The organism is Flavobacterium petrolei (assembly GCF_003314435.2).
Lineage (GTDB): Bacteria > Bacteroidota > Bacteroidia > Flavobacteriales > Flavobacteriaceae > Flavobacterium > Flavobacterium petrolei.
In genome coordinates this window covers 57,672-173,014 of record NZ_QNVY02000002.1, presented here as the reverse complement: position 1 = coordinate 173,014, position 115,343 = coordinate 57,672, and the positions used below count along the sequence as shown (strand labels likewise).

Genomic DNA, 115,343 nt, shown 5'->3' with positions numbered 1-115,343 from the left:
GAATATCAGAAGACAAGCAATCGGCAATATTCGAAGCTTTTCAGCAAGCGGAAGGCGGTACTTCTAGAAAATATGGTGGTACAGGACTTGGACTTTCTATTTCACGAGAACTCGCCAAATTATTGGAAGGGGAAATAAAAGTAGGCAGTAATTTAAACCAAGGATCTACTTTTTCTCTTATTATTCCACTAGCAATTTATCCTGCACAAGAGTCTGAGCAAGAAATTCCAGTGCAACCAATTTCAGCTCCTCGACGCTCGGAGAATGACGTTAAATATTTAAATTATCCGACCATTCAAGACGACAGAGAGCTCATAAAAACCGATGATAAAATAGTGCTGATTATTGAGGATGATCGCAATTTTGCGGCTATACTTTTAAAACAAGCCAACAAAAAAGGATTCAAATGTCTGTCCGCTTCTTCTGGCGAAGACGGGCTTTTACTTGCTATAAAATACAAACCGCAAGCCATCATTCTCGATATGGGATTGCCTGGAATCAATGGAAAACAAGTGCTACATGAATTAAAAGTAAATCCTTCTGTACGACATATTCCGGTCCATATTATATCCGCAAATGACCGTTCGCTGGAACCCATTAGAGAAGGTGCAGTAGAATATCTGATGAAACCAATAGCAAAGGAGGAACTGGAACAGGCTTTCAATAGGATTGAGAATTTTGTTGACAGAAAAATAAAAAAACTGTTGATTATTGAAGACAGTGAAAATTCCAGAAAAGCAATTAAAATACTCATTGGTACCGGTGATGTAGAATGTTACGAAGCAGCAACTGGAAAAGAGGCGATAGCATTATTTGAGAATAATCATATAGATTGTATCATTCTGGATATTGGATTGCCTGACATGACTGGCTTTGAACTGATCCATACGCTGAGCGAAATGAAAGGCCACAACCTTCCTCCGATCATCGTATACACCGGAAAAGAACTTACCAAAGAAGAAAATAATCTACTGCACAAATACTCAGACAGTATTATCATAAAAGGTATAAAATCAGAAGAACGATTGCTGGATGAAACCGCGCTTTTTCTTCACCGAACCATTAGTAGTTTGCCAAAATCAAAACAAATGATGATCCATAATTTGCACGATAAAGAGGCTATATTTCATTCAAAAAAAATCTTATTAGTTGATGATGACATGCGAAATATTTTTGCTTTATCAAAAATACTACAAGAACGCGGAATGGAAGTCATTAAATCCGAAGACGGTAAAAATGCCTTAAAAATGGTAGAAGAACATTCTGATATTGATCTAGTCTTAATGGACATTATGATGCCCGAAATGGATGGTTACGAAGCCATGAAACGCATCCGCTCTCAAATAAAGTTTAGAAACTTACCCATAATTGCACTAACCGCAAAAGCGATGAAAGACGACAAACAAAAATGTATTGATGCAGGCGCAAACGATTATATCACTAAACCTATTGATGTAGAACGTTTACTCTCATTGATGCGCGTTTGGTTAAGTAAATAATAAAACGATATCAAAAAGGTGGTATATCCCCAAAGTCATTATGTTAATTTTTTTGTTGTTATTTCAATATTTTTAAAGAACACACGACATTCAAACTTTTATTTTACAATTAAAAATGAAAATAAATAGCCCTGTTAAAATTTTATTGGTCGATGACTTACCCGAAAACTTATTCGCCTTAGAAGTTATACTTTCTGACGAAAATTATTCATGTGTCAAAGCAAATTCCGGTAACGAAGCTTTAAAAATTCTGCTTCACCAACAAGATTTTGCACTCATCTTAATAGATGTGCAAATGCCGATGATGGATGGATTTGAAACCGTAGAATTAATTCGACAAATCGACAAACTTAAGCATGTTCCCATTATTTTTTTGACGGCTAGCATGGATAATTCGGTCCAAATTTTCAAAGGATATCAGGCGGGAGCCGTTGATTACATGATTAAACCGCTTTCTCCAGAGATATTGAGAGCAAAAGTGGCTGTTTTTGTAGATTTGCATACCAAAAATCAAGAATTACTACTTCAGGCACAACAACTAAAAAAACTGAATACCGATCTTACCGCCCAAAAATTACGTTCTGATTATGCTCTTAGTCTTATCGAAGCGAGCCATGACCCCTTATTTGCAATTTCACCGCAAGGAAAAATCACAGATATGAACTATGCAGCGGTTGAAGTAACTGGTAAAACAAGACAGGAATTAATAGGAACCGATTTTTTTGAATATTCTACAGAACCAGAAAAAGCTCTAGAAGTTTATAGAAAAGTATTTGAAAAAGGATTTATTGCTGATTTACCCTTAGTTCTTCGTCATAAAAACGGCAAACTGATTCATGTATTATTCAATGGTGCCGTATACAAAGATGATAAGGAGAATGTTCTAGGAGCTGCTATTGTTGCCAGAGATGTAACCAATCAAAAAAGAATTGAAACTGAATTAATTGAAGCTAAAATATTTGCAGAATTAGCCACGGAAATTGCAGAAGAAGCAAAAATAAATGCTGAAAATGCTAAAGCTATTGCTGAAAACGCTATGAAAGCAAAACAGCAATTCTTGTCGAATATGAGTCACGAAATCCGGACACCGATGAATGCAATTATTGGATTTACAAAAGTATTATTCCGGACAGATTTGACCTCTAAACAAAAAGAATATTTAAGCGCAATCAAAATAAGTGGTGATGCCTTAATCGTTCTGATTAATGACATTTTAGATTTGGCAAAAGTAGACGCCGGAAAGATGACGTTTGAGAAAACGCCTTTCAAAATGGAATCTTCTATTTTGGCTATGCTTCATTTATTTGAAAATAAAATTCAGGAAAAAAACTTAATATTAGTAAAAGAATACGACAATAAAATTCCTGATGTTTTGGTGGGAGATCCAATTCGTTTGCATCAAATTGTTTTAAATTTAGTTAGCAATGCTGTTAAATTTACATCCAAAGGAAAAATTACGGTACGTGTAGATTTACTGCATGAAGATCTTGAAAAAGTGATCCTCAAATTTGCTGTAACTGATACTGGGACCGGAATTTCAGAAGAAAAAATAGATACGATATTTGAAAATTTTCAACAGGCAACAAGCGGAACTTCAAAATTGTATGGAGGAACTGGACTTGGCCTTGCTATTGTAAAACAATTAGTAGAACCACAAGGAGGAACAATTCGTGTACAAAGTATTATGCACGAAGGCTCTACATTTAGTTTCACCTTGCCTTTCCAAAAAACGAATGCCAAAGCTCAACTGGAAAACGAAGTGACAAAGATAGAATCTGAATTAAAAAATATAAAAGTATTAGTAGTTGAAGATATTCCGTTGAATCAATTATTAATGAAAACATTACTGGATGATTTTGGATTTGAGCGTGACATAGCCGAAAACGGTAAAATCGCTATCGAAAAATTAAAAGAAAAAGAATACGAAATTGTATTGATGGACTTGCAAATGCCAGAAATGAACGGATTTGAAGCTACAGAATACATTCGTAAAACAATGAAATCAACTATTCCAATAATCGCATTGACTGCTGATGTTACAACAGTCGATTTAGCAAAATGCAAAGCAGTAGGAATGGACGATTACCTTGCAAAACCGGTAGACGAAAAACAATTGTATAATAAAATAGTTAGTATTTTAAATAAGTCACATCTTGATACGTTTCCTCAAAAACATAGTGATAAATTAGAAGATAGCATGGTGACCGGGGAAAAAACAAGATGTATTAATCTCGTGTATTTAAACCAGAGAACAAAATCAAATCCAAAATTAATGATGGAAATGATAGCACTGTATTTAGGACAAGTTCCGCCATTAGTGCAAACTATGAAACAAAGTCTTGCCGACCAAAACTGGTCTTTATTAGCTGCTTCGGCACATAAAATGATACCGTCCTTTTCCATCGTGGGAATCAGTGCAAATTATGAAAATATGGCAAAGAAAATTCAGGAATTAGCCACAGCAGAAGAAAAATCTAAAGAAATACATGAATTAGTGCAGCAAATTGAAGAAATTTGTCTTCAAGCCTGTAACGAATTACAGGAGGAACTTAACAATTTAAGAAGCTGAAAAATAACACTATAACTCAGATATTTTGATAAAGTATTTTCGTATTTTTTAAATTAAGAAGCAATTAATTAAATATTCAAAGTTCTTAATTTCCATTTCTACATTTAAATTAACTTAATTTAGTTACAAAAGTTAAAACATATCCTTACATTGGTAAGTAATTAGAGAAATATACAAAATATAAAAATTCTTAATGAATTGTGTATTTTACAGATTAATCGTATATATTTTTGATTGATTTAATATCAATAGGTTAAAAAAATAATTTTAACAAATCTCATAGGTATTCTTTGAAACTATGAAACAAAATATATATCTAATACAATGGAATCATCCAAAAAGTCCTCATCAACAAAATCGATACCAAACAAAGATCTAAAAGAAGAAGCAAAAGCAAAATCTTTTACGGTTGTAGCTATTGGTGCCTCAGCCGGAGGACTGGAAGCTTTTAGTCTTTTATTAAAAAAGTTACCCGTTGATACCGGTATGGCATATATTTATGTGCAACACCTAAGCCCAGACCATAAAAGTTTACTGACTTCAATTCTTTCTAAGATCACTAAAATGAAAGTGCAGGAAATTGATAATATGGAGAAAATGGAACCCAATAATGTCTATGTGATACCACCCAATAAAGTTATTGAGGTAGTTAATGGACACATTCGATTGTATCCCCGCATTAAAAAAAATATCCCAAATCTGACTATTGATGTTCTTTTTTCCTCTCTAGCTGAAACACATAAAGAAAATGTTATCGGTGTAGTGCTTTCCGGTTATGCCAGTGATGGAATGATTGGGCTTAAAGCCATTAAAGATGCTGGAGGTATAACCTTTGCGCAGGATAATACAGCGCAAGCAACCAGTATGCCAAATTCAGCTATTACTTTAGGTGTGGTTGATTATATTTTGTCTCCAGAAGAAATCGCTGCTGCATTGGTTCGCATCAGTAAAAAAGGTATTTCCATAAATAATGAAAAAGAAAAAGAAAACACCAAAGAAATAACTATCGAAAATAATAATTATGATCTAAATACCATTTTTGAACTATTACTTAAAGAAACCGGGGTGGATTTTAGTCATTATAAAATGCCCACGATTAAGAGACGAATAAGTCATAAAATGCAACAATATGCAATAAAAACGATACAGGAATATGTAAAGCTTTTACTCCAAAAAAATAATGAAATTGAAATTCTTTATACTGACTTATTAATTAATGTGACCAGTTTTTTTAGAGAAACTGAAACCTTCAAATTTCTAAAAACAGATCTTTTAGCAAAACTTTTAAAAAGTAAATCGACAGAAGAGACTTTAAGAATATGGGTTCCAGCCTGCTCTACAGGACAAGAAGCGTATTCCATTGCAATGATTATTGCCGAATTGCAGGATACTAAAACGAATAAAGTACCAATCCAGATTTTTGCAACTGATCTAAGCGAAGAGGCAATCAGGAATGCTCGTAATGGAGAATATTCTCAAAGCGATGTGGAATCTCTTCCCAAAAAATATTTAACCCGCTTTTTTACTAAAGAGGGCGACAATTATCGCATTATTAAAGAACTTCGTGAAATGTGCATATTTGCACCTCACAATATTTTACGTGATCCTCCATTTTCTCGAATGGATTTTGTTAGTTGCTGTAATCTCCTGATCTATTTTGATTCCGCTGCCCAGAAAAAAGTCTTTGCATCCTTGCATTTTGCCTTGAATGACGGAGGCTATTTGATGCTTGGCAAAGCCGAAAGTATTGGGACATCCTCACTGCTTTTCACCATAGTAAATAATAAATTTAAAATTTATTCCCGAAAAAATAATTTGGGAGTGAAAAAAATTCTTGATTTGACACCTCGTTTCACACGTACTACTATGACTAATAAAAAAGCAAGTACTCCCTCTAAAAACGTAAACGTAAATCAGGAAAGTATTGAAAACGCTATTGATTCAACACTTCTTACCAGTTATATGCCTGCCTGTGCTGTAGTCAATAAAGACATGGAAATCCTGCAGTTCAGAGGTGCAGTTTCCTCCTACCTTGAACATGCTTCTGGAAAAGCAAGTCTTAATATTTTGAAAATGGCCCGACCAGAATTTGCTTTTGAACTTCGTAATGCTATTAATAAAGCATTGGAAACAAAAAAAACGGTCTGTAAATCCGGTATTGAAATAAAAATTGACTCGGTTTTGCGAATGATGTCATTTGAAGTTTGTCCTCTTAAAATTGAATGGGACGAACCTTTATTACTTATTGTGTTTAAACCTCAGGAACTCCTAGAAAATTTTATTGAAAACAATTCAGATACAGAAAATAATAGCACACTTAAAGATTTAAAAATAAAAAAACTGACGGAGGAGCTGAATAGTGCACGTACAGAGATGATTGCTATTGTTGAAACTCAAGAAACTATTTATGAGGAATTGCAAGCCGCAAATGAAGAAATAGTTTCCTCAAATGAAGAATTCCAAACTCTGAATGAAGAGCTTGAAACCTCAAAAGAAGAAATTGAAGCTACTAATGAAGAGCTTATTTCGACTAATCAGGAATTGCAAATGCGTCATGATTTATTAATAGAATCCCACGAATACTCAGAAGCTATTATTGCCACCATTCATGAACCAATGCTTATTCTTAATAAAAATTTTCACGTAATATCAGCTAATAAATCTTTTTACAAAAAGTTTAAGGTTAGTAAGGAAGAAACGGAAGGGAAACTGTTATTTAATTTAGGAAACAAGCAATGGAATATTGCACAACTTCGCAAAGTTCTAAATGAAATTTTTGTAAAAAATAGTAGTTTTGAAGACTTTGAAGTTACCCATTCTTTCTCTGGAATTGGAGAACGAATAATGTTGCTTAATGCTCATTTGATTATTCAAAAGAAAAATAGTCAACCATTAATTCTTCTTGCCATTGAAGACATAACGGATCGCTCTCGTTATTATCTTAAAGAGAAATATTCACTTAGTCTTATTGAAGCAAGCCTGGATCCATTAACCACTATAAATAATGAAGGTAAAATTACAGATATGAATCGGGCAACTGTAAACATAACTGGTTTATCCCGTGAAAAATTAAAAGGATCCGATTTTTTCGGGTATTTTACAGAACCTGCAAAAGCTCGTGCAATTTATAAAGAAGTATTTGCAAAAGGTTATATTACCAATTCTCCTCTTAAACTTCGTCACAAAAGTGGCAAACTGACCGATGTTTTATTAAACGGATCCGTTTATAAAGATGATAAAGGAGGTGTTTTAGGTGTCGTTATTGTTGCCAGAGATGTAACCGATCAAAAAAGAATTGAATCCGAATTAATAGAATCTAAAGTTTTTGCAGAATTGGCCACTTTAGTAGCTGAAGGCGAAAAAATTAAAGCAGAACAGGCCACACTAATTGCGGAAAATGCAATGAAAGCAAAACAACAATTTTTGTCTAATATGAGTCATGAAATTCGGACTCCTATGAATGCAATTATTGGATTTACCAGAGTGATATTAAAAACAGAGTTGTCTGATAAACAAAAAGAATATTTAAATGCAATTAAATTAAGTGGTGACACTTTAATTGCACTTATAAATGACATACTTGATTTAGCAAAAGTAGACGCTGGTAAAATGATTTTCGAAAAGAAACCATTTAAAATGGCAGTTTCATTAGCTTCAATGCTTCAATTGTTTGATACAAAGATTCAGGAAAAAAATTTAAAATTAGTTGTAAATTATGACCCTAAAATACCTGAAGTTCTTTTAGGAGACTCTATTCGATTACACCAAATTATATTAAATCTGGTTAGTAATGCTGTGAAATTTACATCGAAAGGCGAAATAATAGTTAGTGCCAATATATTGTTTGAGGAAGAAGAAAAAATAATTATTGAATTTGAAATTACGGATAGTGGAATTGGTATCCCCGAAGATAATATAGAGGTAATATTTGAAAACTTTCAACAGGCTACCAACGGAACTTCTCATCAATATGGAGGGACTGGTTTAGGATTAGCCATTGTTAAGCAATTAGTGACATCTCAAGGAGGAACCATTCGTGTCAAAAGTAAAATTAACGAAGGCTCAACATTTAGTTTTACCTTACCTTTTGAAAAAACACTAGATTTTACAGATTTAGAAACTGATTTAGTAGGATCATCTACACCTTTAAAAAATATCAAAGTATTAATTGTCGAAGATATCGCTCTTAACCAATTATTGATGAAAACAATATTAGATGATTTCGGTTTTGAACGAGATGTTGCTGAAAATGGAAAAATCGCTATCGAAAAACTACAAGTCAAATCGTACGATATTATTTTAATGGACTTACAAATGCCAGTAATGAATGGATTTGAAGCCACTGAATATATTAGAAACACAATGAATTCAAAAATCCCTATAATTGCGCTTACTGCTGATGTAACTACAGTAGATTTAGGAAAATGTAAAGCCATAGGAATAGATGATTATATCGCTAAACCCGTTGACGAACAATTATTACTTGCAAAAATTGTGGATCTAACAAAAAACAAAAGGAACAAATAACAACTCCATTACAGCAAAAAAACTACTTCTTTATACTCATGATCAATGATCTAAGAATAATATTTTAGTGTGAAAATTTATCAGATTGACTTTAAACTGTGAATGATATAACTTTTATTAACAATTGTGTAACACTTTGAATGTTCCATAAAAATACATTTGTGAAGTAATTAGGGCCTTCTTAAAACGGAAGGTTAATTACTTAAAAGTGTTTGTCTTTAAACTAATTTAGTTAAAAACAGTCGCTAAAAAAAGTATAAATTTTAAAAATAAAAATCATGAATCTAAAAAGAATATTTGGAGCATTACTTACTGCTCTTGGAATAGGTGGACTTATTTACACTGCAGTTATATTTGCAAGTACTTCAGGCGAAACAACTGATATTAAAGCGCTAATCATTTACGGAGTTTTAGGTATATTATTCTTTGTTTCAGGAATTAGCTTAGTTCGAACAACTAAAGACGAATCATAAATTATATTTTTGCTTTTATGATTCTATTTTTTTTAAAACAAATTGAAACAGACAAGCACAAATAAGTTGACTACAAGCCAAAACTTCCTTTTTACTATATAAAAGGAAGTTTTTTTATTTCCATCGTAATTGCTTTTTTTTGCATTACCGAACTTAAAACACCAAATAAACCGCTCCCATTTTTTTAACTTACAGCTTTTTATTTTATAGCCTACAAATATTTCTGTTCATTTCCAAAGTCTTTTCCGCAAAGACTCTAATTTCATTTGATATTAATCAGGTGATTTATCAAAATAATAAAAATCCTTTAATAACAGCTGACCTTCAACCTATAGTGAGTTGTATCGCTGCAATCCTTCATTCTTTTTATCAAAATCTAAATGGCTTTTGTACTTTAATAAGGAACGGAATTATAAAAATTATTTCCTGATTGATTTCAAAAGATTAATTTGATAATATGTGAAAGATGTAATACATAACATTAATTGTGTAATACTTTAGAACTGTTATAACCCCAACTTTACGATATCGAATTAATGTACTTCAATAAAATAAAAAACAAATGAAAAGTACCGTAACCAAAACTGATAAAAAAGTCATGCTAGAAAAAGGGAAAGGAAATTCAAATGAAATATCTTCTAAAACTAGTGAAGGTTGTCGAAATATTTTTGTAGAGGAACTAAAAGAAATTTACTTTACAGAAAAAGCACTGATTATCTCGATTCCCGTATTGATTAAAAATGCTGTCACTGATGAACTAGCAGATGCACTCAAAGTACATCTTCAATTTACGATAGACCACATCAAACGCTTGGAAGAATTCTTCAATTCCATTGGCGAAAAAGACATCATGTTACAATACGAAGCAATGTACGGTTTGGTTACCCCACAAAAAAAACAAGAAATTACAATTAATCCTTCTAAAAAATAAAAAATGGCTATTCAAACTGTTAATCCTTACACCAATAAAGTCGTACGCTCTTTTGAAGAGATGACTGATAAAAGTGTTGATATGTTGGTTGCACAATCCGCAAAAACATTCAATACCTGGAAAGAAACTAATTACGAGCAACGTGCTCAAATATTGCACAAAGTAGCTTCTTTGATGCGCGAAAAAAAGGAACACCTTGCAAAAATTATCACGCTCGAAATGGGTAAATTAATTGCTCAGGCTGAAGGTGAAATTTTATTAAGCGCTGATATTTTTGATTATTATGCTACTAATGCTGCGAAATTTTTAGCAGACAAACATCTGGAACCCGAATATGGCAGCGCTTACGTTCGTTGTAGTCCCATTGGTGTAATATTAGGAGTTGAACCATGGAATTTTCCGTTTTATCAAGTGGCGCGTTTTGCTGCTCCAAACATTATGGTTGGAAATACCGTTCTGGTAAAACACGCGTCGATGGTTCCTCAATGTGCTATTGCTATTGAAGATTTATTTAATGAAGCCGGAGCACCAACAGGTCTTTATACGAATCTATTTATTTCAGGAAAACGTGCATCTTCTTTAGTTGCAGATAAAAGAATAAAAGGAGTTTCGCTAACTGGAAGCGAGGAAGCTGGTGCAAGTATAGCATCAGAAGCCGGAAAATATTTAAAAAAATCAGTACTGGAATTGGGTGGTAGCGATGCTTTCATCATTCTTGAAGATGCCGACATTGATAAAGCTGTTGAATGGGCAGTTGTAGGTAGAATCAATAATAATGGCGAATGTTGTGTAGCGTCTAAAAGATTTATAGCTGTAGAAGCAATTGCAGATGAATTCATTGAAAAATTCAAAGAAAAAATGTCCAACTTAGTTGTTGGTGACCCAATGAACTCCACAACAGAATTAGGACCGATGAGCAGCGAAGAAGCTGCCGAACACATTATAGATCAAATAAGAAAATCTGTTGAGGCTGGAGCAACCATTTTGCTTGGTGGAACTCGGTCTGATCTTCCAGGTGCTTTCGTGCAGCCTACTATTCTAACCGATTTAAAGCCAGAAATCCCTGCTTATTATGAAGAGATATTTGGACCTGTAGCTTCTTTCTACAGAGTCAAAGATGAACAAGCAGCAATAACTTTGACAAATGATTCCAGTTTTGGATTAGGATGTTCGATATTTACTCAAGATATAGAACGTGGTAAACGTATCGCTGATAAAATTGATACTGGAATGGTATTTATCAATCACCCAACTTGGACCCAAGCTGATCTGCCTTTTGGAGGAACTAAAAATTCAGGTTACGGAAGAGAATTATCTGAATTAGGAATTCAAGAATTTGTAAACAAGAAACTCATTCGTATTAGCGGGCTTTCAGATCCTTTGTAGATTTAATTAGAATAAAATAGAAATATATTTTGTTAGGTAGCATTTTTTCTGATTTGCCAGATTGGCGCAACGGCATCAAGAACATAGGGGTTTTCCAATCTTCCGCCTATGACCAACGAATAGGTACACGAGCTTGATACCCGTTAATTAGAATAATAAAAAAGAATGTTGCCTAACTTAATTTTTAGTTTTTAGTATTTTCAAAGATTTTGTTTAAAATTATGTTTAAACAAAAAGTATATTTAAACAATGCCTCATCCTTTGTAAATATAAAATCATTTTGAAACGAAATGAAGACTAACTATAAGTTTAAATATTCACAAAAGCTTTTTATTTACAATATTTTTAAAGCTTAAGAACAGGTTGCAAGGCCACAACGTTATTTTAACTGATATTTTAATTTATAATTTACTAAATATAAGTATCTTTATATCAACAATTTATAAAAAAATCATGGAGACATTTGAATTATTTACACCAAAAAAATGGGGTTCTACCGACCTTAAAAATAGCATTGTAATGGCGCCTATGACAAGATGCAGAGCGATTGATAATATTCCCAATGAACTAATGGCTAAATATTATTTACAACGTTCTGGTGCTGGACTAATTATAACCGAAGGAACCTCACCATCTCCAAATGGATTAGGATACGCAAGAATTCCAGGTGTTTTTAATGCTGAACAAGTAGAAGGCTGGAAAAAAACCACAAGTATTGTCCATAAAAATGGAGGGAAAATAATTGTTCAACTGATGCATTCCGGGAGAATCAGTCATCCACTGAATATGCCCAAAGGCACGTATATATTTGCACCTTCGCAAGTCAAGGCAGCTGGGCAAATGTGGACTGATGCCAATGGTTTACAAGATTTTGTAGTTCCAAATGAAATGACGCTTCAAGATATTTTGCATGCGAAAACCGAATTTATTTCTGCCGCAGAGAATGCTCTTTTTGCAGGGTTTGATGGTGTCGAATTGCATGCTGCCAACGGGTATTTATTAGAAGAATTTCTTTCCCCAATAAGCAATATTCGAACCGATGAGTATGGAGGGAGCATAGAAAATCGTTGCAAGTTTGTGATTGAAGTGGTTACCGCCGTAGCGCATGCCATTGGGAAAGAAAAAACCGGAATTAGACTTTCTCCATATGGTGTAGCTAGTGATATGCCACATTATCCTGAAATTGACGCTACTTACGATTATTTATCTAAAGAACTTAACAAACTTGATATTGCGCACATCCATCTTGTGGATCATTCGGCAATGGGTGCGCCAACAGTTCCCAATGAAATCAAAAAATTAATTCGTCATAACTTCAAGAATACCTTAATTACCTGCGGTGGTTATACCAAAGAAAGTGCAGAATCAGCGCTGGAATCAGGACTTACAGATCTTGTTGCTTTTGGAAGGCCTTTCATCAATAACCCAGATTTAGTAGAAAGATTTCAAAACGATTGGCCTTTATCAGAAGACCTCAATATGGATTTATTTTATACGGCTGATGAAAAAGGATATACTGATTATCCAGTTTATAAAATCTAATTCCACTCTATTTTTCGATTTTTAACAACTCATTTAAAAGCAAAGTTAAAATGAAAGATATCTCTCAATTGCTAGCTTTATTAGGAGACGAAAAAGACGTTTTATTAAGTCACGTTTGTAAAACAATCTCTAAAGAGCAGCTTCATTTACCGCATTCATCGCAAATAGATTCCGTTTTTTTAGATAGCAATCGAAATGCACAAACCATTAGGAGTTTAACACAGCTATACCATCACGGTCGACTTTCGGATACGGGTTATCTTTCAATTTTACCAGTAGATCAGGGAGTAGAACATACAGCAGGAAGTTCATTTGCTCCAAATCCTATCTATTTTGATCCAGAAAACATAATAAAGTTAGCGATTGAAGCGGAATGCAATGCAGTTGCTTCAACAATGGGCGGTCTTGCAATGCTTTCCAGAAAATACGCCCATAAAATTCCGTTTGTGGTAAAAATAAATCATAATGAACTATTGACTTATCCCAATAAATTTGACCAAATCATGTTTGGGAGCGTTCGAGATGCCTGGAATATGGGAGCTGTGGCTGTAGGTGCAACAATTTACTTTGGCTCAGCTGAATCTGATAGGCAAATAATTGAAGTTGCAAAAGCTTTTGAAGAAGCGCATACTTTAGGAATGGCAACTATTCTTTGGTGTTATTCCAGAAATGATGCTTTTATAAAAGAAGGAATCGATTATAACACGGCGGCAGACATCACCGGGCAAGCCAATTATTTAGGGGTTACAATTCAGGCAGATATCATCAAGCAAAAATTACCAACTCATAATGGGGGTTTTAGCTCAATACACTTTGCAAAAACAAATCCAGAAATGTACACGAAGTTAAGCAGTTCAAATCCAATAGATTTATGCCGATATCAAGTTATGAATTGCTATTCCGGCAGAATTGGGATGATTAATTCAGGAGGTGAATCTAAAGGCAAATCTGATTTGGTGGAAGCCATAAAAACAGCAGTAATAAATAAAAGAGCTGGCGGAGCCGGAATGATTATGGGAAGAAAAGCGTTTCAACGGCCGTTCCATGAAGGTGTTGAGCTCATTCATGCCGTTCAAGAAATTTACTTAGCCAAAGAAGTGTCAATTGCATAATTGATATTTAATTTTGAACTGACACAATCACCTTTGAAATTATTTATAGAAAAGGAAAAAGTTCCATTAGAAAATAGAGTTTTAAATCCACACATATTACAACATCGAACCTATTTATTATTTAAATTATTGATTAATAAATAGTTATTAATTTAAAAGTGTGAAAGATGTAACTAATTCTTGTAATCTTATAATACTTTTTTTAAGCAATAAAGTGATCTTTGTATACAGCACTTCTTGGATAAAACAAAAACAAGTTTTTAGTTCTATTAAGAAGATAAAAACAAATTATTTTACAAAATATAAGTAATCAAAATAAAATTTAGAAAACATGAAAATTAAAATCGGAATTACAGAAGCGCATTTAAAAAACAGTATTTCAATCCTTTCTTCAATTTTAGCAAATGAAATGACGCTATATATTAAATTAAGAAAATTTCATTGGAATGTATCTGGACAAAGTTTTATGGAATTACATAAATTGTTTGAAGGACAATATACACAACTGGAAGTTTCAATTGACGAAACGGCAGAACGTATTAGTAAATTAGGTGGAAAAACGATTGGAACAATGAAAGAGTTTTCAGATTTAACAATTATCAAGGAATCTCCAAATCAGTATCCAGGTCAAAAAGAAATGCTTCAAGAATTAGTAGAAGATCATGAAACACTAATCGTTCAGTTGAGAAAAGATGTTGACGCAAGTGCTGACGAAAATAAAGATGCAGGAACAGCTGATTTCCTAACTGGATTGATGTTAGCTCACGAAACAATGGCTTGGACATTGAGAAGATATTTAGAATAATTTATAAACAAAGTCCTTGTTATAATGGAAAATTTAGAATCAGATATGCCCTACACGTCAAGAAGTAATTGCAGAGTTGGAAAAATAACTGCTAAAGAATATATTGAAGAATCTGAACTGACACCAGAAAAGGATTTTCAAAAGTAATATTTAGTCAATAAAGAGAATCTGCAGCCTTTTTTGTTTTAAACAAAAAATGTAAACTTTTTAAAAAATTAATTAGAACTATTAAAAAAAACTTCTTTCAAAACTTTCTCCATGAGCAGTTAACAAAAGAATGATTTTTTTAAATAGTTCTTTTTTTTGCCGATTAACTAATGGTTAATTGATGGTATACATTTAGAATAAAAAAGGAAAAATTCTTCCCAATGTGTGAATGATACAACTTATTACAATAGTTATATAACAATCGTTAGCCCAATGTTGTCAACCTTTGCATCAAACAATATAATAAAAATAAAGATGAAAAAAATCCTATTACTGTGTACATGCTTAGCATTTACATTTATCTCAAAAGCGCAAACCGCAGACAAAAAATGGAATATTGGTCTTCACGGAGGTGTAACACAATACCAAGGTGATTTAGGAAATAATTTTTATAAAACTGATAAAGCATTCTACGGTTTTGGTGGTATCTCTGTTTCTAGATATTTAGGTCGTTATTTCGATTTAAATTTTTTGGCTTCAAAAGGAACAATTGGTTATAACAACAGCCCTTCAGGAAGTTTTAAAAGCGATTTCAACTCAGTTGCGTTAAATTTAAGATTTAACATGACAGGTCCTGAATCTATTGTAAGACCTTATGCATTTGCAGGAGTTGGTGCTATGTTATTTGACAAAGACCTAAACTTTGATCAAGATAGAATTGATTACGCCTTACCTACAGCGGGTGGTGGAATAAATTTCAAATTGAATGATGTAATTACATTAAACCTACAAGAAACTTTTAGTTTTTCAAATAAAGACAGAAGAGACGGTGTTGATAATGGCAAAAAAGACGCTTATTTATCTCACATGGCTGGTTTAACTTTCAATTTAGGTGATAAAAAAGATGCTGATAATGATGGTGTTTCAGATCGTAATGATACCTGTCCTGAAACTCCGGCTGGTGTAGTTGTTGATGAAAATGGTTGTCCATTAGACAGAGACAAAGATGGTGTTGCTGATTACTTAGACGCTTGTCCAGATACTGCAGGTTCTGCTCTATTGAACGGTTGTCCTGATTCAGACAATGATGGTGTAGCTGATATTAATGACAAATGTCCAGATACTAAACCAGGAACTAAAGTAGATGCTACTGGGTGTGCTATGGATAATGACAAAGATGGAATTACTAATGATTTAGACCGTTGTCCTGATGTTGCTGGTCCAATGAGTTTAAATGGTTGTCCAGATTCTGATGGAGATGGTGTGGCTGATATTGATGACCGTTGTCCTACCGTTAAAGGAACTATGGAAAACAAAGGTTGTCCTGAAATTACAAAACAAGATGTTGAAAGAATTACATACTTAGGAAGTAAAATATTCTTTGAGAACAATAGTGCTAAATTAAAAATAGGTTCATTAGCGCAATTAGATGAATTAGTAACTATCATTAATAAATATGATGCATCTAACTTAGTTATTGAAGGACATGCTGACAGCAATGGTAGCGATGCTTTGAACTTAGAATTATCTCAAAAACGTACTGAATCTGTTAAAAATTATTTAATGGAAAAAGGAGTTTCAGGATCAAGAGTTACAGCAGTAGGTTATGGCGAAAGCAAACCGATTGCTACAAATGCAACGGCTATTGGACGTGCAAAAAATAGAAGAGTAGAGTTGAAAATGACCTACGAAAAATAATAAGATTAAGTTGGGTTTTTGGTTTGGTTAGTTGAGGGCTGTTGGAAACAACAGCCCTTTTTTTATGCTTTACAGTGAGATGAGCACTTATTAAAACGATCCAGAAAATCTAGTTTCTGATGACTATTCAAAGAAAAAATACAAAACAACTCATTGCCCAACTACTCCTTTACCATTGAAAGGAGATGCAAATTATTGAGCGTGATTTTAAATTTGATTACCTTTTCATAAAGAATTTACATGTGAATTATATAAGTTTTATCTAAATTTATATAATAAAAATCAAGAACAAATAACTGAACTTTAGACTTTTATAATTAATTATCGTAATCTATTAAAACATGTAAATTTATTATTTCCAAAAACAGATTATTATGACGGCATCAAAAAAATTAGGGATTTGGATGGATCATTCCTTTGCCCATTTAATGGAATTCACATCAAAACATTTTGAGATTGAAACAATTGAATCAAAGTTTTCACTCAAGGAGAAGAAAAAACATTTGGCAAAAAATGAAAATTTGATGCTTGAAAAAGAGAAAAAACAATTGTACGACTATTACAAAAAAATAGGAGAAACAATTAAAAACTACAAACGCGTAATCCTCTTTGGTCCTACCAATGCCAAAGTAGAACTTTTTGATCTTCTTAGTGAAGACGAGCGTTTTCTGAAGATTAAATTTGAAATCAAAAACACGGACAAGATGACCGCAAGCCAGCAACATAATTTTGTAAAAGAATACTTTTCCGAAGCATAATATTAAACACCTAAAATCACTTTAAAAAAAATAACTTTAAATAAATTACATATGAAAACGAAACCCATAGGAATTATCTTGATTGTTTTAGGAATACTAATGTTGTTTTACAATAGCTTCAATTTTACAACTACCGAAAAAGTGGTTGATATAGGTCCAATTCAAGTAAACAAAGAAGTAAATCATCCCGTAGCTTGGTCTCCTATTATAGGAATTGTACTCGCTGTAGGAGGCGTTGTTTTATTAGTGGTTGGCAACAAAAAAAACGGATAAATTATTTTAGACTGTGATTATTTACGTGTGAATAATGTAAATTTTTATAATATTTATATAACATATCTTAACTCTATACTATTGAAATTTGTATCGTAAAACAACTCAAGGAACATACAATGACAATTCGATTAAATTCAAATATTAAAAAATTATTTACAGGATTTTTAGCACTAATTATGTTGTTGTCTTTTGCATCATGCGGGAAGAATATAGCTTTTCAAAACTCCTCAGTAGTTCCCGCCGCAGAGGGAAAAGTGAGTGTAAAAAAAGACAGTAACAAAAATTATTCGATTGGAATAAAAATATCAAATTTAGCCGAAGTTAACCGGTTGCAACCTTCAAAAAACGTTTACGTTGTTTGGATGGAAACCGAAAATTCTGTTGTGAAAAATATTGGACAAATAAAAAGCGACACCGGATTTATGTCCTCAAAACTTAAAGCCACCTTTGAAACGGTTACGTCATTTGAGCCTTCAAAAATATTTATTTCCGCAGAAGATAATGCAGATGTAAAGTATCCTGGAATGCAACTAATTCTGACAACAAATAGATTTTAGTTTAATTAAAAATTTTAATTTATTAAGCAGATTGTTACTGACCAATTTATTTGATTATACTGTTCTGAAAAAAAATTAATAATATTTTTATTATAAAACGATCGAAAAATATCTTTAAGGAATTAGAAGAAACTGATTTAAGAGTAACGATAAATCACTATTATTCACCAAAAATTCCCTACCCAAAAATTATGTTCGAAGTTAGATAAATACGCAATAGTTAAGATGATGAATAAAGAAAAATCAATTGTAGTTTTAAATAATCTTATTGAAATCAATAACGAAAGAATTGAGATTTACAAAACAGCTAAAAAAGCAACAGAAGAAAACGATTTGAAAGATTTATTTTCTGAATTTCAAAATACCAGCACAATATTCAAATCAGAACTTATTGAAGAGGTTCATAAAATGGGAGGGGTTCCTGTTTTTGAATGTAGAAATAACAGTTTGTTGAAAAGACTTTGGATTAATTTTAAATCGAAATTTATCGGAAAAGACAGAGAAGATATTTTGAATACAATGGAATACAACGAATTTGTAGCTATAAAAAGTTATAAAGATTCCTTGTCTGGTAATTTCGATCATCTTACCGCAGAACTTCATATCTTGATTAAATCGCAACAAATTTTATTGACAGCGGATCATGATAAAGTAAAAAGGCTAGGCGATTTGATGTTATCATAAATTATAAATATGATGTGATTTTTACTTTTTTGTCATTTCGTCATTTAAAATTTTAAATTTATTGACTTGAAAACAGAAATTATATTCCAGAATTTCATCAAAACGAACTCTGCATTTTTCTAAAATTGCAAACTCTTTTCTGACAACCACTTTTTTCCTTTTTACTATTCTTGCGCTACAATTAATATAAGAGATTAGATACATCCAAAAAATCATAAATAATAGTAATGATAAATGAATAAAACAGTAACCGAAAAAAAAGAAAGTATAATCAGCTATTTAAAAGATACTTTTAATGATGTAGGTAAAGTTACCTTGTTTGCCACACGTTTCTTTAAAGAGGTCTTAAAACCTCCATACGAAATGAAGGAATTCATCAAGCAATGTTATAACATTGGCTACAAATCATTACCATTAGTGACTATTACTGGCTTCATTATGGGATTAGTTTTGACCTTACAATCAAGACCTACTTTAGCTAAGTTTGGCGCAGAATCCTGGCTTCCAAGTATGGTTGCATTATCGCTTATTAGAGAAATAGCTCCGGTAATAACTGCTTTAATTTGTGCAGGTAAGGTTTCCTCAGGTATTGGCGCTGAATTAGGTTCTATGAAAGTAACAGAACAAATTGATGCCATGGAAGTTTCTGCCATCAATCCTTATAAATATTTAGTTGTTACCAGAATTTTGGCTACTACGCTTATGATCCCATTACTAGTAATTTATGCTGATGGTATTGGAATTATTGGTGGATATGCAGGCATAAATATTCATGGAGAAGTAAGTTTGTATCGCTATCTGGCTCAAGTGTTAGAATCAATAACTTTTTTGGATATATTTCCGGCAACTATAAAAACTTTTTTCTTTGGTTTTTTCATAGGTATGATTGGCTGCTATAAAGGATATAATGCTGCTAATGGAACCGAAAGTGTTGGTAAAGCAGCTAATTCTGCAGTAGTGACTGCATCGCTCACCATATTTATCATTGATATGCTTGCGGTACAAATAACTGATTTATTTTTCTAAAATGATGCAAGAAATAACAACAACAGACCATACTCCTATTTCTAAAACAAATGCTCCAGTTATAGAAATAAAAGATCTTTATAAATCCTTCGGAAAAAACGAAGTTCTAAAAGGGATTAATTTAATCGTAAACAAAGGTGAAAACCTTGTGGTATTAGGAAAATCCGGTTCAGGAAAATCAATTACAATAAAATGTTTAGTTGGTTTAATAGGAGTTGATAAAGGAGAAATAAATGTTTTTGGAACTGACATCACAAAATTAGACAATACCGAGCTTAACAAAATTAGAATCAGAATAGGTTTTTTGTTCCAAAACGCAGCTTTATATGATTCTATGAGTGTTCGCGAAAATCTTGGCTTTACTTTAAAAAGGCATGCTAAAGATTTATCTGCGGAGGAATTAGAAAACCAAATTGTTGAAGTTTTAGAAAGCGTTGGTTTGAGTGAAGCCATTGACAAGATGCCTTCGGAACTATCCGGTGGTATGCGCAAAAGAATTGGATTAGCAAGAACTCTCATCCTAAAACCTGAAATTATATTATATGATGAACCCACTACAGGATTAGACACGATAACTTCTAGAGAAATCAGTGAACTTATACTGGAAATCCAAAAGAAAAATAAAACATCTTCTATCATAATTACACATGATATGCCGTGCGCAAAGCATACTAGCGATCGTATCGTTATTTTGAAAGAAGGCGTAATACATATTGAAGGAACGTATGAAGAATTAGAAAAAAGCGACGATGAATGGGTTCGTTCTTTTTTCATCTAACCAATAAAAAAATAAAAAATGAATAAAGAATCTGGATACCAATGGAAATTGGGGATGTTTGTAATTATTGGATTGGTACTATTTGTTGGAACCATATATTTCGTTGGAAAGCAAAAAAATTTATTTGGATCCACGTTTGAATTATATTCAAAATTTAATTCGGTTAACGGACTTGAAGTTGGAAATAATGTTCGCTTGTCAGGGATAAATATTGGTACGGTTGAAGAGATTGATTTTTTGAATGATACCGCGGTGGTAATTAAATTAGTCATAAAAGAGGAAGTTCGCAAATACATCAAGAAAGACGCTGTTGCGAGTATTAATTCCGATGGTTTAATGGGTGATAAAATTTTAACCATTTCATCCGGTAAAAATTCTAATGTAATTGTTGAAAACAATAACTATATAACTTCCAAAAGATCGATAGAAATGGATGATTTAATGGTGAGTGTCAAAAAAAGTGCTGATAATGCTGGCGTTATTACTGCTCAGTTGGCGCAATTTAGTTATAGTATGAATAATGGAAACGGTGCACTATCCCGATTAGTTTCTGATGAAGAATTTGGAAACAGCATAAAAACAATGGTAACCAATCTTGAGAATAGTTCTATGGAATTCAAAAGATTTACAGTAAATATGAATAACGGAAAAGGAGCTTTATCAAAACTGGTTAGCGATGAAAGAATGGGAAAAGTGATAGATTCTTCATTGACGAATGTTAAATCAGCAACCAAAGGTGTAAATGAAGTTATTGAAGCTGCTAAACATAATTTCTTATTGAGAGGTTATTTCAATAAAAAGAAAAAAGAAGAAGGAAAAAAGCAGGAAGCAGCAACTGATTTAGAAGAGGAAGAAATGAAAAGAGAATTAAAAATTGGTGCTGAAAACGATTCTTTAAAATAGTTAGAAATCTCAATATTTAATGATTTAAAACATCGTATATCTCAACAAGTAAGATGTTTTAGATTTTATTTTCAAAAGCAACCCATTTTATTCATTACATATAATTTATCATGAAAAGAGAAAAAGAAATAAATCAAGCGATACTCGAAATTACTATGAAAATACGTACAGAATATCCAGAATTAATTAAATATTTATCGGAGATGCCAGTGACAATTCCCGACGTTGAAAATCCCGAAATGACTATTAAAGTATTGAGCGATTATCATGAATCACTTGTGAATATAATAGAGAAATATATTTCAAGCCATAAATAAACATAAAATGCAACTACATAATTCGCATCTGAATTCTTAGTAAAAAAAAACATTCTTTTATTTCTTTACATTTTCTACTAATCTGTATTGTAATCTATTGAATCAGTGAATAATGAAACTAATCTATAAAGTTATATAACTGCTTCCCTTTGTAAACGGCCGAACTTTGTAAAGTGAAAACTATTTTACAGACAATACACAAAAAACAATGGATTCGATAGAGCGAGGGGGAAACTGGGAAGAACAAAAAAAAAGGTTAAAAGAAAAGTTTGCAGCTTTAACCAATAATAAATCACTTTTTTCAGAGGAAAAAAAAGACGAAATGCTAAAAAAATACCAAGCAAAACTTGGGATAAGCAGAAAAGAATTACTTAAAATATTTGAAGGTTTATAGGTTCTATCATTCTTTGACTACTCTTAAATTGCTGTATTGAAAAATTAAAATTTTGTCCAAAAAATAATTTCAATACTTTAATAATTTTACCAAAAAAAAAACACAATAAACTATAAATCAAATCAATAATTTAAAAAAAACACAAAATGAAAAAAATATTTTTTACACTTGCAATTACAACATTCATGGCTGGAACTCTTTTAGTAGGATGCCAGGACACTTCAAAAAAAGAAGAAGCTGCCAAAGATAACGTAGAAGAAGCAAGAGATAATCTAGATGATGCAAAAGAAGAATTATCAGATGCTAGAGCCGCTGCTACCGAGGAAGAATGGAATGAATTCAAAGAAAGTACGAATGCTACTATTACGCAAAATGAAATTCGCATTGCAGAAATGAAAACCAAAATGAAAAAAACTGGTAAATCTATTGATGAAGCGTATGCTAAACAAATTGAAGCATTAGAGCTAAAAAATAAAAACATCAAATTAAAAGTGCAAGAATACAAAAATGACACTAATAGCGACTGGCAATCTTTCAAAGAAGAATACAATCGAGATATGGATGAATTAGGTACTGCAATGAAAAACTTGACAGTAGATAATAAATAGAAAATGTAAAAGGCGAGTTTTAGAACTCGCCTTTTTTTTGTTAATAATTTAACTATCAATATTTTAACAATTTAACTATTTATTAAAGTACTCTAAAGTGTGAATAATGTAACTTTAAATAAAAGTAATGTAACAATAGGCTAAGGTAAGATGCGGATATTTGTAATATAATAATTCAATTAAAAAACAAACAAAATGAAAAATTCAAAAAAACTGATTTTTGCTTCATTGGTATTAAGTTTTATGAACTTTACGAGCGCACAAGCGCAAGAAAAAACCCCTTCTTACGGTTTTAAAGGTGGACTAAACTTTTCTAATTTTTATACAGATAATGTAGATGACAGTAACATACTTACAGGTTTCAATGCTGGTTTATACGCTAAGTTCCCCATTACAAATAGTATTGCAATTCAACCGGAAATTAATTACACAACAAAAGGTTCTGAGCAAATATACGATAACGCAATAGTTCAGGGAACATCAAAATTCAACATCAATTATATTGAAGTACCAATTTTATTAGTTGCAAATTTAACTGATAATTTCAATGTGCATGTTGGTCCATACGCAGCCTACATGGTTAGTGGAAAAACATCAAATGATTCTAATTTCGGCTCTTCTGAAAGTGAATTAAACACTGATGATTTCAACAAATTTGACGCTGGTATCTCTGGTGGTCTAGGAATTGATTTAGATGTAGTAAATTTTGGTGTTCGTTACAACTACGGTTTAACTAAAATAGGAAAAGACAATAGCTTTACTTCATCTGACGCAAAAAACAGTGTTTTTAACGTTTACGTAGGATTGAGATTAAACTAATAAATAATAACTAATCATTTAAAACTAAAAATCATGAGCAACCTTCTTTACACCATCGCAGTAATCTTAGTTATCTTTTGGGCAATTGGATTCTTTGCATACAGTGCAGGATCAATTATTCACATTCTTCTAGTTATTGCAGTAATTGCAATCTTATTCAGACTTATATCAGGTAGAAGAATTTAATTCAAGACTACTAAAAAATCAAAATTATAAATCATTAAAAAAAAACAAAATGGGAAATCTTCTTTATACAATCGCAGTAATTTTAGTAATTTTTTGGGCAATCGGATTTTTTGCATTCAGCCTAGGATCAATTATACATGTACTTCTTGTTATTGCAGTAATAGCAATACTTTTTAGACTTATTCAAGGTAGAGGTATCTAATTCAATTTTTAAATTAATAATAAAATAAATAATTATGAAAGCAGATAAAATAATATTAGGAGTTTTAGGCGGAGTAGCTGTAGGAGCATTATTAGGAGTATTGTTTGCCCCTGAAAAAGGAGACAAAACAAGAAACAAAATCATGAACAAAAGCAATGATTACGCTGACGAATTGAAAGGTAAATTAGATACTTTATTAGGTACAATTACTCAGAAATATGAGAAAATTTGGAAAGAAGGTGAATCTTTAGTATCTGAAGGAAAATCTAAATTTTACGATGCTAAAAGTGAAGGAGAAACTTTACTTGCTGAAGGAAAATCTAAATTTTACGATGCTAAAAACGAAATTAAAAATACAAATATCTAATTAGATATTCCATTTTTAAGATTTCAAAATTAAATTCATTACACATTATATCATGGAAAATAACGCGACAACAATAGAAATGCTTTTCGAAAGAGCAGAGAATTACACCAAAACAACAGTAGAATTGGCGAGGTTAAATGTAGTAGATAAAACTGCTGATGTTGTATCCTCTCTAATTTCTAGAATAGCTGTTTCTATTGTTTTTGCGATGTTTGCCTTTTTGGTCAATATTGGTCTTTCCTTATGGATTGGAGAATTAGTTGGAAAAATATATTATGGCTTTTTCATCGTATCTAGCTTTTATTTACTTATCGCAATAATTCTTTACATCTTTAAAAATGAGTGGATTAAAATGCCTATCAGTAATTTCATGATTGTTAAAATGCTTAAAAAAAATTAATATGAAAAAGATAAACCAAACAGAAATTCTTAAGGAAACTATCGTATTAATGAAAATGAAACAAGCTGATGAATTAGTACAACTTAAAGATCAGTATCATTATACCGTTGAAAGCTTAAAACCATTAAATCTCATAAAAAATGCGTTTGGCATTATAGCTACGTCCCCAGAAATTAAAGGGAATATCCTCAGCAATGTTGTAGGAATGACTACTGGATACATAACTAAAAAAGTTTTGCTAGGATCTACTCACAATCCAATAAAAAGAATATTGGGAACAGTGTTACAATTTGTAATAACCAACATTGTTACAAAACAGTCTGAAAAAGTAAAGGAAAACGACTTGCAAAATGGCTAATTTTAAATTAATACTTTTTTAATTGTTATCTTTAATTTTTTGATAGGAAATTTCAAGCTTTTTGTCCTATTTAAAAAAATTTTTTTATTAAAAATTTTAAATTGAAGTAAGATGATTAAAAGAGTAAACAAGGAAGAATTAATAATTCAAAATAATCAACTTGCTTTTCAAAACCAAGAAAATGAAAAGCGTGCAGCTGAATTAATTATTGCCAATAAAGAACTTGTTTTTCAAAACCTAGAAAAAGAAAAGCGTGCCGCTGAATTAATTATTGCCAATAAAGAACTTGCTTTACCCATTACTACTATTTTACGCATTTCTTAATTCCTGAATCAACCTTAAACTTCACCCGAAGAATTGAAAAAATCATTAGTTTAAACGAAAAAATCTACTTTGACTCGTGATACTTACACCAAAGAGGTCACTGTTTTTATTTTTAGCTCTAACCAAAAAGGGGAATAAAATACAGAGATTTAAGAATTAAAACCTTAAATATTTTTTCTATTCTAAAAATACAATTCAATGTATTCAACTTTTTGTTTTGACTATTGATACTCAATTTTAATTGCTCTCTACATTTTTTTCAAATTCACCTTCCCTTCTAAAGTAGTGCTCTAAATGATATTTTTAGAACAATTACCTGTCTTATTTTCTGATTTTTTCAATAGGTCTAATAAACTTTTATTCAAATAATAAAAATACAACTACTTTATTTACAACAAAATAACAGCTTATAAGTATTTATAAACAGTGAATCTTACAACTTATCTTCCTAATTGTATAATACTAACTGACTTTTATAAAACAACCTTTGTTTTTACAAAATACTTAATCCCCTAAATTAAAAAAAAATGAAAACAAAAAAATTACCATTAACCTTTGCAATACTTTTTATTGCACTAGTTACCGGTTGTGCCAAAGATGATTTCCAAGAAATCGATGGCGTATGTCCGGCTGTAACAATTACTACTCCAACAAATGGAGCTACAAATATCCCACTTGATCAATTAATTTCGGTCACTTTTAATGAAGAAATGAATCCTGAAACAATTAATGAGTCTTCATTTACTTTATTTAACGGTACTTCACAAATACCAGGCGTAGTTACTTACGTTGGTACTACAGCAACGATTACCCCATCAGCTTTACTTGCTCCTAACACTACTTATACTGCAAGAATAGCAAGAACAGTAAAAGATCTTACAGGTAATGCTTTACAAACAGAAACTATTTGGACTTTCAGTACTGGTTTAACAGTTACTCCAATGGTTGCAACTACTGATCCTGAAGATAAAACTAATAATGTGGTTTTAAATAAATTAGTAAGTGTTACCTTCAATATGCCGATGAAGGCTTCAACTATTTCAACAACTTCTTATACTTTAAAACAAGGAACTACAGCTGTTTCCGGAACTGTAACGTATAGTGGTTCAACAGCGACTTTCATTCCATCTGCGCCTTTGGCAGCTAATACTGTTTATACTGCTACTATTTCTAAAGCAGTAACAAATCTAGACAATACAGCTTTAATGGCTGATTATGTATGGCAATTTACTACAGGTTCTTTGATTGCCCCTACTGTATCATCTACAGATCCAATTAACATGTCAACGGGAATAAGTCTTAATAAATCGATTACTGCTAACTTCAGTATGATTATGGATCCGTTAACAATTAATGGAACAACTTTTACCTTAAGACAAGGTACAACAACTATTACTGGAGCCTTAAGTTATTCTGGAACTACAGCCACTTTTAATCCGACAAGTGATTTATTAGAGGGTACACTTTATACAGCTACAATTTCAACTGGTGCAAAAAATGTTGCAGGTAATGCTTTGGCAAATGACTTTGTTTGGAGCTTTACTACATTGGTTACTAATTCCCCTGCTCCTACTGCAGGTTTATTCTTCGGAATATTTGGTGGAAACGCTGGAATTACGAATCAAGGTCTTAACACTAGAATTAATAACGGAGGAATCGGAACAACTGCAGCTTCTACATTAGTAACTGGATTTACTGATAAATTAGCTTCTCCAAATGAATTTTATGATATTACTCCGCTTAATAACGGACTTGTTTTTGGTGGAATTTTTACTGCTGCACCTGCACCAGGAAATGCTACAAAAGCACAAAAAGCATTAGAAGGACTAAATGAAGCAAGAGCATTATATAATAGTATTTCCCCGGCTTCAAAACCAGGAGGAAGTGATCAAGGATCTGGTGAATTAGGAGCCTTAACATTGGCACCTGGTACTTATAAATCAGCTAGTGGTGCTTATAAAATCACTAATGGTGATCTTACATTAGATGCCCAAGGTAATCCAAATGCAGTTTGGTATTTCCAAGCAGAGTCTTCATTAACAGTTGGTTCTCCATCAGCTTCAAGAAATGTTAAATTGATAGGTGGAGCTTTGGCTAAAAATGTTTATTGGTACGTAGGTAGTACAGCAGTAATTAATTACGCAGGTGGTGGTGTAATGGTTGGAAACATCATTGCAGAAGAAGGAGTTACATTGTCTTCTCCAGCTAACAGCACAACGCTTGTTGGTCAAGAAACAGTATTGAACGGAAGAGCTATTTCTTTAATTTCCTCGGTAACTATGGTAAATACGATTATTAATATTCCTGCTAACTAAACAACTACTATCAGATTTAAATCTCCCGTCTTGGGGCGGGAATTTTTTGAATGAAACCTAATAATTAAGACACAAAAATGAAATCAAAAACTAAATATACTGAGAAACCATGTGTTGCATGGTCTCCGAATCACCTTAAAATTAAAAGCGTTGCGATAATTGCTTTGTCATGGTTAAGTGCTCAAACACCTATACAAGCACAGGAAGCACAAGCAGTTAAATATGCAAAACCTTCTTGGTACTTTGGTGTTGCTGGTGGATCAAATTTTAATTTTTACCGTGGTTCTACAAATCAGCTAAATGCTGCTTTTACACCTCCTGCTACTTTTCATGATGGAGACGGTGTTGGACTTTTTATTGCGCCACTTTTAGAATATCGTCCGGCTGATTCCAGATGGGGAGTTATGTTACAAGCAGGTTATGATAGCCGTAAAGGATCTTTTGATCAGGTGCTTACCGATTGCGACTGCCCTGCAGATTTATCTACTGATCTTAGCTACATCACGGTAGAACCTAGCGTGCGTTTTGCTCCGTTTAAATCTAATTTCTACCTTTATGGCGGTCCACGTTTAGCTTTCAATCTGGATAAATCATTTGAGTATCAATTAGGTATTAATCCGGCATTTCCTGACCAGGAGGCTTCTCCTGCGGTTCCGGGTGACTTTAGTGAAATTGAAAAAACTATTTTGTCCATGCAAATTGGCGCTGGATATGATATTCCACTTTCATCTGATAGCAACAAAACACAATTTGTTTTATCTCCTTTTGTTTCGTTCCAACCCTATTTTGGTCAAAATCCACGGTCTACAGAAACATGGAACAACACTACAATTAGAGCCGGTGTAGCCCTTAAATTTGGTCAAGGACAAAATATCCAAGAAGCTACGGATATGGTAAAAGACCGTGAGGTTGATTTTACTGTAAATTCGCCTAGCAATGTTCAAGGTGAAAAAAGAATGACTGAAGTTTTCCCACTTAGAAATTATGTTTTCTTTAATGAAGGATCAACTGAAATTCCAAACCGTTATGTTTCATTGACAAAAGATCAAGTGAAAGATTTCAAAGAAGATCAATTGGAAACATTTGCTCCTAAAAATTTATCAGATCGCTCTAAACGTCAAATGACCGTTTATTATAACGTGTTGAACATCCTTGGAGATCGTATGCAAAAAAATCCTTCAGCGACAATTACTTTGGTGGGTTCATCTAATAATGGCAATACAGATGGTCTTGCAATGGCAGAATCAGTGAAAACGTATTTAGTAAACGTATTTGCTATAAATGCAATTAGAATTACAACTAAAGGTCAAGATAAGCCAAATATCCCATCCGAACAACCTGGAGGAACTCTAGAATTAGTATTATTACGTGAAGGAGATCGCAGAGTTTCTATTGAAAGTAATAGTACTGATTTATTGATGGAATTTCAAAGTGGCCCTGATGCACCATTGAAACCAGTTCAGATTGTTGCGTTACAAGAAGCACCAGTTGACAGTTATGTAACCTTTAATAATAAAGGAGCTGGTGAAGCATTATCGTCTTGGTCATTACAAATAGCTGATGAACAAGGAAAAGTAAAATCTTTTGGACCTTATACTGAGGAAGAAGTTAAAATTCCTGGAAAATCAATTTTAGGTAGTCGTCCAGAAGGAGATTATAAAGTAAAAATGATTGGTCAAACTAAAAGTGGTAAAATTATAGAGAAAGAAATTCCGGTTCACGTGACACTTTGGACCCCTGCAAAAATGGAAGATGGCATGCGCTACAGTATCATTTATGAATTCAATACGTCAAAAGCAATTACGATGTATGAAAAATACCTTACTGAAGTAGTTACACCAAAAATTCCTGTAGGAGCAACGGTTCTTATAAAAGGGCATACTGATATTATTGGTGAAGAAGTGTATAATCAAGGATTATCTCTTGCACGTGCAAATGATGCAAAAAATATCATTGCAAATGCTTTAGCTAAAACTGGTAGAAATGATGTCAAATTTGAAGTTTCTGGCTTTGGTGAAAATGAAAATAATTCTCCTTTTGAAAATAAAACTCCAGAGGAACGTTTTTACAACCGTACCGTAATTATTGATATCATCCCTGCTGTTAAATAAGTAGAGAATACATTTTATAAATACACAAAAAGGATAGAAACTTAAAATTCTATCCTTTTTTTTGTTCAAAATTTAAAAGTATAAATGCTTCATAATCCAATGGATTGGAATCATTATTTTTTTAATAATTTTATAATAAAAGCGTTTCGTTTATTATTGCAAGTTCCAAATTAGATTTGAAAGTGTGAATTTTCGCAAAAAATTAGTAATTTTACTACTCAATTAATGTAAAATATGACTGACAACGAGAAAACCCTGGTAAAATTCTATTCTGCTTTTTCAAATGCCGATGCGGCAACAATGTGTGAATGTTACGATTCAACGATACAATTTCGCGATCCTGTTTTCGGATTATTGAAAGGAAATGATGTTTGCCAAATGTGGAAAATGTTGATAGAAAAAAGTAACGGAAATATTAAAATCGAGTACTCAGCTATAAAAGCCACTGAGTATTTAGGTTCTGCACAATGGATTGCCACTTACAACTTCAGCAAAACCAATAGAAAAGTAGTCAACGTAATTCAGGCACAATTTCAGTTCAAAGACGGACTAATAATTAAACATACAGATGAATTTGACCTGTTTAAGTGGTCGAAACAAGCTTTTGGAATTACCGGACATCTATTTGGATGGACAGGTTTTTTTCAGAAAAAAATTCACAAAAAAGCACTCTTATCTCTGAAAAAATATAAAGATACCCGTCATGCTGATTGAAACTCTAAAAAAACTTTTCAATAGGGATTTAAACATGCTAAAATTTGAAATTGAATCGTACCAAAATGAAACTAATCTTTGGAAAATTGAAAGTAACATTAGCAATTCAGCGGGAAATCTGTGTTTGCATTTAATTGGAAACTTAAATACTTACATTGGTGCGCAGTTTGGAAAAACCGGATATATCAGAAACAGAGCACTCGAATTTTCACTGAAAGACATCCCAAAAACAGAATTGCTTTCAAAAATCGAAGCAACGAGAATTGCGGTTAACAATGCGCTTAATGGTATTTCTGAAGAAGATTTAAATACAGAATATCCCCTTTTAGTTTTCGAGAATAAAACTTCAACTGAATTTATGTTTATCCATTTGACTACGCACTTAGCCTATCATTTAGGACAAATAAATTACCACAGACGATTATTAGATACTAAAATCTAATTATAAGAAACATTCAATTTACCGCATTTCTGCACGTTAAAATTCGTACTTTTATTAAAAATCGTATTACAATACGAATCGTAAAAACGGATTTAAAAACAAATTTGTATGTTGCAATCTTCTAAAACACCCGTTATATTTCACTCAGACAGAAAATATTCTGTTTTAGAAATTCTTCAGTTGATAGTCTTAGCTTGTCTACTGCTCTATTTTGGCAAAACACTATTTATTCCGTTAAGTTTTTCTTTACTCATTGGTTTTATTTTATATCCTATTTGTAAATGGATGGAAACAAAAGGAATAAACAAAGGAATTGCTATTTTCATTTCTATTTTAGGAGTAACTCTTTTGGTTGGAGGAATAATCTACTTACTAATCGCGCAATTTTCAGAATTCCTTCAAGAATGGCAAACCTTGCGATTAAAATTAACCGAAACCGTAAATCAATTGAGCCTTTGTATTTCGGAACGATTTGATATTAGTTTGGAAAAACAAAATGATTTCATTAATAATATACTCAACAACTCCGGTTCACAAGCCCTTTCAATCGTTCGAAACACCGCTTATTCTCTATCTGAATCAGCATTTTTTCTAATCATGATACCTGTTTTCTCTACATTAATACTTTTCCATCGCCAGATGTTATCGAATGCCTTATATGAGCTTTTTCCTCCTGAAAGAAAAAATACCATTCATGAAATCCTTGTGGAAACTATTCATGAATATTACAATTTCATTAAAGGAATGTTGGTAGTTTATTTAATAGTTGGTTTATTAAACAGCATTGGACTTTGGATAATTGGGGTACCAAATCCCTTTCTGTTTGGATTTATAGCCTCAATTTTAACTTTTATTCCGTATGTCGGAATCATGATATCCGCTCTTTTGCCCATTGCAGTTTCCTGGATAACGTATAATTCCATTTGGTATCCGTTAGCCGTTATTGTCGTTTTTTCTATCGTGCAATTGCTTGAAGCCTATATTATATTTCCATTTGCAGTAGGAAGTCGCTTGAAAATAAACACATTGGTTATAATTATTGTGGTAATTGTGGGCGGTATTTTATGGGGTGCTGCAGGAATGATTCTGTTCATTCCTTTCATCAGTATAGCAAAGTTGATTGCGGACCGAACATCAAGCTTAAAGACGTTATCGGTTTTATTGGGAGACGGTGAACAAAAGAAAACTACGAAATAATCTATTTCAAAAGGGCAAAATCAAACGCCCAATTCAATTCATTTTTATACCATAATTGTCCCTCTGAAACTTCCAATGGACAGTCAAAATTATTGTTATAAAGCGCTCCGGTTCCTAATCCCTGAGGCATCAAATTGTGCTGTAAAAAGGTCCATTGCGCAATGGCATTGAGTCCAATATTACTCTCCAAAGCTGAGGTAATCCACCACCCGATTTTATGCTTTTCAGCCAATGAAATCCACTCTTGAGTGCCTCGAAAACCACCTACAAAACTTGGCTTTAAAATGATGTATTGCGGCTTGATTTTCTCTAATAATTGTTCTTTTTCTGGCAAAGTAAACACACCAATCAACTCTTCATCCAAAGCAATAGGAAAAGGAGTGGTTTTACACAGCTCTGCCATCCTGTCAGTATGATTTTTTTGTATCGGTTGTTCAATGCTATGCAGTTTAAATTCAGTTAGTTGAATTAATTTATCTAAAGCTAAATCTGAATCAAAAGCACCGTTAGCATCTACCCGAATTTCGACTTGTTCCGGAGTGAAATGTTCCCGTATAAAGTGTAATAATTGCAGTTCTTTATCGAAATCTATAGCTCCTATTTTGAGTTTGATACATGTAAAACCATCTGCTAATTTTTCTTCGATTTGCTGCTTCATAAAAGCCTCCTCACCCATCCAAACTAAACCGTTTATCAAGATGGATTTTGTACCATTTGTAAAGTCCGAAGGAAAGAGTAAAAAAGGAGTTTCACTCACTAAAGATTGGAACGCCATTTCGACTCCAAATTGTATAGAAGGAAACTCTAATAATGCTTCCCAAAGCTGGTCTTTTCCCAAGTTAATATTGTCGCAAGTCCATTTCAATTTTTCTTCATAATCCGAACGATCATCAATACTCAGTCCGCGAAGGATTCCGCACTCTCCTATTCCTTTTTTACCGTCCTGTTCTAAGAAAATAAACCAAGTTTCTTTTTCGGTCATAACGCCACGGGATGTTCCTGATGGTCGTTTGAAATCCAGAATGTATTTGTGGTAGGTTGCTTTCAAGAAATTTTAAATTATGAGTTATTTTTAATCTAACATACTTGTATCTGACTAATTTTATTAAAACTTAAATGCCTTATATGGTAAAAACAAATTAATCGCTTCTTTAAAACATATAAGTCATTTAAGTTTCAATCTATTTTTCCATCAACTTCAAAACTCTTTCAAAGTCATCGGAAACTATTCCCGCTTTTTTGAAAGCTGCAAAATCTTGTTTTATTTTTTGAGTCCAACTCAAGCTATCCGTAACGTTTTGAGACAGATACTCTTTATAAATGGCTTTTGCTGAAGCATAATTATCATTCAATAAATAGGCGTGCGCCAAATTTAGCTTTATCAGCAACTCCGTATCATCAAGCTTCTCGCCTTCTTTCAGGAATTTAATCGCTTTACCGTATTGCTTCGTCAACACATAACTACTTCCTATTGCGTTGTAATCCAAAGCAGTTGCTTTTCCATCATTGATTATCGTTGTCAGTTTCTGAATAGCTTCGCCTTGCTTTCCTTGTTTTGCTAATGTAACGGCTTGCTTGCGCAAATCATCATACACGCTTTTAGAAAGACTGCTTTCGCCAAAACAACTGTTTCCAAAATCCTTGAACGCTTTAGCACGCTCTACAGTCAATAATTTTTGGAATTCCTTATACTTGTACTTGGATTGTATTCTATCGAGGATACAAACGCAAAAATCATCTGAATTGGTCATTTTTTGAGCCAAATTAGACGTTTTGCATTGATCGATGATTGCTTTTCTGTTTTCAAGCGTCCAACCGCGACTTAGTTTATTATCGACCCACGGCACGACTTCCAGAATGATTTTTTGGTTCATAATCCAGTTTTTACTTTCGAAACCAAACCATAAATTCCCTGAATTCGATTGCATACAAGCAGATTTCTCTTTAGATAGTCGCTTGGCGTCTTTACTGACTGGTGTATCTTGAACCAAACAAGCATCATCTGTTTTTCCGTTTTCTTTGTATTTTGCAGCTAATTCAGCGCTAGAGAAAACTGCATACTTGCATTTGTCATCTCCTGAGATTTTTGACAAGATAAAAACTGCTCCTGCTGAACCTTGACTTATTCCTGTAGGATCTGGAATAGCTTTTAAAACCGAAACTAAACTGCCCGCCATTTGCTGATTTTTATCCAAAAGTGTTATTCTGTAAACGACTTCGGTGGTACCTTCAGGAAAATCTTGGGTTTTTATGATGATTCTGTCTCTTGCGGAAACCGATATTTCTTCAGTTGTAGCTCGGGTTTTATCCCAATAGCCGTCTTTTTGAGAGAAAACGGTATTTGCAGTAATTAGCAACAAAAATAAAACGATAAAATTCTTTTTATGCATGATTGACTTGGAATTCTTTAAAATTTAAACACAAAGTTTTAGCAAAGTTGATAAAGTGTTATAGCAACGATTAACCTAGCCCTGATAACAGCGGTATCCTTTACTTGCTTTTTTAAGCAAGTAAAGATACAAGCGAATAGCAGGAGATTGCTTCGAAAAACTCGCAATGACTTTACAAGTCTATGGAACTTCCTATTTCCAGTAACATCAAATCTTTTCCTTTGTTGAAAAATTTACGAATGGATTCCTCATGGTCAATTTCGATGTAACCGAAAGTATCGTAATGGTAGCCCAGAATTTTATCGCAATCCAAGAAATCAGAAGCGATGATGGCATCCTCGACATCCATAGTGAAATTATCGCCTATCGGAAGAATCGCTAAGTCCAGCTTGGTTCGCATAGGAATGAGTTTCATATCCATAGAAAGCGACGTATCACCAGCGATGTATACGTTTTTATGTTCTCCCTCGATGACAAAACCGCCCGGATTTCCTCCGTAACTGCCGTCAGGAAAAGAACTGGAATGAATCGCATTTACATATTTCAGTTTTCCAAAATCGAAATTCCAACTTCCTCCGTGATTCATGGGATGTGATTGAAAGCCTTTTGCCCCATAATAACCCGCAATTTCAGCATTGGAAACAATTACCGCATTCGTTCTTTTGGCAATTGCCTCGACATCGAGAATATGGTCCCCGTGGGCGTGCGTAAGCAAAATATAATCCGCTTTTAAAGTGTCAATGTCAATGTGCGCTGCATTTGGATTTGCAGAAATATAAGGATCTACAATGATGTGTTTGCCACCAACTTCAATTCCTAATGATGCATGACCGTAAAATGTTATTTTCATATTTATTGATTTAAAAATGGAATAATTCCCTACTTGATTATTAATTTATCTCCCGCCTAAAAAAGTATTCACAATGATATCCGAAAAAAAGTAAATCATACCTAACGACAATAAAACTGAAAGTGCAAAAGTACTCAATGCTAGTTTTTTTAATTCAGGATCTAATTCCTTAGCGTTTTGATTTTTATAGACCGTATTTAAATGCTTAATTAAAGGAATGTAAGCCAATAAAAACAAGTATTGATCAAAATGAAATTCGTCAATAAATGCAAAAATCAACACCAAAACCATCGCCGTTACAATCAAAATGTAATGGTATATTTTAGCTTTGGCTCCACCAATTTTTACAACAATCGTGTTTTTATTTGATTTTCTATCCGATGCTTCATCTCGCATATTGTTCAAATTCAAAACACCCACGCTCAATAATCCAATAGCGACCGCCGGCAAAACCAACAACGCATCCAATTGTTTGGAGTATAAAAAATTCACTCCTAAAGTACTCACCAATCCAAAAAATACAAACACAAATACATCACCAAATCCACGGTAGCCGTACGCCGTATTTCCAACCGTGTATCGAATGGCAGATACAATTGACAGAATTCCCAATACTAAATAGAAAAAGGAATACCATAGATTTGTATCTCTAAACGCATAATAAATCAACAACATCGCTGAAAGTAACGTCAAGGCTGATGTCATTATAATGGCACGTTTCATAGCTTGTGGAGTAATCACACCGCTTTGTATCGCGCGCTTTGGCCCTACTCGATCTTCATTATCCGTTCCTTTCATTCCGTCTCCATAATCATTGGCAAAATTGGACAGTATTTGCAATCCTAATGTTGTCAATATAGCAAATCCAAACAATCGCCAATTAAAGACCTCTGTTGGCGTTAATATACTATCTGTTGGGTGTGCCAAAGCATACATGCTACCCACTATTATTCCAGAAACCGATAAGGGTAAGGTTCGTAATCGTGCGGCTTCAATCCAATGTTTCATATTTTTTTATTTAAAAATTTGCAGCTTAAAACTTAAGATTTGTTGCGCATACAACTTGTAACCTTACACTTTAAACCATTTTGTTTACATCCAATTACTATCGGAAGTTTCTATTTCGTACAACCAAAGGTTGACTTGTTGTTTTACTATTGAATAATTCGCTAACTGAAAAGCAATATTTCCTCCTGCAGTATGCAATGTTATGGAACCAATATTCAACTTTTTATGCCAGAAAAGCTGCGACGTTGTAATTGCTTGTATTTTACTGGGCTCAATAATATCATTGCTGATGTCCCAAGCACCACTTTGCTTTATTATAAAATTCTCGTGAATGAATAATCGGTTATTCTTAAATCTAAAATACTGGATTAATCCAATAACAACTAAATACACCGGTACCATATAACTATATTCAAAAATTATAGGCTCAAGCCAATATCCAATCCCTAAAAATCCAAACAAAGGTAATCCTATTGAAATAAAAACAGAAAAAATAAGTTTACGAAAATTAGGTTGCAACATCAACCCTTTTTCAGGAATTTTATGAAACAATAATCTCAATATCGAATCTCTCTCTGCTTCACTACATCCCGGAATTTCAATTATTGATTTTCGTTCTTCTTTTTCTCCGCTTGTCGCTTGTTTGATTTTAAGTTCTAAAATCCCCATTTTCTTTTGGAAATAATTCCTTTTAACGGTCGTAATCTGAACTTTTTCAGGTTTGATAATGGTACTTTTCGTATTTAACAACCCAAAAGACAATAGCAAAGACCCTTTTTGTCGGGTTATTTTGTAATCATAATATTTGAAAACAGTACGGATTACATTCACAACCAAAACCACTACAAACAACAACACTATCGATGTTAAAATAGTTTGCAGCACTAAGTTTTTATCGATGTACGAACCTACTTTTTCTTCGTAAACTTTGCTTTCATCTCCAAAATTTTGAAAATTTTCGTAAATCGTGGTAAAAAAAATCACCAGTAAAGCGATACTTCTGCCATAATTAGACGTAATTCCAACTTTCAGCAAACTCAAAAAACTTATTTTTATGAAAGGATGCGCAGCTTCAAATAGTTTTTGCTCAGTTTCCTCCAATGCAATTGTTTCAGTTCCAATTGTAGTCTTTAGCTCTTCATTTTCTAATAAACGGAATTTCAATTCCAAAGCCAATTCATGAGAAATCGCTTTGATTGTACCTTCTTTTTTATTGCTTCCGGCAGTGTCTACATCCAATTCATAAACCCCAATTAACTTTTGAATAAAAGACTGATTGATATTTACTTGTTGGATTTTACGCAGTTGAATCGAGGTTTTGGTTTTATTAAAAACGCCTTCTGTAATGATAAATTCTTCATTTTCGGAATCCAAAAAGAAAGTAAAATTCAGGTATTTCAAATAAGAAATAACTCCAATACTTACAAATACGGCAATCATCCCAAGGAAAAAATACAATTTATTAACCTCGTCAAACTTGAAAATCCAAATCACAATCATAGGCCACAACGCTCTGGCGTATTGCTGAAGCGTGTAAAAAAACATCACCAAAATTCCTATTGAAGATTGCCTTTGCGGCTGACTAAAATCGGCTCCCATTACAATTGCTTTTGTATTTTGCCCATTAACAATTGTTTGATATTTTCGGCTTGTTCTTTTTCGATTCCCGGAATTTCAATATCACTGGAACTTCCACCGGCTGTAAAAATTTCAATTTTGGCCAGACCAAAATACCGTGAAATTAATCCTTCATGCAAAGCCACGTGCTGTACTCTATTATAAGGAATTACAATTGTATTTGTAGCAATTAATCCGAACCTGAAAAGCACATCATGCTCTCGGAAAGCAAATCCTTTTTTCTTAAATCCAATAATAGAAAATGCTACCAACAAAACTGAGAATATAGGAATCACGACACCTATGATTAACCAGACTCTTCCAGAAAACAGTTCGGGTTTAAACATGGAAAACAATATTGGAACAAGAATAAGTATTCCAATAAATAACGCCAAATTAATCAATACCACCCAAATGTATTTAGGATGTAAATTCGTAAAAGTGACTTCCTCAAATTTTGGAAGTTGGCGCGTATCAATTGTTTCGTTTGTGAAATTTTCCATTTATAAAATTTAGTTTAAAGCTTAAGGTATAAAAGTTTAAAGTTCATTTTTAAAACAACTTTAAACTTTAAATATTAAACTTTTTATGGCAACCATTTTTTCTCAAAATTCGGTTTTCTTTTCTCCAGAAATGCGTTTCTTCCTTCTTTAGCTTCTTCGGTCATATAAGCAAGTCTTGTTGCTTCACCAGCAAAAACCTGTTGTCCCACCATTCCATCATCGGTAAGATTCATCGCAAATTTTAGCATTTTAATCGCCATTGGAGATTTTTGCAAAATTTCCTGTGCCCATTCGTAAGCTGTATCTTCTAATTCAGCATGCGGAATCACAGCGTTCACCATTCCCATATCCATAGCATCCTGAGCAGAATAATTGCGTCCCAAGAAGAAAATCTCGCGTGCTTTTTTCTGTCCCACCATTTTAGCCAAATAAGCCGAACCGTATCCACCGTCAAAACTCGTTACATCGGCATCCGTTTGTTTGAAAATAGCGTGTTCTTTACTCGCCAAAGTCAAATCGCACACCACATGCAAACTGTGTCCTCCACCTACAGCCCAACCTGGAACTACAGCGATAACTACTTTTGGCATGAATCGGATTAAACGTTGCACTTCTAAAATGTTCAAACGATGCTGTCCATCATCACCTACATAACCTTGATGCCCGCGTGCGTTTTGATCGCCACCGCTACAAAAAGAATACACGCCATCTTTAGAGGAAGGCCCTTCGGCAGACAATAAAACTACTCCAATTGAAGTATCTTCCTGAGCATCGTAAAAGGCATTATACAATTCAGCAGTCGTTTTAGGACGGAACGCATTGCGCACATCTGGTCTGTTGAACGCAATTCTGGCAACGCCATTGCATTTCTTATAAGTGATATCTTCGTATTCTTTAGCAGTGATCCAATCCATTACAATTGATTTAAATTATTTTAGTGTAAAAATAAATCATTTTTTACATTTTATCTATTCTATTTGCATAAGCTTGTGGTAATCCTTCTCTGATTAAAGGCTTTAAAATGTTAAAAAACAATAAAAAAATAGCATTTTAACAGTCGCTAATTCAAATTATTTTTAATTTTAGAACAAGCTAATCAGATGAATACAAATTCTTTATCTTGATTAATTATTGATTCTTCACTGATTTATTAACCTAAAAAAAGAATGTATTGAATGCAATTAAAAATGTTGTCGCTCCTTTTTCTACGGTAATAACTTATAAAAATATTTTCAAAGCCTCGATAAACGAGCTAATGATGCTAGCATTTGCCCCAGCAGTAAAAAATAAAAAGTAATACCTACGGTTAATTAAAGAACTATTTTCTTGTCCTTGCAAAAGTGAGACATTAATAAACAATTGTTTAGAAAATTATCTTCCAATATATAGAAAACCAACGGCCTTATTGTGAAATTATTTCTTAACTCGTAAGCAAGTGATTGTACATTTAAAGACAAAACTATCTTTTAGAGTACTTACGCTTAAGTTAATATTTTTAAAATAGTATCGAGTATACTATTGCGCTTAGAAGCGGATAAAGCTACTTTGAACTTCAAATTTATTTTAATGTTGCCAGAATTTAATATTCTAAAACAACATTAAAAAGAGAAAGACTAACCGTTACGATTAGTCTTTCTTTTTTTTTATTCCTTAACCAAGTAAATTCCGTCTTCCTTGATTTCGATTAATTTCTCTCTATATAAAGCTCCTATCGCTTTCTTGAAGGTTTTCTTACTCATTTTCAAAACCGTTTTAATGTCCTCCGGATGTGAATTATCAGTCAAACGCAAGAAACCTCTGCTCGCTCTTAACTCATCCAGAATTTTTTCTGCATTCGGTTCGATACTTTGATATCCTTGAACTTGCAATGCCACATCAATCTTATTATCCGGACGAATTGTCTTGATATACCCTCGCATGCGATCTCCCGTGCGAATCGCATCATCATACACTTCATCTTTGTACATCAAACCTTTGTACTTTTCGTTGATGATAACGTTAATTCCTAATTCAGTGATATGAGAAACAATTAAATCTACCTCTTCCCCTTTTTCAACCGTTAGGTGATCATTTTTTAAAAACTGATTCAATTTACTGGAAGCCACCAAACGATTGGTTTTCTCGTCCATATAAAGGTACACTAAGTAGCGTTTTCCTTTTTCCATCGGACGTGCCTGCTCTTTAAACGGAACCAAAATATCCTTTTCCATTCCCCAATCCATAAAAGCACCTATTTGATTGGTATAATTCACACGCAAAAGTGCAAATTCATTCAATAATATATACGGCTCTAATGTTGTGGCAACGGGTCTTTCTTCGTGGTCTAGATACACAAAAACAATCAATTCCTCACCTATTTCAAATTCGTTGGGAACGTACTTGTTAGGCAACAGAATGTCATGAATTCCTTCAGGATCTTGTTCAGGATTTCCCAGAAACAAACCCACTTTGGTATCGCGTAGTATGGTAAGCGTATTGTATTTTCCTATTTCAATCATTTTCTTTCAATTTCTAAAGCGCAAAGGTACGAAGTTTGAAAATAGTAAATTAAGAAACCGTCCACAAAAAAACAAAGCCCAAATCCGATGTCTATTTTCTTTTTTAGGAGCAGAACTTTCCGCTTTTTTCATGACGAGTTGTCCCGCTGTCCGCAGTATCCACGCCCAAAAGCGTGGGATACTTGCTTCCATCGGGGCTAGATTAGAACGTTTTGTTTTTCAGAATTTCGAATAGTAGAAGAGTAAACAATTCCTAAAACTCAATTTCGTTTATACTTTCTTTTTCTTTTTTACTAACTTTGAGAAAACTAAAAAAACCTATTAATGAAACCAACCTCAATATTCTGTTTGTTCCTACTACTATTCATTTCTCATACCAATTACGCACAAACCACAGTCGATGATCCCGAAATAAAAAAAATGGTTGCCGAAGTAAAATCGGAAAACATGGAAGCTACAGTTCGTAAACTCGTATCTTTTGGAACCCGACATACATTGAGCGATACAAAAAGCAACACACGCGGCATTGGCGCAGCGCAACGCTGGGTAAAATCAGAATTTGATAAATATGCAGTGAAATCAAATGGAAGACTAACTTCAGTGATTGATTTTTTCACCATCAAAGCTGATGGAAGACGTATTGCCACCGACAGCCAGTTGGGGAATGTGATGGCAACCTTAAAAGGAACTGATCCTACAGATGACCGTGTATTGATCATAAGCGGACATTTAGATTCCCGAGCTTCAGATGTAATGGATGCCAAATCAGATGCGCCTGGTGCAAATGATGATGCTTCTGGAGTAGCTGCCATGATGGAACTGGCCCGAATTATGAGCCAAAGAGAATTTCCTTTTACCTTAATTTTTGTAGCTGTTGTTGGTGAAGAGCAAGGATTGTATGGAGCCAAACATTTAGCCGATGTTGCCAAAGATGGAAAATGGAATGTAATTGCGATGATCAATAATGACATGATTGGAAACAGTTTATCCAGCGGAACTTTATTACGTGATAACACTAAAGTTCGTGTTTTCAGTGAAACAATTCCATTCTTAGAAACTGAAGCAGAATCAAAAATGCGTAAATCAACCAATCGTGATAATGATAGTCCATCGAGACAATTAGCCCGATACATTAAAACAGTTACGAATCAATATGTAGAGCAACTGGATATTAATTTAGTGTATCGCAACGACCGTTTCTTACGTGGAGGCGATCACACTCCTTTCAATCAAAATGGATTTACAGCGATTCGTTTTTGTGAAATGAACGAAAACTACGATCACCAACACCAAAACGTACGTAAAGAAAATGACATTCAATATGGCGATCTTGCAGAGTTTATGGACTTTGAATATATGAAGAAAGTGACCTGTTCTAACTTGGCTACGTTCAGCAATTTGGCTTGGTCACCTAAAGCACCTACAAACGTAGGAATTGAAGTAAAGGATTTGACTAATTTTTCTACTTTAGTTTGGACCGCTCCTGAAGGAAAGTCGGTTTATGGATATAACATTCTTATTAGAGAAACGTCATCGCAACATTGGGAAAAAACAATTTTTGTAAAAGATACAAAAGCTGAAATCCCCTATTCTAAAGACAATTTTTTCTTTGCTGTTCAAGCTGTAGATGCATTAGGACATTCCAGTTTACCGGTTTTTCCAATACCAATTCGTTAAAAAAGCGTTCAATACTAAACAAAAAAGCGTTTGCCTCAGGCAAACGCTTTTTTTATGGGTATCATTTACAAATTAAGTATTAATTGTAAACACTCTCTTTTTTGAAGTGAACAGCCAGTAAATAATAAATTACCACTCTGTATTTATTCTTGTTAGAACGACCGTATTTTTCCATCACGGCGTCTATTGCCGCATCTAATTCAGGTCCGTCAGTAAGTCCTAATTTCTTAATTAAGAAATTGTTTTTTACCGTATCTAATTCGGATTGCTGACTTCCGGCTACCGTTGCCGAATCAGCATTATAAATTGACGGCCCACAACCAATAGTTACTTTTGTCAACAAATCCATGTCTGGACTTACACCACATTTGTCTTTTAAATCAGCGGCGTACTTTACAATTAATTCTTCTCTTGCACTCATAAATTAAGGTTTTGTTATTGATTAATAGGTTTTTATATAACCAAATTTAAACATTAATTCATCTCATTTCACGAATTAGAAAAAAATATTAGACTAATTCTTTAAAATATTGCAGTAAAATGCTGTCATTTTTTAATGTGGGCGTGAAAACTTCCATAATACTTGGTTTTTCATTTTGAGCATATAAAGCGGTCAAACTTCTTGATAAACTAGCTTCATCGCTGGCAATACTATATTCAAAACCATACATTTTAGCCAAATGTTCCGCCGTTAAACAATGAGAAGTCTCAAAAAATGTATTAAAAACAGGACTCTCTTCGTGTCCTGGTAAAATCCTAAAAATTCCGCCACCTCCATTATTGATTAGAATAATCTTGAAGTTCTTTGGGATATAATTGTTCCATAACGCATTGCTATCGTACAAAAATCCAATATCTCCTGTTATAAAAACAGTTTGTTTATCATCTCGTCCTAAAGACGAGACAGCCGCACCAATAGCCGTAGAAGTGCTTCCGTCGATTCCGCTAGTACCACGATTGCAATACACTTCAATCGAAGGATCAATATCTATTAATTGGGCATATCGAATCGCTGAACTATTGCTGATTTGCAACTGACTATTGATTGGTAAACACTGCATCACTTTTTCGAAAACTTTAAAATCCGAAAAAGGAATTTTGTCTAAATAAATATCACTTTTTAGCTTTCGCAATGCTTTTACAGCGTCTAATTGCTCGAAATAATTACTTTGTGTTGATTCTGTAAGTGGCAAGAAAGTGTCAAAAAATACATTTGGGTCAACTTCAAAATGCTTAGTCAAAGCGCCAAACGTATCATACGCTCTCCAAGAATCAATATGCCAATGGTGTTTTGGTTTGTATTTTCTTAAAAAAGCCTTGATTCGTTTTGAAACGACCATCCCGCCAAAAGTCACCAATATTTCCGGACGAAAATTTTCAAAATCTTCATTCGTAAAAGGTGTAATTATTGTGTCTATATTATTGATAAAAGTATCATGATGCAAGTTAGAAGTTGTTTCGGTTAACACTACAACCGACTCGTCTTTGGCGAAAGCCTCAATTATTTTTTCAGTAATAACATTCGGATCATTCACGCCAACCAGAATCATTTTTTTGGTGGAATTGTTCCAAATAGATGCATATTCTGTAACATCTTCAATGGAAATCGTCTGAGTAGCATTTGCGAAAGCAACAGTATTGACTTTAACTGAAAGCTCAGAAACGGTTTCATATAAGGGCTCTTCAAAAGGAGCATTGATGTGAACAGGACCTTTTTGAGTGATAGCCGTATTAATCGCTTCGTTAATTTTTAAATCATTCTCGGCTGAAACATCTTCATGCAAATTAGCATTGTATAGTGAATGGTTTTCGAAAACATTTTCTTGTCTAATCGTTTGTCCGTCGCCAATATCAATTTTGCTTTGCGGTCTGTCTGCCGAAATCACAATCATAGGAATCTGGCTGTAAAATGCTTCCGCAAAAGCTGGGTAATAATTCAATAAAGCCGAACCGGAAGTACATACTAATGCCACTGGTAGCTTGGTTTGTTGTGCAATTCCCAATGCAAAAAATGCAGCCGAACGCTCATCAGCAATACTGTAACATTGAAAGGCGGGATTGTTTACAAAACCAATTGTAAGCGGGGCATTTCTAGAGCCCGGAGAAATAATTATGGTGGTGATTCCTTTGGCCAAACAAATTTCAATAATGCTTTGTGCTAAAGGTATTTTGGGGTAAATCATTGTGTAAATTTTCTGAAATACAAAGTTACAAACTTGCATCCCTTTTTCCTTTATTTTTAACGGTTATTTCTTAATTTTGAAGCAAATAAACAACACATGGAAATTAGATTACGAGCTTACAAAACGGAAGATACTCAGGAGATTTTAGACATAATTAATTACAATATTTTGCACTCCACAGCGCTATATGATTACAACATCCGAACCTTTGAGCAACAAAAAGCCATACTCGAAGAAAAAATTGGAAAAAACTTCCCGGTGATTGTTGCGGAATTAGATGGGACAGTTGTTGGTTTTGGAATGTATAGTGAGTTTCGTTTTCGCGAAGCCTATAAATTTACCGTTGAACATTCAATTTATGTCAACCAAGACCACCATGGAAAAGGTATTGGAAAAATTCTGCTGCAGGAATTAATCTGTCTTGCTAAGAATCAAAAATTACATACGATGATTGCCGTAATTGATGCTGAAAATCAAAGCAGTGTAGAATTTCATGAGAAATTTGGTTTTAAAACTGTGGGAATCATCAAGGAATCCGGTTATAAATTTGATCGTTGGTTGCACTCTGTGTTCATGCAATTGATTTTAGAATAAAGCGAATTTTATCATCATGTAGTTCATTTTGTGCTATGTTTTGACTTTATGAATTTTATAACTTTAAGACTTGAGACTTTATAGTATATTTGCGCAACTAAAAATTTCATGGATTATACCTTACTTTCATCTCCTTTACAGGGATTTACCGACTTTCGTTTTAGAAATGCCCAAAACAAATTATTTGGAGGAATTGACACTTTTTACTCGCCTTACATTCGCTTAAACGGAAAAATGGTTATCAAACCGTCTTACGAACGCGACCTGCTTCCAGAGAATAATCTTGATTTAGAGGTAATTCCGCAAGTGATAACAAACGATGCCGATGAATTTTTATTTGTAGCAAAATATGTTCGAGAATTGGGGTATAAAGAGTTAAACTGGAATTTAGGCTGTCCTTATCCTATGGTGACTAAGTCTGGTATGGGTTCCGGCTTAATAAGTAATCCCGAAAAAATCAACAATATCCTTCACAGAGCCCATACTGAATCTGACATTATTGTGTCTATGAAAATGCGTTTAGGATATGAAAACAGCGAAGAAATTCTAGATGTTTTACCTATTTTAGATACCTATCCTATTAAGAATATTGCGATTCATGCACGTATTGGAAAGCAACTGTATAAAGGTGGTGTAAACTTAGATGCCTTCCAGCATTGTGTTGATAATACCAAACATAAATTGTATTACAATGGTGATATAACCTCGGTGGCTAAATTTCATGAAATGCAGCAACGCTTTCCAACTATTGACCATTGGATGATTGGCCGAGGATTAATTTCGGATCCATTTTTACCCAGTATGATAAAAAATAATACTTCAGAATATCCTGCCAACAAAATTGAATTATTTAGTGCTTTTCATGATACTTTGTATGCTATTTATAGCGAATCTCTTTCTGGTTCAACCCATATTTTATTGAAGATGTACCATTTATGGGAATATTTTTCGGCTACGTTTTCAAATCCGCATAAGGTTTTGAAAAAAATAAAAAAAGCGCAAAGTATTCGGAATTACGAAGCTGCTGTAGCTGAAATTTTCAAAAACGAAAAATTCTAAAGGAAAAAATAAAACTATTAAGAAATTAAGAAAAATTAAGCGCTGATTCTTAATATAACTTAATTTCTTAATGGTTCAAAGTTTAGAAAATATTCGACACTTACTTAAACCACAAAAAAAAAAGAGATTTTCATTTGACTGAAAATCTCTTTTAAAATATTTTATTTATAAAGCTAGCTAGCTAGCTGCTTATGCTTTAATCCAATTCAATACTTCTGGATCTGTTACTAAAGTTTGCGGAGAAATAACTTTTTCTAATTCTCCGTTTTCATTAATTAGGTATTTTTGAAAATTCCATTCTACTTTCGAATCTTGTAAGCCATTTTTAGATTTTTGAGTCAAAAACTGATAAATAGCCGCCATATCATCTCCTTTTACAGAAATTTTATCCATCATTGGGAAAGTTACTCCGTAATTCATTTGACAGAAAGTAGCGATTTCTTCATTGGTTCCAGGCTCTTGCGAAGCAAAATTATTAGCTGGAAAACCTACAATTACTAACCCTTTGTCTTTGTATTCCTTATAGGTTGCTTCTAAGTCTTTGTATTGTGGTGTATTCCCACATTTAGAAGCAGTATTGACAATTATGATTTTTTTACCTTTCAAAGAAGCAAAATCAAAACTCTTTCCTGATAAATCTTCTACTTTAAACTGATAAATCGTTTCTTTAGCTACTAATGGTGTGCTCATATTGGTTTCTGATTTTTGAGGTTGTGCCTGATTTTTACAACTGAACAATAACAAAGCGCAGCTGGCTAGCAATAATACATTTTTCATATTTGAATTTTTTATAAAATTAGATAAAAATTTGTTTTATCAAAGCAATTTTTAGTTAAACAGTAGTTAAATAAAAAAGAAAACCTGACACTATGAAAATGCCAGGCTTCCAAACAAATAAACAACAAATCTTAATGTGGTATTTAAAATGTATAGGTAATTTTTCCTTTCATGAAGAAAGGCGTTCCTGGAGTAAAATGAATTTCTTCGACACTTTCAGGTTCATTTTGAAGCCTAGATTCAGTGGCAAATTGCGTTTCGTTCCATACAGTATCAAAAATATTCTCTACTGCAATTCCAAAATTGATATTCTTATATTGATAATTAACATTTAAATCCGAAATAAAGTAGCCTTTGGCAACAATAGAATTATCTTCATTTGCCGGGCGGTTTTTTAAATAACGATACCTAATTCCTCCTGAAAAACCATTCACCTTTTGGAAACTTAATCCTCCGGTTGTAGTAAAATCTGGTGCTAACGGAATGTAATCCTGACCTTTTGGTTCATCAATGCTTCTGGCATACGTATAATTTGCATCCGCATCAAAATACAACCAATCGTTCAATTGGTAACGCAATCCAAGCTCTGCTCCCATACGTTTTGATTTTCCGCTTGGCTCAATAATTCCGGCATCTCCCACATAAACAAACTCCTGTTCCAAAAACAAATACCATAATGCTGAATTCACAATCAACTTAGGAAATGGTTTCCAAATGGTACCAACATCCGTTCCTATTGCCGTTGGTAAAATCTGTTTTCCATTGTTTTGAACCACTACACGAGCATCATTTGAATGAAAACCCATTCCTGATTTTATAAAAAACTGCAAATTGTTATTTTGCGAATAAATGAAATTCAATTTTGGTGAAAACTTAACTTTGGATTCCGATTGTGTTTTGTAATTCTCCATTAATTTATCCTGATAATTAAATTTGAAATAATCCAATCTAATGGCAGGATTAATCATAAGTTTTCCAAAATTGAATTCGGAATTCAAATACGTAAACAAATTAGACTCATCAATATCACCCAATTTTATATTCTCAAGAACCGTTCTTCTGTTTAAAGTATGTGAAAGCTCTGTATCAGTTGTCGCATCGGCACGAAAACCAGTTCCAAATTGTAACAAAACATCAGTATCATTTATTTTCGTCTTCTTATTCAACTCCGCATTCATTCCATAGATATCGCGATTTTCTTTTTGTTTGATTTGGTCTCCGTTTATAGGATCATCTAAAAAGAACGTAAAATTTGAGTACAATTCAAATTGGTAATTCGAATAAAAAGCATTCGCTTTCAAAAATGTATTTTCATCAATTGGTTTTCTCAAACTCGCATTAAAATTGGTTCGCGATGTATTTCCGCCTTCGGTATCATCAACAGCTCCAAATCTCGAAATTGTTCCGTTATCAATCAAACGTTGCGGAATTTGTCCCGAAGCGTCCCATTTGCTGGAAAAGCGAGAAGCCAAGATTGAAAACTTACTATTGTCACTTAATATAGCTGAATATTTCCCTAACAAGTTGATTCTGTTAAAATTTTGGGGAGAATCAAACGGACCATCAGTCAAGATATATTCTGTGGCAATGTAGGCACTTTGTGTTTTTTGGTTGCCCAAAAGATTAAAAAGTCCTACTGTTCTCAGCGTGTTGAATTGACCTACTTCGACACCAATACTGCTTTTTTCTATTTTATCTTTAGTTTGGAAAGCAACGTATCCTGCCGTAGCAAAATCCCCTTTGTTGGCATAATACGTTCCTTTTCCAAAATCTATTTTTTCTACTGTTTCCGGGATGACAAAATGCAAATCGGCATAACCCTGACCATGTGCGTGTGATACCATATTCACTGGCATTCCATCTACTGAAATGGCTATATCTGTTCCGTGATCGATATCAAATCCTCTCAAAAATATTTGCTCTGCTTTTCCTCCGCCGGCATGTTGCCCGATGAATAATCCAGGAACTTTTCTAAGAATTTCCTGAGAAGAATTCACTGGAGTGGTTTGCAAATCTATTTTTGAAATAACATTCATAGCCGAAAGTTTCGGTTGGATTACTATCTCATTTAATCTAAATATATCATCTTCAAGAATGATTATATCATCCGAAGAAACAATCGTGTAATTTGACTTTTTATATCCTAAAGCGGTTATTTTGATAACGTCTCCTAAAAGCGTTTTATCCAAACTGAACAACCCAAATTCATTCGTGTGAGCATGGCTTTCAGAATTTGTATTCACCAAATAAGCATTTTCAACAGGATTACCATCACTATCCAAGACTTTTCCTTTTTGGATTTGGCCATAGGAAGACACCCCAAAAAGGGTCACTAATATTAAAATGAAACTTTTCATACACTACAATTGATTTAACTTTTTCTCGAAATTAGGTCCCAATTCATACAAACTGGATAGTAATTCTTCCTTAATAGGTTTCGCTTTAAGCGCTAAATTATTTGATTTGTAAATCATTGCCAAGTGGTATTGTATCTTAGGTTCAAAGGATTTTCCAACCACATGATTCTGAGCAATTTCTAATGCTTTTTTATTTTCGCCCATATTTAAGTACGCCCATGCCAATAAATCATAGGAATCAGCAGTAGGTCTGTGATCTACTTCAATTAAGGCAATTTCTAGCGCTTTTTGAGCGGTTTGTTTGTCATCAGCATAAATAAGAGCATTGTATTTATTATACATTGCACCATAATTATTCTTTTCCATCATGGAAAAATAAGCATTTCTGTTTTTCATTTCCTCAGTTTTATTACCTTCAAATTGAGCAATTTGAGATTTTAATAAATAAAAATCAGGTGTGTTGTGTGAAGCTGCAATAGCATCAATAATTCTATTGGCCTCGTTTACATTTCTTTCTTTAGAAAAGACAATCCATGCAATTCCTTTTAAAGCATAGGAATAATTAGGATCTAGCGCTAATGTTTTTAAGTAACTGTCATATGATTCCTGAATTCTTCCAGCATGTCCATAAAAATCACCTAAATTGGAATACGACCAAATTTTAAGTCCTTTATTATCCTCTTTTTCAGCAATATCTCTTGCCTTTTCCATGAATGTTATGGCAGTATTCAAATCCCCTTTGTGATCGTTCCATTTTGCCAAACGAATCAAATAATCAAAACTATTCATGTCACTGATTGCATTCAAATTTTTAACGGCTTCCGGATAATTTCCCAATTCCATTTGAACGTCGAACAATAGTTTTTGAGTTTCTTTTTTTCCTTCACCAATGGCTAATGCTTTATTGGCTAGTTCAAGTGCTTCCTTAAACCTATGTTGTGAAATATAATTTCTTGACAATGATCGAACAGTTGAAACCCTTGAATAATTGTATGCTTCATTTGACTGAGTCAATAAATCTTCTGATTTATATAAGTTTTTGATATCACCGGTATATTCAAAAAGTGTACTGTAATTAGCTGCAAGTTGACTTAAATAACTAATTTGATTTGGAGCAGCATCATATTTTTTTTGCCAAAAATCAATTTCTTTGTGAGCAAAAGACAACGATTTATTGTCTTTTAAACTCAAGTATTTAGAATAGTCTTCTTTGCTGGTGATTTCTTCTGATTTACTTTCACAACCTAATAAAAGTAGCGTTGTGAAAACAAAAAGGAAAGTTATTTTTAAAGTTTTCATACTCTAATTATTTTGTTTGTTTGTTTGTTTTATTAAAAAAAACAGAGCGAATAATATTGCTGTAAACGCTCTGTTTTTTTTGAGGAAATACTACCAAGCAGAAGCTAGGTAAGGAAAAGTTGTTCCAAATGCCTTATCATTTGCATTCACATTATCTTTAGTCAATTGTGGATTAGTAGCACCAGTTGGTCCACCAAAAATCAATAATAATTCAACATCTATAACGTCATCCGCCAAAGCTCTTCCTGTCAAAACGTTAGTTCCGTCAAAGAAAGTTGTAGGTGCTGTTTTAGACACTCCTAATACATCTGTTGCTAAAAGACCAGTCAGCTGAGCAGCCGTTTGTCCTAAAGCATTTGTAGTATATGCAGGATTCAAAGCCAATAATCTGGATTGAAAAATAGGTTGGTATTTTGCTCCCATTGCTGATGGAATAGCAGCATTGAAATCATCTTTAGGTTGTCCTGAAGCAACGAATACAGTGTTGATTGCCGGTCTTGCCATTTGATCTTGCTGAACAAAAGTTCCAGAAAAATCCAAGCTAGCTACTGGATCATTATTTGAATCGTCATTGTCACAATTTACTGAAACAACTGCAGCTACTAGTGCGATTGTTATAATTTTGAATTTATTTGTTTTACTCATGATGTTTAAATTTTAAGTTTTTCGAAATCGAAAATCTTCGATTCCATGTTTTTGCTTTTTTTAAATAAAATTAATTATTGTTTTTTCTTAGTTTCAGCCCAAACACCAACAGTACTTGATGAACCCAACATTGATTTTGGAACCTCAACAACTATAGACATTACATTGGTACCTGCAAATGTGTCTGTACCCGGATTGTTAAATCCTGTAGCTGTTCCGCCAAGAATTGCTTTGAATTGACCTAAATCAAAAAAGAAAGGATCGTCTCTTGGCCCTGCGAAAAATTTCATTCCGTTTTGTTCTGCAGTCAAAGCTGCTGTTCCATATTTAGAGATAGTAACACTTCCTGAGGCTGATGCAGTTTTAACGGTACTTGAAGTTCCAGTTGTTCCTGGAGCTACAGGTCCAAAGAAATACATCTTATCATCTTTCTTAATTGCCTGAATCACTAAATCTTCAACATTGTCACCATTATTGTCAATGTTTATCTCAACCATCACATTATCTTTGAATGTGGCAGCACCAGTAGCATTAGGACTTAACAATCCTTGAGTGTTTACTGCAAATACTAAATTACTTGTGTTTTGCCCTTGAAAAGCATAAACATCCGTAATATCTCCTGCGTCTCCTGACATTGTAGCCGGTGCATCAATGTGATCCGCTGCAACTAAAATTAAGCCCGAAACCGCCACTAGCGATAGACCTAAAAGCATTTTTGTTTTTTTCATTTTGTTTTAAATTAAAAGGTTATAAATGCATTTACGGGATTGTTTCCGATTTGGTTTTAAAAATCCTAAAAAAAAATTAAAATAATATTTAACTATTTGATTTTAAACTTTTTAAATACTTAAAAAAAGTGAAACTGTTTTTATTTTGATGTTGGTAACTATATATTATGTTATTTTTAATTAAGATTGTATAAGTTTGTAATTGTAAAATATAAGATATGAGTCAAGAAGAATTGTTAGTATTAATTTATAAGAAAGACGAAAGGGCATTTACACATTTATATGATATGTATTCCAAAAGTTTATTTTCGGTTATTAATGTTCTTGTAAAAAACAGAGAAGAAGCAGAAGATGTGCTTCAGGAAGTATTTGTAAAAATTTGGAAGAATATTGATTCTTACCATGAGAGCAAAGGAAGATTCTACACTTGGATTCTGAATATTGCCAGAAACACTTCTATTGATAAGTTGCGTTCTAAGAATTTTAATAATAGTCAAAAAAACCTTTCTACTGATAATTTCGTAAATCACTTTGAAGACAGTTCTAAACTATCAGACAAAGTGGATACAATAGGTTTGCAGGAATTTGTAAAAAGACTAAAACCAAAATGTATTCAAATAATTGATTTACTGTTTTTTAAAGGCTACACCCAGCAGGAAGCTTCGGACGAATTGGCAATTCCTTTAGGAACGGTAAAAACGCAAAATAGAAATTGTATTAACGATCTAAGAAATTATTTGAAAGTATAATGGAAACAAAAGAATATATTGAATCAGGAATTCTGGAACTTTATGTTTACGGTTTATTAAGTGAAACTGAAAACGAAGAAGTTACAGCTATGGCAAAAAGTAACCCGGAAATAAATGCTGAAATTATAGCTATTGAAAAAGCGATTATTGCAATCTCATCAAGCTTTTCACCATTTCATTCGGTAGCTAATTTCGAAAAAATCAAAGAGAAACTAGAGCTGAAACATGCCGAAGTCATTCAATTAGAGCCTACTACAAATAGATCTCAATACATTGGATGGGCAGCAGCTATCCTATTATTGGTTGGTATTGGTTACCAATATAATCAGTTGAATCAGACGTCAACTCAGGTTACAAATACTGAAATTGAAAAAGCCAAATTAGAAAAAGAATTTAATGTCTTAAAATTAAAAAACACAGCTAATGAAACCAGTTTAGCAGTTGTAAGAGACACTAAAAATACTGTTGTAACCCTTGGTGGACAATCAGTTGCTCCAGAATCTTTTGCAAAAGTATATTGGAATCAAGACACCAAGGTTGTTTATATTGATGCTGCCGGTTTACCAGAACCACCTGAAGGAATGGTATATCAGGTTTGGGCATTGAAATTAAGCCCGTTGACTCCTACCAGCATTGGATTATTGGAAGATTTTGATGTAAATGAACAAAAATTATTTGCAGTGAATAATGCCAATGAAGCAGAAGCTTTTGGTATTACACTTGAACCTAAAGGTGGAAGTTTAACTCCTACAATGGAGCAATTATATACGCTAGGAAAAGTGTAAAAAATATATTCTCTTAGATAATAAAAAAGGTTCAACTGCAAAGTTGAACCTTTTTTAGTTTAAAAGTCTCTTATATTAATTAAGTCTTTTATATTTAAAAGTCACTCCACTAGTATCTTCGCTTAGATATTGAACGGCATAATAATTTCCACTATTTGTATGGTATATTCCAACAAAATCTGTTGGAGGTGTGTCAACATTAATACAACTCAAATTTGGATCACCAATATAATCACAATAATAATAATTAGCTATATCTGCTGATGAAAGATTATCAAAAGACTTATCATAGACCATTGCCATATCTGTATATTGATTATTCCACCACATTCTTGCACGTATTGTTCCCCCTCCTGCCGCAAATACAAGATCGTAATTTGAAGTTACAATATCAAAACAAGATCCACCACAAAGAGAACCTGCTTCCAAGTCAAAATATTCCTCAAATGGTATAGTTACTTGTGTAAAAAGAGTGATACTGGATGTTTTTGTTAATTTTATTTCTCCGTTTACACCTACTCCACTACTGGTACCAATAGCCCCAATTTTATTAACATAATTAGGTTTTATATTTGTTATTTCACCATTTTTGGTTACTACTGTAACGGCTTTTACATTTAAATCAGCGCTTATCGTAGTGGATAAATGAGTAGCATCTGCATCCTGAGTGGCTGTTATTGTTGATACACCCGCAGCAACTATCGTAACTGTTGTACCACTAATTGTGGCAACATTGGTATCACTACTTACGTAAGAAAAAGCTCCGGTACTATCGGTATTAGGAGGGGTAATTGTAAATGAACCATCAAAATAAATTTTTGTAACATCATTGAAATTATTAAGTGTAGCAGATAAATTAGCAACAGTAATTGTACCTGAAACATTAGTTATTCCACAATTACTAGTTAATGGTATTGAGTAATTATATACACCACTGCTTGTTGGAGTTCCTAATATTGTAATCGCATTTGAGACAAATGAAGCTGAAACCCCAAGAGGTAATCCATTTGCACCTGCCACACCATCATTACTAATACTAATACCATTAGTAGCTGAATAGGTAATATTTGAAATTGGATTGTTGATAGCAGCTGTTTGTGAATCTGTTCCTGCCGAAGAGGTTAAAGAAGGAGCATCAATTACTGAAATGTATACTGGCGTAGTATAAGCTGTGCTACAAGAAATATCTGAAACTTCTGCTCTATAGTATATATTAGAAAACAAATTTGGAGTACTATAAATAGAAGTTGTTTGTGCTGGTGCACTATAACTTATAGTTAATGAACCATTTCCAGTTGCAGTGCTATACCCCTGTGTATTAGTTGTTATAGAACCTGAACTAAAAGAAGAACCGCCGCCGCCGCCGCCGCCAGCTTTATCATTTACAAAACCGCCGCCGCCGCCGCCATAATATCCAGCGCCACCACCGCCGCCATTCCTGCTAACAGTTGCACCGTCTCCACCTTGTCCTAATGTTCCATTGGTCGCTCCAGCGCCTCCGTTCCCTCCAGTTGAGTTAGTCCCTCCATTTCCGCCGCCGCCGCCGCCGCTGCCTGCGACACCATTTGCTCCTGTCGCTCCTCCTCCATTTCCGCCATTTCCGCCTGATTCACCTATCCTTCTTTGATTGCCACCGCCACCGCCGCTGCCAACTACAAAAACTCTATCAGCTAAAGTATTACCGCCACGCCTAATATCAGTAGCACCACCACCACCGCCAGCACCGCCAGTATTTGAATTTCCACCGCCATTAAATCCGCCTTTGGCATCACCCGTTACCCATAGGTTATCTGCCTGTTTCCCAGTTCCAGGGGCAACTACTGTATTGCCTCCAATTTGGCCAACAAAAATACTTAATATTTCACCTGGTGTAACTGTAAGGCTTGAAACTAATCGTCCACCTAAACCCCCTCTTCCATTAAAGTCAGAAGATCCATGACCTCCAGCTGCGCCTATACCAGCAGCTACTATAGTTGTTACACCACTTGGTATTGTGTAATTTTGCTGGGTTCTTGTATAAGAAAAACTTACAGTAGCCGTACTACCTGATGTAGCACTTGTGGAACTATTGCCGCTGGTAACATTTGTCCAATTTACTCCATCATTAGATTGTTGCCATTGAATTGTACCATTAGGAATTGACAGTGAAAATGAGGAGCTATTTCCTTTACAAATTGAAGTGCTATTTGCATAAATATTTCCTACAACGCAGGGACCCTGTGCACAAGTTAGATAACCATTAAGAAATAACCCTAAAAAAATTAATATTTTTTTTATCATCATGCTTTTAGTTTATGTAAAAAATTTATTAAAATGAGTAATCAAACTGAATTCTATCTCCTACAGATAATGCATAGTTACCATTATTTGCTGGAACATATGTTAATATTGTTCCAGCTGAAGAATAGGATGAATTACTAATTCTAACCCCGTTCACATACATTTTCACTTTACTATTAGGTGATGGAGTTTGAGATAAAGAAAAAGTCACTACAGATTCAGTTAAATTAAATTCATCTGCAATTTCAATTACTACAGCTGCTCCTGTTGAAACACTTCCATTCGCCATCAAATACTGTAAAGCTGTACCACTTGCTATTTTGTATCCAGAAGCCGTAATTACCGCACTTGTATTTACATTGGTTACAGCAGTGTGAGAACCACTTCCGTCAGAACCTAATTGAATAGTATTAGAAGCCGTTACTATGGCATTTGCTCCAATGGCAACCGAATTTGTAATACCGTCAAAACTCATATCTGCACGATTACCAATAACAGCATTTGAATTTTCGTTAAATTTTCCTCTTCCTACCGTAACTCCATTAATAGTTGCATCTGAAGTAAAAATTTTAGTTCCTGCAATGGTTTGATTCGTTGTTAAATCAACAAAATTTGCACTTGTATTTGTACTAAAATCAGCAATAGCACTTGTAACAAAATTCGTTGTAGCGATTTGTGTTGTAGCAGTTCCAGCTGCAGGAGTTGGAGCGAAAGGTGTTCCCGTGAATATTGGCGATTCCAAAGGTGCTTTTGAATCTAATAATGTTTGCGTTATGGAATTTGAAGTTGCAATATTTACATCTACATACGTTTTAGTAGCTTTCTCGGTGGGGAATTTCAAATCTGAATTTGAAATAAAACTTCCATCGGTACTTTTATTTTCAGCATCTTCTTTAGTTGCTTCGGCGGTTGTGGCGCGTAAAACTTCTGTAGTCAAGTTCGTTGATAAAGTAGTTTCCGCTAAGGTAGCGCGGGTTGTTTCAAAGTTGATAGCACTTACGTTTGTAGCTTCCGCTAAAGTTGCTCTTGAAATCTCATTGTTCAAGGCCAAAGAATTAGATGAAGCACTCGCGTCCACATAAGTCTTAATTGCTTTCTCGGTAGGGAATTTCACATCTGAATTTGAAATAAAACTTCCATCGGTACTTTTATTTCCAGCATCTTCTTTAGTTGCTTCGGCGGTTGTGGCGCGTAATACTTCTGTAGTCAAGTTCGTTGATAAAGTAGCTTCCGCCAAAGTTGCACGGTTTGTTTCATCAGTTAAGTTCGTTGCTAAAGTAGCTTCTGTTAAAGTTGCACGGTTTGTTTCTGTAGCCAAATTCGCTACGACTGTATTTTCGGCAGTAGTTGCTCTCGAAATCTCATTGTTCAAGGCCAAAGAATTGGATAAAGCACTCGCGTCCACATAAGTCTTAATTGCTTTCTCGGTGGGGAATTTCACATCTGAATTTGAAATAAAACTTCCATCGGTACTTTTATTTCCAGCATCTTCTTTAGTTGCTTCGGCGGTTGTGGCGCGTAATACTTCTGTAGTCAAGTTCGTTGATAAAGTACTTTCTGCAAAAGTTGCACGATTTACTTCAGTAGTCAAGTTGGTTGATAAAGTAGCTTCTGTTAAAGTAGCACGGTTTGTTTCGGAAGTGATAGCTGTTGCAATGGTCGTTTCCGCTAAAGTTGCTCTTTCCGTTTCAGAAACCAAATTGTTTGCAATAGCATTTTCCGCTAAAGTTGCTCTTGAAATCTCATTGTTCAAAACTGATAAATTGAAAGAAACACTTGAATCAACAAAGTTTTTAACAGATTTTACAGTTGGATATTTAATATCTGAATTTCCATCTGTAGTTATATTAGTACTTTTATTTATCGTATCTTCTTTTAAATTCAATGCCAATTTTGAAGCAGTGCTCATTGGTTTATTCAAATCAGTAGTGTTATCTACATTTTCAAGTCCCAAATTAGTTTTAGCACCAAGAACTGTAACGGCATTTGTACCTCCATTTTCTATAGGGACCACTCCGGTAACATTTTCGGCATTTTTAGCAAAAAAGGCGGTAGGAACTGAGTTAAAGGGCTGATTACTTATTTCAGTAAATGAGCTACAACTTCCATTAGTATTAACAGCCACTATCAATTTTTTGCTGACAGCATTCCATACGATTTCATCAAAAGAAGATGCATACCCAGCTGTTTGCAATCCCGATCCAATAATCAAATTGACCATTCCAAATTCATCTGTTTTTGTTTGAATCACTTCCTGATATTCTACATTAGAAAATTCGTCAACAAATTTAAACAACATACAAATGTCTTTACTGACTAAAAAAGCATTTGGATTATTTACTCCAGGTATTTGTTCTCCTTTTGGATTCAAAATTACGGCCTGATAAGTTATCCCATTACTTTGCGCAAAATTTTTGGCACCAATAAAAAGGAAAATAAGTAGAATTATTTTTTTCATAATTAAATTTTAATTGATTGGAAAATGAACACCCAATTGTAACTGATGGGTCATAAATGATGTTTTTTCAGTGGTCGAATTGGAAACATTATAAGTTTGACCTAAATTATAACCAACACTTAAAGACCCGAAGGAAGGAACGCGATACTTGACTTGAAAACCCATCGATGGTTCCACTACTACTCCCGAAAATTCTTTTTGGTGTACTAAATCATAAAACGCGCCATCCATTTTTTGTTTTCCGTAAATTATGGTTTCGCCCAAAATACCAGCTTGCACTAAAAAATTTAGTTTATGAAGATCATCCATAGGAAAAAAAGAAAATCCCAATCCTGCTTTAAGACCCAGATATTTAGTTTCCCAACTATAGGAATTCGCTACATTGCCGCCTAAGGCATTATATTCATTCAAAGAAAGTCCATAAGAATAAAGCATGTGCTTATTTGGTAACGGTTTATTAAACCCAATTTCATAAAAATTACCAGTTCCGCTTTGAAGGTCAGGATCTGCTTGCCCAAAGCCATTTTTATAATTATACTTTGTAAAATTCTTTCCCGTATTCAAATAAATTTCTTGGGAAAATAATTGACAGGACGCAATTAACATTACAAGCAGTAGGTAGTTTTTCATCATTGTTTAATAATTTTAGTGTATAAAGTGAATTTAGAGGCATTTAATCGCACGAGATATTCTGATCTTGACAACTGTGCCAAATTAATTGTTAAAATAGTGTTGACTGATGCTTTTTTTTGTTCAAATATCAAACGGCCCAAAATATCAAAAACAGTAATAGTAATAAGATCAATAACCGGCTCCGAGAATTGAAAATTGACCGTTTCAGTAAAAGGATTGGGATAAGTTAGTGTCGTAATTTCAATTTTATCATTGGAAACAATGTAATTACTCCAAAGACTTTGCTGAAACCCCTGTATGACGACAGCATTACCAATTGAATTGCCAGTGACACTTTGCTGCCCAATAGTTTGTCTAATCATCAAACCATCTGGCATTCTTGTTGACTGCCCCTGTGAAGAAAGCATTTGATGGTGCATAACTTGACCTTGAAAAGTCACAGTAAAAAGTATAAGTAAGTACCTCATAAAATTTATTTTTAACAATATTAATCCAAAATAAATGTATTTCATCGATAAAAAATGCATTTAAACGATAATGCAGTTGATTAGTAAGAACTTTTCAGTTTTTAGTAACTCTAAAACTATAATATCAAGAGTACAAATGGCGAAATAATTGTTGTTCGAAGTATTAAATACGAGTTCTAAACTTAAAAAAAAGCATTCAAAATTATCTGTGAGTTATTTTTCAATTTATAGTAACTTAGTAATTCAACTCTAAAAAAAAAATGTAATTTTAAATCCAGAAAAAATTAACAAAAATGCTTTCAAATTTACTTTTCATTATCACTGGATTAATTGGATTAATAACTACATTTTTAATTTTTACTAATTATAAATCCAATAGAATAATGAACTTATACATCATTCTATTTATACTTATTATTTCTTTGCGTTTTTTCTTATCCGGTTTGACAAATTTCATTTTTGATTCCAATTTTAGAACAACTTATTTCAAATATTCAAACTTCTCACTGGTAGTAATCCCTATTTGCTATCTGTACTTTAAAAATTTATCTGAAAATTACAGGAAACTAAATTCGAAAGAGCTTTTACATTTTATATTTCCTGTAGCATTATTTTTAGCTATGATTTATCGAGAGCATTTCGATTTTGATTCAAAACAAATAGAAATAATATTATATGGACTCTTTTTTATTTTTGCTATAACGTATATTATTTTATGTTTTCAAATGTTAAGGACTACCATTTGGATTAGAAAAGGAGACATAAAAGTGATTCAGCAACAAAATAAATTAATAAATAACTGGACACTTTTTTTATTTATTGGACTAATACTTACCATATTCAGGCTCTTCATATCAATTTCAATGGAAATCTATTTTGGTGAAAGCATTAAAGGACACAGTTATCAATGGATATCCGCGCTGATTTGGTTAACCATTTTATTTAAAATACTACGTTCTCCAGAAATTCTTTATGGTTATAATGTACTGCACCAGAAGATTAATGAGAATAAAAATAATACTTTAGTCTTGAATGATATTTGGAAGAAGAGTACTAATATTGAATTGAATAACGAACAGCATTTGGTTCTCAAAGAAAAAATAGATTCAAATATTATTGATTATATCAAGGAAATTGAGTCCATTTCACTGAAATATGAATTATTTAGAAATTCAAAACTTACAATCTCAGACTTAGCAAATAGTCTAAAAATTCCAAAAAGCCATCTTTCGTATTTATTTAAATACCACTCAACAATCTCATTTTCTGAATATAAAAAAGTGATTCGAATCCATGACGCCATTAATCAAATTGAACAAAACTACCTAAAAAATAACACTTTAGATTCATTATCAAAAAAGGTTGGATTTACCTCCTACAACCCTTTTTTTACAAGTTTTAAAGAAATTGCAGGCGTATCTCCATTAGAATATTTTAAAATGAATAAGGTTGATTTTGAGCAATAAAAAAGCACTTTCATAAATCAATAAGGTGTTAGTTTTATGTGAATTTTATATCTCTAAAAAAGAATAATAAAATTACAACGAACAAATTTTCTTATAAAACGAAGATTTTTTATTATGTATCATAAATCTATCATATTTTAAATATTATTTATTCATCACGATTTATAAATCTCTTTGGAAATAACTATTTTTGCAATCTAAAATTTTAGTCATGCCAAACAAAAAATACAAAATAGCGGTCATTCAATTGAATCTTAATGATATTGCCGAAAACAACTTGAAAAAATGTATCAGTTGGGTTCGTGATGCCGCCAACCTTGGTGCCGAAGTGATTTCGTTACCAGAATTATACAGCAGTCATTATTTTTGTCAAAGTGAAGATGTAGATAATTTTGCTTTAGCAGAACCATTGTACAGTACTTCGTTTATTGCTTTTAGCGCTTTAGCAAAAGAATTAGGCGTGGTAATTATTGTTCCTTTCTTCGAAAAAAGAATGGCAGGGATTTACCATAATAGTGCGTACATCATTGACACAGACGGTTCAGAAGCAGGATTGTACCGCAAAATGCACATTCCGGACGATCCTCATTTTTATGAAAAATTCTATTTTACTCCTGGTGATTTAGGTTTTAAAACAATTCCAACCAAAAAAGGAAAAATCGGAACTTTAATTTGTTGGGATCAATGGTATCCTGAAGCAGCTCGTTTGACTGCTTTACAAGGTGCTGAAGTGTTGTTTTACCCAACAGCAATTGGATGGCATCCACAAGAAAAAGAGCAGTACGGTGAAAACCAACATGGTGCTTGGATGAGTGTTATGAAAGGTCACGCAGTTGCGAATGGCGTATATGTTGCAGCGGCAAATAGAATTGGTTTAGAGCAATACTTGCCTGACACGGCGGGAATTCAGTTTTGGGGATCTTCATTTATTGCGGGACCACAAGGTGAAATTTTGGCGCAAGCCTCACACGACAAAGAGGAAATCCTGATAGCCGAAGTAGATTTAGACTTACAAGAAAATGTGCGTCAAAACTGGCCATTTTTTAGAGACAGAAGAATTGACGCTTTTGGAGATATTACAAAAAGAGCGATTGACTAAATCGTCTTTAGATAATTAAAAAATCCCTGCTGAGAAATAATTCTAAGCAGGGATTTTTATTTAAAGTAAACTTCTAAATCTAATTCAAATCCGGTTGGAATATTTTAACGACACCATCGCCTTCGCTACTTACCACCACTAAACTTCTTTTAGTTGGACTTTTTGAAGCTGGAATAAAAAGTAATCCTTCAGGTGCATCACCGGTCTTAAAAGTCTGTAAAAATTTTGGAGCTGCAGGATTCGAAACATCATACACCATAACGGCATCTACTCGTTCCAATCCAACAAAAAGAATCGTTTTATCGCCCATTTTAGTCACCACAACTGATTCTGGTTCTACTGATTTATCATCACTTCTGGCATCATCATATATACCCAATTCTTGTGCTTTCTTGTCTAATTCATTTTTACTGTCGAATACTATTTCGCCTGTGTTTCCATTCCAAATGGAGAAAGAACGGGCTCCAAAAGAAACTAATTCGTCAAAATCACCATCGCCGTCCGTATCACCCATTTTAGTATTGATATTCAACCTTCCCATGCTTGTTTCTGCTTTTAAAGCTGCAGCATTAGGAAACGCTATTGGATCCAAAATAACAGACGAACTACTGATTCTTTTTACATCTACAAAAGCAGCATATTCTCTGGCATCTCCTTCATTTGCAGTAACAAAATAAGGGGTTTTATTGATTTCAAAATTAGTTATAGCATCCGGTTGAAACATTCCTTTTAGTTTCCATGTATTAGCCAAAATACCTCCATCTTTATCGCTGATATCGATAGCATTTTCGGCAAGATTGTAATCTTTGTAGCCTAAAGGAAAAATATTCGTGATCGTTTTGGTTGCCAAATCAATTTTAGCCACTCCGTTATTTTCTTGTAAAGTAACCCAAGCCGTTTTTGAATCAGCAGAAATCGTGATGTATTCCGGTTCAATATCAGAGATGAAATTATTTGTTGGACTTGCAATTCTGAATCCTTTCGTTTTCAATGTACTCAATTGATTGCTAAAACTTCCGAAATTTAAAGTCGTCACCGCATAATTAGCATTAACGGCAATAATAGATACAGAACCGTCCGGATCTATCGAATATGTATCATTTGGTTCTCCTTCATTTGCAGTCATGATATAATTCCCGTCAGGAGAAAATGTAATCATATCCGGCAAAGCACCAACCGTAATTTCTATGATGACACTGTAATTAGCCGTGTCAAAAACAACCACTTTTCCGGCATCTTGTTTATTTGGTTTTGCTTCTAATGCAACTGCTAACTTTCCATTATAGGTAGCAACACTATTTGAAGCTCCATTAAACGATGTTAAATCGATACTTGTTAGAAAAACCGGACTGGATGGATTAGACAAATCGATAACATCAATTCTGTTTGAATTACTGTTGTTGACCGTAAATAACTTTTTAGAAACTTCATCATACGCACTTATTTCAGCAGCTCCGGAGCCACCAATAGTAATGGAACCAATTTCTTTGAAAGTTGCTGCATTTTCATTTACAACCAACTCAGGAGATTCCTCTTTATTTGAGTCATTTTCGCAACTTGACAAAACCATAATTGCCGCTAATAGTGTAATACCATATTTTTTCATAACTGTATTTTTAATTTTTTCAAAAATAACTAGCTGAAGCCCGACAAGAATTAACTCAATATTATATAATCATTACCAAAACTATTCTTATAAATTTATGAAATGTCCAAAATGAATGGTTGCCAACTATTTTAAAATCCTACTGAATGTTTATATTTGCAGTCTTTAAAATTAGAAACGCTGTATGACTGCAAATAATAGAAGATTCCCTGCCGAATGGGAAAAGCAACAAGGGATTTTACTGTGTTTTCCTCACAACGGTAAGGATTGGCCAGGAAAATACGAAGCCGTTCAATGGGCTTTTGTCGAATTCATTAAAAAAGTAGCCACTTTCGAAACTGTATTTTTAGTGGTTGCCGATGAAAACCAAAAAGAAAAAGTCAATACGATACTGGAAACGGCTCATGTTGAACTGACTAACGTTTCGTATATCATTCATAAAACCAATAGAAGTTGGATGCGTGATTCGGGTCCAATTATCGTTAAAAACGGAACCGAAAGAGAAGCTTTGAACTTTAATTTTAATGGCTGGGCCAAATATAAAAACATTCAATTAGACAAATTTGTTCCTGCGAAAGTGGGCGAATTTCTGAATATTCCCGTGACTCAAGTCATGTATAAAGGAAAACCGGTAATTGTAGAAGGCGGTGCGATTGATACTAACGGAAGAGGAACTTTATTGACTTCAGAAGAATGTTTGATGCATCCCGATATTCAGGTTCGGAATCCAAATTTTACTAAAGCAGAATATGAAGCCGTTTTCAAGGAATACCTAGGAATTACAAATGTGATTTGGCTAGGCGACGGAATTGAAGGCGACGATACGCACGGTCATATTGATGATTTATGCCGATTTGTAAACGAAGATACTATTGTGACCATTGTAGAAACAGATCCAACGGACAATAACTATAAACCGTTACAAGACAACTTGAAACGCTTGCAAAACGCCAAACTGGAAAATGGAAAATCACCTGTAATTGTGGTTTTACCAATGCCAAAACGTTTGGAATTTGATGGCTTGAGACTTCCGGCGAGTTATGCCAATTTCCTTATTTTGAACAATTGCGTTTTGGTTCCTACTTTTAACGACAGTAATGACCGAAAAGCATTGAATATACTTGCAGAATGTTTTCCAGATAGAGAAATCATTGGGATAAGCGCTACTGATTTTATTTGGGGTTTTGGAACATTGCATTGCCTTAGCCAGCAAATTCCAGAGTAACTTTAGAAAAAATTGATTATATAAAAAAAGACTTGTAACATTAATTGCTACAAGTCTTTTTTATTTAATGTCTAAATACTACTTATCTCTTGTAAACGGTATTTTTTGTCCTTCAGGAACTGTCATATCAAATCCGTTTAAATTGTCATTAAATTCAAATTTAAGTCCTGCTTGTTTCGATTCAAAACTATTTTTTCCAGTTGGTTCCACCGTGAAACTTGGATATTTTGTTATCAAAACATTTAGCGCGCCATTTTTCTCTGAAAAAGTAATTTTCAGGGGTGCCATTTTTGTTGAAAAAGTTCCCAAATAACCATCCAGAATTACATCTTTTTCAATCAAACCTTTGTCTGCTGCCCAAGAATTGTTTGCTGTATTAGTATCTGGTAAAACATGATCCGGATCTAGTGTAATGCTCTCAATTTCTTCTGTAGAATTGTGTTTGAAAGACCACGCTTTGTTTCTTTGCCAAACTTCAACCGGCAATTTCACACGCGTTAGTTTTCCGCTTTTAGTTTTTACATCTAAACTAACTGGCATTGCCATTTTTTCGAAGTTTTCAATCGAGATTACAACACCTTGTTTAGGGTCGTTTTTAACGTATTTTATCGAATTAATTCCTTGGTCTAAACGCCAATTATTTTGGAACCAACCTCTCCAAAACCAACTCAAATCTTCTCCTGCAACGTTTTCAATTGTTCTAAAAAAATCGTCCGGTTGCGGATGTTTGTAAGCCCAACGTTCTATATAAGTTTTCAAAGCTAAATCAAAACGCTCTGGTCCTAGAACTTGTTCTCTCAAAATCACTAATCCTGAACTTGGTTTTGAATACGCTAAAAGACCAATATTTGATTCTTTCATGTTATCCGGAGAACTCATTATGGTTTCAAGATTCGGACTTGTATACACTTCAGCTCTTTGATGCATATCAACCGGCTTTTCTTTGTATTCGCCATTATTAAAATCTACAGAACTCAATGAATTAATAAAAGTATTAAAACCTTCATCCATCCAAGCAAACATTCTCTCGTTTGAACCAACAATCATAGGAAACCAAATGTGTCCAAATTCATGATCTGTAACGCCCCATAAATCCTCGCCTTTAGATTCCCAACTGCAAAAAACAATTCCTGGATATTCCATTCCGCCTTCATTTCCGGCAACATTTGTAGCGGCTGGATACGGATATTCTAACCATCTTTTAGAATAATTTTCTATAGAAGCTTTAGTATATTCTGTTGAACGTCCCCAAGCTGCGTCACCTGCACTTTCAACTGGATAAACGGAAACTGCCAATGATTTCTTTCCGCTTGGCAAATTGATTTTTGCTGCGTCTAAAATAAAAGCCGCTGATGATGACCAAGAAAAATCACGAGCATTTTTAATTTTATAATTCCATGTTTTAGTAGTTGCTGAAACAATTTTTGATGAATTTTCAACTTCGGCAGCAGTACGGATAAAAACCGTTTTATCACTTTGTTTTGCTTGTGCCAATCTACTTTGCTCCACAGTTGAATACACCGCTGTAGGATTTAGTAATTCGCCTGATGCAACTACAATATGATTCGCTGGCGCTGTAATACTCACATCAAATTCACCATATTCTAAGTAAAATTCCGATGCTCCTAGGTAAGGGTTCGTATTCCAACCACGTACATCATCATACACACACATGCGCGGATACCATTGCGCTATTGTGAAAATCTTACCATTTTTAGTTTCTAAAACTCCCATTCTGTCTGATCCTTCAAATGGTGCTATAAAAGAAAAGTCGATTTTTATTTTAACAGAACCACCTTTTGGATTTAATCCCTGTGGAAGAAAGACCTGCATTCTAGTATCAGTAATTACATATTTTGCAGTGGCTTCAGAAGCAACTCCTTTTACAGTTGTGATAACTTTCACCGATTTGATTTTATGACCACCATCAAAAATTTGGCCTTGAGCCCCATTTCTACTTCCTGTCAAAGGCACAACTGCATTTCCACGAGAATCTGCTTTGAATAAATTCTGGTCTAAGTTCATCCAAACAAAAGCCAATTTATCTGGGCTATTATTAGTGTATGTAATGATTCCTGTACCTGAAATTTCGTTGTTTTTATCATCCAGTTTTGCCGTTAATTTATAATCAGCACTGTTTTGCCAATATTCAGCTCCTGGCTGACCACTTGCAGATCGCGTACTTGTTCCGTTTTTTGAGTAAAAATGTGGAGCAAAAGCATCATGATAATCGTATTTTGAAATTGCATTACCGGATGCATTTGTTGGGGTTTGTTGCGCCGAAACGGCCGTAACTCCCAATAATAAAGTCAGATGTAAGATGACTCCGAAGCGAATGTTTTTCATTTTCTTATGATTTATATCACAAATTAATGAAAAAAAAAGAGATTTTTGAGGTATTGACATAAAAATGATTCCACTTTAAATAAATAATAAGCAGCTTAAATTGAATTAGATTTAAAAATTATAAAATATATTTACGCCACAAACCTATTATTAAATTAATCCGAAAGATAATTTTGACAACTACGATAAAACACGGGAATCTTTCTGCAGAAATTAAACATTTTGGCGCTGAATTAATTTCCTTAAAAACAAATCAAAATAGAGAATACATATGGGAAGGAAATCCGGAATTTTGGGGCAAGCACTCTCCTATTTTGTTCCCAATTGTTGGAACTTTAAAAGATAATTCCTTTTATCATAATGAAATAGAATATCATTTATCACGACACGGATTTGCCAGAGAAATGCTCTTTGAATTGATTCATGCTACAGAAAATAGTGCTACTTTCTCGATACAATCTTCTGAAGAAACTTTAAAAGTGTATCCTTTTATATTTGAATTGCATCTGATTTATACATTAGAGGAAAACCATTTATCCATTGCCTATAAAGTAACTAACAAAGGGAAAGATACCATGCCGTTTTCTATTGGAGCACATCCTGCTTTTGCTTTGCCAAATCAATTCGAAAATTACGCTATTGTTTTCGAAAAAGAAGAATCTTTGGACTATTATCTTTTAGATAATGATTTAATTTCGCATAAAACTAAGAAGTTAGACGTTACTAATAAAAAGATTCCGTTGACCTATGAATTGTTCGAAAATGACGCTTTGATATTCAAAACATTACAATCAAAATCATTGACTATTTCAGAAAATGGAAATCCAATTTTGACAGTACATTTTGAGGGTTTTCCAAGTTTAGGAATTTGGACAAAAATGAATGCGCCTTTTCTTTGTATTGAACCTTGGTTTGGTTATTCGGATACCAATGAAAATTCTGGATATCTATTTGAAAAAGAAGGTATTCAAATTTTAGAATCCAATGAAACTTTCCATTCAGAATTCAGTATTGAAATCCTTTAATTAAAAAATGTAAACATGTTAACTATAAATTTCAGTCCATTTCCCAATTTAGAAACCGAACGCTTGCTTTTAAGAAGAGTAGATGCTAACGATATAAACGAGATTTTTGCGTTGCGATCCAATCCGGAAACGATGAAATATATCCCAAGACCTTTAGTAAAAACAGATGAAGACGCCTTGGAACATATAGCAATGATTGATAGTAAAATTGATAGCAACGAAGGTATCAATTGGGCAATTACGTTGAAAGATAACCCAAAACTTATTGGAGTAATTGGTCATTACAGAATAAAACCTGAAAATTATCGCGCCGAATTAGGTTATATGTTACTTCCGGAATATCATGGAAAAGGAATTGTTTCCGAAGCGGTGAAAGAAGCTGTAAAGTATGGATTTCAGGTAATGAAATTAAATTCATTAGAAGCAATAATTGACCCGAAAAACCATGCGTCAGCGAAAGTTTTAGAAAAAAATGGGTTTGTAAAAGAAGCACATTTAAAAGAATATGAATTTTATGAAGGGCGATTTCTGGATACAGTGATTTATTCTATTTTGAACAAATAGTGTCTTTTATAAATGCGTTTTTTCCTGTTTCTTTTTAAAACATTAAAAATAAAAACCAGAATTTTACAAATCAATTCTATCTATATTTGTCTCCGAAAACTACGTTCTGTGCGCAAAAAGCAGTTCGCAACTATTATTTTATGAAAAAAATATTTATTGTTACTTTCCTTTTCTTTTCCATTCATTCCCCAAGTCAAACTTATGTAAAAGTAAATGCGATGACCACAATTTTTACCATTCCTAATGTCGGTATTGAAACCAGTATTGGAGAAAAATCAACTTTACATTTTGATGCTTTAGCTTCTTTTTGGAAATCAGTAAACGGTAAACCGAGAGAATTTTACACTTTTACGCCAGAATACCGCTATCATTTTAAAGAAAAATACAATGGTTTTTATGCTGGAGCACATATTGGTGCAAGTATATTTAATTTCCAAAAATGGAATTATATAAATACTAATTCGTATGAAAAAGGAGTGGGTTATTTTATAGGTTCAACCATAGGTTACCAAGTTAAACTCAATGATAAATTCATGCTGGACTGTTTCTTAGGTGGCGGTTGGCATCAAGGATTTTACAAAGGTTATGATTTAACGACCGGAGAACGTTACGAAAAAGCAAAAAACTACAATAAAAGCGGCGAATGGTTTCCATATCGCGGAGGCGTAATGGTTTCTTACAAATTAAACTAACGTTTATTTTAGAAATTTAGGTAATGATTTTATATACAAATCTTCTACTTCCTTTCTTGCCCAATCCGTTTTTCGTAAAAAAGTCAAACTGGATTTTATACTTGGGTTATCTGTAAAACATTTCACTTTAATGAGTTCACTTAAAGTATCAAATCCGTAATGATCTACTAATTTTTCTACTATTTTTTGAAGTGTGATTCCGTGAAGCGGATCTTTCGATTTTAAATTTTCCATTTTGCAAATATATAAAATCGGTAAATACTAATTTTTTAAATTCATTCAAATGAAAAAAATTCTCTTATTACTTGCGCTTATATTTTTAAATATAAGTTTAGGGCAAAGCAAAACCACAACCTATTACTTCATTCGCCATGCGGAGAAAGTTGATAGTTCTCAAAATCCAGATTTATCTGAAAAAGGTTTGAAAAGAGCGGAACTTTGGAACAAAATATTTTCGGAGATTAGTTTTAATGAAATTTACTCAACGGATTACAAAAGAACCATTCAAACTGCAACTCCAACCGCGACAACAAAGAAAATTGAGATTAAATTGTATAATCCCAAAACAATAAATATTGGTTCTTTCAAGAAAGAAACATTAGGGAAAAAAGTTTTGATTGTGGGACATAGTAATACCACACCAAAATTTGTGAATGATATTATTAATCAGAACTTATTTTCTGATATTGAAGATGCAACTTTTGGAAATCTTTACATAGTTACTTTAGTTGATAATACCTTTTCCTACCAATCATTGAAATTAGAGTAAATGTTCCGATACTAAAAAAATCATAAAAAAAGTCACTATCTAATGATAGTGACTTTTTGTATTAATGCAGATTTGACTGCTATTTTAAAATTTCATACCAAATCCCATTCCCAAAATTAATGGGTTTATAGTAACATCCGCAGGAATACTCAGTCCTACTGCTAAGTTTGAAGCATCTACGGTTACATCGGTTTTCAGAAATAGTTTTTTAGCATCAACATTGATAAAAAACGTGTCGTTTAACATTAAATCAAAACCTACTTGGAAAGCATAACCGACATTGTTTTTATAACTAACATTCTTAACCGTATTGCCATCCTCAACATTGTAAAAAATAGTATAGTTGACACCAGCACCAACATAAGGTTTGAACACTTTTTCTTCGAAAGGTGTAAAATGATATTGTAAAGTCAAAGTTGGAGGCAATAACCAAACATTTCCTAAATCTATATTGACATTAGTTGGTCCTCCAATTGCAGAAATATCGGAGCCTACAGTGTTAACGTCGTGCTTGGTAGTAGCCAAAATTAATTCGGCTGCGAAATGCTTTGTAAAAAAATATGTAAAGTCTAATTCTGGAACAAATGTATTAGAAAGAGACACATCACCACCAATAATTCCAATTTTGGCACTTTCATAAGGAATAACAGCAATACCTCTAACACGGGCTTGCCATTTTTTGAAATCTTGTGTGTTACTTTGCTCTTTGGTTTGCGCATTTAATGTCAAAAAGGACACTGCCATAAAGGCTAAGATAATTTTTTTCATTTTAACTTTGGTTTAAATTGTTAAACAAATTTAAGCTTGAGGCTTTCATTATTAACTGATATAAATCATAGTTTGAAAATTATTAACACTTATTTTAGGGCTTATTATTACATAAATTTTCAATTTTATTATACATTTGCAATCTATGCTAAAAACAATAAACATATTCAATAAGAGAGCCAAATTCGACTATGAAATAATCGAAACATTCAATGCTGGAATTGTTTTGGCTGGTACCGAAATCAAATCTATTCGATTAGGAAAAGCAAATATAACGGAGAGTTTTTGTGAATTTAGTAATAATGAACTTTTTGCGATAAATACTTATATTGAAGAATACACTTTTGGAAATCAATTCAACCACAAAGCAAGAAGCGAACGTAAATTACTTTTGAAGAAAAAAGAATTAAAAGGTTTACTAAAAAGTGTTCAAGCCAAAGGTCTTACCATAGTTCCTTTGAAGCTTTTTACCAATGAAAAAGGATTGGCTAAACTACAAATAGGCCTTTGTAAAGGAAAGAAAACCTATGACAAACGCGAATCTCTTAAGGAACAAGACACAAAACGTGACTTAGACCGAATCAAAAAATCATTTTAAATTAAATGAAAATTGGAGAAAAATATTTTTAGTTAAAAAAAATGACTAAATTTGTCAAGACAATTTAAAACATTTTCAAAATGAAAACACTACTCAAAAATGCAAGAGAACAAAAGGGACTCAAAACTAGAGAAGTGGCACAACTTTTACGAATTGATCAAGCCCTAATTAGTAAGTTTGAAAGTGGAACCAGAAAACCAACAAGAGATCAAGTTATAAAATTAGCATCTCTACTAGAAATAGATTTAGAAACAATCATGGTCGTCTGGCTTAAAGAAAAAATTCTTTATGAAATTGGTCAGGATGAGTTTGCTTTAAAGGCATTATTAGTTGCGGAGCAAGAAATTCGATATCTAAGTAAACCTTCAAAGAAAAAATTATCTATTACGCTTCAAAAAATTTTAGATGAAATAGACGCTTTAAAGACAAAACTGGATGGATTTCGTCAATTTGATAGCTATCGCGTTGCGCAAGCTTTAGAGCTGGAATATACTTTTGAAAGTAACCGTATTGAAGGCAATACAATGACTTTACGTGAAACTGATTTGGTTATCAATGAAGGTTTAACGATTTCCGGAAAAAGCATGCGAGAACATCTTGAAGTGATTAATCATCAGGAGGCAATTGCTTATATCAAAGATTTAATGCAAAGAAATAGTTCCCTAAATGAAAGCGAAGTACTGTCTATACACAATCTTATTTTGAGAGGAATTCAACCTGAAGATGCCGGCCGCTATAGAAAAGTTCAAGTAATGATTCAAGGGAGCAGTCACATGCCTCCGCAACCTTTTTTAATCGCTAAGGAAATGGAAGACTTTTTTATTTGGTATGAAACCAATAAATCAAGTCTTCATCCAATAGTTTTAGCTGCAGAAATGCACGAACGTTTAGTCACAATTCACCCATTTATTGATGGAAACGGAAGAACTTCACGTTTGGTAATGAACTTAGTTTTGCTGCAACATGGCTACATTATTGCAAATATCAAAGGAGATTATGAAAATAGAATGCGCTATTATCAATCGCTGGAAACTGCACAAACTAAAAATAATAAAGAAGATTTTTTATTATTCATTGCTCAAATAGAAAAAGAAAGTTTAGAACGGTATTTGAATATTATTGGTCAATAAAAAACCCGTCTCGTTATTTAAGCGAGAGGGGTTTTTAATTTAATTTTTATCTTCTAATAAAGGAACGAATCGGAATTCTCCAAACTCATGTTTTTCAAATTGTGTTTCATTTTTTCTGATTAATAAAGTCATTATCTGTACCTCTTCTCCTAAAGGAATAACCAGCCTTCCTCCTATTTTAAGTTGTGCCATCAAAGGCTGTGGAATAAATGGAGCGCCTGCTGTTACGATAATACTATCAAAAGGAGCGTAACCTGGCAATCCTTTGTATCCGTCTCCAAAAGAAAGATGTTTGGGACGAATTCCCAACTTTGGAAATAAACCGGATGTTTTTTTGAACAATTCATTTTGTCTTTCTACACTAAATACTTTGGCACCCATCGTACATAAAACAGCTGTTTGATATCCTGAACCTGTTCCTATTTCTAAAATTTTGTGTTCTTTTTTAACTTCTAATAATTGAGACTGAAATGCCACAGTATACGGTTGCGATATCGTTTGGCCTGCACCAATAGGAAATGCTTTGTCCTGATACGCATAATCTTCAAAACTGGAATCCAAAAATAAGTGCCTTGGAATCTTTTTTATCGCCTCCAACACATTTTTATCAGTAATCCCTTTTTGCTCTAATACGCTTACTAATTGATTCCGAAGTCCTTGATGTTTGGCTGTGTCTTTCAAAATTTATTATTTTATTTTGGTAAAAATAGCAAAGAATTTCTGAATTCAAATGTTGGATTTTAAATTTTAAATTAACTGAATAATTGTCCCACATCAATAATAGATTAATCATTTTATTGCTATTTTTGTAAAAATTACATCGTTATGCTGAAAATTGGAGTATTAGGTGCTGGTCATCTAGGAAAAATACATTTGCGTTTATTACAACAATCTGATAAATATGAATTAGTTGGTTTTTACGACCCAAATCAAGAGAATGCCGAAAAGGTTTCTAAAGAATTTGGCTACAAACATTTTAGTACAATTGCAACGCTTATTCATGCCGTCGATGTAATTGATATTGTAACGCCTACTCTTTCTCACTACAAATGTGCAAAAGTAGCCATCAAATCTGGTAAGCATGTTTTTATCGAAAAACCCATTTCAAATACGGTTGAAGAAGCCGAAGAAATTATCGCATTGGCAAAAGAATATAAGGTAAAAGGTCAAGTTGGGCATGTAGAACGCTTCAATCCGGCATTCATCGCTACCAAAAACATGATTGAAAATCCTATGTTTATTGAAGCACATCGCCTCGCTGAATTTAATCCTCGTGGAACCGATGTTCCCGTAGTTTTAGATTTGATGATTCATGACATTGATGCTATTTTGAGCGTGGTAAAATCAAAAGTAAAAAATATTAGTGCAAGTGGTGTTTCAGTTATCAGCGATACACCAGATATTGCCAATGCAAGAATAGAATTCGAAAATGGCTGCGTTGCCAATTTAACTGCAAGTCGAATCTCGATGAAAAATATGCGTAAATCTCGTTTTTTTCAGAAAGACGCGTATATCTCAGTTGATTTCTTAGAAAAAAAATGCGAGGTGGTAAAAATGAAAGATGCTCCCGAAGTTCCCGGAGATTTTGATATGATTTTACAAAATGCAGAAGGTGTAAAAAAACAAATCTATTTCTCTAATCCTGATGTAGAACAAAACAATGCAATTCTTGACGAATTAGAATCTTTTGCAGATGCCATAATCAATGATACAGAACCTATTGTGACATTGGAACAAGCCACTGAAGCACTTCGTGTCGCTTACCAAATTATCGATTGTTTTAAAAAATAAATAAAAATTTGCATAAAGTTTAAGGTTTAAAGTAGCTCTCGAGAACTTTAGATTTTAAACTTTTAAACTTTAAACTAAAAATATGAAGACAATAGCCGTAATCGGAGCAGGAACAATGGGGAATGGAATCGCCCATACTTTTGCACAAAGTGGTTTCACTGTAAAATTAATAGATGTTTCTGAGAAATCTTTGGATAAAGGAATGGCAACAATCGCCGCAAATTTAGACCGAATGATTGCAAAAGGAAGCATTACCCAAGAAGATAAAGCGAAGACAATCACCAATATTATAACCTATACAGATATTAAAGACGGTGTTGTAGGTGTTGATTTAGTAGTAGAAGCTGCCACAGAAAATGTAGAATTAAAACTAAACATTTTCAAGCAATTGAATGAAGCTTGTTCTCACGATACGATTTTAGCAACCAACACTTCTTCGATTTCGATTACTCAAATTGGAGCCGTTGTGGCGCATCCTGAACGTGTTATCGGTATGCACTTTATGAATCCTGTGCCAATTATGAAACTAGTGGAGATCATTCGTGGCTACAACACAAGCGACGAAGTGACTAAAATCATCATGAATCTTTCGGAAAAATTAGGAAAAACACCCGTTGAAGTAAACGATTATCCAGGTTTTGTTGCTAATAGAATTTTGATGCCTATGATCAACGAAGCTATCGAAACCTTATACAACAAAGTAGCCGGTGTTTATGAAATTGACACGGTTATGAAACTTGGAATGGGTCACCCAATGGGACCTTTGCAATTGGCTGATTTTATTGGTCTAGATGTATGTTTAGCCATATTAAATGTAATGTATGACGGTTTCAAAAATCCAAAATATGCGCCTTGTCCATTACTTGTAAATATGGTTCGAGCAGGAAAAATGGGGGTGAAATCCGGTGAAGGTTTCTACGATTATTCTGAAAGCAAAAAAGCAGATAAAATTTCTAAACAATTTATATAGTCTCTATGTTTAAAAGTCGAGAGTTTGAAGTTAGTTACTTTAAATGCTCGGCTTTTGACTTTTGATTTTTGACTTAATTATGGCTAAAATAGTTCCTTTCAAAGCAGTTCGTCCCACTCGTGATAAGGTTTGCCTTGTCACTTGCCGTTCTTATGAAGAATATGTAAATGCAGAATTAGCTGCGCAGTTGGATTTCAATCCGTTGTCTTTTTTACATATTCTAAAACCTGCTTACACCAATCAGGAAACTGTTTCTTTCGAAAAAAGATACCGACAGGTACATCAAAAATATGAGGACTTCAAAAATGAAATTATTTTAGTAAAAGATAAAAAACCGGCCATTTATATTCATAAAATTGTTACCAAAACGCATTCATTTACAGGGATTATTGCGGGAACAAGTGTAGCTGATTATTGCAATAATATCATCAAAAAACACGAAGATATTATCGCATTCCGTGTGCGATTACTCAAAGACTACATGAAATATTCTGAGTTCAATACAGAACCGGTTCTGATAACGTATCCTGATAATAAAACAATTGAAAACTGGATCTTTAACTGTACCCAAAAGTTAGCCGATTTTGAATTTTCAACCACAAAAAAAGAGATTCATTATTTGTGGAAAATTGAAGATCCTTTAGAAATAAATTGGCTTCAAAACATTTTCGAAAAAACGGATAGTCTTTATATTGCGGATGGTCACCATCGTACCGAAGCATTAAAATTGTTATCTGAAGAAAATGATAATCCAGAAAACACAGCAAAAAATCATATTTTGAGCTATTTAATTTCTGAAAATAACGTCAAAATATACGAATTCAATCGCTTGGTAAAAGATTTAAACGGTTTTACCAAAGAAGATTTTTTAAAGGAATTAGAAAAGAATTTTATTGTTACAAATAAATATCAGCAACCTTTTCAGCCTTCCAAAAAACATGAATTCGGAATGTATCTTGACAATTCCTTTTATAGCTTAATTTTAAGCAAAGAAAGTGAAGTTTTCGATACCGTTTTGGAATGCTTAGATACACAAATTTTGTACAAAAAAGTATTGTTACCTATTCTTGCCATTGAAGATTTACGTAATGATGAACGAATAGAGTACCTTTCAGGAAAACAATCTGTATTAGAAATTAAAAATAAAATTGATCAAGGAGAATTTGAAATCGGTTTTATATTATTTCCATCAAACATTGGAGAAATAAAAGCCTTGGCTGATGCCAATTTGATAATGCCTCCGAAAAGTACTTACATTGAACCAAAGTTTAGAAGCGGATTAGTCGTTTATGAGCTTTAACACCTTAAAATCAAAATATCAAAATGGGAATAGCGAATAATTTACTCCAAATAAAATCCACTTTACCGGAACACGTAACCTTAGTTGCGGTTTCAAAAACTAAACCTGTTTCGGATTTAATGGAAGCCTATGAAGCTGGTCAACGCATTTTTGGAGAAAACAAAATCCAGGAAATGGCCGAGAAATGGGAACAAATGCCCAAAGACATTCAATGGCACATGATAGGTCACGTTCAGACCAATAAAGTCAAATTTATGGCGCCATTTGTGAGCTTGATTCACGGTGTAGACAGTTTGAAATTACTACAGGAAATCAATAAACAAGCACAAAAAAGCAGTAGAATTATCGATTGCTTACTACAGATTCATATTGCGGAAGAGGAAACTAAATTTGGATTAGATGAGGAAGAACTTGCTTCACTCCTATCCTCGAGTGAATTTCATAAAATGAAAAACATTAGAATCGTTGGATTAATGGGAATGGCTACTTTCACAGACAATAAAGATCAAATCAAAAAAGAATTTTTGCATTTGAAAACAATTTTCGACAAAACAAAAGAACTGAAAACTGAAAACTGCCAGCTGGAAACTATCTCAATGGGAATGTCCGGAGATTATCAACTTGCAATTGAATGCGGAAGCACTATGGTTCGAATAGGAAGTAGTATCTTTGGGGGACGAAATTGATTTTCGATTAACGCTTTTTAACCTACCGATAGCGGACTGGCGAAGAATTTCAGATGTTTCTTAAATTGAAACATTAAACATTAAACAAAAAATTTGTACGCAATACTCGACATAGAAACCACTGGAGGACAATTCAACGAAGAAGGAATCACTGAAATTGCCATCTATAAATTTGATGGACATGAAATTGTGGATCAATTCATAAGCTTGGTCAATCCGGAAATTCCAATTCAGCCTTTTGTGGTCAAACTCACTGGTATTAATAATGCCATGTTACAATCGGCACCTAAGTTTTTTGAAGTTGCAAAACGCATCATCGAAATGACAAATGATTGTATTATCGTTGCTCATAATGCCTCTTTCGATTACAGAATCCTTCGAACAGAGTTCAGACGGTTAGGATACGATTTTGAAGCCCAAACCCTTTGTACGGTTGAATTGTCAAAAAAACTATTACCGGAGCAGCCTTCCCATAGTTTAGGAAAATTGGTTCGCGCCCTTGGAATCCCAATGGCAGATAGACATCGTGCAAGTGGAGATGCATTAGCAACAGTCAAATTATTTAAAATACTTTTAGAAAAAGATTTAGAAAAAGAAATTGTAAAAGATTTTATAAAACTAGAAATCGAAAAAGGAATTGCTCCAAAATTGCTGGATATTGTTGCAAAATTACCTGCTAAAACTGGTGTTTATTATATCCACAACGAAAAAGGAAATTTGGTTTACATTGGCAAAAGCCGAAACATAAAAAAACGCATCAATCAGCATTTTACAGGAACTTCCACGAAATGCAAAAAAATTCAAGCCGAAGTTTTCACCGTAACGTATGATGAAACCGGAAGTGAATTGATTGCTTTATTGAAAGAAAGTGAAGAAATAAAAATCAATAAACCCATCTATAACAGAGCACAGCGAAAAAGTATTTTTCAACTGGCTTTGTATGCTGAAAAAGATAAAAATGGTTACATCAATCTGAAACTTCAAAAAGCAGATGGTCGAAAAAAAGAAATTACCTCTTTTACTTCGCTGCAGGAAGGCAAAAATGCTTTGTTCAGAATCACTTCCCATTACAATTTATGTCAGAAACTGACCGGATTGTATCATACTAAAACAAATTGTTTTCAATATAGTATAAAAGAGTGTGATGGTGCTTGTATTGGTATGGTTTCACCTGAAGAATACAATGCAAGAGTGCTTAGTTTTATTGAGAAAAACAGTTTTGAAAATCAAAACATGGTCTTAATTGATAAAGGAAGAACCATCAGCGAGCGATCAGCAGTTTTGATAGAAAACGGAATTTACAAAGGCTATGCTTTTTATGATTTAAACTATCAAATAAACAACATCGAAATACTGAGAAACATCATTATTCCGATGCAAAATAATCGTGATACTAAAAATATCATCCAAGGCCACATCCGAAAAAATAAGACCCTAAAAACCTTGAAATTCTAATCGATTGTTAATCGAAAAAAAAGTATGCAAAGAATAAAGTCGAAATTTGACGCTTTCAGACAAAAAACGAATATCGTAATTTACGGAACCAATACAGCTTCCGGACGATTATTTGATTTGGTACTTTTAGGTGTTATTTTACTCAGCGTTATAATTGTCATGCTGGAAACTGTAAAAGGTTTCGATATTAAATACCATCACGAACTCATTGTTTTAGAGTGGGTAATCACTGTGTTTTTTACTTTAGAATACATTCTGCGTATCATTTCAATCCAAAAACCTTGGAAATACATCTTTAGTTTCTATGGGATAATTGATTTGATTGCCACAATACCCATGTATTTTTCGCTCTTTTTTGTTGGAACCAGTGTCTTAACAGTGGTCAGAGCGCTGAGATTATTGCGATTATTCAAAATTTTAAAACATCCACAGTTCTCCAGCCAATCTACACACCTCAAAGAAGCGTTGATTGCCAGCAAAGGAAAAATATTGATTTTCATTTATTTTATGCTTATCAGCAGTATCATCATCGGCTCCGTAATGTATGTAGTCGAAGGAAAAGAAGGCGGTTTCACCAGTATTCCAATCAGTATTTACTGGACTATCGTCACGCTCACCACTGTAGGATATGGAGATATTTCGCCTATAACGCCACTGGGACAAGCCATCGCATCGGTAGTCATGATTATGGGTTACGGAATAATTGCCGTTCCTACCGGAATAGTTTCAGCTGAATTTGCAAATAGCAACCGAAAAAAACCAAGATCTGAGAGAATCAATCCCTGTAGTGCATGTGGCACAGAGGGACATGAATTTAATGCAAAATACTGTTTCCATTGCGGAGCAGCACTATAATTTATTAATTGGAAGCAATTCCAGCTGTATACTGCAACTCCTCGTTATTTCAGTTGTTTTTCTAAGGCATAAAAGGAGCTTCCTCCAGTCGCTCTTTTACACCAAGAAAAACTAACTTCCATAACTCCGGGGTTTCCGTTTCCATCTGGGCTAAAAAAAATATGAAATACTTAATCACTATTGTCGGACCTACAGCTATCGGAAAAACTTCCCTAAGCATTGTTTTAGCCAATTATTTCAAATGCGATATTCTTTCCTGCGATAGCCGACAGTTTTTCAAGGAAATGGCCATTGGAACAGCAGTTCCCAATGAATCAGAATTAGCTGCAGCAAATCATCATTTCATCCAAAATAAATCCATATTCGAAAACTATACCGTTGGCGATTTCGAGAAAGAAGGGATTGCAAAACTGGACGAATTATTTTTGACCAATGATTATGCAATTCTAGTTGGCGGTTCCGGATTGTACGTCGATGCTATTCTAAAAGGTTTTGATGAATTTCCGGAAATTGACGCTTCAGTTCGTACTGAAATAAATACAAATTATGAAAAATTAGGAATCGGATATTTACAGCAAAAACTCGAAGTTTTAGATCCTGATTATTTCAAAACTTTAGCCGCCGAAAATCCTCAAACTTTACAAAACCCACAACGAATGATGCGTTTTGTAGAAGTATGTCTGAGTTCCGGAAAACCATATTCTTCTTTTTTAAATCAAAAGCAAAACAGTCGCACCTTCACTCCTATTTTAATAGGTTTGGAAGCCGATAGAAAGGTCATTTATAACCGAATCAATCAACGCGTTGACATTATGATGAACGAAGGCTTACTAGCGGAAGCCAAAACGTTATTTCCAAATAAAGAGTTGAATGCATTACAAACAGTTGGTTACCGCGAGTTATTCAGTTATTTTGAAAGAGAAATTTCATTGGAATTTGCCATCGAAGAAATAAAGAAAAACACCCGACGGTTTTCTAAACGCCAACTGACTTGGTTCAAAAGAAACGAAAACACCAACTGGTTTGATTTTGAAACTCCGTATGAAACTATTGTTGAGTACATCAATTCAAAAAAGTAAACCAAAAATCAATATTTCTAAAATAGAAATTCATAATTCATAATTATTTATATGCCTATCTCTCCAAATTTCACTTCCATATTATGTAAAGACTGGGAAATCAATTTTACACAATGCGCGCCAAACGGCTTTTTAAAATATACTGACTTGTGTAATATGCTGCAATTAACGGCTGCTGCACATTCAGAAGTAGGCGGAATCAGTTTTACGGACATGCAGGAATTTGACCAAGCTTGGGTTTTGAGCAGAATGCGTGTTGAAATAACCAAGTTGCCAAAATGGGGTGATACGGTAACTGTAAAAACATGGATCAATTCCCTAGAAAACTCCCGTTCCGTTAGGGCGCTGGAAATGCACGTAAATGGAGAAAAAATTGTGGGTTCAGAGACTTTTTGGGCAGTTTTTAATACTAAAAAGCGTCGGCCGGAAGGATTGGCTTTACCGTTTGAACATTTTGAATTGTTTCCGGAAAAAAGAGCTACTCTTGAAGGTTTTTCTAAAATAAATTTCAATAATGAAAAGGAAATTGTTTTTGAAAAAAGCGTCTTTTTATCGGATTTAGATATTGTAAATCATGTCAATAATGTCAAATATTTAGAATGGTGTTTGGATTTAGTCGACGAAAAATTAATTCTCAATCAAAAAATCGAAAGTTTAGAAATGAATTTCTTAAAAGAATTATCACTAAAAGATAAAGTCATCATTCACGAAAGTATCACAGAAAAAGAAACCGTTTTTAGTATTACAAAAGAAGATAAAACGAGTTTTGCTCTACAATTGAACTGGAAATAAAACATAATATTTTGATCCAAAAAAAAGCCTCAATTTCTTGAGGCTTAAATCTATTTATTCTGCTACTTTGTTCTTCACCACTAATCTGAATCCTTCTCCGTGGATGTTCAAAATTTCTACATCTTCATCCAGTTTCAAATACTTTCTCAATTTAGCGATGTACACATCCATACTTCTTGAAGTAAAATAGTTGTCATCTCTCCAGATTTTTGTCAAGGCTAATTCTCTTGGCATTAAATCATTTTCATGAAGAATCAACATTTTCAATAATTCATTCTCTTTTGGAGATAGTTTTATTGGTTCTTCATTGTTAAAAGTTAAAAAACGAAGTTTTGAATTCAAATGGAATTTTCCAATATTAAATTCAAACTGTACTTGTTCAGCTTTTGTATCCGATGATTTTCTTTGAATAATCGCTTTGATTTTCATCAACAATACTTCAGAATCAAAAGGTTTGTTCAAGTAATCGTCAGCACCTGCTTTATATCCTTTCAACACATCTTCTTTCATAGATTTTGCTGTTAAGAAAATGATGGGCACTTCATTATTTTTTTCTCTGATTTCTTTTGCTAAGGTATATCCATCTTTATAAGGCATCATAACATCCAGAATACATAAATCAAAAGTGTCTTTCTTGAATTTTTCAAATCCTTCCATTCCATTTTTCGCCAAAGTGACGTCAAAATCATTAAGCATTAAATAATCCTTTAAAACCGCACCAAAATTAAGGTCATCTTCGACTAAAAGTATTTTTTTATTTACATTTTCCATATTCTAATTTATTAATGGTAATTTTATAATGAAGGTACTCCCTTTTCCCTTTTCACTTTCTACATAAACTTGACCGTTGTGGTCGTCAACAATTCTTTTTACATATGCTAAACCTAATCCATGTCCTTTCACATTATGGATGTCACCGGTATGCTCTCTATAAAACTTTTCAAAAATTCTTTTTTGAGCAATTTTACTCATTCCCAAACCTTTATCTTTTACTTTAATAATAATCATGTCTTTGATATTCTCAGTAAAGATTTCAATCTCTGGAACGTTTGGAGAATATTTTATGGCATTCTCCAGGATATTCACAATAACATTGGTAAAATGAACATCATTAATTAAAACTGTGGTTCGTACTGCATTAAAATGACTTTTTATTGTACCTTCTCTATCTTCTAATATTAAATTTACATGCTCAATTGCATCGTTTATAATCTCATGAATATTATGTGATTCTTTGATAATATTTAATTCTTTCTTTTCTAATTTAGAAATACGAAGCACATTTTCTACTTGGGCGTGCATTCGTTTATTTTCATCCTTGATCATTTGAAGGTATCGCAATACCTTTTCTTTATCATCAATTATTTTTGGATTTCTGATGGCATCCAAAGCTAAATTAATTGTTGCAATAGGCGTTTTGAACTCGTGCGTCATGTTATTTATAAAATCATTCTTGATTTCAGAAATCTGTCTTTGACGTATTAATTGATTCAAAGCACTTGAATATGCAATAAGAATAATTAGCGTAAATATGATAGAAAGCACCGTTATGCTTACGAGATCTGACAACAAAAATTTCTTTTTGTGCGGAAATGTAACTAGTAATTGGTATTTACTGTTCCCTTCATTATCAGTAAATATCGGAATAGAATAAGTAGCTTCTTTATTGTATTTAAATTCGTTCGATTTTACAGCAGTCGCTAAGTTATTATTGTAAATACTAAATTCGAATTTTGTACTCACGCCAGATTCCTCTAACTCTTTTTTAATAAGTTTACTCAATGTTTCTTTTGAAACACGTTCTTGAATAGGCAGAACAGACGCGAAATCCTTGTAAAAAATTTCAAATGACGCGTTGTCTAAAACATCTAAATTACCTCTTTTTTCAACTCTAATATCAGGAATTAAACTTTGTGTTACCCCCGATTTATCAATAGAATTATTGTTGTAAACTTCTGTGACGCGTTTAGAACTAAAGCTCTTGAATTTCTCACTATCAAATTTTTTATCAAAGAACGTAGGCGAAATATTGTAATCTTCAGAAATTATACTATTTGAATATATGATTGTTTTATTTGTTCGCGGATTTTTTTGAACATAATAAAATTCTAATATATCATCCTTTTTGGGTACTTTTCCAGTACTGTCTTTGTAATGATTTATTTTGTCATAAAAATTGTATGCTTCTTGCTTTTGAACCTTATCCGCCACATTACCAATCACTTGCTTAACATGGAATTTAAATTGCTCGTCATTATTTTTAAAAGAGGTATTAAACCAATACACCTGAACTAGAATAATCCCAATCAGGGATAAGCTCATTAATAAAACAAGTAATCTAAAAAAAAGTTTATTCATCGAAACAAATTTAGTATTTTAACAATATATTAAATAATAGATTAACCAAACATTAACACCTAAGTGTGTTTTTGTTTAATCTTTAAAATTTTAAGAATTTCATCAACTTCTCGTTTTGCAGCATCAAGAGCAATATTTTCAATTACAAAATCGCTTTTTGCAATTCGTTTTTCATCTGACCATTGCGCTTCCATTTTTTTCAAAACAAGTTCCCGAGTAGTTTTATCACGTTCAAGAACACGCTGTAGCCTTGTTTCTATTGGAGCTGTAACAGTTACAATTATATCACAATCTTTATATCGTCCACTTTCAAATAAAATGGCCGCTTCGTAAATAATGTAAGGAAAAGTTTTATTTTCTATAAGCCAGAGTTCAAAATGTTTTTTTACTGCAGGATGAACAATAATGTTTAGTTTTTTTAGTTTTTCGGGATCGTTAAAAACAATTTTGGCCAGTTTTTCACGATTTAATATCCCGTTTTCAAAAATATCCTCTCCAAATGTATTTTTAATGGCGTTGATAATTTCTGGAGATTGCATAATTTTTCTCGCTTCATCATCAGCAATATAAACGGGAATCCCAAAGGATTTAAAATACTTTGCAATCGTAGTTTTTCCACTTCCGATGCCGCCAGTTAAACCAATTATTTTTGTCATATTACACTTTAAAGAATAATTCGGGAAAAGCTTCTTGAGGTTTTTGTTTTAAAATGATAATTTTATAATAGGATTTTATAAAACCTAAACCGTACCCGTAAAACTGTTTCCAAACTGCTATTAACGATAAATAGCCAATTTTAACGCTCTTATTCTGGTATGAAGACACCAAAAACAGTACCAAAAAGTAAATAAAATACAACTGAAGCAAATAATCAAAATTAAAAATCAACAGCAATACAATTGAAATGAAAAATCCAATGATGAAAACCGAAGGAAAGAAAAAAGTCAGTTTATTGTATTTTGGATACCAACTATTTAAAATTGGTCGTGCTTTTCCAAATTTATTTACCTGAATTGAAAACTTATCCCAATCGATTCTTCTCTTGTGATAAACATAAGCATTTGGGAAAAGTTTGGTTTCAAAACCTAAATTCCACAAGCGAATGGACAAATCCGGATCTTCTCCAGGATGGATATTTCCGAAACCTTTCGAGGCTTCAAAAGCTTTTCGTGATAACCCCATATTAAAACTTCGAGGCTGAAACTTATCAATTTTTTCAGAACCACCGCGGATTCCGCCCGTTGTTAAAAAAGAAGTCATTGCAAAATTAATTGCTTTCTGAATATCTGAAAAACTGTCCAAAGCTTTATCAGGTCCACCGAAACAATCGACGTAATTTTGTTTCAAAGCTTTATCAACTTCCAATAAATACTGCTTTGGAATAATACAATCCGAATCGAAAATGATGAAATAATCACCTCTGGCTTTTTGCATTCCATAATTCCTGGAATCACCAGGTCCTGAATTTTCTTTGTAATAATATGAAATATCAAGTCGGTCCCCATATTTCTGAGCAATATCTTTACACACTAAAATAGACCCATCTTCTACTAATACAATTTCAAATATTTCTTTATATGTGGTCTGAGACAAACTTTCTAAAAGCTCGTCAACTTCATCAGGACGATTAAAAACTGGTATAATTAGGGAAAAAAACATAAATTTAGAATGTGGTATTAATGTGTATTTTTAGACTTAAAAAATTTTAACAAATGTAATCTTTATCCATAAAAAAACCATCAACTATTAATTGATGGTTTTGAAAATATTTTATTCAGTAATATGACTAGCCAATACTTTCGATGTTTACCACTTCGTTTGTTTCGGCTTTGTAATCTACTCCATCCACGTCAAACCCAAATAGATTGTAAAAATCTTTTCTATATCCTTCTAAATCTCCTATTTCAGCCAAATTTTCAGTAACAGCTTCAACCCATAATTTAGCCACTTTTTCCTGAACGTCAGGACGCATTTCTAAATCATCAATACGGATTCTTCCTTTTTCATCAACCGGAACTTCATTTCCGGTAAATAATCTTTCTTGGTACAAGCGCTGAATTTGTTCGATACATCCTTCATGAATTCCTTCCTCTTTCATGATTCTGTACAATAGCGAAATGTACAATGGAATAACCGGAATTGCAGAACTTGCTTGTGTTACTAATGCTTTATTTACTGAAACAAATGCTTTTCCGTCAATCGCAGCAAGACTGTCGGTAATGGCAAAGGCAGTTGCTTCAAGATGATCTTTAGCACGACCAATAGTTCCTTTTCTGTAAACTGCTTCTGTCAATGATGGTCCAATATAAGAATAAGCAACCGTTGTGGCGCCAGGAGCCAATAGGTTTTGAGCTTTCAATGCATCAATCCACATTGCCCAATCTTCACCGCCCATAACGGCAACTGTATTTTCAATATCGTCACCACTACAAGGCTCAATTGAAATTTCTGATACTTTACCGGAATGAAAATCAACGGTTTTATTCGTAAAAGTACTTCCGATTGGTTTCAGCGTAGAACGATGCAAAACTCCCGTAACGGGGTGCATACGTACAGGTGATGCTAAACTGTAGATTATCAAGTCTACTTGGCCTAAATCAGCTTTTATAAGATCTAATGTTTGTTGCTTTATTTCATTCGAAAATGCATCGCCATTGATACTTTTAGCATATAATCCTGCGTTGTGCGCTTCATGTTCAAAAGCAGCGGAATTATACCAACCTGGAGAAGCTGTTTTTCCTTCAGAAGGCGCTTTTTCAAAAAATACACCAATTGTAGCTGCATTTGAACCAAAAGCACTTGTAATACGTGAAGCCAAACCAAAACCGGTTGAAGCACCTATTACTAATACTTTCTTTGCACCTTCAATAGCTCCTTTTGATTTTATGTATTCGATTTGATTTTTAACATTTTGTTCGCATCCTTTTGGGTGTGATGTCGTACAAATAAATCCTCTCATTCTTGGTTCTATAATCATATTCTTGGTTATTCGTTTTTTATTTATTCGTCTAATCGTTTTATTGCTGATACAAATATCTTGCTTTTATAAGGAAACAAATATAAAGTAAAATATTAGTTCAACAAGGCTTTCGCATGATTTAAGGCAGAATCAGAAACGATTGTTCCTGATAACATTTGCGCTATTTCAACTATTCTTTCCTCTTGATTTAATAGCTTCAATTCAGATTGCGTATCCTCACCAACCGTAGATTTGAACACTTTGAAATGTGCATTTCCTTTTGCCGCGATTTGCGGTAAATGCGTAATGGCAAAAATTTGCATCTCTTGGCTCATTTCCTTCATAATTTCGCCCATTCTGATGGCAATTTCTCCAGAAACACCTGTGTCAATCTCATCAAAAATCAACGTTGGTAATTTTGAATATTGTGCCAATATCGCCTTCACAGCTAGCATAATCCTTGACATTTCTCCGCCTGACGCCACTTTTTTCAACAATCCGAAATCAGTTCCTTTATTCGCTGAAAACAAAAACTGAAGTTCATCTTTTCCGTTTTGAAAATAGGTTTCAGTACTATTTATAGCAATATTGAAACGCACATTTGGCATTCCCAACGTTTCCAAAATGGTAATCAATTTCAGAGATAAAACGGGAACAGCTTCCACTCTACTGTTATGGATTGTTTCCGAAAAAGTATCTAACTCAACTGTTTTTTGTTCGATAGCAACAGTCAATGCCGAAATTTCCTCTTCCATATTACCTAATTCTAAAACTGAATTTTCCAGTTTAGCTTGAATTTCCAGTAATTCATCCACAGATAAAACCTGATGTTTCTTTTGCAAATTAAAAATAACCTGAAGCTTTTGACTGATTAAGTCCAATTGTTCCGGGTCGTTAATTAATTTTTCAGAACAACGATTCATTTCATTTGAAATATCATCAAATTCGATTGTTATGCTTGTAATTCGTTCTAATAAAGAATGATATTCATCTGAAAAAGGAGCAATTTTTTGTAATGAAACCTTAATTTCATTCAAATTATGTAGAACTCCTATTTGTTCTTCATTGGCTATAGCCAAAGATCTATCGATAGATTCCTTTATAATTTCTACATTATTCAACTTCTCAAAATCAGCTTCCAAAACTTCTTGTTCACCTGATTTTAATTGCGCTGCCACCAATTCATCCAGCAAAAAAGTATTGTATTCCTGCTCTTTCTTTGATTCGCTTTGTCTTTTAAGCAACGAATTCAATTTAGATTTATCAGATTTATAACTCTTCAAAACCGATTGATATCCTAGAATCGTATCTTTATTGGCTGCAATAGCATCTATAATATTGAACTGCACATTTTCATCTGAAAGTTCCTGTGTTTGCTGTTGCGAATGAATATCGATTAAAAACAAGCTCAATTCCTGCAGTTCTTGAAGGTTTACAGGACTGTCATTTATAAAAGCCCTTGATTTACCCGAAGGCAGAATTTCCCTCCTAATAATGGTTTCATTTTCATAATCCAGATCATTTTCCTCAAAGAAAGGCAACAAATTATATTTAGAGATTTCAAAATGAGCTTCGATGACACACTTTTCTTCCTTGTTCTTCAAAGAAGTTAAGTCGGCTCTTTTCCCTAAAACCAATCCTAATGCACCTAGAATTATTGATTTACCAGCACCCGTTTCTCCGGTAATTGTTGAAAAACCTTTTGAAAAATCGATACTCAATTTTTCTATTAAAGCATAGTTTTTTATCGAAAGTGACGTTATCATTTACTATATTATTTTTTGGAAGAATTTAAATTAAACTAAAATTGAAGACCAATTAATATTTAATAGAAACCCATTTACTTGAGTTCAAAGGAGAAATTTTATTCAGATTATCGACTAAATCTGAGATAGTAATACTAGGACCACCAGAAAAAATAGAGACTATTTCTTCTGATTTAGCATCAAAAAATACACGTGTTAAAAAGGCATTAGGTCTCGTTAGATTTAATTTTGCCAAATTAACCAAAGATCCTTTTATTTTTTCTTTCGAAGCTTTCAAATCCTGACTCATCAAGTCTAATCCAGTATGATAATCAAACATGGTTTGTCTAACTTGTTTGAATGTAGGAGATAAAATATCATTTATCAAAAAATAGCGGTTTTGATTTCCATCAGCTTGACTCCATCCTTTTGATCCGCCTTGTTGCGCAACGTTTGCAATATTTTGAGCGATTTCAAAATTTTGCGTTCCGGAATCAGCAACAAATGTGTCTGCATCCATTGCTAAAATTACATAACTGTAAAACGCAAGAACCGAAACTAAATTAGAATCGAACGTAGTTGGATTAAAAATCAGATTTTCAAATTCGACATATCTGAAATTAAAGTCTTTGTCATTAAAATTTAATACCGGTGACGCGTAGGACGAATTAAAAACCGGTCTGGAAGATTGTACTTGGATTGTGGCTGTAAATTGGTCTGAACTATTTGAAGAAACAGTTATGTACATGGAACAATTAATCTTTTCACTTTGTTTAAGTGCCTGACCTGTCCAATCTGTTTTATTTAAAAACTCGCTTATTGAGGTTTGTAAGGTTTTAAAAACTTGCTGATTTGTTGCGCTCAATCTTTGCGAATCTACGGTCACGACACAATTTAATTGTTGCGCTTGGGCAAAACCAAAAATAAAAAGCAGCAAAAAAGTAAGTATTCTATTCATCTGTAGATTTTTATTTTTATCAGTTTTGTATAAATCACAATTGTGTGAGAATGCGATTACGACAATTATCGTTGAATCTCAAAATGCATCATTACTTTGTTCAGGATATCATCTGCAACTGCTTCTTTCGATTTTAATTCCATAGGTTCAATATGGAAAAATTTATCAATAAAAGTAACCTTATTAGTTGGTTTACCAAAACCAGCGCCTTGATCTTGCAGCGAATTTAAAACTATCAAATCTAAGTTTTTTTTCTGAATTTTCAGCTTTGCATTTTCAATTTCATTTTCTGTTTCCAAAGCAAAACCAATAAGAAACTGATTTTTCTTTTGAACTCCCAATGAAGCCAAAATATCTTTCGTTTTTTCGAGTTCTATTACAAAATTATCAGCGGATTTCTTGATTTTTTGTGCTGCCACGTTTTTAGGCTTATAATCTGCAACGGCTGCGGCAGCAATTGCTACATCTGTGTCCGCATAAAATTGATGACAAGCAATATACATTTCTTCTGCTGAAACTACAGGTATAACATTGATCAATGGATTTGAAACCTTACAGTTTGTAGGTCCAGAAACCAAAATCACCGAAGCTCCCAGATTTGCCGCACTAATTGCGATATCAAAACCCATTTTTCCTGAAGAGTGATTTCCTATAAAACGTACTGGATCTATTGCTTCGTAGGTAGGACCTGCCGTGATTAGTATTTTTTTTCCTTTTAGCGGCAATTTACTGTTCAAATCCTCTTCAATAAAAGCCACAATATTCTCAGGTTCAGCCATTCTGCCTTCACCAGATAATCCGCTAGCCAGCTCACCGCTTTCGGCTGGAATGATTGTATTCCCAAATTTTGTAAGAGAAGAAAAATTAGCTATCGTTGACGGATGTTTGTACATGTCTAAATCCATTGCCGGCGCGAAATATACCGGACATTTTGCCGATAAATACGTTGCTATCAAAAGATTATCACATGTACCACTTGTCATTTTAGACAAAGTATTTGCAGTTGCAGGAGCAATAACCATCAAATCAGCCCAAAGTGCTAATTCAACATGATTATTCCATTTTTCATTCTCATCGTCTTGATTGTAAAAACTGGAGTGTACCGGATTTTTAGATAACGTAGATAACGTAAGAGGAGTTACAAAATCCTTAGAAGCAGGTGTCATTATCACTTGGACATGTGCACCTGCTTTTATGAAAAGTCGTACTAATGAGGCTGTTTTATAGGCTGCAATTCCACCAGAAATTCCTAGTAAAATTTTCTTACCGCTTAAAACTGACATAGTACCTATTATTTATTTGAATCTCTGTGGTAGATTTTACCGTCTAACCATTCTTGAACCGCTAAAGCGTGTGGCTTAGGCAATTTTTCATAAAATTTTGAAACCTCAATTTGCTCTTTGTTTTCAAAAACTTCTTCAAGACTGTCATTATATGTAGCAAATTCTTCTAATTTCTCTGTCAATTCTTTTTTAATTTCAGAATTGATTTGGTTTGCTCTTTTAGCCATAATGGTTATCGCTTCATACACATTACCAGTAGGTTCTTCAATAACATTTTTGTTGTATGTTATTGTATTTACTGGAGCATTCGTCTTTTTTAAATCCATGACTTTATTTATTTAGTAAATTTTTGTAAATCTTTCTCTATTCGTGCTAACATTTCGTCAGCTACTTTTTTGTATTTAGTTTCAGCCTTAAATTTTATCAAATTTGATTGTGCAACTTTGGCAACATTTAATCGTTCTTCCATTTTTGTAGGAACACTATTGATGGCCAATTGATAGGCTGAATCTAATTTATAAAACAAAGCATCTTCTTTGTATGGAGTTCCCGGATAATCAGCAACAAAATTATCTAAAGCAACAATAGCCGATTTATAATCTGAAATTGTATTATACCCTTTAGCATTCTCAAATACTTTTTTCTCAATTTTTTCACTTAATACATTCACTGCAGCATTGGCTTCTGTTAAATATTCCGAGTTTGGATAATTATCAATAAATGATTGTAATTTATCTAACGCTTTTGTGGTATCTGATTGATCTAAACTGTAAACGGGTGACAACATGGAATAGCTTTTAGCTCCCAAATATGCCGATTCCTGCAATTTTTCACTTTTAGGATAACTAGAAACAAAACTTTCAAACTGGTATCCAGCTAAATAATATTGTTTTGTTTTGTAATACGATTGAGCAAACATGTAGAACAATTTTTCCGCTTGAGGTTTTCCCCTGTAAGCAGGGGCAATCTGTTCAAAAATACGAATCGCTTTGGCATATTTTCCAGAATCGTATAATTTAGTTGCCATCTCAAATTTAACAGCAACATCTTCGGTTTTTAATGCTTTTTGGTATTCGTTACAAGAACTGAACACAACTAAAAGAAGCAATAGAGATAATATTTTTTTCATTTTTTTACTTTTTTTATGATTTCTTGGTTGAAACAACCTATAAAATCATACCGAAGTTTCGGTGGCAAATTTAGTTATTAATTTAGCGACTTCAAAATATATTTTTGGTTTAAAAAAAGACCCTTTCTTTACCCTTGCTTATTGATTTTTTTGACAAACTCATCAATCCTAGTAGCCAGAGAATCATCTACTTTTACCAATGGCAAACGCACGGTGTTTTCTGAAATTCCCAGTGATAGAAACACTTCTTTGATTCCGGCTGGATTTCCTTGCTCAAAAATCATATCAATACAATCCGCTAAAAGGTATTGCGTTTTGAAAGCTTCATCCACTTTTCTGTTTAACCCTAAACGGATCATTTCAGAAAATTCTTTTGGAAAACCTTGCCCAATAACTGAAATTACGCCTGCTCCACCTGCTAAAACCATTGGTAATGCAATCATGTCATCGCCTGAAATCACCAGAAAATCTTTAGGTTTATTTTTCAATAATTGCATTGCTTGAACAAGATCTCCTGCCGCTTCCTTTATAGCTACAATATTTTCAAAATCATTAGCCAAACGCAAAACAGTTGTAGGCAACATATTACTTGCCGTTCTTCCCGGAACATTATACAGTATTACCGGAATTGGAGAAGCTTCAGCAACTGCTTTGAAATGTTGGTAAATCCCTTCCTGTGTAGGTTTATTATAATACGGTGAAACAGAAAGTATCGCCGCAAACGCTGATAAATCTCTAGTCTTTAACTCTTCAACAACTTTTAATGTATTATTACCTCCAACTCCCAACACCAATGGTAACGCACCATTATTAGCTTCAATTACAGTACGTACAACCAATTCTTTTTCCTCGGGAGACAAAGTTGCATTTTCTGCAGTAGTACCCAAAACTACCAGATATTCAATTCCTCCATCGACAGAAAAATTAACGATCCTTTTTAATGCCTCGGTGTCAACTGAAAAATCTTGTTTAAAAGGGGTTACTAGAGCAACACCAGTTCCTATTAATGATTGCATATTATATTTATATTTTGTTTAATAATTTTAAATATTTGAATAACTCACTTGTAAAAATACTATAATTATTGACTTCAGTTTTAATCATAAAATGATTTAACCTTTTGTCTATGGATGAAAAACCTACTTTGAAATGTGCTTTAGAATTATTCGTAATTTGCATTAGAATTACTTTTTCTAAATCGTAATAACTGATAAGCAAATCGAATTTTTCTTTCACAAAATCATTTACATCAGCTGATGAAAATTTTCCGTTCCAATTGAGATGTTTGTCACTAAATGTAGGATGAATTTCTGCTTCACTTTTTTTTAATTTCTCGTAATAAACAATCGTTTTTATATTTTCTGGAAGAATTCCCCACGATAATAATTCTTTAATCAGTGATTCTGTATCATTAAAAACAGAAGCATCAATCACTAAACCAATCGATTTGACAGGATCAGCAGTGAAATTATTTTTCAAATTTTGCAAGCTGTTTTTTAATATTTTTTTCAGAAAAAAATTCTTCATATAATTTAAAAACATAGTACTTTTACTTGATTACAAAATTAATTAATTAAGTCGCATTTAAAATGGTAAATCTAAAAAAGTATAACGACGTTTCTAAACTTTTTGTTATATTCTTAACATTTTTATTTGTTGCCTCTTGCAGCAAACAAAATTACTACGTCACTAAAATTGAAGGGAAACGGATTCCTATTACTGAAAAGGAAAATCAAGTATCTGCAATTGAAAATTTTATAAAACCGTATCGGGAACATATCAACAAAGATTTAGATAGCGTTTTAGCGTATAGCCCGGAAACATTAGATAAAAGTACCGGTAAATGGCAAACAACAATTGGCAACTTGATGGCCGATGTTACTTTAATGAGAGGGAATCTTGTATTTCAAGCTAGAGAAAAAAAGAAAATCGATATTTGTTTACTTAACAGCGGCGGAATTCGTTCTATACTTCCAAAAGGAAATGTAACAGCCAGAACTGCTTTTGAAATCATGCCTTTTGAAAACAGCTTGGTTGTTATTGCTTTAAAAGGAGAACAAATTCTTGAAATGGTAGACTTTTTCATCGCAGAGAAAAAACCACATCCATTATCAGGTGTAACTTTTACAATAGATAAAAATAATGTTGCCAAAAACATTTTAGTTCAAGGGAAACCTGTTCAAAAAGAGACCATTTATTATGTGGGAACTAATGATTATTTGTCTAATGGTGGAGATAATATGAATTTCTTCAAAAAAGGAGTTCAGAAATTTGATTTAGAATACAAACTACGAAATATCCTGATTGATTATTTTAAAGAAGTGGATACCATTCCTGTGATAAAAGATGTTAGAATCACGGTTGAATAAATAATTCGAATTTAGAGAACAAAATAGTTTTAAAAAACGGAAAGCCCTAGCCCAGATTGCAGCGGCATCCCACGCTTTTTTTGCGTGGATATAGCGAAAAGCGGGAAATAGCTCCAAAAAAATATAAAATGAAGAGAAGAGAATTTATAGAGAAAACAGCTGCTGGTTCAGCATTAATAGGTTTAGGTGTGTCATTGAGCAGTTTTGAGTCATCAAAAACCAGACAACTTACCGTTTTACACACTAATGATGTACACAGTTATATTGATCCTTTCCCGGCGGATCATCCCAGAAATGCAAATATGGGTGGTGTGGCAAGAAGAGCGGCATTGATTGAAACGATTCGAAAAGAAAATCCAAACGTATTACTGTTGGATGCCGGTGATATTTTTCAGGGAACGCCTTATTTTAATTATTACGGTGGAGAATTAGAATTCAAATTGATGAGTATGATGCAATATGATGCGTCTACAATAGGAAATCATGATTTTGATAACGGTGTTGAAGGTTTGCATGCACAAATGCCACACGCTAAATTTGAGTTCATATCCGCCAATTACGATTTTAAAAATACCGTGATGGATGGTTTTGTAAAGCCGTATAAAATATTTCATAAAAACGGAATAAAAGTTGGTGTTTTTGGGCTTGGAATAGAGCTTGCAGGATTAGTTGACAAAGGAATGTACAAGGAAACTGTCTACAATGATCCTGTGGAAACGGCTCAAGATATGGTCCGAATTTTAAAGAAAGAACAGCAATGTGATATCGTTATCTGTCTGTCACATTTAGGATACAAATACAGAGACGAGCCTGCTAAAATTTGTGACTTAAAATTAGCCGAACTCACTCAAGATATAGATTTGATTATTGGTGGTCATACTCATACTTTTCTGGACAAACCTACAGTTGCTAAGAACCTTGTGGGCAAAGAAGTTTTAGTAAATCAAGTAGGTTGCTACGGTATTAATTTAGGAAGAATAGATTTTTATGTAGACAATAATAAAGCTAAAGTATTTGAAGGAAAATCGATTATAGTGTAGCTATAATCGATTTTTTTATAAAATCAAAAATCGTTTCACACTCATGATTTTTTGAACGGAGTGAAAAAGTCTCTTACTCTATTCGTTATTTGCTTTTAACTCGGTATTCAATCTTTCTACATCAATGACAAATTTGTAAAAAGCATAATAACTTGTTACATACAAAACCATTCCCAATGGTCTAAAATAAGTTGGGGGCAGGTTATTTAAAAAAAGTTTCTCGATAAAAACGGTAAAATATAATCCTACAGATAGTACTCCAAAGATTGACAGCCAAGGTGTATTTGTAGTTTCATTCATAAAATAATTAGATAAAATAACTCCACCAAGAATGGATACTAATATATTTTGGACTAACAAAGCGTAATAACTTCCCTCTGGAATTCCATCCGAAATAGAAAGCAAATAAGAAAAAATAAATATAAAAGGAATTACTGCTATAAGTATTGGTATAAAATCTTTGACCTTGTTTAGCTTTACAATATAAACAATTAGTAATATTCTATGAACTATAATTCCGGCTAACCCCAACACCAAAAAAAGTTGTGATTCTGAAATAATAAATATACTGGTAAGCAACAAAAAAAAGATAGTTATAAAAAAAAACTCATTTCTTTCCTTGGAGGTAATCCAATAAAGATAAATTAGCAAAGCAGCAACTAAAGGTCTAAATGCAAACAAAATCATTTTGAATGAAAATAATTCTGCTAGAACCTCTACAATTGCAAAAGAAAACAAAAAAAATACGATTGTATTTTCCGGTATAAGATTATACTTTTTAGTTAGTAGACGCATCCATTTGATTTATTAAATTCATAAAATCATCTTCAGAGATTATGGAAATATTGAGTTTATTAGCTTTTTCTAATTTAGCAGGGCCCATATTATCGCCCGCTATAAGATAATCCGTTTTTGCCGAAATGGAACTTCCTACTTTCCCTCCATTATCTTCAATCGCTTTTTTCAAATCATCTCTTGAAAATTTCTCAAAAACACCGGAAACTACAAAGGTTTTTCCGGAAAGTTTATTGGTTGCATTTGGATTTATTTTTTCAATAATTTGAAATTGTATTCCTTGTTCTTTAAGTCTATCAATGATAGTTCGATTTTCCTGATTATCAAAAAAATCAAGCACACTTTGCGCAATTCGTTCCCCTATTTCATCCACCAGAATCAAATCCATCAATGTAGCCTGACGCAATGTATCAATACTTTTATAATGTTTAGCCAATTTTTTAGCCACTGTTTCTCCAACAAATCTGATTCCAAGTGCAAACAGAACTCTCTCAAAAGGAATGTTTTTTGAATTAGCGACACCGTTTACCAAATTTTCAGCAGATTTTTGGGCCATCCGTTCCAAAGGAAGAATTTGCTCTACTTTTAATTCATATAAATCAGCATAATTATGAACCAATCCGTTATTGAAAAGCAAAGCTACTGTTTCGCCTCCAAGTCCTTCTATATCCATTGCTTTCCTTGAAATAAAATGCTGGATTCTCCCTATAATCTGGGGTGGACAACCATAAAAGTTAGGACAATAATGGTTTGCTTCGCCTTGACTTCTCACTAATTCAGTTTGACATTCCGGGCATTGTGTAATGTACTTTGTTGGCTCTGTATTTTCTGGGCGTTTGCTTAAATCAACGGCAATAATTTTTGGAATAATCTCCCCTCCTTTTTCTACAAAAACAGTATCTCCAACCCGAATATCGAGTTTCTCAATTTGATCTGCATTGTGCAAAGAAGCGCGTTTTACTATAGTTCCGGCTAGTTGCACAGGCTCTAAGTTAGCTACTGGAGTTATAGAACCAGTCCGACCAACTTGGTACGAAATAGAATTTAATTTTGTAGAAACCTGCTCTGATTTGAATTTATAGGCAATTGCCCAACGAGGTGATTTGGCGGTAAAACCCAATTCATCCTGATAATGAAAAGAATTTACTTTTACCACGACACCATCCGTTTCATAAGGAAGATTGTGCCTGTGCGTATCCCAATAATCTATATATTGAAAAACTCCGTCTAAATTATGTGCCAGTTTTGCTTCTTTCGGTGCTTTGAATCCCCATGTTCTGGCAGTTTCCAAGCCTTCAAATTGCGACTTAAAAGGCAGGTTATTTCCAATTAAAAAATATAAAAGACAATCCAAAGGTCTTTTTGCAACTTCAGCGCTATCTTGCAATTTTAAACTCCCGGAAGCCGTATTTCTTGGATTAGAATATGGCGTTTCTCCAATTTCAATTAATTCCTGATTCATTTTTTCGAAACCGGCAAAAGGCAAAATGATTTCACCACGAACATCAAATTTATCGGGAAAATTGCCTTTCAACTCTAAAGGAATCGATTTTATAGTTTTGATATTGTTCGTCACATCATCACCTTGAAAACCATCGCCTCGCGTAACTGCGCGTTTTAGTTTTCCGTTTTCATAGGTAATGCTAATAGAAGCTCCATCGTATTTTAATTCGCATGTATATTCTAATGGAACATCTCCTAAAACTTTTTGAATGCGTTTTTCCCAATCGATTAATTCTTCCTTAGAATACGAATTATCAAGAGAATACATTCGGTGTTCATGAGCAACAGTTTGGAAATTTTTGGTAATTGTACCTCCTACTCTTTGAGAAGGGGAATTTTCGTCAAAGTATTCTGGATATTTATTTTCTAAATTCTGGAGTTCTTTTAATTTTAAATCAAATTCAAAATCGGAAATCGTGGGTGTATCTAACACATAATAATTGTAGTTGTGTTGATTTAATTCTTCCCTTAGTTTTTGAATCGTATTTTGAATATCCATAGAAAATAAAATTGGCTATTTTAGTTTTTAAAAAGTGTACTAAAATAACCAATTTAAAAGAAATGACAATACAATTATGATGTCATAATTTCATTTATTTGCTGGTATAAAAGACCATCACTTAAAAACGAACCTTGTTGTACCAATTCAAAAATTGAAGTATTACGCTCTTCTGTAAACTCTTTTTTTCCAATTTTCATTTCTATAGTTTCCGTAAACATATTATCGCTAAGCCATTGCAATCCGTCCTTTGTTAAAAAATCAACTTCAGGAACTAACGATTTTAAAACTATCGATTGAACGTACGTATCAAAACAATGAAAAAGGAAAATATGGTTTTTAGAAAAATGTTCTAAATACGTTGCTTTAGAAAGAACACCTTCCCAGATTAAATCAGAAAAAACGTCTAATTCTTGTTCCGCGACTTCTGGTTTTTCAGCTTTTATTTTATCCCACTCCGCTTTATCAATCGCTTGAGTGGCTAAAAAAGTGCTGAATTCCTGATTTAATTCTTCAAATTGCTCTTTTGTTAATCTTGAGTATTTCATGAATGTATTTTAGTTTTTAATGTGAAATAATGCTAAAAAAATAATTAAAAAAATATCTTTCAAATAATTTTTTATCTGTGCTGATATTCAAAATTATTTACAGACTATTATTGGCGGTTTCGCCTATAAGGTTAGTCAAATAAAAGCCGCAAAATTAATAAAATTCTAATCCATAATCTGTGATAGATCTGAAAAAGTATGGAATTATTCCAGTGTAAGTTTCAGCAATACCAATAAAATGCATTTAAACAGACTATAAGATTATGTCCAGTTTTTATTTGCACGTCCAAAAAGTATAAACATAAAAAAAAGGGCCCATAAAAATGAGTCCTTTTTTTATTTAACAAAAAGATTAAACTGATTGTTCTTGCTTCTTTTTTGCTCTTTTCTCCTTGTATGCTTCCCAACTTGCTCCACCTACCCAATAGGATACGAAACCAACTAGAAAAAACATCAACCAAAATCCTATAGTAAGAATGGTTAAGAAAAGTAAAAAGCCTAAGTACTGTGAAAATTCAAACATGTTTTCCGGAATTTTGAATGTAGCCACAAATGTATGTTTAATTCCTTTTCTTACCAATAAAAAACTATAAAAACTATCAATCAATTTTTATAAAAAAGGAATTATCCGTATTTTTGAGCTCAGAATTTGGAGCTATTTCCCGCTGTACACTCCAATCTTTTCTTTTTGAAAGTAAAAAGAAAAGGATTTTCACTCCCATCAGGGCTAAAAACGTAATAAACAATATAATTATTTCTAAATAACAACAAAATGAAATTCAGAATAGAAAAAGACACCATGGGTGAAGTGCAGGTTCCAGCTGATAAATATTGGGGCGCACAAACAGAACGTTCAAGAAACAACTTCAAAATAGGTCCATCGGCTTCTATGCCAAAGGAAATAATTGAAGGTTTTGCTTATCTTAAAAAAGCAGCGGCTTACGCCAATTGTGATTTAGGAGTTTTACCAGCAGAAAAACGCGATGCCATTGCTGCCGTTTGTGATGAAATCCTAGCTGGAAAATTAGATAATGAATTTCCATTGGTGATTTGGCAAACCGGTTCAGGTACACAAAGTAACATGAACGTAAATGAAGTAGTTGCAAATCGTGCGCAAGTTCTTAAAGGATTCAACATTGGCGAAGGCGAACAATTCATTAAAGCCAATGATGATGTGAATAAATCGCAATCTTCAAACGATACTTTCCCAACAGGAATGCACATTGCGGCCTACAAAGCAGTTGTAGAAGTTACTATTCCCGGAGTTGAAAAATTAAGAGATACACTACATGCAAAAGCAGTTGAATTCAACAATGTGGTGAAAATAGGTCGTACGCATTTAATGGATGCTACACCACTTACACTAGGACAAGAAATTTCAGGATATGTAGCGCAATTGAACTACGGTTTGAAAGCGGTTAAAAACACATTGGCACACTTATCAGAAGTGGCTTTAGGCGGAACTGCTGTTGGTACCGGACTAAACACTCCAGAAGGATATGATGTAAAAGTAGCGGAATATATCGCTGAATTTACTGGACATCCATTCGTAACTGCCGAAAATAAATTTGAAGCATTAGCAGCACACGATGCTATTGTAGAAACACACGGCGCTTTAAAACAACTGGCGGTTTCATTGAATAAAATTGCCAATGACGTTCGTATGTTAGCTTCTGGACCACGTTCCGGAATTGGAGAAATCATTATTCCAGAAAACGAGCCTGGATCTTCTATAATGCCAGGAAAAGTAAATCCTACACAATGTGAAGCATTGACGATGGTTTGCGCGCAAGTGATGGGGAATGATGTTGCAATCTCTGTTGGAGGAATGCAAGGACATTATGAATTGAACGTTTTCAAACCATTGATGGCTGCAAATTTCTTACAATCAGCGAGATTACTTGGTGATGCTTGTATGTCTTTTGACGAACATTGCGCACAAGGTATCGAACCTAACTACAAACGCATCAAAGAATTGGTTGACAATTCATTAATGTTGGTTACGGCTTTGAATACTAAAATTGGCTACTACAAATCAGCTGAAATTGCTCAAACTGCACATAAAAATGGAACAACTTTAAAAGAAGAAGCTGTTCGTTTGGGATACGTAACTCCAGAAGATTTTGATGCTTGGGTTAAACCCGAAGATATGGTGGGAAGCCTTAAATAATTAATTTTCAATGATGAATTGTTAATTATTAATATGATTTCTATAAAAAATCCCTGCAACTTACATTGCAGGGATTTTTTTATTAAAAAACTATCAAATACTATTTCATGTTATCGATAACTTCTTTCATGATTCGAATACTTTTCAATTTATCGTCATGATCAAAAATTGGACTGGTAATCATCAATTCATCAATTTGTGTATATTCGATAAATTGCTTCAATTCTGTTTCTAATTTCTTTTTGCTTCCTACAAATGAACAAGCAGTCATTTGGTTCACATGAAAATGTTCTTCTTCGCTCATAATTCCATCTAATGAATCAACCGGCGGCTGCAATGGCTTTCTGTCATTCCGAATCAGATTCAGAAACATTTGAGTCAAACTAGTCGACAATTTTTCGGCTTCTTCATCAGTATCTGCTGCTATTGCGTTTACACACGCCATCGTTTTGGGTTGGTCTAAATATTCCGAAGGTTCAAAATTATCTCGGTAAAATTGAAATGCCTGATACATCTGTTTCGGTGCAAAATGTCCAGCAAAAGCATACGGCAATCCATTGGCAGCAGCCAAGGCGGCACTATCCATACTGGAACCTAAAATCCAAATGGGAACTTTAATTCCTTCGGCAGGAAAAGCACGCACTTTTGCAGTAGCATTATCCTCCGAGAAAAATTCCTGAAGCGCAGCAACATTTTGAGGAAAGCGTTGCGATTGCTCAAAGAAATCTTTCCGAATCGCTTGTGCAGTTAATCCATCAGTTCCCGGAGCTCTTCCTAATCCTAAATCGATCCGGTTGGGATACAGTATTTCAAGAGTACCAAATTGTTCTGCAACAATTAACGGCGCATGATTGGGGAGCATGATACCACCAGAACCTACACGGATATTTTGCGTTTGACTGGCAATATAACCAATCAAAACAACCGTCGCTGTACTGGCGACATGTGCCATATTATGATGTTCGGCTAGCCAAAATCTGTTGTATCCTAAACTGTCAGCTAATTGAGCTAACGCTTTTGTTTTTTGTAATGTTTCGCTTGCATTACTATCTTCTGTAATTATTGCTAATTCTAATATAGAAATTGGAATATTTTTAGTCATTATAAATTTCAAATTTTGAACAAAATTAGGCAATTACGGAATCTCATTAAATTTTGAGGTGTTAATTGATTTATAATATTTAAAACCACCCAAAAATTGGAATATAAATCCTTGATAAAAAAAATGGTTTTCCAAATATCAGGATAGCGCATAAAAAATCCCGTCTCTATAACTATAATGGAGACGGGATTTTATTATAAAACAGTGAGGGTAAGTTAGTTCTTACTCCACTCTGCGATACTATCTTTATTCATTTTTGCGTAGTCTTGGTTTTTAGCAATTTCAGCCGCCGCAAGGGATAATTTTGCAGTTTCGATTGCTCCTTTTTTATCTCCAAGTTTGGCTTGAATCAATGATTTCAATCTGTTGTACCAAAACGGTTTGTCTTTAGACATATCTAACGCTTTATTTACATAAACCAATGCTTTTGCATTGTCACCATTTGATTGGAATAAAAATTGAGCTGCTGAAAAATAATCTGCTGCTGCTGGTCCAGATAAGGCTTTCTCAATATTAGCAGTTGCTTTTTGTTGAGTAGGAACTTCAAATTTTACAGCTGCATACGAGTTCTCCCAGTATATTTCTAAAAAGGCAAAATTGTTGTCTAATCCGCTAATTCCAATAGTGAATGTTTCTGCACTCTTATTTAAAGTTTCTGGTTTAATAGTTGCTCTAAGCGCTACATTTTCTTCTTTCCAATCTTCTGGATTCCCCCAGTTATCAGTAGTTTTATAAAATATTATTTCCCAACTTTCTATTTTTGGAACTGTATACAACGAATATTTTCCTTTTTTCAAGGTTTTACCATCAATAACAACATCGTCACTAAAAGATACGGTTGTATTTTCATTAGCTCCGGTTCTCCATACTTTTCCAAAAGGGACTAAATTTCCAAAAACGGCTCTTCCTCTGGCACTTGGTCTTGAATAATTAATTTCTACAGCTGTCAAACCTACTTCTTGCATGATGGTAGATTTCGGACTGGATTGAGGTGTTTTTACCTGTGCTTCAATGGTGAAATTTGCTATAATAATGGCAAATACAATGATTATTTTTTTCATGTTTTTAATTTTTTTGTGTTCAAATTTACAAATTCAATGGCTTTCAAATGTTAATTATTCCTTAATTTAGAATCAATATTGGTAACTGTGTTAAAACCCAATTCATTAAAATGATTAATCACAACATCAGCTTCTGATAAATCTTGCGCCTCCGAATGAATACTGTTATATCCCACACAGAAAATTCCGGCAGCTTTCGCCGCTTTTATTCCATTCGTACTGTCTTCAATAACAATACAGTTTTCTTTTGGTGCAATTGATAAACTTGCGGCATGTTCAAAAATTGCAGGATGTGGTTTTGATTTAGGAAAATCTTCACCGCTTACCACATGCGTAAAATACTCATGCAATTTAAACCTGCTAAAAACACGCTCAATAGTAACTTTGGATGCCGAAGAAGCCAAAATCAATTGCATGCCATTTTGATATAATTCTTTAATAAGATTTTCAACACCTTCCAGTAATTCCAAATCTGCTTTACTATCAAAAGCATCATTAAAAATGGTCCGTTTTCTCTGGATTAAATCTTCTACTTCCTGCTCTATCACAAAAACTTCTTTCAATTTCTGAAACGTATTCCGAGTCGAAAAACCGGTAAATGAAGTGTACATTTCCTCCGTTACAGGAATATTCAACTCATCAAATTGTTTAAAATAAGCATAGCGGTGTACGGGTTCAGTATCGACAATTACACCATCCATGTCAAAAATTACGGTTTGTATCATTTTTTTAGATTATTAGACTTTATAGATTTTAAGACTTCTTAGATTTTTAGAACTGAATACTAAAATAACTGAATTATGATCACTATTTTTTAAGTAAATAGCGAATCACTGTTTCTGCAGCATACAAACCAAATAATCCCGGCATGTAACTGTTTGTTCCGTAAAATGATTTTTTAAAATTGGAACCATCCGTCATTTTCAAACTCGATTCGTCCTGAATCTCAGAAGAAAAAACTACTTTAAGTTTGTCAATTTTAAATTCTTTCAATCGTCTTCTTATGGTTTTAGCAAAATAACAATTCACGGTATTCGTGATATCCGTTACTTTAACTTTAGAAGCTTCCATTTTCCCGCCAGCGCCCATACTACTTATAATTTTTACTCTTTTTCGCTTGGCGCCAATAATCAAATTTAGCTTTGGAGTCACGCTATCAATGCAATCCAAAACATAATCAAATTCTTCTGAAACAATTTCGAAAGCACGTTCCGGCGAAAGAAATTCCTGCACACGCGTCAATTTCAATTCTGGATTGATGTCCATTAATCTATCTCCAACAATAGTAACTTTAGGTTGTCCCACGGTCGAATGTAAAGCCGGTAATTGTCGATTTATATTGGTAATATCAACTACGTCACCATCTACAATAGTCATGGTTCCCACTCCTGCTCTTGCCAAAAATTCAGCTGCAAAAGAACCAACACCACCCAATCCTACGACCAATACATTTGCATTTTTTAAATTATCTAAACCTTCTTTTTTGAATAAAAGTTCGGCTCTTTCTGTCCACTCTGCCATTGTTATTTTGTTTAAAGTTTAATGTTTTTGAAAAATTTTGAAATCAAAAACTTCATTAAAATTTGTATTCACTAGTTCCTGGATTTCTTTAACAGAAATTCCTTTGTATTTTGCTGCCAATTCATAAACTGCCTCAATTCCTTCCTCAACCGTATCCGTTTCAAGAAAAAATCGATTATCAGAAACGCTTTTAAAAACAGCTTCTAGTTCTGGATTGAGCAATAAATATTTTCCAAAAGAAATATAAAATCCATTGTCCAGTAATTGTTTAGCAACCTGAACATTTTTCGAAAAACCATGAACCAGCATTGGAACTGAAATATTCAATTTTTTCTTAATTGCAATCAATTCCTGAAAAGCCGCAACGCAATGTAGCACGACTGGTTTTTGATATTTTTGTGCCAAAAGCAATTGCTTTTCAAAAACCATTTGCTGTAATTCCATCGAAATTTCAATGCGTTTGTCCAATCCACATTCGCCCACAGCGAGACAATTTGCCTCTTGTAATTTACTTTCCATTATCGCAAGGTCAGCTTCTATTCGTTCTTCAACGATAAACCAAGGATGAATCCCGATGGAATAATTCGGAATTGTTGCATCAAATTCCTGAGGATATTGATTTACTAATTCCAGCACATTCGGTTGATTAGTCCATTTATGCGTATGCAAATTAAAGAATTCCATTAGTCGTGAAATTTTTTAACTCCCGCTTTTATTTCGATATCCAAATCATTTTCCAAAGGAACTTTTGGGCAGGAGTATTTATGATTATAAGCGCAATACGGATTGTACGATGTATTGAAATCAATCACAATCGTATCTCCTTTTGGGATTCTTAAATCGATATATTTCCCGCCAATATAACTATCCTTGCCAGAAGTCAAATCGGAAAACGGCAGAAATAAATAGTCTTTATACTCCTTCTTTTTGGAAAGTTCAATGTTTTTATAAACGTTCAGTTTAAAATCCCGACCATCAATTGTAAAAGAAAGTTCGCCGTATTTGACATACAATGGTTTTCTGTCCGTTGATGTTTTCATTTCAAAAGGCTTCTCTTTTTGAGTTCTTAGAAACTTTGCGACCACAAAAAAAGTTTCGCTTGCAGGGTAAAAATCAAGTGTTTTGAACTCTGCTAAATCTTCTGCAGTCAAAGGACTTTTCTTGGCATCCGCATATTCTTCGTTCAATTCCGTTTGGAATTTGGTTACAGCCGAAACATCAAATTTTTCTTGGCCAAAGCCTAAATTCAAGTGTAATAAAATAAACAAAGTGAATAGCGTTCTCATATTCTTATTTTTATGCAAAAATAGTTTAAAAGTTACTAGGACACAAAGACGCATCGGAACAAAGTTTTCTACCTTTGCAAAATAATAACTCTTTATATGTTTCAAACTGCTTTTCAACGTTACATTAATAATTTCAAAGGCTTCACCAGAGAAATTTGGATTCTTACACTCATCACTTTTATCAATCGCGCTGGTACGATGGTTTTGCCGTTTTTGTCCAAATATCTAAAAGAAGATTTGAATTTTTCCTATGCACAAGTCGGGTGGATTATGGTCGCTTTTGGTTTTGGTTCCATGCTTGGTTCGTGGCTTGGCGGCAAATTATCTGATAAAATAGGTTTTTATAGAATCATGGTTTTCAGTTTATTCACCAGTGGAATCCTATTGTTTTTTGTACAATACATTCGAACGTTTTGGGGATTATGTATTGGAATGTTTGTCATTATGACCGTTGCTGATATGTTTCGTCCAGCCATGTTTGTCTCTTTGGCGACCTACGCTAAGCCTGAAAATCGCACCAGAGCACTGACTTTAGTTCGACTAGCCGTAAATTTAGGCTTTACTGCAGGACCGGCTTTAGGAGGTTTAATCATTATGAATTTAGGCTACAGCGGATTGTTTTGGGTTGATGGAAGTTCTTGTATTATTTCAATATTAATTTTTACCTTACTAGTAAAAGAGCGCAAAAAACCAGCCGATTTAAACTCCGCAAATAGCGAAACCGAAATACCTGCTTCCGTTTTCAAAGACAAGATATTTTGGATTTTTCTCTTTATCTGTTTTATAACGGCCATGCTTTTCTTTCAACTTTTCACCACTTTGCCTTTATACCACAATGAAAAATTTGGTTTAACCGAGTTTCAAAGCGGACTTTTATTATCCTTAAATGGGTTACTGATTTTCTTCCTGGAAATGCCAATTGTGAGTATTAGTCAAAGAAAAAACATCGATAAGCTCAAAATTATTCTTTGGGGCTCGTTACTGATGTCTCTAAGTTTCTATGTTTTAATGATTAATATGTGGGCAGGAATATTAATTGTGAGTATCCTTTTTATCACTTTTGGCGAAATGTTCATCTTTCCTTTTTCCAATTCTTTCGCTTTAAGCCGAGCGCCAAAAGGACACGAAGGTCGCTATATGGCACTGTTTACAATGAGTTTCAGCTTGGCACACATTGCGAGTTCTAAGACGGGATTAGAAATTATCGCCACTTTTGGCTATCAAGCCAACTGGTTTGTCATGGGAACTTTAGGGATTTTATCAGTCGCAGGTTGCATCTGGCTGCAAAAACTCGTTCAAAAAGAAAAAAACTAATTCGATTATCATTCTTTGGGCGTGACCCCATAAAAAAAGGGGCTTAGCAACAACATCGTTACTGGCCCCTTTTTTTTATATCGTCGGGATATACGCGCTACTTCGGTAGCTAGCTTTTATCCCTAACGCAACCTCATTTTCATAATAACGTCTCTGATCAAAAGATTTTCCAGATTCCAAAAACTACTGATAGAAGTTAAAATAACTATAAAAATAGTTATTAAACTACATTTATAGTTGTGTAACTACAAAATTAGTTGTAAGTTTGATTTAAATAAAAAAATCATGCAAAAACTGACTAATAAAGAAGAAGAAATCATGCACATTTTATGGAAGCTCAAAAAAGCATTCGTAAAAGAAGTCCTTGCAGAAATCACAGAAGATCAACCGCATTACAACACACTTTCAACCATTGTGCGCAACCTCGAAGAAAAAGGTTTTGTTTCTCACAATGCCTTTGGGAACACGCACCAATATTATCCTATAGTGACTTTAGAAGAGTATAGAAAGCGCTTTATGAATACTGCTATTGATAATTATTTCAACAGTTCATATAAAAATATGGTCTCGCATTTTGCCAAAGAAGAGAAAATTTCTGCCGCTGAATTACGGGAAATTTTAGCCATGATTGAAAATCAAAAAGAGGAAATATAAACTTTATCGTAACAACAGTATTTATGGAAGCATTATATATCTACCTCATCAAATCCAGTGGATTAATTGCACTGTTTTATTTGGCTTATCATTTTATGTTGCGAAAAGAAACCTTTTTCAATAGTAATCGTTGGTTTCTATTAGTGGGTTTATTTACTTCCGTTCTTTTGCCATTAGTCGTTTTTACGAAAATAATATGGGTCGAACCTAGTCCTGTAAATTATGATTGGTCATCATTGCCCATAACTACAACTGTAAATGAAGACCATACAGTAGAATATATTTATCTCGGATTAGCAGTGCTGTACTGCATGGGTGCATTGTTTCTATTAACTAAATTTGGTCTTGATTTTTACAGTTTACAAAAAGTATTTAAAGGAAAAATAATAAAACGTCAAGCCGATTTTAAATTTATTGACTTACAAGACAACCTCGCTCCGTTCTCTTTTTTTTATACTATCGTTTACAACTCGTCTTTATACAGCAGCTCCGAATTAGAAAATATTTTGGAACACGAAAAAGTGCACAGCGAACAAAATCATACTGTTGATGTATTGATTTCAAGACTGTTTTGTATCCTTTTTTGGTTCAATCCATTTATTTGGTTATACAAAAAAGCAATTTTACAAAACTTGGAATTCATTGCTGACAGCGAAGCTACCAAAAAAATATCCGACAAAAAAGCGTATCAGTTCACGCTTTTAAAAATAACAACACACGAAAATTGTGTTGCCATTACTAATCATTTTTATCAATCATTAATCAAAAAACGAATTGTTATGTTAAACAAAAATCAATCAAAAAAATCGAATTCTTGGAAGTATGCAATAGTGCTTCCTGCTTTAGTGGCATTTGTATCTTTATTTCAAATTGAAGTAGTTGCTCAGGAAAAAGTAAAAGAAGAAACCAGTAAAATGGAATTAAAAAATCCTATTACCACTACTTTAGAAATCCAGCAAGAAAAAGACAGTATTAAAAAAATTAAAGCACTCGTAGTCAATAACTCTAAAAATGAAGGTATTGATCGAAATACAGAAATTTTTATTGATGGAAAAAAAGTGAGCAAAGAGGAATTAGATAGCACTAATCCTAATGACATTACAACGATGGATGTCATTAAGGAGAATAACAAATCTATAATTAGAATTGTAACAAAAGGAAAAACTACAGGGAGTACAAGTATTTTTAATTCTGATATAGAAAAAACGGATTTGGGATTTGATAATGTCGATCCTAACAATGTAACTATACGTCAAAAAACAAAAGATACTTATACAGTTACAAAGGTTAAGACAGAGAAAAATGGCATACCTGGTGATGCAGAATATTTTATTGACGGAAAAAAAGTAAGCGCGCTAGAGGCCGAAAGCATGAATCCAAATCATATAAGTTCAGTTAATGTACAAAAAGAGGGGACTTCGACTAAGAACTCAATCCGTATTATTACTAAAAGCTATCTAGATGGGAAAGAAATGATACCAGAGCCACCAACTCCTCCTACTGCACCAACTTTTAAATTTAAAGCTCCTAAAGCACCTGTTTTTCCCAAAGCGCCGAAAGCTCCAAAAGGAGATCCTATCACTGGTGATAAAAAAGCTTGGAAAGAATTCGATAAAAAAATGGAAGAGTTCAATAAAAAAATGGAAACATTAGCACCTGAAATGGAAGCCTTTGATAAAAAAATGGCTGAATTTGACAAAAAAATGGAACCTTTCCATGCGCAAATGGATAATTTTGAAAAGAAAATGAAAATCTACGAAAAGCAAATGGAAGAATACCAGTCCAAAGTTAACGGAAGAAAATAAATAGAAATTCACAATTTAGACGGTCTCAATCAAGACCGTCTTTTTTTATATCTTTGTCCAAAATAAAACCTTATGTATAAAATTCTAGCCAAAATAAACAAAGTCATTTTACCAAGTTTCACAAAGCAACGTTTGGATTTGGCAAAAGCCAAGAAATGGCAAATGGCAATTATTGGTTTTAGGTACTACGTAACGACGCGTGCGCTAGATTAATACGTAATTGCAGCAAAAATTTCATTTCCTTTAATTTTTGCTCTTCCATTCAAGAAAGCTAATTCCATCAGGAAATTGCATTGCACGATTTCTCCACCCAATCGTTCCACCAATTCGCAAACTGCGCTTGCCGTTCCCCCAGTTGCCAAAACATCATCGTGAATCAGGATTCGGTCTCCTTTTTGAATAGCATCGGTATGAATTTCTAAAGTATCTGTTCCATATTCTAAATCATAAGTCGCCGAAATGGTTTCGTAAGGCAACTTATTAGGCTTTCGAACTGGAATAAAACCAACATTCAATTCCTGAGCTATCAACATTCCAAAGAAAAATCCACGACTTTCCACTCCTATTACCTTGTCAATTTTTTTATCTTTCAAGGATTCAATCAGTATTTCAAGGCATTTATTCCTTGCTTCGGGATTAATTAGCAACGGAGTGATGTCTTTAAACAAAATTCCTTCTTTAGGAAATCCCTGAATATCACGTATATACTTTTTTAATGGCATATTTTTTTGTTTTTTTACAATTTTAGACTTGCAAATTACACATTTATACTTATATTTGCACCCGCTAAGACGCCTTAATTAAGACATCAATAGCAAAAAAATGGCCTTGTGGCGCAACTGAATAGCGCACTTGATTACGGCTCAAGAGGTTACTGGTTTGAATCCAGTCAAGGTCACAAAATATGAAAGTAGTCAACTTTCGAAGAAACTAAAACCCCTGTAAAATAGGGGTTTTTTCTTTTTTATACCTTCAATCTTTTATCATCTTTATTACCCCTATTCTGTACCAGGCCATATTAACACTACTAAGCCTTACTGATTCGCACATGGTTTTTCTTATAGTGCCCTAAATTTAAAAATAAGTGTGCCAAAAAATAAGCTTGTTTGAAACTACTTGTAATGTTAATTTGAAACTATCCTATTAAATCCATAGACTATATGAAATAATTATGATTTTTCTTGGTGGAGTAAAAAATAGTTTGCAAATTTGCCTCATCAAAAAAACAGAACAAATGAAATTAAATAATTACAATATGTGTAGCATGATGACGGATAATCCCGCAGAGCTACTATTGTAATTATTTCTAAAGATAAAATAGAGCCTCTGCATACCGTAGGGGTTTTTTTATGCCCAAATTAAAAATTAATAAAAAAGTACTAATACAAAAAACAAACAATCAGTAATGAAAAAAACAAAAAAAATTGTAGCAATAACTGTAAGCTTAGTTGCCTTTTCAACCACTTACAGCCAGATCAACCAAAAGGAAAATGACTCCATCAAAAAAAATGAATTATCTGAAATAATAGTAATTGGTTCCAGAAGCAAAAACCGAGTAAAAACAGATGTGCCTGTACCGATCGATATTTTGAATATATCTGAAATTACAAAAGGAGCACCACAAACCAGTATAACTCAAATTTTGAATTATGTGGCACCTTCATTTACCAGTAATCCCACGTCAACTGCAGATGGTACAGACCATATTGATCCGGCACAATTGAGAGGTTTAGGACCAGATCAAGTTTTAATACTTGTAAATGGTAAACGAAGACACACAAGCGCTTTAGTAAACATCAATGGTGCACCAGGAAGAGGTTCAGTGGGTACGGATTTGAACGCAATTCCATCTTTTGCTATTGATCGAATTGAAGTTTTAAGAGATGGAGCTGCAGCTCAATATGGTTCTGATGCTATTGCAGGAGTTATAAATATTGTACTTAAAAAAGACGCAAATTATATTTCAGGAACGATACAATATGGGGGGCTTTTATCCTCTGGAGCCAATAATTTCAAAGGAGGAATTGACGGACAAACAGCACAGTTAGATTTAAATTACGGAACTTCTCTTGGAAAAGAAAAAAGCTTTCTTAATATCACTGGTAGTGCCGTTACAAGGGACGCTACAAGCAGGGCTGGTATAAGAAGTAACGCAATTTTTAATGCCTACAATGCTGTTGAAAACAGAGCTGCACAAGGCGGTACAGCTATCAATTCTTTGTTTAGTAACATTAATAATACACCAAATTCTAGTCAAATAATTAATACAATTAAACAATATGCACCACAAGTAAATTACTTTACTTCTACTCAACAAAATACAATTTCAACTGCAACAACAATCAGTCAAATACAAAGTGCCTTAAATTTTGACGTAACTAATAATGAACTTTCATACAGAGGTCAGCAGAGAAGTGATTACAACATGAGCGTTGGGCAGTCAAAATTAGCTTCGGGACAACTGTATTACAATACCGCATATCCCATAAATGAAATTACTTCCTTGTATTCATTTGGTGGAGTTTCTTATAGAAACGGTAATTCGTATGCCTTTAACCGTCTTCCAAATGGCTCTGGAACTTTTAGCCAAGTGTATCAAAATGGTTTTTTACCTGAAATAGAATCTACAATTTTGGATGTGTCCTCTGCTATTGGAATTACGACAAACTTATTTGGCTTTGATACCGATATTAGTTCTAATTTAGGAACGAATTCTTTTCAATACAATGTCAATAATACAATAAATGCGACTTTGGGAGTAAACTCTCCCTCCTCTTTCGATGCAGGAAAAGTATCTTTTTTACAAAGTACAACCAATCTGGATTTAACTAGAAAATATGATTTCTTACAAGGATTAAATGTTGCATTTGGTGGGGAATTTAGATATGAAAATTATGAAATTCAGGCGGGTGAACAAGCTTCTTACGGTTTATATAATACCAATGGTGATTTTGTTTCAGGAAATCTAGCCAGTAGTTCTCCCCTGATCGTGACTGATTTTTTCGGAAATAAAAGAGGCGCAGGAGCACAAGGATTTTCTGGATTTCAGCCTTCGGATGCGAAAGAAAAAAACAGAAAAAGTGTTGCTGCTTACCTGGATTTAGAATTAAATCCTTTTGAGAATTGGCTTGTAAACGGAGCTTTACGCTATGAAAATTATTCCGATTTTGGTAATACGGTTACTTTTAAATTGGCTTCACTTTTAAAATTAAATAGCAATATCAATTGGAGAATTTCAGGGCAAACAGGATTTAGAGCACCATCATTGCAACAGAAATATTTTGAAAGTAGTTCAACACAATTTATAAATGGATCCCCGTATCAGGTAGGTTATTTTACAAATGATTCAGACGCTGCTAATAGTATTGGTGTGGCAAATTTAAAACCGGAAACTTCAAAAAGTGTGAGCACTGGATTTACGTTTAAAATTCCATCTGCTAATTTAACCATCGCAACCGATGCTTATTTCACTAGAATTGATGACCGTGTTGTATTAACAGGACAATATGCTAGGCCTTCAGATGCTCAAATAAGCGGATCAGCAACGCCGACGCAACAAGCTGCACTGACTTTGTTCCAACAGGCATTTGACACGAAAGGTGTAGAAAGAGCTTCGTTCTGGACCAACGGAATTAACTCTGAAACCAAAGGAATTGACATAGTTATTTCACACAAATACAATGTGATTCCAGATTTTACCATCAAAAATGATTTTGCGCTTAGTTACAATCAAACGAGAAGAGTTGGCGGTTTAAATGTGCCTCAATCTATTATAGATGCTGGTGGAGAACCGTATATCTATTCCTTTTTTCCAGAATCAAGCAGAGTATATTTAGAAGAAGCGATTCCAAAGGTTAAAGCGAATTTGGCAACCACTTTTGGCATCAAAAAATTAGACATTTATTTCAGAAACAGCTATTTCGGAGCCGTTACTGATCCTGGTGCAACAGATGTGAATTTAGATGGATCTTCATCCGTTTACGAACATCCGGAATACAGTGCTAAAATAGTAACTGACTTATCATTTGGCTACCAAGTTTCTGAAAAATTCAGATTGACAATCGGGGCTAATAATATTGGAGATGTATATCCGGACAGAAACAATCCTGCAACGCCATCATTTACCAATACTACTCCAACTCTTTCGCCATCACCTAGTGCTGATTTGAGTAATGCCAATCAGTTTGCCTATTCCAGAGCAGTTTCACAATTTGGTTTGAACGGAAGATTTGTTTTTGCCCGATTAGGCTTTAAATTTTAACTATTAACTACTTTAAAAATAAACTATTATGAGCACACAAAAATTTGAAACAAACGCATTGCATGCCGGACACGATGTAACAAAAAATGCAGGAACCAGAGCAGTACCCATATATCAAACCAGTTCTTATGTTTTTAATAATTCAGAACATGCTGCCAATTTATTTAGCCTAACCGAAGCGGGCTTTATATACACCCGATTAAACAATCCTACTAATGACATTTTAGAGCAGCGATTGGCAGCCTTAGAAGGTGGAATTGGAGCTGTGGTTACGGCTTCAGGAACGGCAGCTATTGCTACAACACTTTTGGTTATACTAAAAGCTGGGGACCATATAGTAGCTTCAAGCAGTCTTTATGGCGGGACCTATAATCTATTGAAAGTTACGTTACCAAGATTAGGAATTACCACGACATTTGTAGATCCTACAGATCCATCTAATTTTACAAACGCAGCAAAACCAAATACTAAAGCCATTTTTGTCGAATCATTAGGTAATCCAAAACTAGACGTTCTAGATTTGAAAGCTATTTCTTCAGAGGCTAAATCTCTGAAAGTTCCTTTCATTGTCGATAATACAGTTGCCTCTCCATACTTATTAAATCCAATTCAATATGGAGCAGATATTGTCATTCATTCCCTAACAAAATACATTTCCGGCAATGGAACTTCTCTTGGAGGTGTGATTATTGACGCAGGAAAATTTGATTGGGCGAATGGAAACTTCCCGGAATTCACGGAACCTTCAGCTGGTTATCACGGATTAGTGTATAACGAAGTATTGG

General features: G+C 33.5%; 111 protein-coding genes and 1 tRNA gene (2 of these 112 cut by a window edge). 65 read left to right on the top strand and 47 right to left on the bottom strand.

Annotated features, from left to right (window positions below):
* The 33 genes from DR871_RS07250 to DR871_RS07095 form a co-directional block, all read left to right on the top strand.
* On the top strand, window positions 1-1,499 hold the 3' end of the coding sequence (locus DR871_RS07250) for a response regulator (RefSeq protein WP_113665899.1). The gene continues 2,020 nt to the left of window position 1, outside the view; 1,499 of the gene's 3,519 nt are visible here — the last part of the coding sequence; its start codon lies beyond the left edge, outside the window; the stop codon is at window positions 1,497-1,499.
* Window positions 1,500-1,614: 115 nt separating this feature from the next.
* Entirely contained in the window at window positions 1,615-4,068 is a 2,454-nt protein-coding gene (locus DR871_RS07245; RefSeq protein WP_113665900.1) for a response regulator, read from the top strand.
* A gap of 324 nt (window positions 4,069-4,392) precedes the next feature.
* Window positions 4,393-8,595: a CheR family methyltransferase gene (locus DR871_RS07240; RefSeq protein WP_113665901.1), complete on the top strand. Its 4,203-nt coding sequence runs from the start codon at window positions 4,393-4,395 to the stop codon at window positions 8,593-8,595.
* 278 nt (window positions 8,596-8,873) lie between these two features.
* Complete coding sequence (locus DR871_RS07235) at window positions 8,874-9,068, top strand: hypothetical protein (RefSeq protein ID WP_091170203.1); 195 nt, start codon at window positions 8,874-8,876, stop codon at window positions 9,066-9,068.
* Between the two features lie 562 nt (window positions 9,069-9,630).
* Window positions 9,631-9,999 carry a DUF892 family protein gene (locus DR871_RS07230; RefSeq protein ID WP_113665902.1) on the top strand — a complete coding sequence of 123 codons (369 nt, stop codon included), beginning with the start codon at window positions 9,631-9,633 and terminating at the stop codon, window positions 9,997-9,999.
* 3 nt (window positions 10,000-10,002) lie between these two features.
* Complete coding sequence (locus DR871_RS07225) at window positions 10,003-11,385, top strand: NAD-dependent succinate-semialdehyde dehydrogenase (protein ID WP_113665903.1); 1,383 nt, start codon at window positions 10,003-10,005, stop codon at window positions 11,383-11,385.
* Between the two features lie 453 nt (window positions 11,386-11,838).
* Window positions 11,839-12,927, top strand: coding sequence for an alkene reductase (locus DR871_RS07220; RefSeq protein WP_113665904.1), 1,089 nt, complete (start codon window positions 11,839-11,841; stop codon window positions 12,925-12,927).
* A gap of 50 nt (window positions 12,928-12,977) precedes the next feature.
* On the top strand, window positions 12,978-14,039 hold the full coding sequence (locus DR871_RS07215) for a class I fructose-bisphosphate aldolase (RefSeq protein WP_113665905.1): 1,062 nt from the start codon (window positions 12,978-12,980) through the stop codon (window positions 14,037-14,039).
* A gap of 331 nt (window positions 14,040-14,370) precedes the next feature.
* Window positions 14,371-14,844 (top strand): Dps family protein, encoded by a 474-nt coding sequence (locus DR871_RS07210; protein WP_206531516.1) that lies wholly within the window; start codon window positions 14,371-14,373, stop codon window positions 14,842-14,844.
* A gap of 24 nt (window positions 14,845-14,868) precedes the next feature.
* Window positions 14,869-14,991 carry a hypothetical protein gene (locus tag DR871_RS16610; RefSeq protein WP_256371163.1) on the top strand — a complete coding sequence of 41 codons (123 nt, stop codon included), beginning with the start codon at window positions 14,869-14,871 and terminating at the stop codon, window positions 14,989-14,991.
* Between the two features lie 315 nt (window positions 14,992-15,306).
* Window positions 15,307-16,689, top strand: coding sequence for an OmpA family protein (locus DR871_RS07205; protein WP_165151101.1), 1,383 nt, complete (start codon window positions 15,307-15,309; stop codon window positions 16,687-16,689).
* A gap of 374 nt (window positions 16,690-17,063) precedes the next feature.
* Window positions 17,064-17,447 (top strand): hypothetical protein, encoded by a 384-nt coding sequence (locus DR871_RS07200; RefSeq protein ID WP_113665907.1) that lies wholly within the window; start codon window positions 17,064-17,066, stop codon window positions 17,445-17,447.
* A 51-nt stretch (window positions 17,448-17,498) separates the two neighbouring features.
* Window positions 17,499-17,720, top strand: coding sequence for a hypothetical protein (locus DR871_RS07195; RefSeq protein ID WP_113665908.1), 222 nt, complete (start codon window positions 17,499-17,501; stop codon window positions 17,718-17,720).
* A gap of 119 nt (window positions 17,721-17,839) precedes the next feature.
* Window positions 17,840-18,280: a hypothetical protein gene (locus DR871_RS07190; RefSeq protein WP_241258558.1), complete on the top strand. Its 441-nt coding sequence runs from the start codon at window positions 17,840-17,842 to the stop codon at window positions 18,278-18,280.
* Window positions 18,281-18,505: 225 nt separating this feature from the next.
* The gene (locus DR871_RS07185) at window positions 18,506-18,964 is read left to right on the top strand and encodes a PA2169 family four-helix-bundle protein (protein ID WP_113665909.1); all 459 of its coding nucleotides are present in this window, start codon (window positions 18,506-18,508) and stop codon (window positions 18,962-18,964) included.
* 267 nt (window positions 18,965-19,231) lie between these two features.
* Window positions 19,232-19,990 carry an MlaE family ABC transporter permease gene (locus tag DR871_RS07180; RefSeq protein WP_113666066.1) on the top strand — a complete coding sequence of 253 codons (759 nt, stop codon included), beginning with the start codon at window positions 19,232-19,234 and terminating at the stop codon, window positions 19,988-19,990.
* Window position 19,991: 1 nt separating this feature from the next.
* Window positions 19,992-20,768, top strand: a complete 777-nt coding sequence (locus DR871_RS07175; RefSeq protein WP_241258557.1) for an ABC transporter ATP-binding protein — start codon at window positions 19,992-19,994, stop codon at window positions 20,766-20,768.
* An 18-nt stretch (window positions 20,769-20,786) separates the two neighbouring features.
* Window positions 20,787-21,671 carry an MlaD family protein gene (locus DR871_RS07170; RefSeq protein WP_113665911.1) on the top strand — a complete coding sequence of 295 codons (885 nt, stop codon included), beginning with the start codon at window positions 20,787-20,789 and terminating at the stop codon, window positions 21,669-21,671.
* A gap of 110 nt (window positions 21,672-21,781) precedes the next feature.
* Complete coding sequence (locus DR871_RS07165) at window positions 21,782-21,988, top strand: hypothetical protein (protein ID WP_113665912.1); 207 nt, start codon at window positions 21,782-21,784, stop codon at window positions 21,986-21,988.
* A 208-nt stretch (window positions 21,989-22,196) separates the two neighbouring features.
* Window positions 22,197-22,382, top strand: a complete 186-nt coding sequence (locus DR871_RS07160) for a CsbD family protein (RefSeq protein WP_113665913.1) — start codon at window positions 22,197-22,199, stop codon at window positions 22,380-22,382.
* Between the two features lie 146 nt (window positions 22,383-22,528).
* Entirely contained in the window at window positions 22,529-22,990 is a 462-nt protein-coding gene (locus DR871_RS07155; RefSeq protein WP_113665914.1) for a sll1863 family stress response protein, read from the top strand.
* Window positions 22,991-23,185: 195 nt separating this feature from the next.
* A complete protein-coding gene (locus DR871_RS07150; RefSeq protein ID WP_113665915.1) occupies window positions 23,186-23,809 on the top strand; it encodes a porin family protein in 624 nt (207 codons plus the stop codon).
* A gap of 33 nt (window positions 23,810-23,842) precedes the next feature.
* Complete coding sequence (locus DR871_RS07145; protein ID WP_113633710.1) at window positions 23,843-23,995, top strand: lmo0937 family membrane protein; 153 nt, start codon at window positions 23,843-23,845, stop codon at window positions 23,993-23,995.
* Between the two features lie 49 nt (window positions 23,996-24,044).
* Complete coding sequence (locus tag DR871_RS07140) at window positions 24,045-24,197, top strand: lmo0937 family membrane protein (protein ID WP_113633709.1); 153 nt, start codon at window positions 24,045-24,047, stop codon at window positions 24,195-24,197.
* Window positions 24,198-24,231: 34 nt separating this feature from the next.
* The gene (locus DR871_RS07135) at window positions 24,232-24,564 is read left to right on the top strand and encodes a YtxH domain-containing protein (protein WP_113665916.1); all 333 of its coding nucleotides are present in this window, start codon (window positions 24,232-24,234) and stop codon (window positions 24,562-24,564) included.
* Between the two features lie 52 nt (window positions 24,565-24,616).
* A complete protein-coding gene (locus tag DR871_RS07130; protein ID WP_113665917.1) occupies window positions 24,617-24,964 on the top strand; it encodes a hypothetical protein in 348 nt (115 codons plus the stop codon).
* A gap of 1 nt (window position 24,965) precedes the next feature.
* Window positions 24,966-25,322, top strand: coding sequence for a hypothetical protein (locus tag DR871_RS07125; protein WP_113665918.1), 357 nt, complete (start codon window positions 24,966-24,968; stop codon window positions 25,320-25,322).
* A gap of 111 nt (window positions 25,323-25,433) precedes the next feature.
* A complete protein-coding gene (locus DR871_RS07120) occupies window positions 25,434-25,646 on the top strand; it encodes a hypothetical protein (RefSeq protein ID WP_242497083.1) in 213 nt (70 codons plus the stop codon).
* 527 nt (window positions 25,647-26,173) lie between these two features.
* On the top strand, window positions 26,174-27,961 hold the full coding sequence (locus DR871_RS07115; protein WP_113665919.1) for an Ig-like domain-containing protein: 1,788 nt from the start codon (window positions 26,174-26,176) through the stop codon (window positions 27,959-27,961).
* Between the two features lie 77 nt (window positions 27,962-28,038).
* Window positions 28,039-30,072, top strand: coding sequence for an OmpA family protein (locus tag DR871_RS07110; protein ID WP_113665920.1), 2,034 nt, complete (start codon window positions 28,039-28,041; stop codon window positions 30,070-30,072).
* A gap of 234 nt (window positions 30,073-30,306) precedes the next feature.
* Window positions 30,307-30,786 (top strand): nuclear transport factor 2 family protein, encoded by a 480-nt coding sequence (locus tag DR871_RS07105; protein ID WP_113665921.1) that lies wholly within the window; start codon window positions 30,307-30,309, stop codon window positions 30,784-30,786.
* Window positions 30,776-31,228: a DinB family protein gene (locus DR871_RS07100; protein WP_207209798.1), complete on the top strand. Its 453-nt coding sequence runs from the start codon at window positions 30,776-30,778 to the stop codon at window positions 31,226-31,228. The genes DR871_RS07105 and DR871_RS07100 overlap by 11 nt, the downstream gene beginning before the upstream one ends.
* 108 nt (window positions 31,229-31,336) lie before the next feature.
* A complete protein-coding gene (locus DR871_RS07095; protein WP_113665922.1) occupies window positions 31,337-32,425 on the top strand; it encodes an AI-2E family transporter in 1,089 nt (362 codons plus the stop codon).
* Window position 32,426: 1 nt separating this feature from the next.
* On the opposite strand, the gene DR871_RS07090 is transcribed toward DR871_RS07095, so the two are convergent.
* The 8 genes from DR871_RS07090 to DR871_RS07055 all read right to left on the bottom strand — a co-directional run bounded on the left by DR871_RS07090 (window position 32,427) and on the right by DR871_RS07055 (window position 41,291).
* Entirely contained in the window at window positions 32,427-33,473 is a 1,047-nt protein-coding gene (locus DR871_RS07090) for an o-succinylbenzoate synthase (protein ID WP_113665923.1), read from the bottom strand.
* Window positions 33,474-33,606: 133 nt separating this feature from the next.
* Window positions 33,607-34,815, bottom strand: coding sequence for a tetratricopeptide repeat protein (locus DR871_RS07085; protein WP_113665924.1), 1,209 nt, complete (start codon window positions 34,813-34,815; stop codon window positions 33,607-33,609).
* A 172-nt stretch (window positions 34,816-34,987) separates the two neighbouring features.
* Complete coding sequence (locus DR871_RS07080; RefSeq protein WP_113665925.1) at window positions 34,988-35,665, bottom strand: metal-dependent hydrolase; 678 nt, start codon at window positions 35,663-35,665, stop codon at window positions 34,988-34,990.
* A 45-nt stretch (window positions 35,666-35,710) separates the two neighbouring features.
* Complete coding sequence (menA, locus tag DR871_RS07075) at window positions 35,711-36,673, bottom strand: 1,4-dihydroxy-2-naphthoate octaprenyltransferase (protein WP_113665926.1); 963 nt, start codon at window positions 36,671-36,673, stop codon at window positions 35,711-35,713.
* A gap of 84 nt (window positions 36,674-36,757) precedes the next feature.
* Complete coding sequence (locus DR871_RS07070; RefSeq protein WP_113665927.1) at window positions 36,758-38,272, bottom strand: PH domain-containing protein; 1,515 nt, start codon at window positions 38,270-38,272, stop codon at window positions 36,758-36,760.
* On the bottom strand, window positions 38,272-38,793 hold the full coding sequence (locus DR871_RS07065; protein WP_113665928.1) for a PH domain-containing protein: 522 nt from the start codon (window positions 38,791-38,793) through the stop codon (window positions 38,272-38,274). The genes DR871_RS07070 and DR871_RS07065 overlap by 1 nt, the downstream gene beginning before the upstream one ends.
* Window positions 38,794-38,876: 83 nt before the next feature.
* Window positions 38,877-39,707 (bottom strand): 1,4-dihydroxy-2-naphthoyl-CoA synthase, encoded by an 831-nt coding sequence (locus DR871_RS07060; RefSeq protein WP_091170323.1) that lies wholly within the window; start codon window positions 39,705-39,707, stop codon window positions 38,877-38,879.
* Window positions 39,708-40,436: 729 nt separating this feature from the next.
* A complete protein-coding gene (locus DR871_RS07055; protein WP_091170327.1) occupies window positions 40,437-41,291 on the bottom strand; it encodes a CvfB family protein in 855 nt (284 codons plus the stop codon).
* A 324-nt stretch (window positions 41,292-41,615) separates the two neighbouring features.
* Between DR871_RS07055 and DR871_RS07050 the strand changes: the two genes are divergently transcribed.
* Entirely contained in the window at window positions 41,616-42,968 is a 1,353-nt protein-coding gene (locus tag DR871_RS07050; protein ID WP_113665930.1) for a M28 family metallopeptidase, read from the top strand.
* A gap of 79 nt (window positions 42,969-43,047) precedes the next feature.
* Here DR871_RS07050 and DR871_RS07045 read toward each other — a convergent pair whose 3' ends face one another.
* Entirely contained in the window at window positions 43,048-43,389 is a 342-nt protein-coding gene (locus DR871_RS07045) for a DUF2853 family protein (protein WP_113665931.1), read from the bottom strand.
* Window positions 43,390-43,477: 88 nt separating this feature from the next.
* Entirely contained in the window at window positions 43,478-45,151 is a 1,674-nt protein-coding gene (menD, locus tag DR871_RS07040) for a 2-succinyl-5-enolpyruvyl-6-hydroxy-3-cyclohexene-1-carboxylic-acid synthase (protein ID WP_113665932.1), read from the bottom strand.
* A gap of 96 nt (window positions 45,152-45,247) precedes the next feature.
* Here menD and DR871_RS07035 point away from each other — a divergent pair, with 96 nt between their 5' ends.
* Both DR871_RS07035 and DR871_RS07030 read left to right on the top strand, forming a co-directional pair.
* Window positions 45,248-45,745 (top strand): GNAT family N-acetyltransferase, encoded by a 498-nt coding sequence (locus DR871_RS07035; protein WP_113665933.1) that lies wholly within the window; start codon window positions 45,248-45,250, stop codon window positions 45,743-45,745.
* A gap of 108 nt (window positions 45,746-45,853) precedes the next feature.
* Window positions 45,854-46,804, top strand: coding sequence for a tRNA dihydrouridine synthase (locus tag DR871_RS07030; RefSeq protein ID WP_113665934.1), 951 nt, complete (start codon window positions 45,854-45,856; stop codon window positions 46,802-46,804).
* 189 nt (window positions 46,805-46,993) lie between these two features.
* Here DR871_RS07030 and DR871_RS07025 read toward each other — a convergent pair whose 3' ends face one another.
* The 5 genes from DR871_RS07025 to DR871_RS07005 form a co-directional block, all read right to left on the bottom strand.
* Window positions 46,994-47,581 (bottom strand): glutathione peroxidase, encoded by a 588-nt coding sequence (locus DR871_RS07025; protein ID WP_113665935.1) that lies wholly within the window; start codon window positions 47,579-47,581, stop codon window positions 46,994-46,996.
* 143 nt (window positions 47,582-47,724) lie between these two features.
* Entirely contained in the window at window positions 47,725-49,938 is a 2,214-nt protein-coding gene (locus DR871_RS07020; RefSeq protein ID WP_113665936.1) for a TonB-dependent receptor, read from the bottom strand.
* A gap of 3 nt (window positions 49,939-49,941) precedes the next feature.
* Complete coding sequence (locus tag DR871_RS07015) at window positions 49,942-51,237, bottom strand: tetratricopeptide repeat protein (RefSeq protein ID WP_113665937.1); 1,296 nt, start codon at window positions 51,235-51,237, stop codon at window positions 49,942-49,944.
* Between the two features lie 90 nt (window positions 51,238-51,327).
* On the bottom strand, window positions 51,328-51,882 hold the full coding sequence (locus DR871_RS07010; RefSeq protein ID WP_091170361.1) for a DUF4331 family protein: 555 nt from the start codon (window positions 51,880-51,882) through the stop codon (window positions 51,328-51,330).
* Window positions 51,883-51,956: 74 nt separating this feature from the next.
* Window positions 51,957-52,610 carry a DUF4331 family protein gene (locus DR871_RS07005; RefSeq protein ID WP_113665938.1) on the bottom strand — a complete coding sequence of 218 codons (654 nt, stop codon included), beginning with the start codon at window positions 52,608-52,610 and terminating at the stop codon, window positions 51,957-51,959.
* A 218-nt stretch (window positions 52,611-52,828) separates the two neighbouring features.
* On the opposite strand from DR871_RS07005, the gene DR871_RS07000 reads away from it, so the two are divergent.
* Both DR871_RS07000 and DR871_RS06995 read left to right on the top strand, forming a co-directional pair.
* Window positions 52,829-53,359: an RNA polymerase sigma factor gene (locus DR871_RS07000; RefSeq protein WP_091170368.1), complete on the top strand. Its 531-nt coding sequence runs from the start codon at window positions 52,829-52,831 to the stop codon at window positions 53,357-53,359.
* On the top strand, window positions 53,359-54,144 hold the full coding sequence (locus tag DR871_RS06995; protein WP_113665939.1) for an anti-sigma factor: 786 nt from the start codon (window positions 53,359-53,361) through the stop codon (window positions 54,142-54,144). The genes DR871_RS07000 and DR871_RS06995 overlap by 1 nt, the downstream gene beginning before the upstream one ends.
* Before the next feature lie 75 nt (window positions 54,145-54,219).
* Here DR871_RS06995 and DR871_RS06990 read toward each other — a convergent pair whose 3' ends face one another.
* Genes DR871_RS06990 through DR871_RS06975 form a run of 4 tightly spaced genes read right to left on the bottom strand, consistent with a single transcriptional unit; the run spans window position 54,220 to window position 59,982 of the window.
* Entirely contained in the window at window positions 54,220-56,427 is a 2,208-nt protein-coding gene (locus DR871_RS06990; RefSeq protein ID WP_113665940.1) for a glycine-rich protein, read from the bottom strand.
* 25 nt (window positions 56,428-56,452) lie between these two features.
* Window positions 56,453-58,882, bottom strand: coding sequence for a hypothetical protein (locus DR871_RS06985; RefSeq protein WP_113665941.1), 2,430 nt, complete (start codon window positions 58,880-58,882; stop codon window positions 56,453-56,455).
* 9 nt (window positions 58,883-58,891) lie between these two features.
* Window positions 58,892-59,515: a hypothetical protein gene (locus DR871_RS06980; protein ID WP_113665942.1), complete on the bottom strand. Its 624-nt coding sequence runs from the start codon at window positions 59,513-59,515 to the stop codon at window positions 58,892-58,894.
* Window positions 59,512-59,982, bottom strand: a complete 471-nt coding sequence (locus DR871_RS06975; RefSeq protein WP_165355315.1) for a T9SS type A sorting domain-containing protein — start codon at window positions 59,980-59,982, stop codon at window positions 59,512-59,514. Before DR871_RS06975 ends, DR871_RS06980 begins: the two co-directional genes overlap by 4 nt.
* 863 nt (window positions 59,983-60,845) lie before the next feature.
* On the opposite strand from DR871_RS06975, the gene DR871_RS16410 reads away from it, so the two are divergent.
* Entirely contained in the window at window positions 60,846-61,448 is a 603-nt protein-coding gene (locus DR871_RS16410; RefSeq protein WP_165355314.1) for a helix-turn-helix domain-containing protein, read from the top strand.
* A 211-nt stretch (window positions 61,449-61,659) separates the two neighbouring features.
* Window positions 61,660-62,547 (top strand): carbon-nitrogen hydrolase, encoded by an 888-nt coding sequence (locus DR871_RS06965; RefSeq protein ID WP_091170395.1) that lies wholly within the window; start codon window positions 61,660-61,662, stop codon window positions 62,545-62,547.
* A gap of 79 nt (window positions 62,548-62,626) precedes the next feature.
* Here the strand turns inward: DR871_RS06965 and DR871_RS06960 are convergent, their stop codons facing one another.
* Window positions 62,627-64,153 (bottom strand): choice-of-anchor I family protein, encoded by a 1,527-nt coding sequence (locus tag DR871_RS06960; RefSeq protein WP_113665945.1) that lies wholly within the window; start codon window positions 64,151-64,153, stop codon window positions 62,627-62,629.
* Window positions 64,154-64,337: 184 nt separating this feature from the next.
* Between DR871_RS06960 and DR871_RS06955 the strand changes: the two genes are divergently transcribed.
* Window positions 64,338-65,378 carry an agmatine deiminase family protein gene (locus DR871_RS06955; RefSeq protein ID WP_113665946.1) on the top strand — a complete coding sequence of 347 codons (1,041 nt, stop codon included), beginning with the start codon at window positions 64,338-64,340 and terminating at the stop codon, window positions 65,376-65,378.
* 78 nt (window positions 65,379-65,456) lie between these two features.
* On the opposite strand, the gene DR871_RS06950 is transcribed toward DR871_RS06955, so the two are convergent.
* Window positions 65,457-67,724: a M1 family metallopeptidase gene (locus DR871_RS06950; protein ID WP_113665947.1), complete on the bottom strand. Its 2,268-nt coding sequence runs from the start codon at window positions 67,722-67,724 to the stop codon at window positions 65,457-65,459.
* 173 nt (window positions 67,725-67,897) lie between these two features.
* Between DR871_RS06950 and DR871_RS06945 the strand changes: the two genes are divergently transcribed.
* The 3 genes from DR871_RS06945 to DR871_RS06935 all read left to right on the top strand — a co-directional run bounded on the left by DR871_RS06945 (window position 67,898) and on the right by DR871_RS06935 (window position 70,005).
* The gene (locus DR871_RS06945; RefSeq protein ID WP_113665948.1) at window positions 67,898-68,749 is read left to right on the top strand and encodes an aldose 1-epimerase family protein; all 852 of its coding nucleotides are present in this window, start codon (window positions 67,898-67,900) and stop codon (window positions 68,747-68,749) included.
* Window positions 68,750-68,764: 15 nt separating this feature from the next.
* The gene (locus tag DR871_RS06940; protein WP_113665949.1) at window positions 68,765-69,313 is read left to right on the top strand and encodes a GNAT family N-acetyltransferase; all 549 of its coding nucleotides are present in this window, start codon (window positions 68,765-68,767) and stop codon (window positions 69,311-69,313) included.
* A 140-nt stretch (window positions 69,314-69,453) separates the two neighbouring features.
* Complete coding sequence (locus DR871_RS06935) at window positions 69,454-70,005, top strand: DUF3575 domain-containing protein (RefSeq protein ID WP_113666069.1); 552 nt, start codon at window positions 69,454-69,456, stop codon at window positions 70,003-70,005.
* 3 nt (window positions 70,006-70,008) lie between these two features.
* Here DR871_RS06935 and DR871_RS06930 read toward each other — a convergent pair whose 3' ends face one another.
* Window positions 70,009-70,239, bottom strand: a complete 231-nt coding sequence (locus DR871_RS06930) for a VF530 family protein (protein ID WP_113665950.1) — start codon at window positions 70,237-70,239, stop codon at window positions 70,009-70,011.
* A 49-nt stretch (window positions 70,240-70,288) separates the two neighbouring features.
* Here DR871_RS06930 and DR871_RS06925 point away from each other — a divergent pair, with 49 nt between their 5' ends.
* Window positions 70,289-70,774, top strand: coding sequence for a histidine phosphatase family protein (locus DR871_RS06925; protein WP_113665951.1), 486 nt, complete (start codon window positions 70,289-70,291; stop codon window positions 70,772-70,774).
* Window positions 70,775-70,858: 84 nt separating this feature from the next.
* Here DR871_RS06925 and DR871_RS06920 read toward each other — a convergent pair whose 3' ends face one another.
* Window positions 70,859-71,542, bottom strand: a complete 684-nt coding sequence (locus tag DR871_RS06920) for an OmpW/AlkL family protein (protein WP_113665952.1) — start codon at window positions 71,540-71,542, stop codon at window positions 70,859-70,861.
* A 145-nt stretch (window positions 71,543-71,687) separates the two neighbouring features.
* Here DR871_RS06920 and smpB point away from each other — a divergent pair, with 145 nt between their 5' ends.
* The gene (gene smpB, locus DR871_RS06915) at window positions 71,688-72,140 is read left to right on the top strand and encodes an SsrA-binding protein SmpB (protein ID WP_113634511.1); all 453 of its coding nucleotides are present in this window, start codon (window positions 71,688-71,690) and stop codon (window positions 72,138-72,140) included.
* An 80-nt stretch (window positions 72,141-72,220) separates the two neighbouring features.
* Complete coding sequence (locus tag DR871_RS06910) at window positions 72,221-73,270, top strand: Fic family protein (protein ID WP_113665953.1); 1,050 nt, start codon at window positions 72,221-72,223, stop codon at window positions 73,268-73,270.
* A 39-nt stretch (window positions 73,271-73,309) separates the two neighbouring features.
* On the opposite strand, the gene DR871_RS06905 is transcribed toward DR871_RS06910, so the two are convergent.
* Window positions 73,310-73,951: a protein-L-isoaspartate(D-aspartate) O-methyltransferase gene (locus tag DR871_RS06905; protein WP_113665954.1), complete on the bottom strand. Its 642-nt coding sequence runs from the start codon at window positions 73,949-73,951 to the stop codon at window positions 73,310-73,312.
* Window positions 73,952-74,095: 144 nt separating this feature from the next.
* Here DR871_RS06905 and DR871_RS06900 point away from each other — a divergent pair, with 144 nt between their 5' ends.
* From DR871_RS06900 to DR871_RS06865, 8 genes are all read left to right on the top strand, one after another.
* Window positions 74,096-75,061, top strand: a complete 966-nt coding sequence (locus DR871_RS06900; protein ID WP_113665955.1) for a Gfo/Idh/MocA family protein — start codon at window positions 74,096-74,098, stop codon at window positions 75,059-75,061.
* Between the two features lie 82 nt (window positions 75,062-75,143).
* Complete coding sequence (locus DR871_RS06895) at window positions 75,144-76,031, top strand: 3-hydroxyacyl-CoA dehydrogenase family protein (RefSeq protein ID WP_113665956.1); 888 nt, start codon at window positions 75,144-75,146, stop codon at window positions 76,029-76,031.
* Between the two features lie 79 nt (window positions 76,032-76,110).
* Window positions 76,111-77,331: a DUF1015 domain-containing protein gene (locus tag DR871_RS06890; RefSeq protein ID WP_113665957.1), complete on the top strand. Its 1,221-nt coding sequence runs from the start codon at window positions 76,111-76,113 to the stop codon at window positions 77,329-77,331.
* Window positions 77,332-77,354: 23 nt separating this feature from the next.
* The gene (locus tag DR871_RS06885) at window positions 77,355-78,017 is read left to right on the top strand and encodes a YggS family pyridoxal phosphate-dependent enzyme (RefSeq protein ID WP_113665958.1); all 663 of its coding nucleotides are present in this window, start codon (window positions 77,355-77,357) and stop codon (window positions 78,015-78,017) included.
* Between the two features lie 93 nt (window positions 78,018-78,110).
* The gene (locus DR871_RS06880; protein WP_113665959.1) at window positions 78,111-79,472 is read left to right on the top strand and encodes an exonuclease domain-containing protein; all 1,362 of its coding nucleotides are present in this window, start codon (window positions 78,111-78,113) and stop codon (window positions 79,470-79,472) included.
* Window positions 79,473-79,496: 24 nt separating this feature from the next.
* Window positions 79,497-80,327 carry an ion transporter gene (locus tag DR871_RS06875; RefSeq protein WP_113665960.1) on the top strand — a complete coding sequence of 277 codons (831 nt, stop codon included), beginning with the start codon at window positions 79,497-79,499 and terminating at the stop codon, window positions 80,325-80,327.
* A 161-nt stretch (window positions 80,328-80,488) separates the two neighbouring features.
* On the top strand, window positions 80,489-81,406 hold the full coding sequence (gene miaA / locus DR871_RS06870) for a tRNA (adenosine(37)-N6)-dimethylallyltransferase MiaA (protein ID WP_113665961.1): 918 nt from the start codon (window positions 80,489-80,491) through the stop codon (window positions 81,404-81,406).
* A gap of 51 nt (window positions 81,407-81,457) precedes the next feature.
* Window positions 81,458-82,198: an acyl-[acyl-carrier-protein] thioesterase gene (locus DR871_RS06865; protein ID WP_113665962.1), complete on the top strand. Its 741-nt coding sequence runs from the start codon at window positions 81,458-81,460 to the stop codon at window positions 82,196-82,198.
* Window positions 82,199-82,252: 54 nt separating this feature from the next.
* Here DR871_RS06865 and DR871_RS06860 read toward each other — a convergent pair whose 3' ends face one another.
* The 12 genes from DR871_RS06860 to DR871_RS06805 form a co-directional block, all read right to left on the bottom strand.
* Entirely contained in the window at window positions 82,253-82,969 is a 717-nt protein-coding gene (locus DR871_RS06860) for a response regulator transcription factor (protein ID WP_113634522.1), read from the bottom strand.
* A gap of 3 nt (window positions 82,970-82,972) precedes the next feature.
* A complete protein-coding gene (locus DR871_RS06855; RefSeq protein WP_113665963.1) occupies window positions 82,973-84,556 on the bottom strand; it encodes a sensor histidine kinase in 1,584 nt (527 codons plus the stop codon).
* A gap of 59 nt (window positions 84,557-84,615) precedes the next feature.
* On the bottom strand, window positions 84,616-85,212 hold the full coding sequence (gene coaE, locus DR871_RS06850; RefSeq protein ID WP_113665964.1) for a dephospho-CoA kinase: 597 nt from the start codon (window positions 85,210-85,212) through the stop codon (window positions 84,616-84,618).
* Window position 85,213: 1 nt separating this feature from the next.
* Window positions 85,214-86,215, bottom strand: a complete 1,002-nt coding sequence (locus DR871_RS06845) for a glycosyltransferase (RefSeq protein ID WP_113665965.1) — start codon at window positions 86,213-86,215, stop codon at window positions 85,214-85,216.
* A gap of 127 nt (window positions 86,216-86,342) precedes the next feature.
* The gene (gene fabV, locus DR871_RS06840; protein ID WP_113665966.1) at window positions 86,343-87,533 is read right to left on the bottom strand and encodes an enoyl-ACP reductase FabV; all 1,191 of its coding nucleotides are present in this window, start codon (window positions 87,531-87,533) and stop codon (window positions 86,343-86,345) included.
* 95 nt (window positions 87,534-87,628) lie between these two features.
* Window positions 87,629-89,281 carry a DNA repair protein RecN gene (gene recN, locus DR871_RS06835; RefSeq protein ID WP_113665967.1) on the bottom strand — a complete coding sequence of 551 codons (1,653 nt, stop codon included), beginning with the start codon at window positions 89,279-89,281 and terminating at the stop codon, window positions 87,629-87,631.
* Window positions 89,282-89,333: 52 nt separating this feature from the next.
* Complete coding sequence (gene porD, locus DR871_RS06830) at window positions 89,334-90,218, bottom strand: type IX secretion system protein PorD (RefSeq protein ID WP_113665968.1); 885 nt, start codon at window positions 90,216-90,218, stop codon at window positions 89,334-89,336.
* 65 nt (window positions 90,219-90,283) lie between these two features.
* Window positions 90,284-91,501, bottom strand: a complete 1,218-nt coding sequence (gene coaBC, locus DR871_RS06825; protein WP_113665969.1) for a bifunctional phosphopantothenoylcysteine decarboxylase/phosphopantothenate--cysteine ligase CoaBC — start codon at window positions 91,499-91,501, stop codon at window positions 90,284-90,286.
* An 8-nt stretch (window positions 91,502-91,509) separates the two neighbouring features.
* Entirely contained in the window at window positions 91,510-91,827 is a 318-nt protein-coding gene (locus DR871_RS06820) for a DNA-directed RNA polymerase subunit omega (RefSeq protein WP_035671643.1), read from the bottom strand.
* 8 nt (window positions 91,828-91,835) lie between these two features.
* Complete coding sequence (locus tag DR871_RS06815) at window positions 91,836-92,630, bottom strand: outer membrane protein assembly factor BamD (protein WP_113666070.1); 795 nt, start codon at window positions 92,628-92,630, stop codon at window positions 91,836-91,838.
* Between the two features lie 128 nt (window positions 92,631-92,758).
* Window positions 92,759-93,646 (bottom strand): 4-hydroxy-tetrahydrodipicolinate synthase, encoded by an 888-nt coding sequence (gene dapA / locus DR871_RS06810; protein WP_113665970.1) that lies wholly within the window; start codon window positions 93,644-93,646, stop codon window positions 92,759-92,761.
* A gap of 7 nt (window positions 93,647-93,653) precedes the next feature.
* The gene (locus DR871_RS06805) at window positions 93,654-94,157 is read right to left on the bottom strand and encodes a DUF6913 domain-containing protein (RefSeq protein WP_394345632.1); all 504 of its coding nucleotides are present in this window, start codon (window positions 94,155-94,157) and stop codon (window positions 93,654-93,656) included.
* Window positions 94,158-94,219: 62 nt separating this feature from the next.
* Between DR871_RS06805 and DR871_RS06800 the strand changes: the two genes are divergently transcribed.
* Window positions 94,220-94,999, top strand: coding sequence for a 5'-nucleotidase C-terminal domain-containing protein (locus DR871_RS06800; RefSeq protein ID WP_113665972.1), 780 nt, complete (start codon window positions 94,220-94,222; stop codon window positions 94,997-94,999).
* 128 nt (window positions 95,000-95,127) lie between these two features.
* On the top strand, window positions 95,128-96,039 hold the full coding sequence (locus tag DR871_RS06795; protein WP_113666071.1) for a bifunctional metallophosphatase/5'-nucleotidase: 912 nt from the start codon (window positions 95,128-95,130) through the stop codon (window positions 96,037-96,039).
* Window positions 96,040-96,117: 78 nt separating this feature from the next.
* Here DR871_RS06795 and DR871_RS06790 read toward each other — a convergent pair whose 3' ends face one another.
* The 4 genes from DR871_RS06790 to DR871_RS06775 all read right to left on the bottom strand — a co-directional run bounded on the left by DR871_RS06790 (window position 96,118) and on the right by DR871_RS06775 (window position 99,934).
* Window positions 96,118-96,834, bottom strand: a complete 717-nt coding sequence (locus DR871_RS06790; RefSeq protein WP_113665973.1) for a hypothetical protein — start codon at window positions 96,832-96,834, stop codon at window positions 96,118-96,120.
* Window positions 96,818-98,836 (bottom strand): NAD-dependent DNA ligase LigA, encoded by a 2,019-nt coding sequence (ligA, locus tag DR871_RS06785; protein WP_113665974.1) that lies wholly within the window; start codon window positions 98,834-98,836, stop codon window positions 96,818-96,820. Before ligA ends, DR871_RS06790 begins: the two co-directional genes overlap by 17 nt.
* A 74-nt stretch (window positions 98,837-98,910) precedes the next feature.
* Window positions 98,911-99,384 carry a DUF6495 family protein gene (locus DR871_RS06780; RefSeq protein ID WP_113665975.1) on the bottom strand — a complete coding sequence of 158 codons (474 nt, stop codon included), beginning with the start codon at window positions 99,382-99,384 and terminating at the stop codon, window positions 98,911-98,913.
* A 352-nt stretch (window positions 99,385-99,736) separates the two neighbouring features.
* A complete protein-coding gene (locus tag DR871_RS06775; protein ID WP_165150931.1) occupies window positions 99,737-99,934 on the bottom strand; it encodes a hypothetical protein in 198 nt (65 codons plus the stop codon).
* Window positions 99,935-100,156: 222 nt separating this feature from the next.
* Between DR871_RS06775 and fumC the strand changes: the two genes are divergently transcribed.
* The gene (fumC, locus tag DR871_RS06770) at window positions 100,157-101,554 is read left to right on the top strand and encodes a class II fumarate hydratase (protein ID WP_113665976.1); all 1,398 of its coding nucleotides are present in this window, start codon (window positions 100,157-100,159) and stop codon (window positions 101,552-101,554) included.
* A 100-nt stretch (window positions 101,555-101,654) separates the two neighbouring features.
* On the opposite strand, the gene DR871_RS06765 is transcribed toward fumC, so the two are convergent.
* The 6 genes from DR871_RS06765 to DR871_RS06740 all read right to left on the bottom strand — a co-directional run bounded on the left by DR871_RS06765 (window position 101,655) and on the right by DR871_RS06740 (window position 106,524).
* Window positions 101,655-102,656 (bottom strand): LLM class flavin-dependent oxidoreductase, encoded by a 1,002-nt coding sequence (locus tag DR871_RS06765; protein ID WP_113665977.1) that lies wholly within the window; start codon window positions 102,654-102,656, stop codon window positions 101,655-101,657.
* A gap of 215 nt (window positions 102,657-102,871) precedes the next feature.
* A complete protein-coding gene (locus DR871_RS06760) occupies window positions 102,872-103,717 on the bottom strand; it encodes a DUF2911 domain-containing protein (protein ID WP_113665978.1) in 846 nt (281 codons plus the stop codon).
* 50 nt (window positions 103,718-103,767) lie between these two features.
* Entirely contained in the window at window positions 103,768-104,442 is a 675-nt protein-coding gene (locus DR871_RS06755; RefSeq protein ID WP_113665979.1) for an HAD family hydrolase, read from the bottom strand.
* An 82-nt stretch (window positions 104,443-104,524) separates the two neighbouring features.
* Window positions 104,525-105,238 (bottom strand): tRNA threonylcarbamoyladenosine dehydratase, encoded by a 714-nt coding sequence (locus DR871_RS06750; protein ID WP_113665980.1) that lies wholly within the window; start codon window positions 105,236-105,238, stop codon window positions 104,525-104,527.
* 18 nt (window positions 105,239-105,256) lie between these two features.
* Window positions 105,257-105,922: a TatD family hydrolase gene (locus DR871_RS06745; RefSeq protein WP_113665981.1), complete on the bottom strand. Its 666-nt coding sequence runs from the start codon at window positions 105,920-105,922 to the stop codon at window positions 105,257-105,259.
* Window positions 105,922-106,524, bottom strand: a complete 603-nt coding sequence (locus DR871_RS06740) for a DUF1684 domain-containing protein (protein WP_113665982.1) — start codon at window positions 106,522-106,524, stop codon at window positions 105,922-105,924. The genes DR871_RS06745 and DR871_RS06740 overlap by 1 nt, the downstream gene beginning before the upstream one ends.
* A gap of 96 nt (window positions 106,525-106,620) precedes the next feature.
* On the opposite strand from DR871_RS06740, the gene DR871_RS06735 reads away from it, so the two are divergent.
* From DR871_RS06735 to DR871_RS06720, 4 genes are all read left to right on the top strand, one after another.
* Window positions 106,621-107,838: an MDR family MFS transporter gene (locus tag DR871_RS06735; RefSeq protein ID WP_113665983.1), complete on the top strand. Its 1,218-nt coding sequence runs from the start codon at window positions 106,621-106,623 to the stop codon at window positions 107,836-107,838.
* Window positions 107,839-108,123: 285 nt separating this feature from the next.
* Window positions 108,124-108,492: a BlaI/MecI/CopY family transcriptional regulator gene (locus DR871_RS06730; protein ID WP_113665984.1), complete on the top strand. Its 369-nt coding sequence runs from the start codon at window positions 108,124-108,126 to the stop codon at window positions 108,490-108,492.
* Window positions 108,493-108,515: 23 nt separating this feature from the next.
* Window positions 108,516-110,297, top strand: coding sequence for a M56 family metallopeptidase (locus DR871_RS06725; protein WP_113665985.1), 1,782 nt, complete (start codon window positions 108,516-108,518; stop codon window positions 110,295-110,297).
* A 72-nt stretch (window positions 110,298-110,369) separates the two neighbouring features.
* Window positions 110,370-110,510 (top strand): SsrA-binding protein, encoded by a 141-nt coding sequence (locus DR871_RS06720; protein ID WP_113665986.1) that lies wholly within the window; start codon window positions 110,370-110,372, stop codon window positions 110,508-110,510.
* Here the strand turns inward: DR871_RS06720 and DR871_RS06715 are convergent.
* A complete protein-coding gene (locus tag DR871_RS06715) occupies window positions 110,507-111,019 on the bottom strand; it encodes an adenine phosphoribosyltransferase (protein ID WP_113665987.1) in 513 nt (170 codons plus the stop codon). The two genes, DR871_RS06720 and DR871_RS06715, sit on opposite strands and share 4 nt — an antisense overlap.
* A 102-nt stretch (window positions 111,020-111,121) precedes the next feature.
* Between DR871_RS06715 and DR871_RS06710 the strand changes: the two genes are divergently transcribed.
* From DR871_RS06710 to DR871_RS06700, 3 genes are all read left to right on the top strand, one after another.
* Window positions 111,122-111,195: transfer RNA gene (locus tag DR871_RS06710), tRNA-Arg, on the top strand.
* 507 nt (window positions 111,196-111,702) lie between these two features.
* On the top strand, window positions 111,703-114,558 hold the full coding sequence (locus DR871_RS06705) for a TonB-dependent receptor plug domain-containing protein (protein WP_113665988.1): 2,856 nt from the start codon (window positions 111,703-111,705) through the stop codon (window positions 114,556-114,558).
* A 28-nt stretch (window positions 114,559-114,586) separates the two neighbouring features.
* Window positions 114,587-115,343, top strand: the 5' portion of a protein-coding gene (locus tag DR871_RS06700; protein WP_113665989.1) for an O-acetylhomoserine aminocarboxypropyltransferase/cysteine synthase family protein. It continues 536 nt past the right edge of the window; only the first 757 of its 1,293 coding nucleotides appear in the window; it begins with the start codon at window positions 114,587-114,589; the stop codon falls past the right edge of the window.

Bases quoted from the DNA above. Each gene is read 5' to 3' on its own strand.
- DR871_RS07135 (WP_113665916.1), top strand. From the start codon at position 24,232: ATGAAAGCAGATAAAATAATATTAGGAGTTTTAGGCGGAGTAGCTGTA.
- ligA (WP_113665974.1), bottom strand. From the start codon at position 98,836: ATGGATATTCAAAATACGATTCAAAAACTAAGGGAAGAATTAAATCAA.
- DR871_RS07045 (WP_113665931.1), bottom strand. From the start codon at position 43,389: ATGAGTGCAAGAGAAGAATTAATTGTAAAGTACGCCGCTGATTTAAAA.
- DR871_RS06900 (WP_113665955.1), top strand. From the start codon at position 74,096: ATGCTGAAAATTGGAGTATTAGGTGCTGGTCATCTAGGAAAAATACAT.
- DR871_RS07225 (WP_113665903.1), top strand. From the start codon at position 10,003: ATGGCTATTCAAACTGTTAATCCTTACACCAATAAAGTCGTACGCTCT.
- DR871_RS07155 (WP_113665914.1), top strand. From the start codon at position 22,529: ATGAAAAAAATATTTTTTACACTTGCAATTACAACATTCATGGCTGGA.
- dapA (WP_113665970.1), bottom strand. From the start codon at position 93,646: ATGCAATCATTAATAGGAACTGGTGTTGCTCTAGTAACCCCTTTTAAA.
- DR871_RS07195 (WP_113665908.1), top strand. From the start codon at position 17,499: ATGAAAACGAAACCCATAGGAATTATCTTGATTGTTTTAGGAATACTA.
- DR871_RS06995 (WP_113665939.1), top strand. From the start codon at position 53,359: ATGGAAACAAAAGAATATATTGAATCAGGAATTCTGGAACTTTATGTT.
- DR871_RS06935 (WP_113666069.1), top strand. From the start codon at position 69,454: ATGAAAAAAATATTTATTGTTACTTTCCTTTTCTTTTCCATTCATTCC.
- DR871_RS07005 (WP_113665938.1), bottom strand. From the start codon at position 52,610: ATGAAAAAAACAAAAATGCTTTTAGGTCTATCGCTAGTGGCGGTTTCG.
- DR871_RS07105 (WP_113665921.1), top strand. From the start codon at position 30,307: ATGACTGACAACGAGAAAACCCTGGTAAAATTCTATTCTGCTTTTTCA.
- DR871_RS06800 (WP_113665972.1), top strand. From the start codon at position 94,220: ATGGTAAATCTAAAAAAGTATAACGACGTTTCTAAACTTTTTGTTATA.
- DR871_RS06865 (WP_113665962.1), top strand. From the start codon at position 81,458: ATGCCTATCTCTCCAAATTTCACTTCCATATTATGTAAAGACTGGGAA.
- DR871_RS07145 (WP_113633710.1), top strand. From the start codon at position 23,843: ATGAGCAACCTTCTTTACACCATCGCAGTAATCTTAGTTATCTTTTGG.
- DR871_RS06875 (WP_113665960.1), top strand. From the start codon at position 79,497: ATGCAAAGAATAAAGTCGAAATTTGACGCTTTCAGACAAAAAACGAAT.
- DR871_RS07020 (WP_113665936.1), bottom strand. From the start codon at position 49,938: ATGAAAAGTTTCATTTTAATATTAGTGACCCTTTTTGGGGTGTCTTCC.
- DR871_RS07080 (WP_113665925.1), bottom strand. From the start codon at position 35,665: ATGAAAATAACATTTTACGGTCATGCATCATTAGGAATTGAAGTTGGT.
- DR871_RS07215 (WP_113665905.1), top strand. From the start codon at position 12,978: ATGAAAGATATCTCTCAATTGCTAGCTTTATTAGGAGACGAAAAAGAC.
- DR871_RS06895 (WP_113665956.1), top strand. From the start codon at position 75,144: ATGAAGACAATAGCCGTAATCGGAGCAGGAACAATGGGGAATGGAATC.
- DR871_RS07235 (WP_091170203.1), top strand. From the start codon at position 8,874: ATGAATCTAAAAAGAATATTTGGAGCATTACTTACTGCTCTTGGAATA.
- DR871_RS07100 (WP_207209798.1), top strand. From the start codon at position 30,776: ATGCTGATTGAAACTCTAAAAAAACTTTTCAATAGGGATTTAAACATG.
- DR871_RS07125 (WP_113665918.1), top strand. From the start codon at position 24,966: ATGAAAAAGATAAACCAAACAGAAATTCTTAAGGAAACTATCGTATTA.
- porD (WP_113665968.1), bottom strand. From the start codon at position 90,218: ATGAATAGAATACTTACTTTTTTGCTGCTTTTTATTTTTGGTTTTGCC.
- DR871_RS07120 (WP_242497083.1), top strand. From the start codon at position 25,434: ATGATTAAAAGAGTAAACAAGGAAGAATTAATAATTCAAAATAATCAA.
- coaE (WP_113665964.1), bottom strand. From the start codon at position 85,212: ATGACAAAAATAATTGGTTTAACTGGCGGCATCGGAAGTGGAAAAACT.
- DR871_RS07190 (WP_241258558.1), top strand. From the start codon at position 17,840: ATGACAATTCGATTAAATTCAAATATTAAAAAATTATTTACAGGATTT.
- miaA (WP_113665961.1), top strand. From the start codon at position 80,489: ATGAAATACTTAATCACTATTGTCGGACCTACAGCTATCGGAAAAACT.
- DR871_RS06910 (WP_113665953.1), top strand. From the start codon at position 72,221: ATGAAAACACTACTCAAAAATGCAAGAGAACAAAAGGGACTCAAAACT.
- DR871_RS06780 (WP_113665975.1), bottom strand. From the start codon at position 99,384: ATGAAATACTCAAGATTAACAAAAGAGCAATTTGAAGAATTAAATCAG.
- smpB (WP_113634511.1), top strand. From the start codon at position 71,688: ATGCTAAAAACAATAAACATATTCAATAAGAGAGCCAAATTCGACTAT.
- DR871_RS06985 (WP_113665941.1), bottom strand. From the start codon at position 58,882: ATGAAAAAAATAATTCTACTTATTTTCCTTTTTATTGGTGCCAAAAAT.
- DR871_RS06745 (WP_113665981.1), bottom strand. From the start codon at position 105,922: ATGGAATTCTTTAATTTGCATACGCATAAATGGACTAATCAACCGAAT.
- DR871_RS06980 (WP_113665942.1), bottom strand. From the start codon at position 59,515: ATGATGAAAAACTACCTACTGCTTGTAATGTTAATTGCGTCCTGTCAA.
- DR871_RS07060 (WP_091170323.1), bottom strand. From the start codon at position 39,707: ATGGATTGGATCACTGCTAAAGAATACGAAGATATCACTTATAAGAAA.
- DR871_RS07095 (WP_113665922.1), top strand. From the start codon at position 31,337: ATGTTGCAATCTTCTAAAACACCCGTTATATTTCACTCAGACAGAAAA.
- DR871_RS06920 (WP_113665952.1), bottom strand. From the start codon at position 71,542: ATGAAAAAAATTATCTTAGCCTTTATGGCAGTGTCCTTTTTGACATTA.
- DR871_RS07115 (WP_113665919.1), top strand. From the start codon at position 26,174: ATGAAAACAAAAAAATTACCATTAACCTTTGCAATACTTTTTATTGCA.
- coaBC (WP_113665969.1), bottom strand. From the start codon at position 91,501: ATGTCAGTTTTAAGCGGTAAGAAAATTTTACTAGGAATTTCTGGTGGA.
- DR871_RS06765 (WP_113665977.1), bottom strand. From the start codon at position 102,656: ATGACTAAAAATATTCCAATTTCTATATTAGAATTAGCAATAATTACA.
- fabV (WP_113665966.1), bottom strand. From the start codon at position 87,533: ATGATTATAGAACCAAGAATGAGAGGATTTATTTGTACGACATCACAC.
- DR871_RS06815 (WP_113666070.1), bottom strand. From the start codon at position 92,630: ATGAAAAAAATATTATCTCTATTGCTTCTTTTAGTTGTGTTCAGTTCT.
- DR871_RS06855 (WP_113665963.1), bottom strand. From the start codon at position 84,556: ATGAATAAACTTTTTTTTAGATTACTTGTTTTATTAATGAGCTTATCC.
- DR871_RS07210 (WP_206531516.1), top strand. From the start codon at position 14,371: ATGAAAATTAAAATCGGAATTACAGAAGCGCATTTAAAAAACAGTATT.
- DR871_RS06760 (WP_113665978.1), bottom strand. From the start codon at position 103,717: ATGAAAAAAATAATCATTGTATTTGCCATTATTATAGCAAATTTCACC.
- DR871_RS07035 (WP_113665933.1), top strand. From the start codon at position 45,248: ATGGAAATTAGATTACGAGCTTACAAAACGGAAGATACTCAGGAGATT.
- fumC (WP_113665976.1), top strand. From the start codon at position 100,157: ATGAAATTCAGAATAGAAAAAGACACCATGGGTGAAGTGCAGGTTCCA.
- DR871_RS16610 (WP_256371163.1), top strand. From the start codon at position 14,869: ATGGAAAATTTAGAATCAGATATGCCCTACACGTCAAGAAGTAATTGC.
- DR871_RS07030 (WP_113665934.1), top strand. From the start codon at position 45,854: ATGGATTATACCTTACTTTCATCTCCTTTACAGGGATTTACCGACTTT.
- DR871_RS07205 (WP_165151101.1), top strand. From the start codon at position 15,307: ATGAAAAAAATCCTATTACTGTGTACATGCTTAGCATTTACATTTATC.
- DR871_RS06925 (WP_113665951.1), top strand. From the start codon at position 70,289: ATGAAAAAAATTCTCTTATTACTTGCGCTTATATTTTTAAATATAAGT.
- DR871_RS06755 (WP_113665979.1), bottom strand. From the start codon at position 104,442: ATGATACAAACCGTAATTTTTGACATGGATGGTGTAATTGTCGATACT.
- menA (WP_113665926.1), bottom strand. From the start codon at position 36,673: ATGAAACATTGGATTGAAGCCGCACGATTACGAACCTTACCCTTATCG.
- DR871_RS06845 (WP_113665965.1), bottom strand. From the start codon at position 86,215: ATGTTTTTTTCCCTAATTATACCAGTTTTTAATCGTCCTGATGAAGTT.
- DR871_RS07240 (WP_113665901.1), top strand. From the start codon at position 4,393: ATGGAATCATCCAAAAAGTCCTCATCAACAAAATCGATACCAAACAAA.
- DR871_RS07010 (WP_091170361.1), bottom strand. From the start codon at position 51,882: ATGAGTAAAACAAATAAATTCAAAATTATAACAATCGCACTAGTAGCT.
- DR871_RS06735 (WP_113665983.1), top strand. From the start codon at position 106,621: ATGTTTCAAACTGCTTTTCAACGTTACATTAATAATTTCAAAGGCTTC.
- DR871_RS07140 (WP_113633709.1), top strand. From the start codon at position 24,045: ATGGGAAATCTTCTTTATACAATCGCAGTAATTTTAGTAATTTTTTGG.
- DR871_RS06890 (WP_113665957.1), top strand. From the start codon at position 76,111: ATGGCTAAAATAGTTCCTTTCAAAGCAGTTCGTCCCACTCGTGATAAG.
- DR871_RS06790 (WP_113665973.1), bottom strand. From the start codon at position 96,834: ATGCGTCTACTAACTAAAAAGTATAATCTTATACCGGAAAATACAATC.
- DR871_RS06820 (WP_035671643.1), bottom strand. From the start codon at position 91,827: ATGGATTTAAAAAAGACGAATGCTCCAGTAAATACAATAACATACAAC.
- DR871_RS07230 (WP_113665902.1), top strand. From the start codon at position 9,631: ATGAAAAGTACCGTAACCAAAACTGATAAAAAAGTCATGCTAGAAAAA.
- DR871_RS06725 (WP_113665985.1), top strand. From the start codon at position 108,516: ATGGAAGCATTATATATCTACCTCATCAAATCCAGTGGATTAATTGCA.
- DR871_RS07160 (WP_113665913.1), top strand. From the start codon at position 22,197: ATGGATTCGATAGAGCGAGGGGGAAACTGGGAAGAACAAAAAAAAAGG.
- DR871_RS07200 (WP_113665907.1), top strand. From the start codon at position 17,064: ATGACGGCATCAAAAAAATTAGGGATTTGGATGGATCATTCCTTTGCC.
- menD (WP_113665932.1), bottom strand. From the start codon at position 45,151: ATGATTTACCCCAAAATACCTTTAGCACAAAGCATTATTGAAATTTGT.
- DR871_RS06990 (WP_113665940.1), bottom strand. From the start codon at position 56,427: ATGATGATAAAAAAAATATTAATTTTTTTAGGGTTATTTCTTAATGGT.
- DR871_RS07085 (WP_113665924.1), bottom strand. From the start codon at position 34,815: ATGCATAAAAAGAATTTTATCGTTTTATTTTTGTTGCTAATTACTGCA.
- DR871_RS07165 (WP_113665912.1), top strand. From the start codon at position 21,782: ATGAAAAGAGAAAAAGAAATAAATCAAGCGATACTCGAAATTACTATG.
- DR871_RS07245 (WP_113665900.1), top strand. From the start codon at position 1,615: ATGAAAATAAATAGCCCTGTTAAAATTTTATTGGTCGATGACTTACCC.
- DR871_RS06885 (WP_113665958.1), top strand. From the start codon at position 77,355: ATGGGAATAGCGAATAATTTACTCCAAATAAAATCCACTTTACCGGAA.
- DR871_RS07055 (WP_091170327.1), bottom strand. From the start codon at position 41,291: ATGATTGAAATAGGAAAATACAATACGCTTACCATACTACGCGATACC.
- DR871_RS06715 (WP_113665987.1), bottom strand. From the start codon at position 111,019: ATGCCATTAAAAAAGTATATACGTGATATTCAGGGATTTCCTAAAGAA.
- DR871_RS07025 (WP_113665935.1), bottom strand. From the start codon at position 47,581: ATGAAAAATGTATTATTGCTAGCCAGCTGCGCTTTGTTATTGTTCAGT.
- DR871_RS07065 (WP_113665928.1), bottom strand. From the start codon at position 38,793: ATGGAAAATTTCACAAACGAAACAATTGATACGCGCCAACTTCCAAAA.
- DR871_RS07220 (WP_113665904.1), top strand. From the start codon at position 11,839: ATGGAGACATTTGAATTATTTACACCAAAAAAATGGGGTTCTACCGAC.
- DR871_RS06930 (WP_113665950.1), bottom strand. From the start codon at position 70,239: ATGGAAAATTTAAAATCGAAAGATCCGCTTCACGGAATCACACTTCAA.
- DR871_RS06730 (WP_113665984.1), top strand. From the start codon at position 108,124: ATGCAAAAACTGACTAATAAAGAAGAAGAAATCATGCACATTTTATGG.
- DR871_RS07000 (WP_091170368.1), top strand. From the start codon at position 52,829: ATGAGTCAAGAAGAATTGTTAGTATTAATTTATAAGAAAGACGAAAGG.
- DR871_RS07175 (WP_241258557.1), top strand. From the start codon at position 19,992: ATGATGCAAGAAATAACAACAACAGACCATACTCCTATTTCTAAAACA.
- DR871_RS07130 (WP_113665917.1), top strand. From the start codon at position 24,617: ATGGAAAATAACGCGACAACAATAGAAATGCTTTTCGAAAGAGCAGAG.
- DR871_RS06750 (WP_113665980.1), bottom strand. From the start codon at position 105,238: ATGGCAGAGTGGACAGAAAGAGCCGAACTTTTATTCAAAAAAGAAGGT.
- DR871_RS16410 (WP_165355314.1), top strand. From the start codon at position 60,846: ATGGAAATCTATTTTGGTGAAAGCATTAAAGGACACAGTTATCAATGG.
- DR871_RS06965 (WP_091170395.1), top strand. From the start codon at position 61,660: ATGCCAAACAAAAAATACAAAATAGCGGTCATTCAATTGAATCTTAAT.
- DR871_RS07150 (WP_113665915.1), top strand. From the start codon at position 23,186: ATGAAAAATTCAAAAAAACTGATTTTTGCTTCATTGGTATTAAGTTTT.
- DR871_RS06705 (WP_113665988.1), top strand. From the start codon at position 111,703: ATGAAAAAAACAAAAAAAATTGTAGCAATAACTGTAAGCTTAGTTGCC.
- DR871_RS06860 (WP_113634522.1), bottom strand. From the start codon at position 82,969: ATGGAAAATGTAAATAAAAAAATACTTTTAGTCGAAGATGACCTTAAT.
- recN (WP_113665967.1), bottom strand. From the start codon at position 89,281: ATGATAACGTCACTTTCGATAAAAAACTATGCTTTAATAGAAAAATTG.
- DR871_RS07185 (WP_113665909.1), top strand. From the start codon at position 18,506: ATGATGAATAAAGAAAAATCAATTGTAGTTTTAAATAATCTTATTGAA.
- DR871_RS06795 (WP_113666071.1), top strand. From the start codon at position 95,128: ATGAAGAGAAGAGAATTTATAGAGAAAACAGCTGCTGGTTCAGCATTA.
- DR871_RS07015 (WP_113665937.1), bottom strand. From the start codon at position 51,237: ATGAAAACTTTAAAAATAACTTTCCTTTTTGTTTTCACAACGCTACTT.
- DR871_RS06975 (WP_165355315.1), bottom strand. From the start codon at position 59,982: ATGAGGTACTTACTTATACTTTTTACTGTGACTTTTCAAGGTCAAGTT.
- DR871_RS06940 (WP_113665949.1), top strand. From the start codon at position 68,765: ATGTTAACTATAAATTTCAGTCCATTTCCCAATTTAGAAACCGAACGC.
- DR871_RS06955 (WP_113665946.1), top strand. From the start codon at position 64,338: ATGACTGCAAATAATAGAAGATTCCCTGCCGAATGGGAAAAGCAACAA.
- DR871_RS07170 (WP_113665911.1), top strand. From the start codon at position 20,787: ATGAATAAAGAATCTGGATACCAATGGAAATTGGGGATGTTTGTAATT.
- DR871_RS07110 (WP_113665920.1), top strand. From the start codon at position 28,039: ATGAAATCAAAAACTAAATATACTGAGAAACCATGTGTTGCATGGTCT.
- DR871_RS06740 (WP_113665982.1), bottom strand. From the start codon at position 106,524: ATGAGAACGCTATTCACTTTGTTTATTTTATTACACTTGAATTTAGGC.
- DR871_RS06960 (WP_113665945.1), bottom strand. From the start codon at position 64,153: ATGAAAAAATATGGTATTACACTATTAGCGGCAATTATGGTTTTGTCA.
- DR871_RS07050 (WP_113665930.1), top strand. From the start codon at position 41,616: ATGAAACCAACCTCAATATTCTGTTTGTTCCTACTACTATTCATTTCT.
- DR871_RS06720 (WP_113665986.1), top strand. From the start codon at position 110,370: ATGTATAAAATTCTAGCCAAAATAAACAAAGTCATTTTACCAAGTTTC.
- DR871_RS06950 (WP_113665947.1), bottom strand. From the start codon at position 67,724: ATGAAAAACATTCGCTTCGGAGTCATCTTACATCTGACTTTATTATTG.
- DR871_RS06805 (WP_394345632.1), bottom strand. From the start codon at position 94,157: ATGAAGAATTTTTTTCTGAAAAAAATATTAAAAAACAGCTTGCAAAAT.
- DR871_RS07070 (WP_113665927.1), bottom strand. From the start codon at position 38,272: ATGGGAGCCGATTTTAGTCAGCCGCAAAGGCAATCTTCAATAGGAATT.